The 114,659-nt window shown below is 55.4% G+C and carries 113 protein-coding genes, 4 tRNA genes and 3 rRNA genes (1 of these 120 running past the window's edge); 58 read left to right on the top strand and 62 right to left on the bottom strand.

The features are described from left to right. A protein-coding gene (locus SIB73_RS00600; protein WP_413403695.1) for a transglycosylase domain-containing protein crosses the window boundary here: on the top strand, window positions 1-1,947 show its 3' portion. It extends 78 nt beyond the left edge of the window; 1,947 of the gene's 2,025 nt are visible here — the last part of the coding sequence; its start codon lies off the left edge, out of view; its stop codon occupies window positions 1,945-1,947. On the opposite strand, the gene SIB73_RS00595 is transcribed toward SIB73_RS00600, so the two are convergent. Beyond that, the gene (locus SIB73_RS00595; RefSeq protein ID WP_413403696.1) at window positions 1,925-3,268 is read right to left on the bottom strand and encodes a 16S rRNA (cytosine(967)-C(5))-methyltransferase; all 1,344 of its coding nucleotides are present in this window, start codon (window positions 3,266-3,268) and stop codon (window positions 1,925-1,927) included. The two genes, SIB73_RS00600 and SIB73_RS00595, sit on opposite strands and share 23 nt — an antisense overlap. A 365-nt stretch (window positions 3,269-3,633) precedes the next feature. Between SIB73_RS00595 and SIB73_RS00590 the strand changes: the two genes are divergently transcribed. Then, window positions 3,634-4,353 (top strand): phycobilisome rod-core linker polypeptide, encoded by a 720-nt coding sequence (locus tag SIB73_RS00590; RefSeq protein WP_413403697.1) that lies wholly within the window; start codon window positions 3,634-3,636, stop codon window positions 4,351-4,353. Here SIB73_RS00590 and SIB73_RS00585 read toward each other — a convergent pair. Continuing rightward, entirely contained in the window at window positions 4,332-4,691 is a 360-nt protein-coding gene (locus SIB73_RS00585) for an MGMT family protein (protein ID WP_413403698.1), read from the bottom strand. The two genes, SIB73_RS00590 and SIB73_RS00585, sit on opposite strands and share 22 nt — an antisense overlap. A 97-nt stretch (window positions 4,692-4,788) precedes the next feature. Between SIB73_RS00585 and SIB73_RS00580 the strand changes: the two genes are divergently transcribed. After that, complete coding sequence (locus SIB73_RS00580) at window positions 4,789-5,844, top strand: hypothetical protein (RefSeq protein WP_413403699.1); 1,056 nt, start codon at window positions 4,789-4,791, stop codon at window positions 5,842-5,844. A gap of 63 nt (window positions 5,845-5,907) precedes the next feature. Here the strand turns inward: SIB73_RS00580 and SIB73_RS00575 are convergent, their stop codons facing one another. After that, entirely contained in the window at window positions 5,908-6,276 is a 369-nt protein-coding gene (locus SIB73_RS00575) for a glycine zipper 2TM domain-containing protein (protein ID WP_413403700.1), read from the bottom strand. A 131-nt stretch (window positions 6,277-6,407) separates the two neighbouring features. Between SIB73_RS00575 and SIB73_RS00570 the strand changes: the two genes are divergently transcribed. Both SIB73_RS00570 and SIB73_RS00565 read left to right on the top strand, forming a co-directional pair. Beyond that, window positions 6,408-6,935: a hypothetical protein gene (locus tag SIB73_RS00570; protein ID WP_413403701.1), complete on the top strand. Its 528-nt coding sequence runs from the start codon at window positions 6,408-6,410 to the stop codon at window positions 6,933-6,935. Between the two features lie 17 nt (window positions 6,936-6,952). Then, window positions 6,953-7,147, top strand: coding sequence for a hypothetical protein (locus tag SIB73_RS00565; RefSeq protein WP_413403702.1), 195 nt, complete (start codon window positions 6,953-6,955; stop codon window positions 7,145-7,147). Between the two features lie 78 nt (window positions 7,148-7,225). Here the strand turns inward: SIB73_RS00565 and SIB73_RS00560 are convergent, their stop codons facing one another. Next, complete coding sequence (locus SIB73_RS00560) at window positions 7,226-7,549, bottom strand: AIR synthase (RefSeq protein WP_413403703.1); 324 nt, start codon at window positions 7,547-7,549, stop codon at window positions 7,226-7,228. Continuing rightward, on the bottom strand, window positions 7,534-7,668 hold the full coding sequence (locus SIB73_RS00555; RefSeq protein ID WP_413403704.1) for a hypothetical protein: 135 nt from the start codon (window positions 7,666-7,668) through the stop codon (window positions 7,534-7,536). Before SIB73_RS00555 ends, SIB73_RS00560 begins: the two co-directional genes overlap by 16 nt. 62 nt (window positions 7,669-7,730) lie before the next feature. On the opposite strand from SIB73_RS00555, the gene trmH reads away from it, so the two are divergent. After that, the gene (gene trmH / locus SIB73_RS00550; RefSeq protein WP_413403705.1) at window positions 7,731-8,420 is read left to right on the top strand and encodes a tRNA (guanosine(18)-2'-O)-methyltransferase TrmH; all 690 of its coding nucleotides are present in this window, start codon (window positions 7,731-7,733) and stop codon (window positions 8,418-8,420) included. Window positions 8,421-8,447: 27 nt separating this feature from the next. Here the strand turns inward: trmH and SIB73_RS00545 are convergent, their stop codons facing one another. Together SIB73_RS00545 and SIB73_RS00540 are read right to left on the bottom strand one after the other, a co-directional pair. Next, entirely contained in the window at window positions 8,448-8,708 is a 261-nt protein-coding gene (locus SIB73_RS00545; protein ID WP_413403706.1) for a hypothetical protein, read from the bottom strand. 21 nt (window positions 8,709-8,729) lie between these two features. Then, window positions 8,730-9,548 (bottom strand): ABC transporter permease, encoded by an 819-nt coding sequence (locus SIB73_RS00540; RefSeq protein WP_413406552.1) that lies wholly within the window; start codon window positions 9,546-9,548, stop codon window positions 8,730-8,732. Window positions 9,549-9,640: 92 nt separating this feature from the next. Between SIB73_RS00540 and SIB73_RS00535 the strand changes: the two genes are divergently transcribed. Both SIB73_RS00535 and SIB73_RS00530 read left to right on the top strand, forming a co-directional pair. Next, window positions 9,641-11,086 (top strand): ATP-binding protein, encoded by a 1,446-nt coding sequence (locus SIB73_RS00535; protein ID WP_413403707.1) that lies wholly within the window; start codon window positions 9,641-9,643, stop codon window positions 11,084-11,086. Further along, complete coding sequence (locus tag SIB73_RS00530; RefSeq protein ID WP_413403708.1) at window positions 11,083-11,451, top strand: hypothetical protein; 369 nt, start codon at window positions 11,083-11,085, stop codon at window positions 11,449-11,451. Before SIB73_RS00535 ends, SIB73_RS00530 begins: the two co-directional genes overlap by 4 nt. Here SIB73_RS00530 and SIB73_RS00525 read toward each other — a convergent pair. The 5 genes from SIB73_RS00525 to SIB73_RS00505 all read right to left on the bottom strand — a co-directional run bounded on the left by SIB73_RS00525 (window position 11,402) and on the right by SIB73_RS00505 (window position 14,931). Further along, complete coding sequence (locus SIB73_RS00525; RefSeq protein WP_413439664.1) at window positions 11,402-12,787, bottom strand: sensor histidine kinase; 1,386 nt, start codon at window positions 12,785-12,787, stop codon at window positions 11,402-11,404. The genes SIB73_RS00530 and SIB73_RS00525 overlap by 50 nt on opposite strands. A gap of 87 nt (window positions 12,788-12,874) precedes the next feature. Further along, window positions 12,875-13,486, bottom strand: a complete 612-nt coding sequence (locus SIB73_RS00520) for a prepilin-type cleavage/methylation domain-containing protein (RefSeq protein WP_413403710.1) — start codon at window positions 13,484-13,486, stop codon at window positions 12,875-12,877. Further along, the gene (locus tag SIB73_RS00515; protein ID WP_413403711.1) at window positions 13,479-14,018 is read right to left on the bottom strand and encodes a Tfp pilus assembly protein FimT/FimU; all 540 of its coding nucleotides are present in this window, start codon (window positions 14,016-14,018) and stop codon (window positions 13,479-13,481) included. The genes SIB73_RS00520 and SIB73_RS00515 overlap by 8 nt, the downstream gene beginning before the upstream one ends. Next, window positions 14,015-14,428 (bottom strand): type II secretion system protein J, encoded by a 414-nt coding sequence (locus SIB73_RS00510; protein WP_413403712.1) that lies wholly within the window; start codon window positions 14,426-14,428, stop codon window positions 14,015-14,017. The genes SIB73_RS00515 and SIB73_RS00510 overlap by 4 nt, the downstream gene beginning before the upstream one ends. After that, window positions 14,425-14,931: a hypothetical protein gene (locus SIB73_RS00505; protein WP_413403713.1), complete on the bottom strand. Its 507-nt coding sequence runs from the start codon at window positions 14,929-14,931 to the stop codon at window positions 14,425-14,427. Before SIB73_RS00505 ends, SIB73_RS00510 begins: the two co-directional genes overlap by 4 nt. A 122-nt stretch (window positions 14,932-15,053) precedes the next feature. Here SIB73_RS00505 and SIB73_RS00500 point away from each other — a divergent pair, with 122 nt between their 5' ends. Next, the gene (locus SIB73_RS00500; protein WP_413403714.1) at window positions 15,054-15,779 is read left to right on the top strand and encodes a response regulator transcription factor; all 726 of its coding nucleotides are present in this window, start codon (window positions 15,054-15,056) and stop codon (window positions 15,777-15,779) included. On the opposite strand, the gene SIB73_RS00495 is transcribed toward SIB73_RS00500, so the two are convergent. Further along, the gene (locus SIB73_RS00495) at window positions 15,754-17,040 is read right to left on the bottom strand and encodes a sensor histidine kinase (RefSeq protein ID WP_413403715.1); all 1,287 of its coding nucleotides are present in this window, start codon (window positions 17,038-17,040) and stop codon (window positions 15,754-15,756) included. The two genes, SIB73_RS00500 and SIB73_RS00495, sit on opposite strands and share 26 nt — an antisense overlap. Window positions 17,041-17,171: 131 nt before the next feature. Between SIB73_RS00495 and SIB73_RS00490 the strand changes: the two genes are divergently transcribed. From SIB73_RS00490 to SIB73_RS00465, 6 genes are all read left to right on the top strand, one after another. Beyond that, window positions 17,172-17,648: a type II secretion system protein gene (locus SIB73_RS00490; protein ID WP_413403716.1), complete on the top strand. Its 477-nt coding sequence runs from the start codon at window positions 17,172-17,174 to the stop codon at window positions 17,646-17,648. A gap of 94 nt (window positions 17,649-17,742) precedes the next feature. Further along, entirely contained in the window at window positions 17,743-18,285 is a 543-nt protein-coding gene (locus SIB73_RS00485; protein WP_413403717.1) for a type IV pilin protein, read from the top strand. A 3-nt stretch (window positions 18,286-18,288) separates the two neighbouring features. Then, window positions 18,289-20,091 carry a hypothetical protein gene (locus tag SIB73_RS00480; RefSeq protein ID WP_413403718.1) on the top strand — a complete coding sequence of 601 codons (1,803 nt, stop codon included), beginning with the start codon at window positions 18,289-18,291 and terminating at the stop codon, window positions 20,089-20,091. 188 nt (window positions 20,092-20,279) lie between these two features. Further along, complete coding sequence (locus SIB73_RS00475; protein ID WP_413439663.1) at window positions 20,280-20,786, top strand: type IV pilus modification PilV family protein; 507 nt, start codon at window positions 20,280-20,282, stop codon at window positions 20,784-20,786. After that, window positions 20,783-21,466, top strand: coding sequence for a Tfp pilus assembly protein FimT/FimU (locus SIB73_RS00470; protein WP_413403720.1), 684 nt, complete (start codon window positions 20,783-20,785; stop codon window positions 21,464-21,466). The genes SIB73_RS00475 and SIB73_RS00470 overlap by 4 nt, the downstream gene beginning before the upstream one ends. Window positions 21,467-21,584: 118 nt before the next feature. Continuing rightward, window positions 21,585-23,183 (top strand): VWA domain-containing protein, encoded by a 1,599-nt coding sequence (locus tag SIB73_RS00465; RefSeq protein ID WP_413403721.1) that lies wholly within the window; start codon window positions 21,585-21,587, stop codon window positions 23,181-23,183. Between the two features lie 14 nt (window positions 23,184-23,197). Here the strand turns inward: SIB73_RS00465 and lepA are convergent, their stop codons facing one another. Continuing rightward, a complete protein-coding gene (gene lepA / locus SIB73_RS00460; RefSeq protein ID WP_413403722.1) occupies window positions 23,198-25,012 on the bottom strand; it encodes a translation elongation factor 4 in 1,815 nt (604 codons plus the stop codon). 482 nt (window positions 25,013-25,494) lie between these two features. On the opposite strand from lepA, the gene SIB73_RS00455 reads away from it, so the two are divergent. From SIB73_RS00455 to SIB73_RS00445, 3 genes are all read left to right on the top strand, one after another. Next, on the top strand, window positions 25,495-25,845 hold the full coding sequence (locus SIB73_RS00455; RefSeq protein ID WP_413439662.1) for a DMT family transporter: 351 nt from the start codon (window positions 25,495-25,497) through the stop codon (window positions 25,843-25,845). 115 nt (window positions 25,846-25,960) lie between these two features. After that, entirely contained in the window at window positions 25,961-27,100 is a 1,140-nt protein-coding gene (locus SIB73_RS00450) for a glycerol dehydrogenase (RefSeq protein WP_413403725.1), read from the top strand. 65 nt (window positions 27,101-27,165) lie between these two features. Beyond that, on the top strand, window positions 27,166-27,819 hold the full coding sequence (locus tag SIB73_RS00445) for a TVP38/TMEM64 family protein (RefSeq protein WP_413403726.1): 654 nt from the start codon (window positions 27,166-27,168) through the stop codon (window positions 27,817-27,819). Here the strand turns inward: SIB73_RS00445 and SIB73_RS00440 are convergent. After that, window positions 27,808-29,289, bottom strand: coding sequence for a malate:quinone oxidoreductase (locus SIB73_RS00440; RefSeq protein WP_413403727.1), 1,482 nt, complete (start codon window positions 29,287-29,289; stop codon window positions 27,808-27,810). The two genes, SIB73_RS00445 and SIB73_RS00440, sit on opposite strands and share 12 nt — an antisense overlap. A gap of 88 nt (window positions 29,290-29,377) precedes the next feature. Here SIB73_RS00440 and SIB73_RS00435 point away from each other — a divergent pair, with 88 nt between their 5' ends. The 3 genes from SIB73_RS00435 (at window position 29,378) to SIB73_RS00425 (ending at window position 32,084) form a co-directional block, all read left to right on the top strand. Then, the gene (locus SIB73_RS00435) at window positions 29,378-29,623 is read left to right on the top strand and encodes a NifU family protein (RefSeq protein WP_413403728.1); all 246 of its coding nucleotides are present in this window, start codon (window positions 29,378-29,380) and stop codon (window positions 29,621-29,623) included. Window positions 29,624-29,697: 74 nt separating this feature from the next. After that, the gene (locus tag SIB73_RS00430) at window positions 29,698-30,837 is read left to right on the top strand and encodes a hypothetical protein (protein WP_413403729.1); all 1,140 of its coding nucleotides are present in this window, start codon (window positions 29,698-29,700) and stop codon (window positions 30,835-30,837) included. Further along, window positions 30,834-32,084 carry an urea ABC transporter substrate-binding protein gene (locus tag SIB73_RS00425; RefSeq protein WP_413403730.1) on the top strand — a complete coding sequence of 417 codons (1,251 nt, stop codon included), beginning with the start codon at window positions 30,834-30,836 and terminating at the stop codon, window positions 32,082-32,084. The genes SIB73_RS00430 and SIB73_RS00425 overlap by 4 nt, the downstream gene beginning before the upstream one ends. Here the strand turns inward: SIB73_RS00425 and SIB73_RS00420 are convergent. The 3 genes from SIB73_RS00420 to SIB73_RS00410 form a co-directional block, all read right to left on the bottom strand. Continuing rightward, entirely contained in the window at window positions 32,081-32,800 is a 720-nt protein-coding gene (locus tag SIB73_RS00420; protein WP_413406554.1) for a DUF4079 domain-containing protein, read from the bottom strand. The two genes, SIB73_RS00425 and SIB73_RS00420, sit on opposite strands and share 4 nt — an antisense overlap. Before the next feature lie 749 nt (window positions 32,801-33,549). Continuing rightward, entirely contained in the window at window positions 33,550-36,195 is a 2,646-nt protein-coding gene (locus SIB73_RS00415; protein ID WP_413403731.1) for a hypothetical protein, read from the bottom strand. A 514-nt stretch (window positions 36,196-36,709) separates the two neighbouring features. Continuing rightward, window positions 36,710-36,886 carry a hypothetical protein gene (locus tag SIB73_RS00410; RefSeq protein WP_413439661.1) on the bottom strand — a complete coding sequence of 59 codons (177 nt, stop codon included), beginning with the start codon at window positions 36,884-36,886 and terminating at the stop codon, window positions 36,710-36,712. Between the two features lie 1,638 nt (window positions 36,887-38,524). Here SIB73_RS00410 and SIB73_RS00405 point away from each other — a divergent pair. Further along, window positions 38,525-39,724: an aminotransferase class V-fold PLP-dependent enzyme gene (locus SIB73_RS00405; RefSeq protein ID WP_413403732.1), complete on the top strand. Its 1,200-nt coding sequence runs from the start codon at window positions 38,525-38,527 to the stop codon at window positions 39,722-39,724. On the opposite strand, the gene SIB73_RS00400 is transcribed toward SIB73_RS00405, so the two are convergent. Genes SIB73_RS00400 through yidD form a run of 3 tightly spaced genes read right to left on the bottom strand, consistent with a single transcriptional unit; the run spans window position 39,721 to window position 41,815 of the window. After that, window positions 39,721-41,220, bottom strand: coding sequence for a UDP-N-acetylmuramoyl-L-alanyl-D-glutamate--2,6-diaminopimelate ligase (locus SIB73_RS00400; protein WP_413403733.1), 1,500 nt, complete (start codon window positions 41,218-41,220; stop codon window positions 39,721-39,723). The two genes, SIB73_RS00405 and SIB73_RS00400, sit on opposite strands and share 4 nt — an antisense overlap. A 27-nt stretch (window positions 41,221-41,247) precedes the next feature. Then, window positions 41,248-41,532, bottom strand: coding sequence for a glutaredoxin family protein (locus tag SIB73_RS00395; protein ID WP_413406556.1), 285 nt, complete (start codon window positions 41,530-41,532; stop codon window positions 41,248-41,250). Between the two features lie 4 nt (window positions 41,533-41,536). Continuing rightward, window positions 41,537-41,815, bottom strand: a complete 279-nt coding sequence (gene yidD / locus SIB73_RS00390) for a membrane protein insertion efficiency factor YidD (protein ID WP_413403734.1) — start codon at window positions 41,813-41,815, stop codon at window positions 41,537-41,539. Between the two features lie 73 nt (window positions 41,816-41,888). On the opposite strand from yidD, the gene rpsD reads away from it, so the two are divergent. The 3 genes from rpsD (at window position 41,889) to SIB73_RS00375 (ending at window position 45,542) form a co-directional block, all read left to right on the top strand. Next, window positions 41,889-42,497, top strand: a complete 609-nt coding sequence (rpsD, locus tag SIB73_RS00385) for a 30S ribosomal protein S4 (protein WP_413403735.1) — start codon at window positions 41,889-41,891, stop codon at window positions 42,495-42,497. A gap of 448 nt (window positions 42,498-42,945) precedes the next feature. Further along, window positions 42,946-43,428, top strand: a complete 483-nt coding sequence (locus SIB73_RS00380; protein ID WP_413403736.1) for an N-acetyltransferase family protein — start codon at window positions 42,946-42,948, stop codon at window positions 43,426-43,428. Window positions 43,429-44,330: 902 nt separating this feature from the next. Next, the gene (locus SIB73_RS00375) at window positions 44,331-45,542 is read left to right on the top strand and encodes an agmatine deiminase family protein (protein ID WP_413403737.1); all 1,212 of its coding nucleotides are present in this window, start codon (window positions 44,331-44,333) and stop codon (window positions 45,540-45,542) included. 1,403 nt (window positions 45,543-46,945) lie between these two features. Here the strand turns inward: SIB73_RS00375 and SIB73_RS00370 are convergent. Continuing rightward, a complete protein-coding gene (locus tag SIB73_RS00370) occupies window positions 46,946-47,248 on the bottom strand; it encodes a hypothetical protein (protein ID WP_413439660.1) in 303 nt (100 codons plus the stop codon). Window positions 47,249-48,055: 807 nt separating this feature from the next. On the opposite strand from SIB73_RS00370, the gene SIB73_RS00365 reads away from it, so the two are divergent. Further along, window positions 48,056-48,223, top strand: coding sequence for a hypothetical protein (locus tag SIB73_RS00365; protein ID WP_413403739.1), 168 nt, complete (start codon window positions 48,056-48,058; stop codon window positions 48,221-48,223). 122 nt (window positions 48,224-48,345) lie between these two features. Here the strand turns inward: SIB73_RS00365 and SIB73_RS00360 are convergent, their stop codons facing one another. The 3 genes from SIB73_RS00360 to SIB73_RS00350 form a co-directional block, all read right to left on the bottom strand. Beyond that, on the bottom strand, window positions 48,346-48,828 hold the full coding sequence (locus SIB73_RS00360) for a TerB family tellurite resistance protein (RefSeq protein ID WP_413403740.1): 483 nt from the start codon (window positions 48,826-48,828) through the stop codon (window positions 48,346-48,348). Window positions 48,829-49,018: 190 nt separating this feature from the next. Further along, window positions 49,019-49,225: a hypothetical protein gene (locus SIB73_RS00355; protein ID WP_413403741.1), complete on the bottom strand. Its 207-nt coding sequence runs from the start codon at window positions 49,223-49,225 to the stop codon at window positions 49,019-49,021. A 161-nt stretch (window positions 49,226-49,386) separates the two neighbouring features. Continuing rightward, window positions 49,387-49,737 carry a hypothetical protein gene (locus tag SIB73_RS00350; RefSeq protein ID WP_413403742.1) on the bottom strand — a complete coding sequence of 117 codons (351 nt, stop codon included), beginning with the start codon at window positions 49,735-49,737 and terminating at the stop codon, window positions 49,387-49,389. Window positions 49,738-49,849: 112 nt separating this feature from the next. On the opposite strand from SIB73_RS00350, the gene SIB73_RS00345 reads away from it, so the two are divergent. After that, window positions 49,850-50,056, top strand: a complete 207-nt coding sequence (locus tag SIB73_RS00345; protein ID WP_413403743.1) for a hypothetical protein — start codon at window positions 49,850-49,852, stop codon at window positions 50,054-50,056. A gap of 17 nt (window positions 50,057-50,073) precedes the next feature. Here SIB73_RS00345 and SIB73_RS00340 read toward each other — a convergent pair whose 3' ends face one another. From SIB73_RS00340 to SIB73_RS00330, 3 genes are all read right to left on the bottom strand, one after another. Continuing rightward, entirely contained in the window at window positions 50,074-50,409 is a 336-nt protein-coding gene (locus tag SIB73_RS00340) for a hypothetical protein (protein ID WP_413403744.1), read from the bottom strand. After that, window positions 50,406-50,549 (bottom strand): hypothetical protein, encoded by a 144-nt coding sequence (locus SIB73_RS00335; RefSeq protein WP_413403745.1) that lies wholly within the window; start codon window positions 50,547-50,549, stop codon window positions 50,406-50,408. The genes SIB73_RS00340 and SIB73_RS00335 overlap by 4 nt, the downstream gene beginning before the upstream one ends. Window positions 50,550-50,991: 442 nt before the next feature. Next, window positions 50,992-51,456 (bottom strand): hypothetical protein, encoded by a 465-nt coding sequence (locus SIB73_RS00330; protein WP_413439659.1) that lies wholly within the window; start codon window positions 51,454-51,456, stop codon window positions 50,992-50,994. Between the two features lie 341 nt (window positions 51,457-51,797). Between SIB73_RS00330 and SIB73_RS00325 the strand changes: the two genes are divergently transcribed. The 3 genes from SIB73_RS00325 to SIB73_RS00315 all read left to right on the top strand — a co-directional run bounded on the left by SIB73_RS00325 (window position 51,798) and on the right by SIB73_RS00315 (window position 54,451). Beyond that, a complete protein-coding gene (locus SIB73_RS00325; RefSeq protein WP_413403747.1) occupies window positions 51,798-52,031 on the top strand; it encodes a chlorophyll a/b-binding protein in 234 nt (77 codons plus the stop codon). A 1,093-nt stretch (window positions 52,032-53,124) separates the two neighbouring features. Beyond that, the gene (locus tag SIB73_RS00320) at window positions 53,125-53,631 is read left to right on the top strand and encodes a hypothetical protein (protein WP_413403748.1); all 507 of its coding nucleotides are present in this window, start codon (window positions 53,125-53,127) and stop codon (window positions 53,629-53,631) included. Between the two features lie 238 nt (window positions 53,632-53,869). Then, on the top strand, window positions 53,870-54,451 hold the full coding sequence (locus tag SIB73_RS00315) for a ferritin (protein WP_413403540.1): 582 nt from the start codon (window positions 53,870-53,872) through the stop codon (window positions 54,449-54,451). 2,294 nt (window positions 54,452-56,745) lie between these two features. Here the strand turns inward: SIB73_RS00315 and SIB73_RS00310 are convergent. From SIB73_RS00310 to SIB73_RS00295, 4 genes are all read right to left on the bottom strand, one after another. Further along, window positions 56,746-57,192 carry a superoxide dismutase [Ni] gene (locus SIB73_RS00310; protein ID WP_413403749.1) on the bottom strand — a complete coding sequence of 149 codons (447 nt, stop codon included), beginning with the start codon at window positions 57,190-57,192 and terminating at the stop codon, window positions 56,746-56,748. Between the two features lie 260 nt (window positions 57,193-57,452). After that, window positions 57,453-57,689, bottom strand: coding sequence for a hypothetical protein (locus SIB73_RS00305; RefSeq protein ID WP_413403750.1), 237 nt, complete (start codon window positions 57,687-57,689; stop codon window positions 57,453-57,455). 1,515 nt (window positions 57,690-59,204) lie between these two features. After that, window positions 59,205-59,408 (bottom strand): hypothetical protein, encoded by a 204-nt coding sequence (locus tag SIB73_RS00300; RefSeq protein ID WP_413403751.1) that lies wholly within the window; start codon window positions 59,406-59,408, stop codon window positions 59,205-59,207. Between the two features lies 1 nt (window position 59,409). After that, a complete protein-coding gene (locus SIB73_RS00295) occupies window positions 59,410-59,622 on the bottom strand; it encodes a hypothetical protein (RefSeq protein ID WP_413439658.1) in 213 nt (70 codons plus the stop codon). 307 nt (window positions 59,623-59,929) lie between these two features. Between SIB73_RS00295 and SIB73_RS00290 the strand changes: the two genes are divergently transcribed. After that, window positions 59,930-60,847 (top strand): DMT family transporter, encoded by a 918-nt coding sequence (locus tag SIB73_RS00290; protein WP_413403752.1) that lies wholly within the window; start codon window positions 59,930-59,932, stop codon window positions 60,845-60,847. 745 nt (window positions 60,848-61,592) lie between these two features. On the opposite strand, the gene SIB73_RS00285 is transcribed toward SIB73_RS00290, so the two are convergent. Continuing rightward, the gene (locus SIB73_RS00285; protein WP_413439779.1) at window positions 61,593-61,724 is read right to left on the bottom strand and encodes a hypothetical protein; all 132 of its coding nucleotides are present in this window, start codon (window positions 61,722-61,724) and stop codon (window positions 61,593-61,595) included. On the opposite strand from SIB73_RS00285, the gene SIB73_RS00280 reads away from it, so the two are divergent. After that, window positions 61,687-61,980: a hypothetical protein gene (locus tag SIB73_RS00280; protein ID WP_413406582.1), complete on the top strand. Its 294-nt coding sequence runs from the start codon at window positions 61,687-61,689 to the stop codon at window positions 61,978-61,980. The genes SIB73_RS00285 and SIB73_RS00280 overlap by 38 nt on opposite strands. Before the next feature lie 80 nt (window positions 61,981-62,060). Continuing rightward, window positions 62,061-62,642: a ferritin gene (locus tag SIB73_RS00275; protein ID WP_413403753.1), complete on the top strand. Its 582-nt coding sequence runs from the start codon at window positions 62,061-62,063 to the stop codon at window positions 62,640-62,642. Between the two features lie 321 nt (window positions 62,643-62,963). Here SIB73_RS00275 and SIB73_RS00270 read toward each other — a convergent pair whose 3' ends face one another. Together SIB73_RS00270 and SIB73_RS00265 are read right to left on the bottom strand one after the other, a co-directional pair. After that, entirely contained in the window at window positions 62,964-63,692 is a 729-nt protein-coding gene (locus SIB73_RS00270; RefSeq protein ID WP_413403754.1) for an alpha/beta fold hydrolase, read from the bottom strand. A gap of 25 nt (window positions 63,693-63,717) precedes the next feature. Next, window positions 63,718-64,674: an SMP-30/gluconolactonase/LRE family protein gene (locus SIB73_RS00265; protein WP_413403755.1), complete on the bottom strand. Its 957-nt coding sequence runs from the start codon at window positions 64,672-64,674 to the stop codon at window positions 63,718-63,720. A 379-nt stretch (window positions 64,675-65,053) separates the two neighbouring features. Here SIB73_RS00265 and SIB73_RS00260 point away from each other — a divergent pair, with 379 nt between their 5' ends. Then, window positions 65,054-65,269, top strand: coding sequence for a hypothetical protein (locus SIB73_RS00260; protein WP_413403756.1), 216 nt, complete (start codon window positions 65,054-65,056; stop codon window positions 65,267-65,269). Window positions 65,270-65,308: 39 nt separating this feature from the next. Then, window positions 65,309-65,509, top strand: a complete 201-nt coding sequence (locus tag SIB73_RS00255; protein WP_413403757.1) for a hypothetical protein — start codon at window positions 65,309-65,311, stop codon at window positions 65,507-65,509. A gap of 301 nt (window positions 65,510-65,810) precedes the next feature. Here the strand turns inward: SIB73_RS00255 and SIB73_RS00250 are convergent, their stop codons facing one another. Next, complete coding sequence (locus tag SIB73_RS00250; protein ID WP_413403758.1) at window positions 65,811-66,068, bottom strand: hypothetical protein; 258 nt, start codon at window positions 66,066-66,068, stop codon at window positions 65,811-65,813. Window positions 66,069-66,151: 83 nt separating this feature from the next. On the opposite strand from SIB73_RS00250, the gene SIB73_RS00245 reads away from it, so the two are divergent. From SIB73_RS00245 to cysK, 3 genes are all read left to right on the top strand, one after another. Continuing rightward, on the top strand, window positions 66,152-67,309 hold the full coding sequence (locus SIB73_RS00245) for a trans-sulfuration enzyme family protein (protein ID WP_413439657.1): 1,158 nt from the start codon (window positions 66,152-66,154) through the stop codon (window positions 67,307-67,309). Next, window positions 67,306-68,793, top strand: coding sequence for a PLP-dependent transferase (locus tag SIB73_RS00240; protein ID WP_413403760.1), 1,488 nt, complete (start codon window positions 67,306-67,308; stop codon window positions 68,791-68,793). The genes SIB73_RS00245 and SIB73_RS00240 overlap by 4 nt, the downstream gene beginning before the upstream one ends. 164 nt (window positions 68,794-68,957) lie before the next feature. Then, on the top strand, window positions 68,958-69,944 hold the full coding sequence (gene cysK / locus SIB73_RS00235) for a cysteine synthase A (RefSeq protein ID WP_413403761.1): 987 nt from the start codon (window positions 68,958-68,960) through the stop codon (window positions 69,942-69,944). Between the two features lie 70 nt (window positions 69,945-70,014). Here the strand turns inward: cysK and queA are convergent, their stop codons facing one another. The 6 genes from queA to lipB form a co-directional block, all read right to left on the bottom strand. Next, a complete protein-coding gene (gene queA, locus SIB73_RS00230) occupies window positions 70,015-71,124 on the bottom strand; it encodes a tRNA preQ1(34) S-adenosylmethionine ribosyltransferase-isomerase QueA (RefSeq protein ID WP_413403762.1) in 1,110 nt (369 codons plus the stop codon). A 15-nt stretch (window positions 71,125-71,139) separates the two neighbouring features. Further along, window positions 71,140-73,035 carry an APC family permease gene (locus SIB73_RS00225; RefSeq protein WP_413403763.1) on the bottom strand — a complete coding sequence of 632 codons (1,896 nt, stop codon included), beginning with the start codon at window positions 73,033-73,035 and terminating at the stop codon, window positions 71,140-71,142. Between the two features lie 74 nt (window positions 73,036-73,109). Next, entirely contained in the window at window positions 73,110-74,465 is a 1,356-nt protein-coding gene (locus SIB73_RS00220) for a dihydrolipoamide acetyltransferase family protein (protein ID WP_413403764.1), read from the bottom strand. A gap of 64 nt (window positions 74,466-74,529) precedes the next feature. Continuing rightward, window positions 74,530-74,973 (bottom strand): YlqD family protein, encoded by a 444-nt coding sequence (locus tag SIB73_RS00215; protein ID WP_413403765.1) that lies wholly within the window; start codon window positions 74,971-74,973, stop codon window positions 74,530-74,532. A 72-nt stretch (window positions 74,974-75,045) separates the two neighbouring features. Beyond that, window positions 75,046-76,989 (bottom strand): AMP-binding protein, encoded by a 1,944-nt coding sequence (locus SIB73_RS00210; RefSeq protein WP_413403766.1) that lies wholly within the window; start codon window positions 76,987-76,989, stop codon window positions 75,046-75,048. Between the two features lie 33 nt (window positions 76,990-77,022). Then, complete coding sequence (gene lipB / locus SIB73_RS00205) at window positions 77,023-77,772, bottom strand: lipoyl(octanoyl) transferase LipB (protein ID WP_413403767.1); 750 nt, start codon at window positions 77,770-77,772, stop codon at window positions 77,023-77,025. Window positions 77,773-77,783: 11 nt separating this feature from the next. On the opposite strand from lipB, the gene hpf reads away from it, so the two are divergent. Genes hpf through SIB73_RS00180 form a run of 5 tightly spaced genes read left to right on the top strand, consistent with a single transcriptional unit; the run spans window position 77,784 to window position 82,502 of the window. Further along, entirely contained in the window at window positions 77,784-78,371 is a 588-nt protein-coding gene (gene hpf / locus SIB73_RS00200; RefSeq protein ID WP_413403768.1) for a ribosome hibernation-promoting factor, HPF/YfiA family, read from the top strand. Window positions 78,372-78,408: 37 nt separating this feature from the next. Continuing rightward, a complete protein-coding gene (locus SIB73_RS00195; protein WP_413403769.1) occupies window positions 78,409-79,089 on the top strand; it encodes a 2-deoxyribose-5-phosphate aldolase in 681 nt (226 codons plus the stop codon). Continuing rightward, window positions 79,086-79,874: a DNA repair protein RecO gene (gene recO, locus SIB73_RS00190; protein ID WP_413403770.1), complete on the top strand. Its 789-nt coding sequence runs from the start codon at window positions 79,086-79,088 to the stop codon at window positions 79,872-79,874. Before SIB73_RS00195 ends, recO begins: the two co-directional genes overlap by 4 nt. Window positions 79,875-79,903: 29 nt before the next feature. Then, window positions 79,904-81,283, top strand: a complete 1,380-nt coding sequence (locus SIB73_RS00185; RefSeq protein ID WP_413406560.1) for an MFS transporter — start codon at window positions 79,904-79,906, stop codon at window positions 81,281-81,283. Between the two features lie 28 nt (window positions 81,284-81,311). Further along, a complete protein-coding gene (locus tag SIB73_RS00180) occupies window positions 81,312-82,502 on the top strand; it encodes a glycosyltransferase family 4 protein (RefSeq protein ID WP_413406562.1) in 1,191 nt (396 codons plus the stop codon). 27 nt (window positions 82,503-82,529) lie between these two features. Here SIB73_RS00180 and proC read toward each other — a convergent pair whose 3' ends face one another. The 6 genes from proC to der form a co-directional block, all read right to left on the bottom strand. Continuing rightward, window positions 82,530-83,348, bottom strand: coding sequence for a pyrroline-5-carboxylate reductase (proC, locus tag SIB73_RS00175; protein WP_413403771.1), 819 nt, complete (start codon window positions 83,346-83,348; stop codon window positions 82,530-82,532). Window positions 83,349-83,360: 12 nt separating this feature from the next. Further along, window positions 83,361-83,936, bottom strand: coding sequence for a cell division protein SepF (locus tag SIB73_RS00170; protein WP_413403772.1), 576 nt, complete (start codon window positions 83,934-83,936; stop codon window positions 83,361-83,363). 106 nt (window positions 83,937-84,042) lie between these two features. Further along, window positions 84,043-84,696: a YggS family pyridoxal phosphate-dependent enzyme gene (locus SIB73_RS00165; RefSeq protein ID WP_413403773.1), complete on the bottom strand. Its 654-nt coding sequence runs from the start codon at window positions 84,694-84,696 to the stop codon at window positions 84,043-84,045. A gap of 23 nt (window positions 84,697-84,719) precedes the next feature. Then, entirely contained in the window at window positions 84,720-84,986 is a 267-nt protein-coding gene (locus SIB73_RS00160; protein ID WP_067093917.1) for a PipX family protein, read from the bottom strand. 17 nt (window positions 84,987-85,003) lie between these two features. Further along, entirely contained in the window at window positions 85,004-85,921 is a 918-nt protein-coding gene (locus tag SIB73_RS00155; protein WP_413403774.1) for an energy-coupling factor transporter transmembrane component T family protein, read from the bottom strand. A gap of 5 nt (window positions 85,922-85,926) precedes the next feature. Beyond that, window positions 85,927-87,294 carry a ribosome biogenesis GTPase Der gene (gene der / locus SIB73_RS00150; RefSeq protein WP_413406564.1) on the bottom strand — a complete coding sequence of 456 codons (1,368 nt, stop codon included), beginning with the start codon at window positions 87,292-87,294 and terminating at the stop codon, window positions 85,927-85,929. Between the two features lie 195 nt (window positions 87,295-87,489). On the opposite strand from der, the gene SIB73_RS00145 reads away from it, so the two are divergent. Further along, entirely contained in the window at window positions 87,490-87,873 is a 384-nt protein-coding gene (locus tag SIB73_RS00145) for a L,D-transpeptidase (RefSeq protein ID WP_413403775.1), read from the top strand. A 3-nt stretch (window positions 87,874-87,876) separates the two neighbouring features. Here the strand turns inward: SIB73_RS00145 and SIB73_RS00140 are convergent, their stop codons facing one another. Continuing rightward, window positions 87,877-88,341 carry a DUF1823 family protein gene (locus SIB73_RS00140; protein WP_413403776.1) on the bottom strand — a complete coding sequence of 155 codons (465 nt, stop codon included), beginning with the start codon at window positions 88,339-88,341 and terminating at the stop codon, window positions 87,877-87,879. 53 nt (window positions 88,342-88,394) lie between these two features. Here SIB73_RS00140 and SIB73_RS00135 point away from each other — a divergent pair, with 53 nt between their 5' ends. From SIB73_RS00135 to SIB73_RS00125, 3 genes are read left to right on the top strand one after another with little or no spacing between them, the layout of a single operon-like run. Continuing rightward, a complete protein-coding gene (locus SIB73_RS00135) occupies window positions 88,395-88,976 on the top strand; it encodes a hypothetical protein (protein ID WP_413403777.1) in 582 nt (193 codons plus the stop codon). 28 nt (window positions 88,977-89,004) lie between these two features. Next, window positions 89,005-90,033, top strand: coding sequence for a tRNA dihydrouridine synthase DusB (dusB, locus tag SIB73_RS00130; protein ID WP_413406566.1), 1,029 nt, complete (start codon window positions 89,005-89,007; stop codon window positions 90,031-90,033). Beyond that, window positions 90,030-92,132, top strand: coding sequence for a glycosyltransferase family 2 protein (locus tag SIB73_RS00125; protein WP_413403778.1), 2,103 nt, complete (start codon window positions 90,030-90,032; stop codon window positions 92,130-92,132). The genes dusB and SIB73_RS00125 overlap by 4 nt, the downstream gene beginning before the upstream one ends. On the opposite strand, the gene SIB73_RS00120 is transcribed toward SIB73_RS00125, so the two are convergent. Both SIB73_RS00120 and cobI read right to left on the bottom strand, forming a co-directional pair. Continuing rightward, complete coding sequence (locus tag SIB73_RS00120; RefSeq protein ID WP_413403779.1) at window positions 92,025-92,651, bottom strand: DUF4079 domain-containing protein; 627 nt, start codon at window positions 92,649-92,651, stop codon at window positions 92,025-92,027. The two genes, SIB73_RS00125 and SIB73_RS00120, sit on opposite strands and share 108 nt — an antisense overlap. Beyond that, window positions 92,648-93,439, bottom strand: coding sequence for a precorrin-2 C(20)-methyltransferase (cobI, locus tag SIB73_RS00115; protein ID WP_413403780.1), 792 nt, complete (start codon window positions 93,437-93,439; stop codon window positions 92,648-92,650). Before cobI ends, SIB73_RS00120 begins: the two co-directional genes overlap by 4 nt. Window positions 93,440-93,500: 61 nt before the next feature. Between cobI and SIB73_RS00110 the strand changes: the two genes are divergently transcribed. After that, entirely contained in the window at window positions 93,501-94,085 is a 585-nt protein-coding gene (locus SIB73_RS00110; RefSeq protein WP_413403781.1) for a 1,2-dihydroxy-3-keto-5-methylthiopentene dioxygenase, read from the top strand. Here the strand turns inward: SIB73_RS00110 and SIB73_RS00105 are convergent. The 3 genes from SIB73_RS00105 to aroQ form a co-directional block, all read right to left on the bottom strand. Further along, a complete protein-coding gene (locus SIB73_RS00105) occupies window positions 94,050-94,292 on the bottom strand; it encodes a hypothetical protein (RefSeq protein WP_413403782.1) in 243 nt (80 codons plus the stop codon). The two genes, SIB73_RS00110 and SIB73_RS00105, sit on opposite strands and share 36 nt — an antisense overlap. Before the next feature lie 171 nt (window positions 94,293-94,463). Continuing rightward, a complete protein-coding gene (locus SIB73_RS00100) occupies window positions 94,464-95,090 on the bottom strand; it encodes a tRNA-(ms[2]io[6]A)-hydroxylase (protein WP_413403783.1) in 627 nt (208 codons plus the stop codon). Then, window positions 95,087-95,530, bottom strand: a complete 444-nt coding sequence (gene aroQ / locus SIB73_RS00095; RefSeq protein WP_413403784.1) for a type II 3-dehydroquinate dehydratase — start codon at window positions 95,528-95,530, stop codon at window positions 95,087-95,089. The genes SIB73_RS00100 and aroQ overlap by 4 nt, the downstream gene beginning before the upstream one ends. Before the next feature lie 105 nt (window positions 95,531-95,635). Here aroQ and SIB73_RS00090 point away from each other — a divergent pair. The 4 genes from SIB73_RS00090 (at window position 95,636) to SIB73_RS00075 (ending at window position 99,019) form a co-directional block, all read left to right on the top strand. After that, window positions 95,636-95,717: transfer RNA gene (locus SIB73_RS00090), tRNA-Tyr, on the top strand. A gap of 10 nt (window positions 95,718-95,727) precedes the next feature. Then, a tRNA-Thr gene (locus SIB73_RS00085) sits at window positions 95,728-95,799 on the top strand. A 153-nt stretch (window positions 95,800-95,952) separates the two neighbouring features. After that, window positions 95,953-97,458 carry a glycerol kinase GlpK gene (glpK, locus tag SIB73_RS00080; protein ID WP_413403785.1) on the top strand — a complete coding sequence of 502 codons (1,506 nt, stop codon included), beginning with the start codon at window positions 95,953-95,955 and terminating at the stop codon, window positions 97,456-97,458. Further along, entirely contained in the window at window positions 97,451-99,019 is a 1,569-nt protein-coding gene (locus SIB73_RS00075; protein ID WP_413406567.1) for an FAD-dependent oxidoreductase, read from the top strand. Before glpK ends, SIB73_RS00075 begins: the two co-directional genes overlap by 8 nt. A gap of 38 nt (window positions 99,020-99,057) precedes the next feature. On the opposite strand, the gene SIB73_RS00070 is transcribed toward SIB73_RS00075, so the two are convergent. After that, on the bottom strand, window positions 99,058-100,731 hold the full coding sequence (locus tag SIB73_RS00070) for an alpha-amylase family protein (protein ID WP_413403786.1): 1,674 nt from the start codon (window positions 100,729-100,731) through the stop codon (window positions 99,058-99,060). A gap of 119 nt (window positions 100,732-100,850) precedes the next feature. On the opposite strand from SIB73_RS00070, the gene SIB73_RS00065 reads away from it, so the two are divergent. After that, a complete protein-coding gene (locus tag SIB73_RS00065) occupies window positions 100,851-102,251 on the top strand; it encodes an aldehyde dehydrogenase family protein (RefSeq protein ID WP_413406569.1) in 1,401 nt (466 codons plus the stop codon). Between the two features lie 78 nt (window positions 102,252-102,329). Continuing rightward, entirely contained in the window at window positions 102,330-103,445 is a 1,116-nt protein-coding gene (locus SIB73_RS00060) for a LysM peptidoglycan-binding domain-containing protein (protein ID WP_413403787.1), read from the top strand. A 6-nt stretch (window positions 103,446-103,451) separates the two neighbouring features. On the opposite strand, the gene SIB73_RS00055 is transcribed toward SIB73_RS00060, so the two are convergent. Together SIB73_RS00055 and SIB73_RS00050 are read right to left on the bottom strand one after the other, a co-directional pair. After that, window positions 103,452-104,939, bottom strand: coding sequence for a RecQ family ATP-dependent DNA helicase (locus tag SIB73_RS00055; RefSeq protein ID WP_413403788.1), 1,488 nt, complete (start codon window positions 104,937-104,939; stop codon window positions 103,452-103,454). Window positions 104,940-104,981: 42 nt separating this feature from the next. After that, window positions 104,982-106,004 (bottom strand): hypothetical protein, encoded by a 1,023-nt coding sequence (locus tag SIB73_RS00050; RefSeq protein WP_413403789.1) that lies wholly within the window; start codon window positions 106,002-106,004, stop codon window positions 104,982-104,984. 156 nt (window positions 106,005-106,160) lie between these two features. Here SIB73_RS00050 and SIB73_RS00045 point away from each other — a divergent pair, with 156 nt between their 5' ends. From SIB73_RS00045 to mtnC, 4 genes are read left to right on the top strand one after another with little or no spacing between them, the layout of a single operon-like run. Further along, the gene (locus SIB73_RS00045; RefSeq protein WP_413403790.1) at window positions 106,161-106,370 is read left to right on the top strand and encodes a photosystem I reaction center subunit IV; all 210 of its coding nucleotides are present in this window, start codon (window positions 106,161-106,163) and stop codon (window positions 106,368-106,370) included. A 5-nt stretch (window positions 106,371-106,375) separates the two neighbouring features. Continuing rightward, entirely contained in the window at window positions 106,376-107,227 is an 852-nt protein-coding gene (locus SIB73_RS00040; protein ID WP_413403791.1) for a DNA-formamidopyrimidine glycosylase, read from the top strand. Window positions 107,228-107,279: 52 nt separating this feature from the next. Then, the gene (gene mtnB, locus SIB73_RS00035; RefSeq protein WP_413403792.1) at window positions 107,280-107,891 is read left to right on the top strand and encodes a methylthioribulose 1-phosphate dehydratase; all 612 of its coding nucleotides are present in this window, start codon (window positions 107,280-107,282) and stop codon (window positions 107,889-107,891) included. Then, the gene (gene mtnC, locus SIB73_RS00030) at window positions 107,888-108,646 is read left to right on the top strand and encodes an acireductone synthase (protein WP_413439656.1); all 759 of its coding nucleotides are present in this window, start codon (window positions 107,888-107,890) and stop codon (window positions 108,644-108,646) included. Before mtnB ends, mtnC begins: the two co-directional genes overlap by 4 nt. Window positions 108,647-108,743: 97 nt before the next feature. Here the strand turns inward: mtnC and rrf are convergent. The 5 genes from rrf to SIB73_RS00005 all read right to left on the bottom strand — a co-directional run bounded on the left by rrf (window position 108,744) and on the right by SIB73_RS00005 (window position 114,058). Beyond that, a 5S ribosomal RNA gene (rrf, locus tag SIB73_RS00025) occupies window positions 108,744-108,860 on the bottom strand. A gap of 116 nt (window positions 108,861-108,976) precedes the next feature. Further along, a 23S ribosomal RNA gene (locus SIB73_RS00020) occupies window positions 108,977-111,842 on the bottom strand. 392 nt (window positions 111,843-112,234) lie between these two features. After that, window positions 112,235-112,307 (bottom strand) — tRNA-Ala (locus SIB73_RS00015). Between the two features lie 9 nt (window positions 112,308-112,316). Then, window positions 112,317-112,390: transfer RNA gene (locus tag SIB73_RS00010), tRNA-Ile, on the bottom strand. Between the two features lie 183 nt (window positions 112,391-112,573). Continuing rightward, a 16S ribosomal RNA gene (locus SIB73_RS00005) occupies window positions 112,574-114,058 on the bottom strand. The 16S, 23S and 5S rRNA genes sit together here with 2 tRNA genes alongside, the layout of an rRNA operon. Between the last annotated feature and the right edge of the window lie 601 nt (window positions 114,059-114,659).

The following is a 114,659-nucleotide window of genomic DNA, read 5'->3' as shown; positions in this document are numbered from 1 at the left end:
TCCGCTGTCCTCAGTGCCTTTGATGCCACCCTTCCGGATGCGCGCGGTATCAGCCGTTTCAACAGACCGGGCACGACCACGCTGCTGGCCAGCAATGGAGAAGTGATCCAGAAGCTGGGGCCCGCAACCCGAGAAAAGATCCAACCTGGGCAGATGCCTCTGCTGGTCAAGCAGGCGTTCATCGCAGCCGAAGACAGGCGCTTCTACGACCACAACGGCGTTGATTTCTGGGGTATCGGCAGGGCAGTGGTGCGCAACGTCCGCCAGGGTGCCGTCCGGGAAGGTGCCAGCACGATCACCCAGCAACTGGCGCGAACGGTGTTTCTCAGCCAGGACCGCACGATCACCCGCAAGCTCAAAGAAGCAGCACTGGCCTACAAGCTCGAGCGACAGCTCAGCAAGGAGCAGATTCTCGAGCAATATCTCAACTACGTGTATCTCGGTGCCAGTGCCTATGGGCTGGCCGATGCGGCATGGGTGTATTTCTCCAAGACTCCGGATCAACTCAATCTTCAGGAGGCCGCACTGATCGCCGGTCTGCCTCCGGCACCCTCGGTGTATTCACCGCTTGTGAATCCAGAACTGGCACTGGAGCGGCGTGGAATCGTGCTGAATCGAATGGAGCAGGCAGGTTTCATCACCGCGAGCGAAGCGGAGCAGGCACGTTCAAGCCCGCTCGATCTCAAATCCGCCATTCCCAAATATTTCAACAGCTCCGCTCCCTACTTCACCAGTTGGGTCGCGCAGCAGTTGCCGCAGCTGCTCACCCCTGAGCAGCTGGAGGTTGGAGGCCTGAAGATCCGCACCAGCCTCAACCTCGACTGGCAGAGGAAAGCCCAGCAGGTGGTCCGGAAGTTTGCGCCGTACAACACTGAAGGGGTGATCGTGTCGATGGAACCAGGCACCGGCCTGGTGCGGGTGATGGTGGGCGGCAAGAATTTCAGCAGCAGTCAGTTCAACAGAGCAACGCAGGGACTGCGCTCACCAGGATCCACTTTCAAGCTGTTCCCCTATGCCGCAGCCATCAGTTCGGGAGTGAAGCCGGAAGACGTCTTTGTGGACTCTCCGCGTTGCTGGGCCGGGTACTGCCCCAAGAATTTCGGCAACAAGTACTTCGGCAATATCTCACTGGCAGACGCCCTCAAGAATTCGCTCAACACGGTGGCGGTGCAACTGCAGGACAAGGTCGGTTTCGACGCCATCATCAGCACCGCGAACAAGCTCGGCATCGGCAACGAGCGCCCGCTCGGCAAGTACTACCCGATGGCGATCGGTGCCTACGAGCAGACCGTGCTCGACATGACTGCGGCCTATGCGGCAGTGGCCAACCGCGGGGTGTACGTGAAACCAATGGCCATCGAAGAAATCCGTGGCCCTCAGGGCAATGTGATCTGGAGCCGGCGCATTGATGGTGACAAGGGGCGACGGGCCATCGACAGCGAAGTGGCCGATGCCATGAACTGGATGCTGCAGCGGGTTGTCACTGGAGGAACGGGTGGTGCAGCCCGACTCGACGATCGACCGGTCGCGGGCAAAACCGGCACCTCGGAAGGAGCCAGGGACCTGTGGTTCATCGGCTCAATCCCACAGCTCACCACTGCGGTGTGGTTCGGCTATGACAACAACGCTGAAACCCATAGCAGCAGCAGTGAGGCCGCCTGGGCCTGGAGCAGATTCATGACCCAGGTCAAGGACAACTACAACGTCGAGAACTTCCCTGCAAAGCCAGCCCTAAACCGTCCTCTCAAAGGCCCGACAAAGAAAGACCGCGCCGCAACAAGGGGCTCCGCTCCATCCACTCCAGGCGGCGGGGGTTACCAGTACCAGCCATACGGTGAAGGAGAGGCACCGCGACCCGTCACACCGGCCCCAGCTCCGAGGCGCTACATCGCTCCGGATGATGGCCCTCCAGTTGACGAGAATTTCAGGCCGCTGCCGGTGCAGTGATCGCTGCGGCATAGAAACCATCCCCCCCGCTGGGGTCAGGCCATCGCTGTTCCTCTGAATCGAGCACGAGACCGGGATGGCTCTCGAGCCAGCTGTGAATCTGTTCGCTGTTTTCAGCCGGATGGATGGTGCAGGTTGCATAAACCAGACGGCCTGCCGGGGCCAGCAGAGACAGCAGACCATCCAGCAAAACCTTCTGCAGCTTCACCACTTCAGCCACCGACTCCTCGGTGACCCTCCAGCGTGCATCGGGATGACGCGCCAGCGTTCCCAGGCCCGAACAGGGTGCATCCACAAGAATCCGATCAAATCCACCCCGCCACTGAGGCCGCTCCTGCACAAGCTGAGCCGCATCAGCGGCCAGGGCATGGATGTTGCTGAGGCCAAGCCGCGCGGCATTGGCGGCAACCCGCTGCAAGCGGCCTGGTGAACGATCCACAGCCCAGATTTCTCCCGCATCACCCATGAGCTCCGCAAGATGCGTGGCTTTGCCACCTGGAGCAGCACAGGCGTCGAGAATGCGCTGGCCAGGCTGAGGATCCAACAGCGGGGCCACCCACTGAGCCGAACGGTCCTGGACGCACCAGTCGCCCTCGTTGAAACCGGGCCATTGGCGCAGATCACCGGAGGGCTGCAGCACATGGAGCCCATCCGGGCAACCTGCGATCGGGGCTGTTCGAATGCCACATTCAGCGAAGAGGTCTGCCACTCGATCGGGTGTTGAGCGCAGGCGATTCACACGCAGATCGAGTGGCGGAACCTGATTGAAAGCCCTGGCGACGCGCTCCGCATGCCCCGGGCCGCACCACTGCAAAAGCTCACGGCTGAGCCACAGGGGCAACGAATGCTCCTGGGCCAGGGCAGCCGCCGGATCATCGGGCAGAGCCAGGCATTCGCCTGCATCACGGGATCGCAACGCTGAACGCAACAGCCCGTTCACCACCGGCGCCAACCTTGCGAGCTTGCCTTGCTTGGCCAGTTCAACCGTGGTGTTCACTGCAGCGGAGGCAGGAATGCGCTCCATGCGCAGCACCTGGTAGAGGCCTATGTGCAGAAGCCAACGCAATCGCGGTGGCTGCTTACGCGCTGGAACCTTGCCCAGTCGATCCAGCCAGCCATCGAGCCACTGGCGCCAGCGAATGGCCCCATACGAGAGCTCCGTGACAAATCCCCGATCAACAGGTGCAAGCGAGGTTCGACGCAGAGCCCGCTCCAAAGCAACATCCGCATAAGCACCGGCAGCAACCGCCTCCAGAACCTCCCAGGCAACACGGCGAGAGAGCAGAGCATCTCTTGATGAAGCTTCAGCAGATTGAGCCATGGAGGGGCTTCGCCGGCGTCAATCATCAGCCAGCAGCACCCCCCTGCTTTTGATTGAACGCATCCAGCAGGACAACGCTCAATCTGCAGCAGGCCACCAAAGAGACAGCCACGAGGGTCCAGAAATAAAAATCAGCCAATACCAGAAATATTCATAATCACCCAAAAATGAAACCCAATTTCATAAAAATGAGCGAGAATTTTGACAAAATATCTTTTTTATTTGCGAAAGCGTAAGATTATTTCCTCCAAAGATTAGTTCGGCTCGAGACTCTCTTTGATACCAAGGACAAGTCCAAAATTGCCATGCTTTCGTCCACTTCAACTGCGACACAATTCGGCGGCGAACGTGCAACAAGGCAGCCCGTGAAACTGCGGAGTGGGTTCGCAGGCTCTGCTGAATCAGCGGAGGTCGATACCGCAATTGAAGAGGCCTACAAACATGTCTATGGCAATGCACATGTCATGGATTGCGAGAGATCATCCTCCCTGGAGGCTGAATTGCGCGACGGTCGGATCACTGTGCAGGAGTTCATCCGCGGGCTCGCCAAATCGGACTTCTACAGGAAGAACTTTTACGATTCCTGCTCTCCACAGAGAACCATCGAGCTGGATTACAAGCATCTGCTGGGCAGACCTCCTCACGATCAAAGTGAGGTATCCGCAGCCATTCAGATTCAGGCGTCACAAGGACATGACGCACTCGTGGATTCCCTGGTTGATTCAGAGGAGTACAGCCAGGCCTTCGGAGAGCACGGCGTGCCATTCATGCGCTCCTGGCAATCGCAACCTGGATCAGCCCAGTCGGCCTTCAATCGCACCGCCGCGGTGTCTCTGGGCTATGCCTTCAGCGACAAGGCGATCGGGACAGGCTCCAGACTCAGCAATCAACTGGCTTCAGGGCGCGCCAGCACCATCACGTTTCCCGCCTCCGCCGAGGTCCAGTGGATGCGTGTCTCCAGCAGCTGGAGGGGGAATCAGCCACCACGCTGGGCCACACGGTTCGCAACGGTGTTCGTAATCGCTGGTGTCATCGAGGTCACTCGTCTGCTGGTGACGGTGGCCTACAGCGCTCTGAGCAACTGACCCATCTCGCTGATCTGCCCTTCATCAGGCATCCACAGGAAGCTTTTGAGGGGCAATCGGCCTTCAGGGTCCACAGGGATCCCCTCGGAGATCAGCAGCTCCCGCTGGATCCAGTCGGACCCCTCACGACTGAGGCTCATGGATATGCGGCCTTGAGCATTGACAACACGTTGCCAGGGAATATGGGATGGCAGGCTCAAGCGACGCAGAGCCCAACCCACCTGGCGAGCACAGCCATAGGCACCAATCCAGTCCGCAACCTGGCCATAAGTTGCGAGCTTGCCATGGGGAATAAGGGCCACGATTGAGTGGACACGCTGATCAAATACGGCCGCCATGCATCACATTTTAAAGTTGTTAATTGTGTCTCATACCAAATTCAAAATGATGATTTAACCCATACGCATCAGACTGGAAATCATCCAGCAGAGCACCATGCAGGCAACCTTACTCGCCGCGTTCACATCAGGGCTCACAATCCTGACCCCTGCAGCAAAAGAACTGAGGGCAAGCCCGATTACAGATTTTTCACAACAGACGCAACCCGCCATGATCAGCGGACTGGGTAAAGGATATTGCTGGGCCCACATTCCCTCTCCCAATGGGAAGATCACCAAACTGGAAAACTTTTGCGGTGGAGGTGGCGAAGGAGCCAAAGACATCAGCTGCAGCCCATTCTCTTATCGCCCATATCAATTCAATCTCGATCAAAACCCTCCGCTTAAATCAGTTTGTAGTGGCTCACCCTATGAAAACATCGTGGCAGGTGCACAATGGAATATGGGAGCAAGAAGCTGGGCAAGCTTCCCAAAGAGTGGGAGGAAGGATTACTGGGTCTTTCATAATTGCGACGGCGCCGGAATTCAACCAGACTGCCTTGGAGACATCAAATACATTGAACGATTTGATGGCAGTAACACACAACCTGGCTGCAAGAAAGGGCCCCACGGGCGAAACCATTGCACATTCACACATCCCAACTCAAAGACAACATTTGGTCAGATGAAGTACTGGTCTGGCTGGTATGGGTTCGGCAACGATGTGGAATCAGGAAAAATCTGTGGAGCTGGCAAGGATCTTGACCGTCGCTGGAAAGTCGACGTCTGCAACAAAATCCAGAACATCAACAACGGCAGCAATCCCTACAAGAATGTTTCAGGTGTGAAACACACATTCAGCTTCGCACTCTATCCCTGGGTCTGCGAGGCGGACTCCTCAATGCCTAACGCCAATTTCACATCCCCAAGCATGGATACCTACGGGGTAACGAGTGGGTGGAAATGCTATGCCGACAATGAGCCCGAAAACAATCAAGGGAAGGGCTGGCCTCCATTTATCGAGATTTATTTCGCAGGTCTTTTTGAAGAAAGCCCTGGGAAATATGTCTTAAAACTGGACAAGTGGATGATCAACAACAGCGATACACCAGAACTGATCGGCAAGGGCTACGCCATCTACCCATGCAACAGCGGAGACAATTGTGAATGGTGAGTTTGATGGCCTCACCATTCAGGCAGTAACAGCACTTGCGCAGCCCCCTCGGCACTGCGGCCATCAGCCGCCGTCGACCTGGCAGCCGATCAGAGCACCAGCAGCACCACCGACCGGTACACCGATCCAACGGCCCTGGCCACGAGACAGAACGGCACCGAGGCCGGCACCCAGAAGGCCTCCGATCACACTGCCCTCAACACAACTGTTGACATCTGCACCTATGCGGTTCCAGGCCGCCCGCTGAGCCGATCTGCGGGGTCGATAGAGATATTCACGACCGTTGTAGTAACCCCCATCGTCATATCTGCGGTCGTCGTGCGCCAGCGATGGAGTTGCCGTGAGTGGCAACAGGGCGGCAAGCGTCAGCAGCGCGGACAGACTCAGAGGAGCGGGCCTGTTCATGATGACTTCATTGATGGACAGAGCCATCCTGTTGGGACACATCCCTGAAGAGGTGACCGAACAACGTCGACACTGCATCCAGATATGACTGGGCTGAGTCGATAGCTCCGCACAGACTTCACGCGAGCAGAACCAGCCTGTGGAGCGCAACAGGGGTAATGCCATTGACCCACCAACACATCCCAAGCATCTACGCGCTGCAGGATTCGGACATCCTGCACCTGCTTGCAGCCCTGCCGAACTCAACGATGGGGCGCCGCTACGGCTTCGCTTTTCAACTGATGGCCACCTATGGCCTCAAAGCGGCGGACCTGCGCTACCTGCAGGTTCGCAATCAGGACACGGAACTCTGGCTGCGTTCAGGCCGACATCGCGCTGAACTCAGTGGACGCCCCAACGAGCCCTGCAGACTTGAAGCCCTGACTGTTGTGAATGTCGACGGCACTCCGCAGGACTGGAACCTGGTGACTCGGGTCGCTCGTGGAGAGCGATTGCCTCCCTTGGGCAGCGACTCAGAAGCAGACCAGCATCTGGAGACTTTCCTGAACGATCAACCTGCATGGCGAAAGATTCAGAACAACGCCTTGCTTTCCGCACAGAAAGCCATGGTCGACAGCTTCTATCAACGCTATGCCTGCACCACTCAAAACAGAGGCTGCCAATCACATCGGCATAATGGTGGATAAGGATCCAGATCTCAACAATGCCCGAGCCAGACAATATCCAGAGAGTCGAGCTGATTAACTACAAAAACGATGCAGGGAAGGAACTTCTGGGCCTTGGCATCGAACTGTCTGATGATCCGAACGGTGGCATCAAAGTGCGTGTCTTGATGGATCCACAAGTTGTGAGCGGCGTCACCGTCACTCCGCTCCAACAGAGCGGATGCTGCGGATAAACCAGCGTTGCAATCCGATCATCTTCGGCGGTTCAAGATTAAATATGAACAACAACAGCTCCACCACTGGTAACGATACTATTCAGCTTTGAAAGAGAAACAGTTTCCACACGACGACACATCAATCGTTTTACCGGAAAGAAAAAATCCTCCGCCGGAGAGTGACTCCTGGTAGTCAATCACCATTCCAGAAAACAAACTCACTTGCTCAGCCTTGGAGTAAAGAGTCACTCCTGACTCCCTGGAGATCGGCTCACCCGAATTACGGCCTGCCTTGAACACAATCGCGTGGTCCGAGCAGCCTCCGGACACGACTTCGGCATGCATTTCACCGGGTATGCCGGCAACAGCGGATTGACGCATGAGCTCCAAAGCCGCATTGGAGGTCAAAATCGTGCCCATCCCAGATCTCTGATTGCGATCACACCTATCAGCTGAAGTTGGCGACCGCCGGTGGTCATGACATTGGCGTGGGTAACAAATGCATTGAAGATCAACTGGATGCCGGTTGCAGCTTGCATGCAAACCTGAGCAATGCCCCCATGGCTGCCGGCATGCCTTCGCGCCTGCAGCACTCTCAGCGATGCCGATCCTTCCCCGCAGATTTCAGCGTCTGAAGCAGGTTCTGGACTGCCGGATGTCGGATCTCACCGTTCTGGTGGAGCACGTTGAAAAACCCCACAACCTCTCAGCCATCCTGCGTAGCTGTGATGCCGTGGGAGTTCTGGAAGCCCATGCGGTCAGCTTCAGTGGCAGGCCCCGAACCTTCAACAGCACCGCACAGGGAAGCCAGCGCTGGGTGCCTCTGCATGATCATGTCGACATCAGCAGCGCAGTACACCACCTCAAGACTCAGGGATTCAGGCTGTACGGAACGAACCTGGGGGTGAACGCGCGCGACTACCGCGACTGCGACTTCACCGGCCCCAGCGCCTTTGTTCTCGGTGCGGAGAAGTGGGGACTGACCGAAGAAGCCACCGCATTGATGGATCAGGCCGTGTTCATACCCATGCGCGGCATGGTGCAGTCGCTGAATGTGTCCGTGGCGACGGCCACCCTGCTGTTTGAGGCACTGAGGCAGCGCCAGACGGCTGGGGTCGCACCGTCTGGAGGGGAAGGAATTCCGGCGGAGCGCTACAGCGACCTGTTGTTTGAATGGTGCTATCCGGAGGTGGCGAACTGGTGCCGTGAGCAAGGCCGCAGCTATCCAGCCCTCACGGAATCAGGCGAAATTCTCGAACAACTGCCCCGCACCGCAAAGCTGCGATGTTGAGCAAAAAGCCTGCGGTCTGAACCTGTTTCAGAACGGCATCAGCACGTCCTTGCTGCCTTGCGTGCGCTCCATCACAGGATGATTACGCCGCGCGGCCGGTAACCGCAGAGCGAACAGCAGAGCAAGAATTTCCAGGGGCAAACTGCGGCCGATGAACAGGACCACGAGCCCGAGGGCGATCGCCAGCATCTGCTCCAGCAGACCGATCACATCGTCAGGGTTGCTGCGGCCGGACACCCACAGAGTCACCATCAGCGTCAGCAGAGAAAGCGTGGCCCAGAACGGCATGATCTGATCAATCCTGCAATCTCACTTTGCCGCGTCCCGTCCCGTGCTGCTCACCCAGGCTTCGAGACCCTCACCCAGAAACGACAAACCCAGCACCAGCACGAACATCGCCAGACCTGGATAGAGAGCGGTCCACCACACGCCAGTGGGGACTGCAGCAAGCGCGAGATTGAGATCACTGCCCCATTCCGGCACCGTTTCCGGAAGACCTAAACCGAGAAATCCAAGGCCACCCAGCACCAGCACCGCATCGGCGGCATTGAGCGTGAGCAGCACCGGCACTGAGGTGATCACGTTGCGCAGCAGGTAGCGGCGCAGGATCCAGACCGGTCCGGCACCGAGCGTCCGCGCTGCCTCCACGAACAGCTCGGCTTTCACCTGGGCTGTCTGATTGCGGACCACCCTGAAGTACTGGGGGATGTAAACCACACACAACGCCGCGGCCGCGTTGGGAACACCTCGCCCCAGCAGAAAAGCCAGCACCACCGACAGCAACAGCACCGGCAGGGTGTAGAGGGTGTCCATCAGCAGTACAAGAACACGATCGACCCCTCCCCCCAGATAGCCGCTCACCATCCCCAGCGGAACACCGATCAGAAGCGCCAGGGTCACGGCAAGCAGCACCACCTGGAGAGCCACGCCGCTTCCCTGCAATGTGCGCACGCAGACATCGCGTCCAAGACGATCAGTGCCGCACCAATGCGCCATCGAGGGAGACGCGTAAATGGGATTGTCCAAACCAGCATTGGGATCCGGCAGCAGGCCAGCGGCTAGCAGCACAGGTGTGAGCAGGGCCACTAAGCCATAAATCGCCACGATCACCAGGCCCCAGCGGGCCATGCGAGCCGAAAGGCTGGGACGGGCAATGCCCAGAGGCGAGGCGGCAAAACTCACAGAGGAGCAATGTATTGATCCAACTCATTCTTGCTGGCATGCCCGTGAACAAGCAGGATGAGCTCATGAATCGTTCCGGCACCTGGCGATCTCGCCTGATGGCCACGATGCTTGGCCAGCTGCAACTGGCGACTTATACCGCAGTGATGCTCGGCTTCACCGGCGCCACCAGCACGGGGCTGTGGCTAAGCGAGCGCAGCCGGTTGAGTGTGGGTCAAGATCGCCTGGTGAGTGCATCGGAATCACTCGCCGTACGCCTAAAGGAAGAAGGACACCCAAACAAAAACGAACAGGTGATCCTGCAGGAACTTCAGGAACACTCAAGTGGACGCACAAAGCTCTGGCTGGAGAAACCTGACGGGAAGCTGCTGACTCCCAGGCGGGATCACCTTCCAATGCCAGATGGTCTGCTGAAAGCAGCGATGGCGGCAAACCCTCAAAGGAATCCTGGCCAATCGCATCTGATCTCTCTTCAAGAACGTGACTACCTCACCATGCTGAACCGGCGTCTCGAGTCGGGTGATGAGCTCTGGAGCAGCACTGAGATCTCTCGCCTGGGCGCTGCGCAGAACGAATTTCTCGCCTGGATGATTCTGATCTGGGGAGGATCTCTCGGTGCTTCCCTGCTGCTGGTCAGCCTCTTGGTAAGAAAGATCACCAGACCGTTGCAAGAACTCAGCAAGCGCAGCGCCGAACTCACCGCTGAAGGCCTGCAGACAGCCGCCTTGCCGGTGCCCAGGGGACCGGAGGAACTCAGCCAGCTCACCCGCACCTACAACGCACTCACCGAGCGACTTGCCCAGTCCTGGAGCCAGCAGCGTCAGTTCGTGAGCGCCGTGAGTCATGAATTGCAAGCACCACTGACCCTTGTATCGGGCTCTCTGAAACGCGTGATCCGCAAGGCCCCGGAGCTGGAAGCACAACTGGTTCAGCGCCTGCAGGACGCTGAAGACGAAACGGTCGGCATGCAACAGCTGCTCAATGACCTGCTCGACCTTTCACGCAGTGACTCCGGGCGGTTGCAGGTGAAACAGGAGCCTGTGGATCTGCGGCCTTTGCTGAAGGAAGTGGTTCGCGCCCAGGGAGCGGCCCTGGATCGTGAACTGCCCCTGGAGCTGCCATCGGAAGGACACTCCACCACAGCGCTCGGTGATGCCGCCAGGCTGCGCCAGGTGTTGCTCAACCTGATCGAGAACGCTCACAAGTACTCACCCCCTGAACAACCCATCCAGCTGCGTCTGCGATCCGGCAGCAATGGGCTGGTGCTGGAAGTGGAGGACCGTGGCATCGGCATTCCCTTGCCGGACCAGGCCTATGTGTTCGATCGCTTCCATCGGGGCGCCAACACCACGGGGCAGAGCGGCAGCGGCGTGGGGCTCTCAGTTGTAAAACTGCTGCTGGAGGCAATGGGTGGCAGCATCGATGTCAGAAGCGAACCCGGTATGGGCAGCTGCTTTCGCATTCAACTGAGGCGAACCCCATGATTGCCTACCTGATTCTGATTTCGCTGCTGGTGCCGGCCAATCTCTGGGCATCGATCACACCCCATCTGCACACCGATCTGAGCATGCGCCTGCTGCATGGCGTGTCGACGGTGGTGTTACTACCTCCACTGGTCAGCATGTGGCGTCAACGCCGGCAGATTCAACGGCTGCCAGCCCTGCTGCTGGCGAGCTTTGCCGTGGTGCTGGTGGTGGTCAACAGCAAGATCACCGCCATGGGAATGGGTGTGGAGTACGGCTGGGTTGACCACCTGTTCCTGGCAATCGCCTGCCTGGCGGTGCTGAGCTTCTACCTGCTCAGTGATGAAGAGGATGAGCTTCAGGAGCAGCAGACGCGCACCTCCTGAGGCTCAGCCCGAAAACGGCACCACCACCTTCTGCATCTCCAATCGACACGCTGCCTCCCATCTGCTCGACCAGCGTCTGCACCACCGCCAGCCCGATGCCACTACCAGGGATCTCGGCGCTGTTGCGGCCACGGCGGAAACGCTCAAACACCAACTCCCGCTCCTCCCTGGGGACTCCCGGGCCATGGTCGCGAACCTGCAGGATCAGCCTCTCTGTCTGGCAGAAACAGTCAATCTCCACCGGAGAAGCAGACGGGCTATACCGGCAGGCGTTGTCAAGCAGATTGACCAGACACTGCACAACAGCATCACGATCAGCGAAGACCTCGATCAACCGGGAATCAAGTGCATCCTGGGAGATCACCACAATCCGCGGCTGTTCCGCTGGCTCGACCAGTGCGATGGCCTGCTGAACCAGATCAACAACGCATAGAGGCTGGAAAGTGAGGGTCTGACTGCTGATCTCGGCGCGGGTGATCGCCACCAGGTCGCTCACCAGTTGCTCCAGATGGCGAAGTTCATCCGCCACGATCAGCAGTTGCCGTTGCTGATCAACCGTGAGGTTGTCGCCGCGGCGCATCAGCCTGCGGTTGTAGCCGCCAATGATCGTGAGGGGGTTGCGCAGCTCATGGCTCACACTGCTGGCGAACTGTCGCTGACGCTCAAGGGAATTCGCCAGGCGGCCCTGCAGATCATTGACCGCAACAGCCAGAGGCTTCAGCTCCAGTGGCAGCTGGTCGGGCTCAATGGGTTGATGCTGCAGTGGCTTGGAGCGTAATGCCTCCAACGTGCCTCCGAGATGCGTCAGAGGCTGCAAAGCACGTTCAATGCCGCGGCGATGAAGCAGAACTGATAACAGTGCGGCCAGAACGGCGGTAAGCAACAACCACATATTCAGTTGACGCTGAAACGACACCTCGGCAGAGACATCATTGAGCAGATACAACCGAAAGGGGTTGCCGTTCAGGTTCAAGATCCTGCTGGTGATCATGTAACTGCTGCTGCGATTGCGGAACAGCAGAGGTCTGGTCTGGTTGTGAGCAAGCTGCTCAGCCCGTTGGCGCAGATCCGCAGGGGGATCAGCCAACCCAGCATCAACAGACTTCTGGCCTTCCAAGTGCCCCCACAACGCCAGATTGGAGCTGGAGAACGGACCGAACCGGCGTTGTAGCTGTTGAGGTTGGCCCGCCAGGGCGACGTTGCTGCGCAGCACACGTTCAGCCCGCTGCATTGTGATCAGCTGTCGCTGGTGGCGCTGCTGCCTGAACAGCTGAACATTCACCAGCAGCAAGAGGCCATACCCCAGCACCACTGACAGCAGAGCGGACCGCTCCAAACGCCGCCGGGTCGAGATTTGCTCAACACCAGCGTTCATAGCGATCCTCTTCCAGCCGCAGAAGAGATCGGCAACCTGCTCAGGTTTTCAAGCCGCCAGTCGACTGCGCAGTGATCGCCGCTTTCCAGAACCGGTCGGCAACTGCTGTTCGATCTCCAGCTCCAGCACAGGCCATTGCGGGTGCGGGCGTGCTTTAAATCCTGATCCGATCTCCTGGGAAAGTGCATCCAGCAGCACCCGATTCTGGAAAGCACCCCGGAGATTAGGCACGCCATCGAGGCTGTAAGCCGGGCCACAGCGCATCAACACCTGACCGCGCCAGATCGCAGCAGGAGCTGAGCCCACTGAGTAGACGATTGCGTCCTCACCGCGCGCCTGAACATCATCAGCGTGGGTTGCAATGGCCAGCACCGGACGACGACCCGCCATGCGGCAGGGCCAACGATTGGAGACGGGTGGGTCGACCATCCAGCTATGGGCCGATCCCAGTTCCGCACGGATCAGCTCCAGACTGCGGCGCTGGCGTGAGCTTTCACTCAGGCGCATCGCCATCGCCCTGCCCAGCTGCAGATCGGCACCGATCAAGCGCAGCATCAGTACAAACAACAACGTGCCCAGGCTCAGAGCCAACAGCAGTTCCAGCAGCGTGAAGCCAGCAGAGCCATCTGGATGGCATGACCCTCTCTGCATCTCATCCATCCTGAGCCCTGGGGCGGCAACCCGTGCTGCGGGGAGACGCTCCCATCACGGGAGGATCTCCCTGATAGGTGCCAATCCGGCTCACACCCAACGGCAAACTCACCACCAGGCAGAGGCTGCGGGCCACACGCGCATGGCTGAGCACGGTGGTACCACCATCAAGCAGCAAGCCGTTGGCCGACACACGAATCACTTCCGGCAGGTTGGTGTGCACCTGAATCGGCCCCTGCTCGAAGGCCTCCTGCAAGGAGATGCCGATCCCTGAGCAGGGAGCCAACGCGCCAGGCAGATCCTGTTGCTCGGACTCCAGCCAGGCCTCGCTGCCAAGGCTGATCCCGCAGGCCTGCTGCGCACGTCGTGCCGCCAGGCGTGCCCGTTCCAGACCCAGCTGCAAACGCCGGGCCGCCGCATCAAGCTGCAGCCGATCACGATCAGGTCTGCTGTTCGGCACAACCAGTGAGGCGATCATCCCCACAACAGCAACCGTGACCATCAACTCCACAAGGCTGAATCCAGCGCCCGAATGCTTCATGATCGGCAGAGCCCGTAAGCCGCGGGGCTGAGCAGCTGGCGGCGCTGCAACAGCACCTCAGCATCGGCGTCCACAGCAGACAGCTGCTGCCAGATGCCGCTCTGCTCAGGGTCCGCAACCCACTGCCGAGTGATGCCCTCGGGCAACGGCACAGCCTGATCCAACGCAGCAGCGAGGGCGCCAGCGTCGAACAGGCATGGGTCTGAACCAGGTCTCAACAGGTTGAGCGGAGAGCCATGAAGCGCGAGCCAGCGATGACTGGCCAGCTGCAAGAGCTCAAGCTCATCAGCCTGCTGCTGCAGCCTGCTGCTCTGCTGCCAGGTCGCCATCGCCTGGCTCCAAACGCCAAGGGCCGCACTGCTACTGACTGCCAACAACAGCGATGCAACCATCACCTCCGGCAGGCTCATGACAGGGACTCCGAGCTATCGCGCCCGATCAGCTGCACGGCACTGATGCCCAGGATCTGGGCCTGATCAGCAGCCAGCTTGAGCCTGAAGCTGGCGCGACGACCATCGGCGAGCGCCAGGCGCAGATCCCCCGATCCGGGAGCTGGTTGCCATGACAGCAGTTGCCAAGGCTGATCAGCCACGCGGCCCTCCATCAATGATGCGGGCTCTGCGCCGGAACAGCTGTGCTGGCGTTCGGGCCAGTCAGCAGAGGGCCATTGCAGCAGGCAGGCCTGCACACCGGTGGCCATGGTCGTGAAGGCCTGGGCGGCTGAACGCAGCAGATCGGCCGACTGATCCCGCTCCATCGCAGCCTGCAAACGCAAGCGACCCTTGAGGCTGAGGGTGTGAATCGAGGCGCTGCCCAGCAGCAACACGGCGGAAGCGGTCAGTGTCAGGGGAAGGACAAATCCTGACGCTTGCGGCTTCGGCCTGGCAAACAACGACTGGCGGGATTCCAGCAACAACACAGCAGTGCTTCACGACTGTGCCGAGCATTCCCCCGAAAACACAGATCCCCCGATCGGGGGAAGCAATAGAGCAATAGGCGTGAAAAGATACAAATGACCGTCAAATCCGAACAAGCATGGGTGGCTCAGCGGTGGATGCCAGCAGCAGTCGCAGCAGAGTGCTGGTGGTTGATGACGATCCGGAACTGCTGCAGTTTCTGCAGGACGAGTTCAGCCAGCAGGGGATGGCCTGCAGCAGCGCCACTTGCGGCGGCGATGCGCTGCTGAAGCTGAGACAGGAAAGTTTTGATCTGGTTGTGCTCGACTGGACCCTGCCGGATTTCGATGGCACCGAGATCTGCCAGCGTCTGCGCAGCAGTGGCGACACCACGCCTGTGCTGATGCTGACCGCACACGACGATATTGATGACCGGGTGCAGGCACTGGACCTGGGCGTTGACGATTACCTCACCAAACCCTTCGAGCTGAAGGAATTACACGCCCGCGTCCGCGCCCGCCTGCGCCGGGGCCAGTTTGCAAGTTCTGAACGCGCCAAAGACAGCCTCAGCCTTGGCGATCTGCAGATCGACCTGATCGAACGTCGAGTGCAGAGAGAAGACAAAACATTGTCTCTCTCCCAACGTGAGTTCGACCTGCTCACCTACCTGGTGAAGCACAACAACGAAGTGCAGACCCGGCAACAGATCCTGGAGGGGGTGTGGGGCAAACCATTTGTGGGCGATCCCAACTCCCTGGATGTGTACATGGGTTACCTGCGCAAAAAAGTTGAGGTCAAAGGTGAACCGCAGCTGCTGCACACCGTGCGCGGCGTGGGCTTCATGGCCCGGCTACCGCAAGCCTGAACCGCAGCTGCATATCAGCTCCTCCACCTGAGGCGTCAGCAATCACGAGCTCGCCTCCCATCAACTGCATCAGCTCGCTCACCAAAGACAATCCAATCCCCATACCGCGGGTACCGCTGGAACTGCCACCCCGCTTGAAACGTTGCAAAACCAGTGATCGCTCGGCTGCGGCAATACCAGCACCCTGATCCAGCACATGCAGCACCAACCAGTCACCGGCTGGCTCAACCTGGAGACGCACAACGCCGGAGCTGTAAAGCAGAGCGTTGCGAATCAGCTCCTGCAGACACTGCTGGAGTTTCTGAGGATCAGCCATCAAGGCGGGCCATGGCTCAGCACCTGGCAGAGACAGCTGCACACGACCTTGCGCGAGGCCTAACGACGATTCGTAGGCATTGAGCAGCTGTTCGCCTGGATCAAGCGGCTCACTGTGAATGGCAAGTTTTCCAGCGTCAATGCGAGCCAAATCGCGCATCACATTGAGCAGATCAGACATGCGCCGCGCTTCTGAACTGATCATCTGCGCTGAACGCTCTGCAGATGCCGGCAACACCTGCCGCTGCAGACGCTGGGAATAGCCGGAGATCACCGTGATCGGCGTGCGCAGTTCATGAGTGACGCCATCCACAAAGGCTCGCTCACGCTTCCAGGCAGCAGCAAGGCGTTGCTGAAGATTGTTGAACGCCAGCGCAATGGCACGCAGTTCCTGAGGTTGCGTTGCAGGATCCAACAGGTTCTCGCCGAGATTGTCGGCCTCGAGCTTCTGCAGCTGATTGTCAAAATCGTTGAGGGGAACCACCAGTCCTCGCCGCAGCACTGGCCGCAGCAGAAACGCCGTGAACAGGATCGACACACCTGCCGCTGCGATCAGCAACAGGTGTGTCATCCGCTGTCGCTCGAGTGATTGCGTAACGTTCTGACGCAGCTGAAACCAGCGCTGTTCACCATCTGATAACGGCAACCGGCTGATACTCACCAACCAGCGCTCGCCGGAGGCATCAGTCTGCAGACGTGGCTTCTCCGTTGGCCCAGATCGCAAAAGAGTCACCTTCAGGCCAAAACTGCTCAGAGGCATTGAATCCAGCCGACCTGTATGAACTTGTGGAGCCAATGACTGCACCAGGCGTTGATGACGCTCACGTCGTTGCAGATCGGCGAACACACTGCTGAGAAGCAAAAGCAGGGCATATCCGGCAACAACCGTGAGCAGGGCAGTGGACTGCAGCCACACCCGCAGCGAAGGCAGCGACTGTTGTTTCAAAGAATGAGAGGAAACCTAAGAGCCTTCTTAGAGAGCTTTAGCCATTCATTACCTGTATAGCCCAATCAAAAAAGGGATGCTGAATCTGTCAGCACAAGACGTGCTCAACCATTCACAAACACCCCTTAGCCATGACCACTCTCAACAGCCGACTGCAACTGGCCATGCTCAACCGCAAGAAAGGTCGCAACGCACTTGAAAAGGGCTTCACGTTGGTGGAGTTGATGATTGTGATTGTGATTGTTGGAGTTCTATCAGCGGTCGCACTTCCTAATTTCTTAGGAACGAAAAGCAAAGCAGAGGCAGGTGCAATTAACGGCAGCCTTATAGGACTTGCGAAAGAGTGCGCAACCAATGCAGTTCTTGACAGCCCTGATGCAGTATCAGCAAGTTCAGCAACAGGAATAACCTTTGTCGAAGGCGCTGCAGGTACAAACTGCCAGTCTGGTGCGGCAATGTCGAATACAGATGCCTTCACAGCAGCAGATATCGGTGGAGCTAAATGCCAAGCAGATGTCGCGGACGGAAATACGGATACTTTCTGCGTTATTGAAGTCTCAGATGACGGAGAAGTGACTGGAGAATGGGGAACAGCAGTAGCAAGTTGAGTTTCACAAACTACTGATAAATCAATCAGCATGGGCCGTTTCACCCATGCTGATTACAAGGTGCCAAATTCACAAATTCACACGAGGCCAGGTCATGCGCAAGAAACGCCAGTTACATGACAAACTTATTACATTCAGCAAAAAGAAAATACTTCTCAATGGATTCAGTATCACTGAAGTGGTAGTTGCAACATCAATCATTGGAACCCTGAGCGCCATCGCGGTTCCCAACTACATGGAGTCAATGCGAAAGAGTGGCCAAAGAGAAATTCAGTCCAAAATTGCGTCTATACCCACAATCATCAGCGCCTATATCGATGCCACAGGCGAACTACCTACAAGGTGGGATGAGCTTTCCAGCATCGCTGCGGTGATGACCAACGATGGTCCAGCAACTGGAGAATTAACCTCACCAATCATTCTTCCAAATGGAATATACGAGCTTGCTGTCTCAGGCCCAACTGATTCGGTTTACACGTTAACAGCAACACCCAGATTCATTAGCGACGCAGCAGAGACTGAAGAAATTGATGAAAACCGATTTGCAATACAATCCTGCTTCAATGTGAGCAACGGTGCAAGTGATTTAAAAACTGGCAATGGCATCGAGAATGAAGACGTTCTTAATTGTGGCTAAGTCATGCAGAAACTGCCTTTGATCAACACTTCCAAAAAATCAATTCGACCATCAACCCCCCAAGCAGAAGAAGGGATGGCCCTGTTGGTGGCCATGCTGATGGGCACTGTTCTGCTTGCTGGAAGCTCAGGGCTCATGATTCGCCAGATCATGGCACGCAAATTAGGCTCAGCGGAAAGTTATCAACAGATGGCTGAATCTGCGGCTTTAAGTGGCCTGAATCGCATCATTGGCGACCTTAATCGCAACGATAGGGATAACTACACTGGATTCTTGCTATCCCTCAACAACAGCGAAGGAAAAAATGGTTGGGCCTTCCCAAACACTGAAGGGTTTGAGTTGGTGGAGCTCTGCACACCAGTCACAAAACACACTGCAGCATATCCTGCTGGAACAGAAGATCTGGCGCCAGAAGTAGTCATCAATGATGGAAGCATCCGATCCGATGGGGGATCAGACGATATTCAAATTAGCTACAGACTCCGCAGTTACGACACAACAGCCACGGCTGGAAATGGAGAAGGCACTTTTTACGTTGAAGGTGTTGTAAAGCGTGGCGACACCACACTGGCACAGGCATTATTACGCCGATCCTTGTATGTGAATTCCAAAGTTCCCGGTGTTGGCGACTGGAGTGTGATGAGTGGTCGCAACCTTCGGTTGAACGACACAGAAATTGTTGGACCGGGACATATTTTTTATCTAACCAGCAGAACCAATAACTATTCCGCGCTGCAATACGCTAACAGCTGCAGCGATTCTGCCCTGCTCAATGATGTGGGGTCTAGTAATTTCAACCTTGCAGGAAAAACCAGAAACAATCAAATCTGGCCAATCAATATCAATGAAATGAATCGAGGTGTCAGTGGGATGCCGCCACCAACCCTCTTTGAGAAAGACCCCATCAATGACACCACATCCGAAAACAGTGAGACCACTATTCGAATGTGGAGCTTTGATGACAGTCCGCCTGCTTCAGCTGATCGCGATCAAGACGGCGCTCCCGATGTTGATTCCGCTGGGAATTTAATCCTCTACCCCGCCCTGCCATGCGGTGAAGCCGTGTGTGTGCGCGATGCTGACAAAACCGATCTTGGCGATTATAAGTTCAACGCATCAGGAAAAATCGAAGATTCCGGAGATTTTCGAACACTGGCAGAAGAAGGGCTCGAGATTGATCCGGAAGAATCAGTAATCATCCTATCCAAGCAAGACATCTGCAAACAATCTAACCAGTTTGATTGTCATGTTTATATAGATCACATCAAGTTATCTTCAAAGTCTCTCCACATCGAAACGGACGAATCAAGAGCCGTTGTTTTACACCTTGATCAGCCTATTGCTTATCCTGATGATGCAAGAATCACCAGAGCCATTGAATTGAGCAACAGCGCCGAGCTATGCGCAGTGAGTGCAAACAGTTCAAAATGCAATGAAAAACCTGAACAACTCGTGATCATGGCCAGCAGGGGTGCAGCACCTACGCAAGCCTGCGACAGTAAAGTGCGATCTTTAAGCTTCTCCAACGACAATCTTCCCTACGCACTTCTTTATATGCCAACGGGAACGATTCGAGCTGATAATGCATCATTAAATGGTCTGGCCTGGGCAGCAAGCATTTGCGTGGTGGACCCACTCAATAATCCATCGTCCTTCCAACTGACAACAGAATCTGGAAATACAACAGTCGTTGAAAAAGCCAACAACCTCTGGGGATGGCAAGATCGTTTCAATTATCCAGGGTATGGACGCATGGTCACGCGAGCGATTCGCGGAACAAGCCTCGACACTTTCGAGCGATGGTAGAACATTCTTAAATCTGGTAAAAAATCTCAGAATGCACTCAGATTAATCACTCTGAATACAAAGCAACCCTTGAGTCTTCAATCATCTAAGCCAGATCAAAAGATCGCATAATGTACTTAATCAGATCCATACCTCAAAAACATAGCCCCTTGTAAAGCCATCCATCATTCAACACAGCCCTGATGAACATGAACGATCGAGCATCACCACTTCGAAACAAGGTCAGAAGAAAAAAGCAGGCGGAGGGCTTCACGCTGGCCGAAAGTCTCATCTCAGGAGTTGTTGTTGCTGCCGTGATGACAGGAGTGGGTCGCATGGGCGTTTCATCGATGGCAACAAGCAGTAATCAGTCTTCACGTAACTCGATCGAAGCAGCAATCAACAACCATATTCAACTGGTTCAAATGCATGATTCGTACCTCACAGCAGAGTCGATCCAAGCTGAATCAGGCCTGAACACTGATTTAAACCTAGCCTGCCAAAATCCAAGTGCGTTTTTAAAAAACCATCTTCAGAATGTTGATATAACTGGCAACTCCCCTGATCCTCAGGTTGCCATGGACTGGAATAGCGAAGATCCAAACCTTCTGGTGCTTACATATAACTTTGAGGCGCCTGAATCATCAATCGGCGCAGAACAAAGGATCGTTGATATCAATCCCAACTTTTCCTCTCAGTGCTATAGCCTGCAATGAAAAAGATAAACAAAGGGTTCACTTTAATTGAGATGGTCGTCACCATGGCGCTGCTTGCAGCATCAACCGCCATCACGGTTCCAATGATCACAAGGAATCGCGGACAGGGGGATGTGAATCGCTATGTCCACTCCTTGGAGTCCGGGCTGTTGAGTTTAAAAGCAAAATTGGGTCAAACCAAAACAAATTGTGAAATCAGTTTCCCCGCAACATTTACTTTTCAAAAACCAGAAACTCTTGTTGAGTTCAGCCAAGGAAAAAATGAGCAGACGAGCATGCAATGCTGTAATTCTGAAATCAGCCAAAAGACTAATGACCCTGACTGCTTGACTGGTTACCCCGGAAACCGTCTGGGCGAACTAACGGGGCAATCGCAGGATAATCTTCGCCTCGTTCAACAGGAATCAACACCGGCATCCAAGCAAGTTCGCGTAGCTGTCAGCAAAACAGATTTTGGCTTAACGCCCCCAGGCACCACGGCAAATTTAGACACCATTACCTTTCTGATTTGCCATGAGCAAGCAGCATCAACAGAGAATCCAACATCCTGCATCCCAAGTCAAAACAAACTGAGTATTGGCTGTGTCGAAATCAACGGAGCAGGAGAAATCACAAAAGGTACTTGGGCACTGGCCAATCCAGAATCTTCGGTGAGCAGCGGGTCATGCAGAAAAACATGATGATGATTCTAAGATTTTGCTTAGAAAGTATTCAGCCTCTATCTCTCCAAGCAAGGCAGACACCATGGCAGATTAAACGCATATAGGTACACCCATCACGCACTTGATGCCTAGAATAATGCAAAAGAAAACGCAAAATCAACGGTCAAAAGGTTTCACGATTCCCGAACTTCTCGTTGGAGTTACAACGGGAACACTGATCGTTGGCGCAGCATCCATGGGCCTGCGCAGCACCCAAACCTTAATCAGTGAATCCCATGGCAAGGCCACACTCAGACAAAACACCACCACAGGTGTACGCCTCATGCGCTCTGAGATTGAACGCAGCATGAATCTACTCGTGGTGCGAACAGATGGTGTACAAGAAGGTGAGGAACATACTGACCTTACCCCCCATCAGGATGTTGTGAGCTTCTGCCAGGGATTATCCAAAGCGAAAGGGTTCCAGCCAGTGTTTGGAGTCAACATGATGGAACTGGATGAACCTGTCATTTACGGCATAGGACTGAGCGCTGATGAACGTGGATATGCATTGCTCCGCTGCGGAGCTCCTCTAAAGATGGATGGAAAGTACGTTACGGAAGAAGATCAGGTGCAGCCCAATGACAATGAACAATATGAAGCAGGGCTCTTCATCACCTCTGTTTTAGATGACATCGGAACAATTCCATGCAAAGTCAATGATCTTGCGGAGGACGAACAATGTCCCGACAGCAATAATTTGGATACCATTTTACGTGGTGTCACTTTTGAATTCTCTGGTGATAAAACACCAGCACGAAAATTTCAGGAACCGGCTCTGAGAGTCCAAACTGATGTCAACACCAAACTGGTGAAATTCATCGACCCCTACGAGCTCGATGACTCCAAAAATGACGATCCTTATCAGATCTCAGCCAGCTTCCTTGAAGACACCAACGCAGCGAAGTCTCAGACCAAACAGGATTTATATTTTGCCGCATTTGCGCGCGCCGATAAACGTGTGAGATTTGGCTTTAATGCAACTGATGGTAATCAAGGAAATGGATACAGTGGTGGGGCATTTTTCCAGAACATCACCAGCAATAATGTTCGATTTATCCTAGATGGATCTGGATCCATGAGTGCATGTGTTGCCTGGAGCGGAGAATATGGAAACACACGGCGTCGCTTCTACGATCCGCAGAAAGGCTATTACCGCACATATCGAATCTGCAGTTTTACGCGCATGGAAGCCCTGCAAAACGAAATGATCAATATCGTTAATAATTTGCCTGATTACACAAAAATTGGGCTCTCTGCATTCAGCACCAATGGTAAACGCAACAACAAAACCTGGTCTCAAAGCAGAAACAATCTTGTTGAGCTGGGCCCTGCCAATTCTGAGGCCCGACAATCTGCCATCACCTTTATTAACAGCCTCAGTTCAAGCGATCCGGTCTATTGGGGTGGAACCATGCCATGGAATCCACTCGACGATGCATTCAATGACGAACTGACAGACACAGTTTATTTTCTCTCGGACGGCAAGCCCAATAAAGATCGAAGCAATGGATCGTGGAACAGTTCCGACTACGACGGAGTGGCAGATTACTATGCATCGTTAAATGCTTCACGGGTCATCGATGGCAATAAAGCCATCAAAATCAACGCAACCAGTGTTGGGCTTGATTCAGAGTGGATGCAACTTCTCTCGAGCAGAACCTCAGGCGAATACATCAAGGTGGATGATCTCTGACTCCAGACCTCCAATCACGGACTCTGATTCAACTTCAACACCGCCATGAAGGCTTCCTGAGGCACATCCACCTTGCCCATGGCCTTCATGCGCTTCTTGCCTTTGGCCTGTTTCTTCAACAGTTTCTTCTTGCGCGAAATGTCACCGCCGTAGCACTTGGCCAGCACGTCCTTGCGCATGGCACTGATGCTGGTGGAGGCAATGATGCGGCTACCAATGGACGCCTGCAGCGGAATCTTGAATTGCTGTCGAGGAATCAGCTCCTTGAGCTTTTCCACCAGACCCTTGCCCACGTTGTAGGCCTTATCGCGGTGGACGATCGTGGTGAGAGGGTCAGCCCGTTCACCGTTGATCAACACATCCAGGCGCACCAGTTCATTTTTGCGGTAACCAATCAGGTGATATTCCATTGAGGCATAGCCCTGGGTTCGCGTCTTCATCTGATCGAAGAAGTCGGTCACCACTTCGGCCAGCGGCAGCTCATAAATCAGCGTCACCCGGTCGGTGGTGATGTATTTCATGTCGACGTACTCACCACGGCGCTCCTGACAAAGCCCCATCAGCGCGCCGTTGTAGTCGTTGGGCGCATAGATCTCCATGCGCACGTAGGGCTCTTCAATCGATTCGCGCTGCTGCGGATCGGGGAGCGTGGCGGGGTTGTCCACCATCTCCTCTGAGCCATCGATCATGTTCACCTGATAAATCACCGATGGTGCGGTGACGATCAGATCCAGGCCGTATTCGCGCTCCAGCCGCTCCTGCACGATCTCCATGTGCAGCAAACCGAGGAAACCGCAGCGGAACCCGAAGCCCATGGCGCTGCTGGTTTCAGGCTCGAACTTCAAGGCAGCATCCGAGAGCTGCAGCTTGTCGAGCGCTTCACGCAGGTCGGGGTACTGATCCGCTTCCGTTGGAAACAGTCCGCAGAACACCATCGGCTTGGCCTCGGTGTAACCGGGCAGAGGTTCATCGGCCGGTGCGTTCAGAAGGGTGATCGTGTCACCCACACGGGCATCAGCCACGGCCTTTATCGATGCAGCCAAATAGCCCACCTCGCCGGCATGCAGCTCATCCACCTTGCGCTGGTCGGGCGCCATCACTCCCACTTCATCAAGCTCATAAATCTTCTTGCTTTCCATCAGCAGGACCTTGTCCTTGCAGTTGATCCGGCCGCTTATCACCCGGAAGTACACAATCACCCCCCGGTAGGGGTCGTAATAGGAGTCAAAAATCAGCGCCTTGGTGGGTTCATCCACCGCATCCGCCGGCGGCGGCACCCTGTCCACCACCTCCTGAAGAATCTCAGGCACCCCAAGCCCTGTCTTGGCTGAACAGGGGATCGCATTGCTGCAATCGAGCCCGATGATCGCTTCGATCTCTTCCTTGATGCGATCCGGATCCGCGCCGGGCAGATCGATCTTGTTCAGCACCGGAATGATCTCCAGATCGTTCTCCAGGGCCAGATACACATTGGCCAGCGTCTGGGCCTCCACACCCTGGCTGGCATCCACCACCAGCAGCGCCCCCTCACAGGCCTGCAGGCTGCGGCTCACCTCGTAGGAGAAGTCCACATGGCCTGGTGTATCAATCAGATTGAGGGTGTAGGTCTCTCCATCAGCGGCGGTGTACTTCATCCGAGCCGCCTGGAGCTTGATCGTGATGCCCCGTTCCCGCTCCAAATCCATGTTGTCCAGGAACTGCTCCTGCATGTCCCGGTTGGCCACCGTGCCCGTGTCCTGCAGCAAACGGTCGGCCAGCGTCGACTTGCCATGGTCGATGTGGGCAATGATGCAGAAATTACGGATCCGTGAGACGGGTGCGTCGGTCATGCGGTTGGCGGAATCCCGTCGAGGGCTGATCAAGGCGTTGACTCAATCCTAGGGAGCAACGATCAGCAGCAAGACAGCCTGATCAGGATGAACACTCAGCGCCGGTAGTGGCGTCGCGGCTGCTCTGGATTGCCGCACCGGTCAACCTGCAACTGGATGCTGTCCAGAGAGCGGCGGACCATCACGTCAGCACGTTCAGAATCAGCGCAATCGAAGTGAAACCGATCTCCTCGGTCGGTTCACTCAGACACACTCGGATCTCTCTCCGTTCAGACATCGTTTCGAGCGGCTGGATAACCAGCTCACGACTCCGCTTCAAAGCCGATCAAGCGGGTGATTCGATGTTCGTCATTGCCAAGAGAAAACCACAGCACAACAGAATCCATGACCACCAATCGTCTACCGAACCGTAGACATGGGCTGATCTCTCCTTTCGAAACTGAACCAATCAAGGATTGATGGAATGGACTGTTGAATAGTTCATGCCCCTGGTTTACACATCGATGAATTCGCCCTGGGTGTTGCTGATGCTGGCGATTGGCGCAGAGGTGATCGGCACCTCCTGCCTCAAGCTCTCGCAGGGATTCAGCAGGCCAGTTCCCACCATGGTGGTACTGGCGGCTTACGCCATCTCGATGACGTTGATGTCACGGGTGGTCCAGGTGCTCCCCATGGGCCTCACCTACGCACTCTGGAGTGGCATCGGCATCGTGGCGATCGTGATGATCGGCCTGTTGGTTTACAACCAGGTGCCGAGCCAGGGTCAGTTGATCGGCATGGCCCTGATCACAGCCGGTGTGATCACGGTGAACCTCGGGGGTCATCCAGGTTGATGCTCACCGCGAGGTCGCAACTTCGGCAGCACAGCTCAGCACCGGCGGCACTGACATACATCTACTGACGTACATCTGAGACCTGGCTAGGGAATGATCACTGCCTTGCTGGGCCATGGGATATCGCACAGATTTCAGTCGTGATCACCATCGTCCACTGGCGGTGTTCGCCTCGCCTGGACGTTATGTTCAGGGTCCCGGCGCCACCTGGGAACTGGGCACGGAACTGAAGCGCCTCGGCCTGAGCGGTCCGGTGTTGTTCATCGCCGGTGGCACGGCCCGCAGAACACTGGCGCCGATCTGGCAGGACACCCTCCCCCCTGTGGGTGTGACCCCCGTGGTGGAGGCATTCGCTGGTGAATGCAGCGAGCAGGAGATCAATCGTCTGGTCGCCCGAGCGGCGACTCAGCCCTTCTCAGCCGTGGTGGGTGCTGGTGGAGGCAAAGCCTCCGACACGGCAAGAGCTGTGGCCGATGAACTGGATCTGCCGGTGGTGATCACCCCCACCCTGGCGAGCACCGATTCCCCCTGCAGTGCTCTCTCTGTGATTTACACCAATGGCGGAGCGGTGGAGGGCTTTCGCTTCTACAACCGCCATCCGCTGCTGCTGCTTGTTGACACGGAGGTTGTGGCCAGGGCGCCCAAGCGGCAGCTGGTCGCTGGTTTCGGAGATGCACTGGCCACATGGTTTGAAGCCCGCAGCTGCCGGCAAAGCCATGGCTGCAATGTGGTGGGGGGCTATCCGACCACCACAGCCACAGCCCTGGCCAAGCTGTGTTGCGACATCCTTCTGGCGGATGGCCCGGCTGCCTGCTCCGCCGTGGATGCCCACGCCACCACCCCTGCTCTCGAGCGGATTGTGGAAGCGAACAATCTGCTGTCGGGGCTTGGTTTTGAAAGTGGCGGCCTGGCTCTTGCCCATGCCGTTCACAACGGCATCAGCGAGATCCCGGCAAGCCACGCCATGCTCCATGGCGAGAAAGTCGCCTTCGGACTGCACACCCAACTGGTGATGGAAGGCCAGCCCCAGTCTGAGATCCAGGAGATCTTCAGCTACTGCCGATCCGTGGGACTCCCCACCACCCTGCAGCAGATCGGGATCAACCCCGACGATGACGAAACCATCCAGCGGATTGCGGAACGCACCGTCATCCCTGGTGAAAGCAGCCACAACGAGCCCTTCGAAGTCACCGCCGCAGCGGTGGCGGATGCCATCCGGGCCGCTGATCAACAGGGGCGTGCGTATATCAACTGATACCGGTGGTCGCAGGAGATGACATCGATATGGGAAGGTCTTCAGCACGCTGAACCTGCCTGCCTGTGCCCCGCTTTCGCCGATTCCTGCTGATTGCAGCTGTGATTGCCGGGCTTGCCGTGCTGTTTCACCTGATCAATGTGCACGGGCTCGAACCGATCCGGGCTCAGGTGGAGCGCCTTGGTTTCTGGGCCCCTCTGGGAATCCTGTTCCTGCGGGGCGTGAGCATCATTCTGCCGGCACTGCCCAGCACGGCTTACTCACTGCTGGCCGGCGCACTTCTGGGTTTCCAGACGGGCTTCATCACAATCGTGATCTGCGATCTGATCTTCTGCCAGGCGGCCTTCCTGCTGGCCAGCAACTATGGACGCGGCCCGATCCAGAAGCTGGTGGGAGAGGGGGCGATGACCACCATCGAGCGCTTCAGCCGCAACCAACTGGAAGGCAATCCATTTCTGCTCACCGGTCTGCTGATGACAGGCCTGTTCGATTTCGTGAGCTACGCCGCAGGCCTCGGCGGTATCCCCTGGCGCGCCTTCGCGCTGCCGTTGCTGGTGAGTGTGTTGCTGAGCAGTGGGCCGATCGTGGCCCTGGGCGCTGGCATTTTCAGCGGCGGCAAACTGCTGCTGGTCGGAGCCGTGTTCGGCATGTTCGGCCTGGCGATTGTGGCGGGCGTGATTCAGCAGCGCATGCGCAAACAGGAAGGCTCAGACGCTTAGACCCAGCAGGGCGTTGCTGCGCTCGCGGGTGCGACGCAACAGCTCCTCATCGGCATTGAGATCCTCCCCGTAAGTGGGAATCAGCTGTCGAAGACGCTCCTGCCAGGCCTGAGTGGCCAGCTTTGAAGCAAAGCAACGCTCCAGCACCTCCACCATGATCTGAACGGAGGTGCTGGCCCCGGGGGAAGCACCCAGCAGCGCCGCCAGTGATCCATCCGCGGCACTCACCACTTCAGTGCCCATCTGCAGGCGTCCACCATCGGGCGTGCGTTTGATGATCTGGACCCGCTGACCGGCAACCGAAAGGCTCCAGTCCTGCGCGTTGGCCTGTGGGAGGAAGGCGCGCAAGGCCTCCATCCGGTCGGCTTCGCTCTGGCGCAGCTGATTGATCAGGTATTTCACCAGAGGCAGGTTCTCAACCCCCACCTGCAGCATGGGCAGCAGGTTGGAGGGGCGCACCGACAGCGGCAGATCCAGCAGGGAGCCTGATTTGAGGAATTTGCTGCTGAACCCTGCAAACGGACCAAACAGCAAGGAGCGCTTGCCTTCAATCCAGCGGGTGTCGAGATGCGGCACCGACATCGGCGGTGCGCCCACCTTCGCCTTGCCGTACACCTTGGCGTGATGGCGCTCCACAAGCCCCGGCTCACCGCACACCAGCCACTGGCCGCTCACGGGGAAGCCGGCGTAGTCGGCCGCCTCGGGAATGCCACTGCTCTGCAGCAGTGGCAGAGCACCGCCTCCGGCGCCGAGGAACACAAACGGAGCCTGCACCCTGCGTCGGCCCGACGGACCGCGCAGATCAAGCTGCCAGTCGCAGCTGGTCATTGACTCCGTCAACGGACGCCGCAGTCCCTGCACCGAGGAGCCGTACATCACCTGAAGTGCTCCAGCGGTCTGCAGGGGCAGCAGCAGTGCCCTGGTCAGAGCCCCGAAGTCAAGATCCAGTCCCCGCTCGATGCGGGTGGCTGCAAGCGTTTGACCGCGGCGTCGCCCATCCATCACCAGAGGCATCCAGTCGCTGATCTGCCCGGGGTCCGAGCTCCACTGCATCGCCGCGAATGCCGGCAGCACATGCAGCTGCCGATGCCGCTGCTGAAGAAACGCCACATCCTCTTCACCCCAGACAAAACTGAGATGGGGCACCTGGTGAAGAAAACTGCCGGGGTTCAGAACACCCTGTTCACAGAGAGAGGCCCAGAACTCCAGACTGCGTTCGAACGCTGCATTGATCCCCAGGGCCTTATCAACGGATACGGTTCCGTCGCTCTGCTGAGGGGTGTAATTGAGTTCACAGTTGGCGGCATGGCCGGTGCCGGCATTGTTGACCGCGGCACTGCTCTCCAGCGCCGGCGCCTCGAGACGCTCAACCAGCAGCAGGCGCATGCCCGGGTCGAGGGCATGCAGCAACGAAGCCAGGGTGGAGCTCATCATTCCGGCTCCCACCAGCACGGCGTCGTAACGATCCATCGCGTCGGGTGATCCTGCTTCTCAGGGTATGAATCCATCCGGACACTTGCCTGCCTACCCTGTGGGAAAGCACGCAACCGAACCGGCCATGAGCACCGAAACGATGCCGCTGAGCACTGAAAATGTGGAAAAGGTGCTCGATGAACTGCGCCCGTTCCTGATGGCCGATGGCGGCAATGTGGAAGTGGTGGAGATCGATGGACCTGTGGTCAAAGTGAGATTGCAGGGTGCCTGCGGCAGCTGCCCCAGCAGCACCATGACCTTGAAGATGGGAATCGAGCGCAAAATGCGCGAATGCATTCCCGAAGTGAGTGAAGTGGTTCAGGTTCTCTGAGCAGACCACTGCACTGACAGGCCCAATTCAAAAAGCCATCCTGAAGTCATCAGTGAGGGCATGAGCAGCGGTTGATGCGGAGGTTGCCCCGTCCAAGCCTGTTCGTATGGGTGCTTCTCGCAGCGCTCAGCATCGCACTGCTGCTCAGCGGACGCGGTTTCATCGGCCAGGACTCATCAGAGCTGCTCGACCGCAGCTCCGTCAATGAACTGATGGAGGGCCCCTCCGGCCTCGAGGAGGTCAGGCTCTCGGAAGAGCTGGTGCGCAAGCACCCGTTCATCTATGCCGGCATCCATCTTGAAAAGATCTATGAGCTGAATCTGAACTCACGCACATTCACAGCGGACGGAGAGATCTGGCTGGAATGGCTCCCGGAGGTGGAAGCGCTGCTGCAGAAACATGGCAACGATCCCGGCGAACTGATCGCACTGGCCAACCGCATCGAAACGTGGGACTCAACCTTCGAACCATCCACGGAGGCGCCACGAGAGCTCTCCGGCGGCAGACGCCAGCAGCTTTATCACTTCTCAAGCCGCTTCTACGACGACGAGGTCGACTTCCGCCGTGATCCGTTCGACATCCTGCGACTGCCGATCATTGTTGAACTCAAACCACTCTGGACGTCTCAGAAATACGAAAAGCTGCGCCTGCTGCCCGAACCTCACAACGACAACCTGGTTGGCGAGCTTGGCTCACTGAGCGGTTATCAGCTCGAAAGCGCCAACTTCACGCCCTATCTGCGACGCACCAATAACCGTCGAGGCACCTGGTATCGACCGCACATGAGCCAGGTGCGACTCGAAGTGGTCTACCAGTCGAATCTCTGGCCTGGAATCGTGAACTGGGTCATTCCGCTGATGATCATCAACTCGATTGTGTTGATGGCTCCTTCCGTGGAGGGAACACTGTCCGATGTGCGGCTCGCCATCCCATCCACGGCATTGCTCACACTCATCTTTCTGCAGCAGTCGTATCACTCCTCGCTTCCGAAACTTCCCTACACCACCTTTCTCGATGATTTGTTCACCGCCAGCTATCTGATCGCCATGGCCCTGTTCGCGCTGTTCACATGGGGATACAACACCTATGCCGCCGCGCCCGACGACCAGAAGCTCAACACCATGCGCCGGATCAATCGAGCGGACATGCGTTTTCAGATCATCTCAGCCGCTGCGCTGGTGCTGACCGCCCTGGTCAGCTGGGGAAGTCGATGAAGCGGAAGAAGCTGTTCCCACTGCTGATCACTCTGCTGATCAGCGGTTGCACTCAAGGCGGATCCAAGACCGACAACAACGTGGTGCGCGTGGGCCTGCTCCACTCCCGCAGCGGAACCATGGCCTTGTCGGAAAACACGGTTGCCGAAGCCGAACGACTGGCGATCGAGGACATCAACGCCAGCGGCGGGCTGACGATCAATGGCCAACGCGTGCTGATCCAGCCGGTCGAGGAAGACGGCATGTCCGATCCGGACACCTTTGCCCGCCAGGCCGAACAGTTACTGGATGAACAGCAGGTGGTGGCCATCTTCGGAGGCTGGACCTCGGCCAGTCGCAAAGCGATGCTGCCCGTTCTGGAGGCACGCAACGCGCTGATGTTTTACCCGGTGCAGTACGAAGGTCAGGAGTGCTCACCTTTTGTGGTGTACGGCGGCTCGGTTCCCAATCAGCAGTCAGAACCCGCCCTGAACTGGATGCTGGCCAATCGAAGCAAACGCGTCCTGCTGATCGGCTCGGACTACGTCTATCCCCGCACCGCCAATCGCATCATGCGCGCCCAGGTGCAACGGGAAGGTGGAACCGTGCTTGCTGAGCTTTATCTCCCGCTCGGCAGTGCTGCGGTGAACCCACTGGTCGAGAGCATTCGACAAGCCAGTGCAGGTGGGCCTGTCGTTGTGATCAACACGCTCAACGGCGACAGCAACCTCGCCTTCTTTGAGCAGCTCTTTCGCAACGGCCTCATTGGCCCGCAAGCGGTCGATAACGGGTTATCACTCCTGAGCCTGTCCGTCTCGGAGGAAGAGGCTCTTGCGATCGGCATCAACAAAACCTCGGGAACCTATGCCAGCTGGAGCTATTTCCAATCGCTGGCTGGTGACGCCTCCACAACATTCGCGCAGCGCTTTCGTCGTCGCTATGGATTTCACCGGGTGATCAACGACCCCGCTGAAGCGGCCTACAGCCTTGTGCATCTCTGGGCTCGCGCCGCCGAACGTGCCGGCAGCACCGATCCCAAAGACGTACGTCAACAGCTGATCGGAACCAGCTACGAGGCTCCGCAGGGCTTGCTGACCATCACCGCAAGTCAACATCTGAACAAGCGCTCCCTGCTGGGCCAGGCCGACGACACCGGCAACTTCAAGGTGGTGAAGGATTTCGGAGTCATTGAACCCCAGCCCTGGAATCCGGATCATCCGGATTCAGCGGGTCAGGCTTGTGATCAACGCAGTAACCCATCCCCTTAAGGCTCGGACGCGGGAGGGAGAGGTGCTGGCGGCGGACAGCTTCGGGCTTCGAAATTGCAGGCATAGATCGTCGGCTTCTGCCAGCTCAGTGGAATCTCCAGCAGGTCACGGGTCCCCGTGATGCCCTGGACCACGAACAACAGGGCCGCGAGCACATTGGCCGTGACATGCAGACGGCGCAGGCGCAGGTTGCGCAGAATCTCCGGCCGTGCACCGAGAGAAAACAGCATCAGGCCCACAACGGCGACACCCGACCAGTAATGGGACTGCCAGAACCCCGAAGAGAACGGGTCATCGGACACTCTCCAGACTTCCGGCTGAGCTCCCAGGCCGAGAACACCAGCCCAGGTGATCACAACGAAGGCCAGCCGCAGGCCGGGGGCCTTGGCAATCCACAGCGCCCCAAGACTGAGCAGGGTTCCGATCAGCACCAGCAGAAGTGTGAAAGCACGACGCCAACCGCCTTGAAACTGATCCAGAGGCGCATGCGTAGCGATGGCCACGATCAGCGCAACAATCACCAGGACCACCACACCCGCAGCAAGCCAGCGTCCGAGATCGCTGTGATCACGCCCAACGGTCGGAGGCGGTTTCGCGGTCTTCAGCCGCCGGGATCGTGTCTGCACCGACAGTCGTATCACGATCCCGGTGAGGGGGTAGATCAACACCACCGCCAACACCGGATGAACAATCCAGAGCCAGTCCACCAGGGCCATCGGTGATACCAACCCAACCGACAAACGCAACGTAGCCATGGTCTGAGTGAACACCTCAAAGTTGCGCCAAGTCTTGAAATTCGCGAAGGACACGGTGGGGCTCGCCTGATGCAGCTCTCGGATCAACCACGTCTGAAGCAGCCTGAGAAGACAGCAATGCCTGAGCTGAACAGCGATCATGGGGTCAGGTCCCCATCCCCAATGCTGAGAGAACGCTGCCCCGCACTCGCCAACAAGACCTACTTCAACAAAACTTGAGTTTTGGCCATGGCTGACAAAATCTAGTCATGGCAATTAGTAACTCTTCTCCAAGCAATCTCTCGGCTTAGAGGAATGCCAATATCAACGTCATCTGAATAATGAAAATAGAAAGTCACTAGTTATTGCCATCCTTCGCACTCTCCTAACCCTTGAAGAGAACGTCAGAGCTTTTCCTGGCGTTTAGGGGGGGGGGGGGCTAAAGAGAGAACGCATTCCTGTTTGCATGATTTGAGTCATCTTCAGAAGTAAAAATCAGGCCCAATGCCCGCCCTTGAAGCAAACAAAGTTCACAACCATGTCTTTTTATAAAATCAAATGCAAGGCCAAAGGTTCCAGAATACAAACTTCTTATCTATCATTTCGCAACAATCGTGCGCATAGAAATTTTAAATAGTGGTTAATTTAGATATTGCTAACTAAACTATTGGTGCTCAATTTAATCAAATCAACACCTATCGTGCCTAGCGCAAGCAAGCTTGTTCTAAAAACTATATCATCAAAGACAAGTATTGAGAGTCAAATTTGTCGCTTGTATCCTTAGCAAGGCTTCCAATATTTTTAACGAGAACAGCTTCTTTATTGTCGAGATCACCAAGTATTGCCTGGTACTCGCGATTGGATTGCCGGCTATATATAAAGCTATTAATAGCACTATTATCAAAACTCACAAAGTACTTAGTGCCGCCTGTTGTTTGAAAAGGGATGGACTCCAAGGAATACTCGGACTCAAAAACATCGGCTAATTTTTCGCCTTTTCTTGCGATAAACAATGCATAATTTGTTCCTCCATTGATAATGCCATCATTTTCTGAATCTTTAATCACAAAATGAGTTTTAAAATCGTCACTACCTTTATAGACAAGCTTATCATTAGCATTTATATTATCATTAAAATTGGTCGAAAGAATTTCACTAAACCTACTAGCCACACCAGTTAAAACGTCTGGTTGAAGCTCATTTGTTTCGCTAGCAGTATCTTGCTGGAAAGCATCACCGGCAACATAATCTTGCTCAAGAGCATTTTCAACTTTCTTTCTATTGATCGTAATGCCTTTAACATCAATATATTGGCGATAATTATTATTATTAGAATCTTTCAATAGCACCACATTTTCATTTCGATCAATCTGAAACATGAACTGCTTACTTGTTAAAAAGGGTTCAGTTGCTTCATTGGCGTAGCCATCCTCCATGTCGAAAGTGAACTGATAGAGATCATTTTTCTCGTTAAAGTTGGGATAAAATGCAATTTTAAATGCTGGATCAAGCCCCATCACATCCTTCACGTAATCTGCTAAATAATTTTGGTAGTTATTGAATGCATAACCTCCCGCATTATATCTATATTTATTTACGACATTGCCCCAATTGGGTGCGCCGAAGCCTACCGTGTAATTATTCTGCGTCGTATCAATTATGCCTTGCCTATAATATTGATTGCCTTGAAAACCATTATCATCCATCTGTGGTATGTATAAATTTTGTATCGTAGTATCACTAATACCGGCGGGAATTTTACCTTCTGGGTCTACCATTTCATTACTGAAATAAGTTCTATTCGCAATAGTTCCTCCAAATTCAGAATATTCGTCAGCGTATTGAATCGTGCGGTGAATATAAGGTTCTATTGTGTTGTTATTTACAGGGCCATTGCTCAAACCAAAACTGCTAATATTGGCTGCGGATCCGAAAGGACCACTGTGTATAGTAGTTTCTAAGTATTTTCCATCTCGAGAATTTACCTTGATTGCATCATCACCAACTAAATAAAAGATTTTATTTTGAGTTAGCTTGGGAGAATGAGATTCCAACCCATCGCTTTGTCCCCACCAGGCGACCAACTGATTGTCCTGAAATAGGACTTCATTTTTGGTAAGTCCATAATTCCAATCGTATATCCCACTTTGCTTCACATCAGCCTTTATGACCTCCTTAAGTCTGTCTTCGAATCCTGTAGCTTTGCCGTTTTTTGACCATCTATCTTGCGTGACAATATCACCTTGAAACTTTGAGTTAAGTTGTACGGAGCCCATATGACGTTTTGGTGCATCACCGAATTGGATGCCTTGGACTGCAATTGAGGGTCCATCGCTTCCGTCGAAACTAGAGAAGAGCTGAAGCAATGCGTTTTCGAATATCCCTAATTCCGGCGTGGAGGCATAGTTCCAAGGCTTTAATTCAGCACCAGATATTATAGGTAAATTTAAGGGATTTTTAGAGTCTCCCGTTACTGAAATCTTATTTTTAAAACCAACTCCTACTGAAGTGAATTCATTCAGCGGATCACCCTTTTTAGCTTTTTCCCTATAAATCAGAAACTGATTAAGTGAATTCGTGGCGGCATTAACCTTGCCATCTATTACTAGATGAATATCTTGCTTTAGTTCTGAATTACTCTTACTTAAAATGTTTTTAGCCACTGAACCAATTTTGTATTCATATTTTTTTACGCCCTGGGCGCCAAGATCTACGTCAATGTCCTTAATTGTGCCATTAGCTAAATTACTCGCTAAAATTGTCTGAATATTGTCAGATTTAGTAGGTTCATAATACTCAGGTCCAGTTGATACTACAATTGAATCAGCGCCAAAATCTTCTGGCTTATCCTTATATCTCGGCTGTAAAGTAAAGTTGCGTACTCCTTTGTCTTCCCCTTTTTTGAGAAAATTTGCAACTTCAACTACGCCATCGCTATTTGTAGCGGTAGCGAGATTAAAAACAAATTTACTTTTACCTCCAGACGTACTTATAGGATCATCGTTGTATGCAAATGCATCACCGACGTAGAGCAGCATTTCTTTTGGCCTAACTTGATTATTATTTGTTACAACTTCTAAGGTATAATTTCTTAGGTCAGCATTGGTATTAGTTCCCGCGTATCTCAAGCGATGAAGTTCCATATAATTGTATGTGTTTTCTTCATCACTTTTATTATTGCGAAAGGATGGGTCAAATTTCCATTTGTCCTTTTCGCTTGATGATAAACTAAGGGGCTTATCGTTGGGGTATGCTACTGCAAAAGAGTTTTCGAAAACCTTTTTTTGTCGATTACTTGTTTTTACAAGTCTTACAGTGTATTTTGTATCAGACTTTTTGACATCAAGCTTGCCAGAATCAAAAGCTCGCGAAGTCATAGCAAATTGATTATTCATATCTATTATATTTCGCACGCGTAAGTTTTCAAGTAAAAATATGCACTAAGCCCATGACCAAATTCCACTGGGTTCACTGGATAAATATTAAAAAAATATTATGGGCTGAACTCAATCGCCCAGCCAAAGGCTTCATGTTTTGTTGATTTATTTTACTTATCCAAAGAAAATACTAATTAATAATTATATAGTATGGTTTTCATTAAGCTAGCATGCGTAGACATATAAATCGATTCCCAACTTGATCTTAAGCAACACTAAATCTATCATAGACCTATCCAATAGCTGCACCCAAAGAGAAGCTTTAATTAGTCAGCTCGGTAATTTGCAAATGGTTTTTTGCTGTTTTGATTGGAATATAGTGTGAATTCAAAAGCAAGCTTTTATCAACATGAATTACGCGCGTGATGCTCTGAGCAGGTTCTATTAAAAGTGGTAAATTATTGTCTTAGATCTTCTAGTTTAACCAGTCTTTTTGCTCAGTTATTTCGCTCATTCAAGCGACTAAAGCGTGATTTTTGTAATCCGCATTCAGACCGTACTTAAGAGACGTGTTTAAATCATTTCCCAAAACACCCGCTTGCTCAGCCCGCAACAAATTGTCTTTTGCCATTTCTTCAAGCCTATTTACAACCAGCTCATGCATCCCAAACGCACCTTTTTTGCTTCGCAATAAGCCGAACTCAGTAGGATTTCAGCATCTGATTTAAAGGATTCTTTGGCTGATGCGCCTTCAATTAAGTGAATGCTATCCTCACATTTTGAGAACGGTTATGATTTTTATATCATTCAAAAGCGGCTCAACAGGAAGGCAGAGAAGCGAGAGCGCGGTCTTAAATAGATTATTGTTTTTGATCTGCCAGATTCAATCAATCTCGTTTGTTTCTTTTGTAAGCGGACCACTTTTGGTGTCCGTTACCTATTCATATAATTGTCCGTTGCAGAATTATCTTCATGAGCCTCTATCTTGATTTCTATGCCAATCGAATTTAGCTCATAGTTCTTTCCTCTCGCTACTGTCCATAGCATGATGTAGGCTTTATGAATTTTTTCATAGTTGTAAGCATATTTATTATTTGAAAAAACTTTTATGCGGTTAAAATTTCAGCATTTGCGTCCAGAGCTAGTACTTTTTGTTGTGAGAGCTTAGTAATTAGTTGGCCATCAATGTAGATCTGATCGAAGTTTTGGTCCCTTTGCCATGCAACGATTCTGTATCTCAGATCTAATGATCTGAGATACAGAATCGTTGCATGGCTTAGCCAGACTTAAAATCCAGAGGATGATTTCCGGGCAATTAACTATAAATACACTTATAGCCTTGGACAAAGAGAATCAGAGCGCCCAATAAGTTGTGTTATGATATTTTCAAGTCTGGACGAATTGGAATATCCCTGATGCTACGGGATGTCTTTAAATCATAGTCTTCTGACTATTGAAGGGAAATGTGGGCTTTATGCAAGTCCTATTCAGGCAAATCCAGCTACCCCCCGCGGAACAACAGCCTATTTAATCCAATTTAATATAATAAATATACAATTAGACCATATCCACTCTTTAGACATGGACAGTTCAAAAAATTTGTTGCGATTAACGATTGTTTTCTTGCTAATGGGTTGAAGATGGCTGACTTTCCAATCCATACGCGTTCAACGGCCTTCTGTCTGTCGGGCAATATTGACCATTGACAATAGCAATGAGCAACCTGCGTTTTCGCAAAGTTGCGGGTCATAATTATAAGTAGATTATTCACATATTTAACAGCATCTTTCCTTGTACAAAGCACTAGGCGTGCTTTAAAGTTAAATGCAATAAATGCATGAATGACATGCTTCTAGCCTTCATAAGTTCAAGCTGCTGGTTCTCGTTCGTGATGTAGGGCCTGTAGCAATAGCTATTTAATTATTAGCTTTAGTGTTTCTTTAGTGAACATTCGAGGCGATCTAATACAGACTTGAGAGCTAATACTGGGTGATGGATACAACCTAGGTGCTACAGCCTCACCCATCTCGAAGGTCCCCTTCTCATTTGTAGAGCTGTACCTGATCAATTTCTCTTCAGTGCTACGCTACTACTTGCTTACCAGTCTGAACTCCCTATCTGTACCAGCTAGAAAGGCTAAAGCTTGTGCCCGTGCCTGATTCAGCGCTTTTCCTGGCACTGTCCACATTGAATGCCGATGCACTGCTAGGTAGACACTCAGAACCCTGCACTGCAAGTGTTAGCTAGACAAACCAGAATGATGTATCTGGGCATTTTGCTGAAGAGAGTGACCAATATCGACGTCTATATCAACAATAGTCCAGTCAGAATGCGAGATCACTGCCCCGCACTCGCCAACAAGACCTATTTCAACTACGGCGGGCAGGGTCCTCTGCCAACGCCCTCGCTGGATGCCATCACCACGAGCTGGAAACGCATCCAGGAACTCGGCCCCTTCACCACCGACATCTGGGCTTACATCAGTGCGGAGGTGAACAGCACCCGCGGGCGTCTGGCCCGGTTGTGCAACGTGCCAGCACATCGACTCGCCCTCAGCGAGAACGTGACCACGGGATGTGTGCTGCCGCTCTGGGGCCTTCCGCTGAACAGCGGCGACCACATCCTGATCAGCGACAGTGAACACCCTGGCGTTGTGGCCGCATGCCATGAACTGGCTCGCCGCCTTCAGCTTCAGGTTCACGTGCTGCCGGTGAAGCAACTCAGGTGCGGAGGTGATGAGCAGGCCCGCACCGATCGCGAAGTGCTTGCTGCACTTGAGCAAAAGCTCACAAGCCGAACCCGCCTCGTGGTGTTGTCCCATCTGCTGTGGAACACCGGTCAACAGATGCCGATCACAGCTGTGGCGTCACAAATGCAACAGCACCCTGCAAAGCCTTATCTCCTCGTTGATGCAGCACAGAGCGTCGGCCAGATCCCCGTTGCGGAGGCGGCACAAGCGGCTGACATCTATGCCTTCACGGGACATAAGTGGTGCTGTGGGCCGGAGGGGCTGGGTGGGGTGGCGCTCTCGGAGCGCATGCTCTCGGAGACGCATCCCACCGTGATCGGCTGGCGCAGCCTTCAGGACGAGACTCGGGCTGTGGCTGATGATCCAGACCCCTTCCATCACGACAGCCGTCGCTTCGAGGTGGCCACCAGCTGCGTGCCGTTGATGGCTGGGCTGCGCTGCTCGCTTGATCTGCTGGAACAGGAGGGCTCCGATCACGATCGACTCATGCACATCCGCACGCTGAGCGAACAGCTCTGGCACAAGCTTCAGTTGATCCCTGGGGTCTCCCCACTGCTTGACGGCCCGCCGCCGGCTGGTCTCGTGAGTTTTCAGATGCACCCTGAGACAGCAGGAGTCACACCATCTGAGGTGGTGAAAGCACTCGGTGCGCAACAGATCTGGATCCGAGATCTGGCAGATCCCATCTGCCTGCGTGCCTGCACCCATGTCTGCACAAGTCAGAACGAGCTGGCGCAGCTCAGCGATCAGATTCGAAGCCTGTCAGCGATGGATAGCTAGTTCCAGGAGCGCAGCGCTTTCTCCGCTTCTTCCCGGTCATCGAAATGCAGCTTTTCGGTGCCAACAATCTGATAGTCCTCATGACCTTTACCCGCAATCAGAACAAGGTCTCCGGGCCGGGCCGCAGCGATCGCCTGAGCGATCGCGATCGATCGGTCAACTTCCACCTGGTAGTCGATGCCTGAAGACAGACCCGCCACCACGTCATCGAGAATGCGCTGAGGATCCTCCGTGCGTGGATTGTCGGATGTGACCACAACGCGATCAGCCAGCTCTGCGGCAATGGAGGCCATCTGAGGACGCTTGCCCCGATCGCGGTCTCCGCCACAGCCAAACACGCACACCAGCTGCCCATCCACAAATGGACGACTGGCCTGAAGAGCACTGCGCAGACCGTCGGGGGTGTGGGCGTAATCGACCACTACAGCTGGGAGCTGATCTGAGGGAGAGGAGGAGGGCAGCACCCGCTCCATCCGTCCAGGCACACCACGGAAGTGAGGAAGGGCTTGCAGCAACAGGGACAGCGGCAGATCCTGCTGGAGCATGGAGCCCACGGCCTGCATCACATTCATCAGATTGAAGCGGCCCACCAGCGGTGAATGGAAACGTTCCTCTCCGCGGGGTGTGAGCAGCGTGCCCTGCACACCGCTGGATGTCATTTCGAGGTCGCGCATGCTGAGATCGGCCACCTCGTCGAGGCTGCAGCGCCAGCAGCGATCGCCAAGGCGATCAGCCAGGCGTCGCCCCCAGGGGTCGTCAACGTTCACCACTGCCCGGGGCCCCTCACCCACCAGGAAGGGATCGGCAAACAGACGCGCTTTCGCTTCGAAATAGGCCTCCATCGAGGGGTGGTAGTCGAGATGATCCTGCGTGAGGTTGGTGAACACAGCAGAGGAGAAGCGACAACCGGCCACCCTCTGTTGATCCAGAGCATGGGAGCTGACCTCCATGGCCGCCACCTGTGTCCCCCTGGTCAATGCTTCTGCCAGCTGGGCCTGCAGACGATCCGCAACCGCAGTGGTATGCGTGGACGTCACGCTGTGTCCCGGCCAGCGATTGACCAGAGTTCCGAACAGAGCTGCAGGACGGCCGCACTCCAGGCTGAGATGTTCGATCAGATGCGTTGTAGTGGTTTTGCCGTTGGTGCCGGTCACACCGATCAACTGCATGCGCAAGGAAGGGTGTTGCCAGAAGGCTGCAGCCAGCTCTCCGGCCCAGTGAGACACCGGCTCTGGGATCACCAGAACCGGATCCTGCTTGGAGGGGGGATGCGACGCCGCGGCTTGCTCACCGATCAGCGCTGCCGCGGCTCCTGCCTTCAGAGCCTCCTGCCAGAAACAGCCACCGTCCACCCGCTCACCCGGAAGCCCGATGAAGAGACAGCCCTGACCAACACTTCGGGAATCACAGGTAATCGAAGTGACCCCTGGATTGGACAGGCCAGCAGGCACTGGAAGCAGCACAGCTTTCAGCAGCGAGTGGAGCGTCTGCGTCATCACAAGCCCCCTAAAGATGAGGCCGTTCTAGTCCGATCCGGCGATCGTGGTGCAGTGCCGTTGCAACCAATTGAACAGTCCCTCACCGCTCAGGCGTGGCGACACCCTTGGCAAGGGCTTGCCCTGCAGCGTCAGAACAGGAACTTCGAGGTCGTAACGGGTGCGCAGCTCCGGATCAATTCCTGCAGCATCGATATCGATCACATCCAAACTCAGCGTTGGCCTGAGGCCATTGAGGTCAAGCTCCCGAAGGCGTTGTTCCAATCCTTCACAGAGGCAACAGCCCTGCCGGCTGAACAGGATCAGCTGCATGGTCTCAATCGGGGACGGGGTCACAGCCGCAGGGAGTGAAGGGATGACATCGACCGATCCGGCGCAGAGTGAGCCAGCCGCCACGCCAGGGGCCATGCCGCTGGATGGCTTCCAGTCCGTAGGCACTGCAACTGGGGATGAAGCGGCAACGGGGGCCGAACAGGGGCGAAATCCAGCGGCGATAGAAACCAATCACCGCAATCATCAGCTGGGCGACGGCCTTGCTGAACTTCTCTCTAAGGGAGCTGGAGAAGCCGCCGGATAAGATCGGTGGTTCGCGCATGCGAAAACGCAAAGCTGACTCAAGTCCAGCATGGCGTTTCTCCGGCGTGAACGGTCCAACACCTTCTTCACCTATGTCTCGTTACCGCGGCCCTCGTCTGAGGATCACGCGGCGCTTGGGAGACCTCCCTGGTCTCACCCGGAAGGCCGCAAAGCGGTCCTATCCACCCGGTCAGCACGGCCAAGCCCGTCGCAAGCGCTCTGAATACGCGATCCGTCTCGAAGAGAAGCAGAAGCTTCGCTTCAACTACGGCGTCTCCGAACGCCAACTCGTGCGCTACGTGAAAAAAGCGCGCGCTCAGGACGGTTCCACAGGAACCAACCTGCTCAAACTTCTCGAGAACCGTCTCGACAACGTCTGCTTCCGTCTCGGTTTCGGCCCCACAGTGCCTGGCGCTCGCCAGCTGGTGAATCATGGCCATATCACCGTGAACGGTCGCGTCACTGACATCGCCAGTTACCAGTGCAAGGCCGGTGATGTGATTGCCGTGCGTGAACGCAAGGGCAGCAAAAAGCTGGCCGAAGGCAACCTGGAATTCCCAGGCCTCGCCAATGTGCCACCCCACCTTGAGCTCGACAAGGCCAAACTCAGCGCCAAGGTGATCAACAAGTGCGAACGCGAATGGGTCGCTCTGGAGATCAATGAACTGCTGGTGGTGGAGTATTACTCACGAAAAGTTTAAGTTCCTTCACTCAAGAGGGGGTCTGGTCCAGTATCAGACCCTCACTGAAGCAATGCTCAAACTTTTGCTGCCGTTATTTCATGCCTTGCAGGATGTTTCTGCCAGATATTTCGATGAAAGTAAAAGCACTCACCGGTAGCCGACGCCGCCTGAGGAGAGGGCGGATAGAGCAGGAGTTGAGATTGACTGAGCATCAATCAACATCTCCTCGTAATCGGAAAAATAGCATGGAATTTATACTTCATTGTTAACGGAGAATGCGTAATCCGGAAACGAACAATGGTGCTATGAACCTTGCCAGCATCATAATTGAATTTCTTTTCAGAATGCTGTAAAAGCAATGTGAAAAGAAGTGGCTTAAGGAAGTCCATGATTCAGGGGACAGGAGTTTGCTTAAGGGCTTTGCCCGAAACTGTCGCATAAATCATCACATTGCTGAATTCAAAACATGAACAATCAATCTGCTGTCGAAGTTCGTTCTGCACATGATTCCGATTTAGAGACGATTGCTTTCTTATACTTCAAACAACTTGAATTTCATCTTGATTTAGACTCAAGATTCAATCCATCATGGGCGACTTCTCTTGAAGCAAAGGCTTTTCTTGTTGAGTACATTTCCGATGAAAATCGTTTGCTAGCGGTCGCAGAGATAGAGAGGCAAATTGTCGGCTATGCGTATGGAGCAGTTATAAGAACGCCTCTTGACTGGAATTTCAGGCATATTGCTGAATTGGAGAGCTTACACGTATCCAAAAATTTTCGAGGGCTTGGCGTCGGACAGGATTTAACAAAGCGTTTTGTCGAATTCAGTAAAGAAAGAAGAGCTACACGGCTGAAAATAGAATCTTTTTCTGGAAATCTAACGGCGATAAATTATTGGGAAAAACTTGGTTTCAAGCAATATTCCATCAATCTAGATATCGAGCTCTAGCCAGAGCACGCTTGTCTCTTGAGCACAACATAACATCTTGCCTGAGCAAACTGATAACTATAATGGGGAAATCAGCTTGCTCTGAACTTACATCTACTGCATATGAACTGAAGAAGGTTGCAGTGGAGACAAAATCGCCGTAGGGTACCAATATACCTTTCAATAATTGAAGGCTCAGACATAACACCATCGACATTATTAAGCTGGTAAGAGTATTAGAAGAACAGCAGGTTGAAGCGGCACAAGCCCAAGGACCTGAGCGATAGTGATCGTCGAATTCAGCGTTGGCTAGGTACTGAAGCGTTGAATTCAACCAGATAAATAAGAGACGGAATACAAAACGTCATGAGGATGGATAGAAAGAGATTTCTGTAGTCAGTTCGATTGCCATTGAATTGAAAAAGAACCGCAATATGAATTAGCGGTCAGCCACAATGGCAAGCAATAAAACAATCAAGCGGATTAACAATCAGACAAGTGAACTTATCAAAAACCAGAGCACAGTCGTATTCATCAAGGAGACCTAGTGAAATTTATAATGAACAATTCGGAGCGGCAGATACCGCAACAAAACTGATCTTAAGCGACAGGATCCGACACATTATGATAAATCTGCTGAAGCAAGCCAGTGCAGAAAAACGACACAGCCAACCCAATGAAAATAATCAAGAACACTTTCTAAGTTGAACAACGATTCTGGAAGAAGTGAAGCGTTTAGACACTCAGAATACAAAGTTTTCTGGCAACGATGCTGACGTCAATCACTAGAAATAGCTACTTAACCAGATAGATACTTGTTATACATTTTAGATTTAGCAAATCAGGTGTCACGCCATTGCATTATGAATAGGGATGGTGTAAGACTATGAATGTCACTAGTCTTGCCTTAAGACTTAAGTTCTATGGAAAATAATAGAGAGTTTCGTTTTCCCGCAGAATTTGAGCAACATGCTGCAATTTGGATTGCTTGGCCAGTTTTTGAGTATAAGCGTGGATTGTCGGCTGTACCGATGTACATCGAAATAATTCGGACTCTGACACCTCATGTGAGAGTAAAAATTCAGGTTAACGACGCAGCAAGCAGAATCAATGTTGAGCGTTTGTTGATGAGCGCATCGATAAACATGAACCAAGTGACGTTTCATGATGTACCCCATGATGATATCTGGGTGCGTGATCCAGGCCCAATTTTTGTAGTTGATAATAATAAAAAAAAGAAAATGGTATTAATGGACTTCGATTGTTATGGCTATGAATCAGCTGATTCTCCACATTCAATGTTGGCCAAACATGCCAATGAACTAATTGCCACCGAACTTCAGATTGACACAATTTCATCCGAGCTAATCGGCGAAGGAGGCGGAAGAGAGTTCAATGGCAAAGGCTCCATGATTGCAGTGAAGTCCGTCGAGTGCCAGCGGAATCCAACGTGGTCAATTGAAGATATGGAAGTTGAATTTGATCGTCTATTTCAAGTAAGTAATATTATTTGGCTTGAAGAAGGAATTGCTGAAGACGATTCAACCTGGACTGGTCCATTAGAGGGTCCTGATGGTAACCATGATATCTGGACTCCGAATACGACAGCAGGCGGACATGTTGATGAGGTAGCAAGATTTTCGTCTCCAAGTACTGTGTTGTTGGCCGAAGTATCTGAAGAAGAGGCTTCCAAGGATCCCATAGCTCGAGAAAATCGGCGGCGTCTAGAACGTAATTTTCAAATTCTCAATGCAGCAAAGGATCAGGATGGTAATCCATTTCGGATAGTCAGAATCCCACACACCGATCATCTCTATGCCAACATGACAAGAGGAGACGGTGGATATGACGCTCTAGATGTTAAATACGAATTTGGCTGTCCATTCCCAATGACTGACGAAATCAAAGTAATTGCCGTATCAAGTTACCTTAATTTTTTAGTAACTAATGGCGTAGTCCTCTTGCCACGATATTGGCAACCAGGCTTACCAACTTCCACCCGAGATAAGGATCAAAAAGTACTTGACACATTTAAAACTGAATTTCCCGGTCGAGAAATTGTTCAAATTGGATGTATATCCATTAATTTTGGTGGAGGTGGTATCCATTGCATGACACAGCAAGAACCACTATGAGCAACATTGCTGATCACAAAAAAACATTGATTCCCGATACATTTTAGAGCAATTTTAGACTAGTTAAAAGCTTAGTTATCATAGCGAAGGGAAGCTATTATTATTTACTATTAATGCCGGACATCAATAGTAACGCCATCAGAAGTCACATCCCTTGAAAGAGCCTAAGATGAGCGGATTTTGCGCTCTGAGAAGAAGAGTGTCATGGCTGATATTTATCACTTGGGCAAAAATCCACCGACTGTCTACAAGGCCAAGATTTTAAAGGTTGATAAAGGCTTCAAATGGTATACGGATTCCCGACAAGTTATAAAGACGACACGAGTCTATAAAGGTTGATAAAGAATCAGTCCTGAGACTTGAAACAGCATAATTAATTTAGGAGTCAAGAATGCCAATGGCATAAACTCTTTCCCAGCAAAACATAGTGTCCTGAACACGAAAATTAGCCCCTAAAGCCCACTTCGAGATCAATAATGCGCTGATGCAGATAAACGAACATGTACGACTTAATTTTTGTCGTTAGCCCCATGCATGTGTTTTTGTGTTGTAACTCATCGCTAAGAATATTCATACTGGTCGCTATTCTGATGATGAAACCGACGGCAAAAAGGTCTGCGCTGATAAAAAAGGGGAACAACAGCAATCAGTGTTAAAGCGTCCTCTGTGGCCAATCAGGACTCCAGTCAAACAATTCAATATTTTGCTGATGAATGAGGTTTGACAGATGGCGCATCAGCAAACGGTAGTTGTAAGTGAAGCCAAGAAATTTGAGGAGCACATAGTGATTCATACCCAACCTTGGAAAGGAGCATAAGCCGACTAATCTCAAGTTCATGCTCCAATAATCCCACAAAAGATCTGGGTGGGTCCTTTGCTGAGCATTCTTTGTGGAGCATGCCAACGCCGCTCCACTTGAATTGCCCTAAATGTTCCAGAAAACCACACATCTAAAGCTAATGTCCCCAAGGCATCTCTAGCTTGAAGCTTCGCTTGCTTTAGAGATTCAAAAGTGTTGGGTCGAGCAAGGCAACAACGAGTGAGCCAGCCAGTCTTTCCACTGGAAAGGATGAGCTACAAAATTCACCTCAAATTCAGTCACAAGCACTAGTCGAACCTCAGAAGAAAGCCAGCACTACAGGACTGCAGATGAACTCAAGCACATGTCTGAAGATATCAGCCTTTGCTTTGCTGGGCTCTACCAAAATGAGCGGTTTACTTAATCCTCGCTCAAGCTATAAAACTGGTTGAAAAGTTTTGCCCAGCATTGAAAGCTGTAGCGACTCATACGTTGACTAAAGCCTGCCTCGTACCCGTACAGCACGATTGTTATGCACGCCACGTACAGATCTACCGGAGAGAGTTTTTTATGTTTAGAGCCAAGGAATCGATGATGAGAGGATTCAATTGGCTTCCGCCAGAATTTTCCAGGAAATGTCTTCCATCAGGACGGATGGCTGCCCCTCAAGAGCAGCAGCCAGATCCGCTGGTTCGGAAAGATCCACCAGGATTTTTCCATCCCGGCAAAGGAACTGCATGTCGGATTGATCACGACTGACCACTCGAAAAGCAGCGACCTGCTCCTGAGACCACAGCGTTGCTTTCGCTCTGGCTTCAAGCAGGTTGAGGTTTTCGGCAATGCAAACCCAGCCTTTGTCTGAAAGCCGTTGAATACAAAACACGGTCGCACCCTGTGATGAATGCACTATGCATCAACAGGGATTTTCAAGCCAGTAAGTAACAGACGAGCTTTGGGATCAGTCATCGCCTAACGACTGTGTGAACAAAAGCTTGCGGCTGAACTTTGAACAGACACAATCAATGCAATCGGGCACTGAGGCTGGAGTCATCCGGCCTCTTTTTTTGTCTCAAGGTTGATGCTCGCGGTCAGAGGGGATCGTTCGCCAGCATTCAGAGACTTGATTCACAACAATGTTTCGCTTCTGCACGCTTCTTTGCGCAACGCTTCTGATCACAGCTCCCGCTTTCGCAGGCTCAGGCGGCTGTCAACGCAGCACGAATTCGGCAGACGCCGAAACCACTGAGCAACGTCAGGACACAGAAGTTCAGTCCTGACAGATGAGGCTCCATTGATCTCAAGACGTTAAGCGCGAGCTTCGCAGAGCCTCTTCATTGCCAGCATCAGAAGACGCAGGTGGCAGGGGCCGGATTCATCCGGCCCCTTTTGTTTGGTTGCATCCAGCTCGTTCGTCACGATCAACAGCCCGATCCAAGCAATGCCGACGCGCTCGCCTAGGGAAACAAATGGCAAAAGCAACTATGCCCAAGTTAAATCGGATACAGCGATATTGAGTGTTAATAAGCGGCCATAACAGAGAAACTCCAACTCGAAGCCCAAAGCTAAAGTTGAAAATTATGGTCGAAAAGATGCCGGATTGGATTTTGTTTTTTCTGTTTGGCGATCAGATCTTTCCCGACGAAAAGATGCTTTTGATTCTTGGCTCAGTCCCCAGGGAAGGAAGGCGCGAAAGCCTTGAATGAAAAGTTCAATCTTGACAACACTGTCATTTGGCAATCTGGAGATCAGCGAGCTGAGCGCAGCGGTTCTGATCACTGTTTCGCTGGTCTTCCTGGTGAGCTTTGGGATTGTCTCCTTTAAAAACGACAGCAAGGGGATGATGAAGTGGATGTTTGATAACAAGATCAACGAGAAGCAGTGAATTCAGTGCAAATGATGTCTGCGTCAATCCGCTACCCCAAACTGTTCGCATAAGAGCAATAAAGCATTACCAGCGACGACCACTGGCTCATCACCAACGGTCGATCAGTTGTGGTCACAGAACTAACCCAGGCCAGGGATCTCAGGGGTTTTGAGCAGAATGTCCTGATCAGGCCATGAACCTTTACCAAACAGCGCATCACCGATGATTTGAAGGAGAGACTTTCCTTCAGTTAATTCCTGGCGGACACTGAATTCAATCTCCTCAAGCTCATTGTTCTCAAGCTGCAGGGAGTTGATCAGTTCCCGATAGGCCGAGCGCTCATCTGCGTTGATGTCTTGCTGATCATCAGGATTCCGCGAGACTCCTGCAACTAATCCTGCAATCCTCGCCGCAAGACAACGATCACCATGGCTGCTGAGCTGCTTTCCCAGGCTCGACAGTGAGGGCAAGCTTTCCTGGGTTAAGCGGGGCACAGCTTTTAAGCCGAGACGTTCGGGCAAACCCTGAATCATTCTTTCCTCTTCCTCAGAGATCGACCCGTCGCTGAGCGCGATCACCTGAGCAATCAGCAAAAGTGTGGAGTGGTCGGCCTCAAGGGTCATCTCTGCACGATGCCTGTATGGACTGTCCTCAGTCTGGTCAAGATCAGACAAAGTTCAAGACACTCTAAAAACCTGTCGCAGTTCAGGATCTGAAAGCGCACCATGAACAAAACGTCGCTTTCACCGGGTGAGTTGTTCTCATCAGAAAGAGAAGTAGACCAGCGAAGCTCTTCTCACTGAGCTCTCTCAATCAATTCACGTACCAGTTGTTGGCGGTGCTTGGCAATCTTTTGGCGACTTTGGCCTTCTCTGCCGCAGTCATTTCAGACCAAAGCTTGTATGTGCAATCCAAAGCACCACGATCCTTCAACGCTTCCTGGTAGCAGGCAGACAGCTCTGCAAACTCTTTGACGCGAACAACAGGAACGGTCATGCGGTTTACCCAGTGGTTGCTCATGCCCTAATCAATCAGCAGTGGGATCAGTTCTAGCAAGTCATGCTTGCATCAGTCATCAGGTCGGCCATCTGAAGCGACTCCACAGATCGATTGTTCATTGCCCTGCTCTAAGGCACGACCAACGGTTGGCTCTTGTCTGCGATGCGGTCGTGAATATGGGCTCAAGTGATGGCATTCAGTGACAAATCAGCGAATCCAAAACTTTGATCAATGTGTCGGTGGCGAGCTGATGGGAGATTCTTGTTGAGAATCTCACAATAATCGGTTTCATTTGGATACGTCACAAAAAATTTATCAATGTAGCCAACAACTTGCTGAAAATCGAAATAGAGCTCAGGGTTACCCAGATCAGGCTTGTAGATGTACTCAAGGGTGACATCTAAAACAGCCCTTCCTTGATGCTCAATGCTGTAATCAGAGATGGAAAACTGAAAAGACTCTGTCGTAGAGACTGTCGAAACCATCATTGTCACAGGTCGTGGTTGGCCATGTCCATCAATAGCAAATTTCACGGTTGCAAGATTTGATTTCCATGGTCTTAACCGTTACAAGACAATGGTTGATCAATCAATCGGATTCATACTTTTGTGCTTTGAAAGCAATCAACCCTGATGGCAAGTCAACTTGAGCCATCACTTTCAAGCAACCGCTCAACTGACCACTCAAGAGGTCTGGCCACAGACAGCAATGGAAAAACCCTTTGACAAATTCGCCAATACAAAAATATTTATCATCAAACCTTCCAAAAACAGTGTGCTCAATTCAGTTCATCTTCAACATTCGAAAAAGGTCGACACCCTGGCATTCTGTCTGTGCTTTATGGCGCTGTGAAGCTGTGATCGAAGGGCTTATAAGTTCAGACTTTCCGGCAGTGGATCAGAGTGAGCAGTTCGCATATCACGATCACTCCAGTTCCAGACCTGCTCGCTGTAGACCTCCTTCAAATGACTACCAGCCGGTAAAGCTTCCCACTCCTGATAGAACTTTTCATCTTGAGCAGCCAACCAAAGGGAGGCCGTCAAGCAGTCATCCAACAGATTCTGATCGGCAGTGTGCAGTCTTTCTCCTTTTGAGAATGCCTCGCTTTGCTGCCGCTTGCGTTCTTTCAGCAAGTAGGTGACAGCATTCGTCAAGGCATGATGCTCAGCCGGAGTCAGCGTGGTTGGCAAGTTATGCAGGCTCATGGTTTAGTCCATTGTTTTTTCGTTTCATGCAGCTCTTGTCGGTAATCAGTGACCACCATGTCCAGTGCCAAACCATTAATAATGCGTTTTTCAGGCTGAATGCTGTCCAGGCAACCATTATTGATCAGTTGTTCAAGCACTTGGTAGTCAAATTCATGGAACCTGGTTCATTCTGCGAGGTTTTGCACGTTCTTGAGCTGAGCAGAGTTTGAGCGAATCCTGAAGGACACCCGACCAGGTGCGCTCTTTCAGCGTCTCGGATCTGCCACGACCAGACAGATCCTCACAAGACTGGATGAACCGGACATTCTTTTGCCTCGAATCAAAGTCATACGAGACATCAAGCCCAACACGGCTTCAAGCTCGACAACAGTTTCGGCCCACTTACGAAGCAACCCCTCGGTTGGCCATGACCTTTGAGTGAGCTCCTCAAGGAATGTCGTTCTCTGTCAGAGACAGTGGAAATTGTTGAGAGCCAGGGCTGAGTAGTGCTGACTGTTATCGATATAACGATGGGTGGAGGGGTGATGTAAACGCCTCATCCGCAAAACCGATAAAAATTTTCCCGAGTAGCAAGCTTGATCAGACAAGCCAGTTCGTTTCGGTCTTGGATGGAATTTGAAAGAGTGCTTTTGAATTCTCAGCGAATCGATGCCAATCAGCCACATGCTCTGCATAACCATCCCAAATGTTGTCTTCGATACGAAGACTGAAGACCACCTCTCCTGACTGCGATGTGGTTTTCAGTCTGATCCCACCGTCTCGACGAAGAACCCAGGCTCCATGTTCATTTCCTGGGTCAATCAGAGCATCATGCTCCTCTTTGCTGATCAACTCAGTCTTCAAATTGTATTTCGTGCAGTAATCAGCCAACGCCATGAGTTCTGAAATTCCATTCAGTCTGTGCATTTGCTGAATGGTTTGAAACCTCTCCTCTACGCAGTCAGCAGTTTGGTGCCACTCCATATCGCTCCAATGGCTTTTCTCCGGTTTAGCCATGACTGCTCCACCGGGTTGAACCAGCTGCTCCACCTGATCGCAGAACAACGTCAGCAGCGGCTGTGATCAAGCAACCACAGTGTTCTGAAACTGAACAAGGGTCACTCGTTCATCGCCATACAGCGAAGAGCAGTGCTGGCTGGTTGATCAAAGCCCAAACAGGGAAAGTCTGAAGTTTGCGAAACGAGATTCCAAACCAGCACGCCCAATGAGCTGGAAACGACTCTCAGCACTGACTGAGCTTGGACTGAGTGCTGCAAAAGCAGGTGAATCTGCTCCCGTGGAACCCGTCAGAAAAGGTCCTGAAACCGAACCTCCAGGGACGGTTGGCCCACTTCCATGCGTGATCCAGCGGGCATAGACCAAGCAGGTCCCACTCGGAGACACCCATGACAGCAACCACACTTCAAGCACCCACAGGTCTGGTCACACACGATCTGGAAGGGCATGACAACGTCTACGCCATGGAACCACCGATGGAAATCGCCGCACCTGATGCCGGCTGGGGATTCCATGAGCGCGCTGAGAAGCTCAACGGTCGACTGGCCATGCTCGGCTTCATTGCAGCGATCGCAACGGAGCTGATCAGCGGCGAGGGCTTGCTTCACACCATTGGCCTTTAATCGGAGATCTCCATGACTTCCACAAAGCTTCGGGCAAGACCAGAGATTGACTACGCGCAGCTGATCAAAGAAATCGGCAAGCTCGAATTAGCCGACCGCCTACTGATCAACCGCAGAAGTGACCTCCCTTGAGGGTTTCCTCTGAGCAAAGTCAAAGAGTTCAAACGCCACGAGTGCGGCAATCAGGTCGGCAGCAACACCAAAAAACATCAGATGAAAGCCCAACATCTCAATGCGACACCTTTTAAGGCGGGTGATCGTATGACGACCAGCCCGGTTCCCTGATGAGTACCGGGCAAGTCGTCGTGTCTAAAACTCCAAGCTTTTCAGTCGCCGTTGCAATGCGAATGGAGACCCTGACTGACTGCTACAGATGTGACTGCCTGAGCCCAAAAAAAACGCCCCTGATGAAAGAGGCGCTGTCCGTTTCGCTTGAGAAAATTCAACAATGGAAATCCATTGTGTTGAAGCTTAAAAAGATGACCAGATGTGACCCAAACAGGTCATTCACTTGGCAGGCGCTTTGCTGTCACCTGGCTGTTCTTTGTGATGATCAGCATTCGGATTGTTGCAGCACATGGGCTTTATTGCGACTGCCAAAGTCCTAACATCCGACACCTGCACTCAAGCTGAAGCTTGCCTGAGAGTTACATAATTGGAGCAATCAATGAGAATGGTTATCACTTAACGCGGCTAAGTCCTGAGAACCGTTATCAGCTTTGCTTGCTACAGCTGCAGAGCCAGCCAAGCAGAAGACCAAAGCTACCGAGGCGAAACAAAGCCCCACTCAGAAGAGCAGGGCTTTGCGGTGTGAGGGTCAGGTTTCCAGCGGCAAAAACAATTACCGGCAACCACAGCCGAGACCATCGGCGCAGGGTTCGCAGCAGAAGGCTTTGCCGTTACGCATCACAGCTTTTGCAGGCTCGACTCTGCACTGACAAGCGGTGTTGCACTGGCACTTGATGAGATCTGTCGTCATGGTGACTACCGGATTGGGACAGTTCCTTTCTATGGCTGATGAACGGGTCTCAACAGGGGGAGGACCGACCAGCGAGGTACGGCTTAACGTGCACTTATGCGTAGCCAAAATGCCATGAAGCCCCCGCGCCTGGAACCCTTTGAAGCAGGCCGTGAGGACTGCCCACGCCCCGTCGCAACACACCACCGGGAACTGACCAGAACACCGTGGCAGAACACAGAAGGCTGGTGGAAGCTCACCACGTCGGGGCGACTGTGGTGGGCGCCTTTGGGCGCTCGCCGCTGGCGCTGGACACCATGGTTTGTCGCTGACAATCAGCTCTGGCACTCAAGCAACACAGCCAGCCCTGCAGAAACGCAATCGCTGTTGGAGCTGCTGGCCGACGGGCGCCAGAAGCAGCTCGATGATCGCCTGAAACGACGCGCCGCTGATGCCCGCCGCCGGCGGGCTCTCAAGCCAGCCCATCCGCCGAGGCAGTGCTGCTGTTGCGGCTGCACGTTCACCCCAAAACGTGCGGATGCCAGGTGCTGCTCAGGACGTTGCCGGGCCAAGCTCAGTCGGGATAAGGCCTCAGATGCTTGCTGTGGCACTGAATGCGAGCAAAAACAATCAAATCAGTAATGAATGGCTCAACTTCTAGACGGCAAGTGACGCAGAGCTTCATTCAATAACTCACGCACAGTCAAAACTGATTCTCAGCAGCAGATTTGCACTGCTGAGTGTGATTCTCAAGATCATATTTACGGCTTTTGAATGTGATTCTCAAAAGCATATTTTGATCCGCTAATGTTCGGTTTTTACGCCTATCTTTCGCTCTTTTGTGATGTAGAACTGATTCATCCCTCCCAGAGGAAGAGACATGACAGCTTCACAAATCCAAGCCCCCATCACTGTCCCCACCGGTCCTGCAGGCCGCGCCATGGCCGAGCCCATGTCCGCTGAACTGCTCGATCTGATGGAAGCCCATCTCAACCTTGAGCGTCAGTCAGCTGCTGACTATTTCGCTGCTGCCATCTGGTTCGCTGAACGCGAGCTGACCGGCTTTGCCGAGCACCTGCGTGATGAGGCCAAGCAAGAGGAGCAGCATGCCGCCAAATTCGCCGACTATCTGATCAGCAGAGGTCAACGCCCTGTGCTCGACACCATCGAGCCACCGCGTCAGCAGTGGACCGATGTGGAGCAGGTGATCGCCAACGTCTTCCGCATGGAAGCTGATGTCACCGCCTCGGTGCTGCAGCTCTACGGCACCGCTGAACAGGATGACGACAAGCGCACCACCGTGTTCCTCGATCCCGTCGTTGACGGCCAGCGCATCTCCGAACACGAAGCCGCCTATCTGCTGGGTCGCGTCAGGTTCGCTGCAGGCAACCCTGCTGCAGTGATGATCATCGACGCTGAACTGAGAGAAGGCGAGGCCGAGCCCGCCAAGCTTGAAGGCTGAGCAACGATCGGTTGATTCAGCCAGGAGCCCCACCTGGCGATTGATTGACCATCCCGGTCCCCACGGCCCCGCCCAGTGCGGGGTTTTTGCTGTCTGACCGCCTGCTTCGATCAGGGTCAGCTCACGATTGCTTGCGTTGCATTGGTTAGTGAGAGATAAATCGACGGTATCTCCCATCTCATGAACGAATACCTTCTCCGCGATGGATCTCGGGTTTATCTACTGACCAGTCCAAAAGGACATGACGTCTTCAGTTACCAGGGAATCTCGGGGCAGTGGGTACATGCCGCACTCTCCGTTCAAGCAGAGAAGGACCTGATTAGAAGCGTTGATTTCAATGCATCCATGCATCGATCTAAAACTGATTTGGCTCTGGTTTGAGTTATCGTTCACTCGGATCAAGCCGAGTTAGAAGGATTTATTTGGCACTGCATGCTCTGATCAACATCAACAGTAATCTAGTGTCTTGCTTATCTCCGCGGGTTCTTCAAACACCACCACGCCCCAATCAGTTATGAGGCGCGGCATGTACTAGGACTATTAATACTTGGATCCCGTCCAGAACTGACATAGCTCCGCAAACGTTGGGGATCAGGCGAAGTTGCTAGTTTAAGCCACCGCTCAACTACAACCAGCAGCGTGATTTGGTTTGGACGGTGGATTGCTCAGCTGCCACATGAGCTACATATCGGTAGGGAGAATAGGTAGCTTTACTGGCTATCACCTAGGAATTAAAAAAGTGAGCCGGTTTTTTCTCTGCGGCCCATGGCAGCAAGCAATGACTAGGCGCGACATTTGACGTGTTCAGAAATGGCGGTGCTTATTGTGCATGGCCTGATGACGCTTACTTGTCCCAAGGGCTGACACATAAGACGGCCGTAAATGGGAGACTTCAATCACCTTGTCTTTCATTAAGATCTCTTATCTATCGACAATCATGCAACGCACTGAGTCGTACACAAACACATCATCGATTTAACCCTTGAAAACCACTACCTTTGGGTCTTTTTTCTATGAGTACGTTCAATAAGCCCGTTAACAATCGCTCTATCAGTGGCCTCAACTCCGATCAGGAAAAAGCCAGATGGTAAGGACACCCTCAATCGTAAGATGCACGTCTTTAGATGTGAATTCATTCATGAATGCATGGATCCAAACTACGGAGACTATGACTGCCGCCGTTTTCAGCCTTCTGAATGAGGCACTCATCCGTAAGCCGAAGAAGCAGAACCGCTTCAGATCTTTCTAATCATGCGCAGTTCACGCCCGCCAGCAAAAACTGCAGACGCATTCAATACAAACTCCTAATTGATCATCCTGAACGAGAATTCTAATCCCCATCGATTGAGATTGCACCCGCAGATTTAGTTCAACGATTGAGCTGATCTGCCGTACATGCTGGAACTCTCGCACCTGGTAGAATTGGAACTGATTCTTGAAGCTGAGGCGCCCAGCTGCATTTAAACCAGAGTGTCGCCACCCAAATTACGCTTTTTCTCCCATTCACCTCCTTCTCTTTCTTCTGACAACCATCAAGCCTCATGGCTATTGCTAATCAATCCAACCTGCTATAGCAACTGGATGGTCTCACGCTGTTGCCATGTGGAGAAGGCACTGCATACAAGCCTCTGATCAATCCTGAAACAAATGAAAGTGTCGACGAATTCCCAAATCGAAGCTTCAGTTCTGACGAGATTTTGGAAGCCGGTGGTTTGTTCATTTGTGCCGACATCCGTACGGGCCCACACGCTGATCACCTGTTGATCTTCCATATCGATGAAAATTCGCTGTTGAAAAATGCATCGCCACTGTTGTTTTCCTAAAAACACTAGCTTGACCCTTCCCAGCAACACTGATCAATATCGTCACCAAATCACTACATAGAGATGGTAAATCTTTTCACATCAGGATAACCCACCATCACGCCATCTAAACCTTAGAGGCCAGAAAACTATCTTTTGAGTTCAAGAAATACCCTACCATAAGGCAATAAGTGGCTTATTTGACCCACATCAAGCATTCACTGTAAATGATGCTTATAAATGCATAAAACATGAACCAGAAAAGATATCCTAATTTTCTTCTGCTTGACTTCGAGGCAGGCTCGATCCCCAAATACCTGGAAATCAACGCTAGTACAGTAAAATCTGCCAAGAACTAAAATTTTGGATAATAATTAGCATTGTCACCAAAAAAGAAACTCAAAGAATTAGATTAATAACCGCAAACATTATTTTCTTAGGATGGCAACACTTCAAAGGGCGACAAAATAGTAGCCGCCCTTGCTAACCGGGCTAATCTGATTGCCTTGGGTAGTATTGCTCAAGCTCAACGATCGCCAATTTTAAATCGTCAACATGCTGGAGATCTGAATTTTGTTTTGCTTTCATCGAAGCGACGATCACGGCATGATGCTTTTTGAGCCGCTCCGTGTAATCACTTTGACTGGGCTTGACACGCTGAGTCAAAAAGTAGTCGCTAATTGTTTCTATGATTGACTGAGCGTGAGATTCCTTGTTGGCAATTGATCTTACTAGTTGATTATTGGATTGAGCATCATTCTTTCCTGAGTTCTCTTTAATAAGAATTACAGTCTTTTGGATGGTCTCAGCGTCTTCAAGCATCGAGTGAACGCGTGCATGGTCATCGTAAATACCGCACGGCAGTTGGCAATGACTGTGAGCAACGCCTGTGCTAACCAGCGCCGCTGCAAGACTGAATCCTGTGAATAGAAGTTTCATGAAGGCATTTTCCTCTGAATGAATCCGCTTAGCAATTTATCGCTTATCTGATGAAGCGTGACGACGGCCGCGAATTCCGTTTGAGAGCAGTTCGCTCAGGCTGAGCTGATGGAATATTCCAAATGGGAAGTATGAACTAACAATACGGGTGAACTGATCAATACGGGTGCGGGTTGACTCATCCGTGCCAACCCACTCAAGAGCAGCTCGCTTTACTTGACACGTCAGCCCTCGGAGGATGTTGATCCATCTGACGTGGGTCACCAGCCAAGGGCATGTGAGCTTTTAACACCTGGTAAAAGGATGGTCCGTTCTCGGCGCACCGTCGCCGGGGTGACCCCAAGATCACTCGCAATTTTGGTGATCAGTCCACGTGGCCAGATATCAGGATGCTGTTCAGCCGCCTCATAGATGGCTTCATCCAAATCAATTTTTGCAAGGCGGACACGACGGCTTTGCTCTGCAGTGAGATCGGGATTGAGGGTTGTTGCTGTCATTAGTACCACCGAGTGGAACTCCTTTGGTCTATTCCCGCCTAATCCAACTTGGAAGCTGGGAGAGCCGTACTTGGAGGTTCGGTTTCAGGTCCTTATCAGACGGCTTCTACGGGAGCAAATTTACCAACCACTACCAGTTAATGCTGAAGCTACCGACCGGCAATAAGATGTCTTGTGACAACAGCGTGATAAGACTCTGCTCGTGGAATCACGCACAACCTGAATGCAGACGGGCACAGCTGAGCATTTTGAACTGGCGTTGTGCCCAGATTAGTCAGCACTGGAGGAGATTCAGGAGGCGTACGACGAAGAACCAGTGCGATCTGTGACGACATTCACTACTGTTTTTACACCCGCACTCAAATGCTGGAGATGCAGTGGACGCAGGCATCAAAAAAGTCGGCCACATTGACCAGCCTTCTGGGATTTCTATCCCCGGGATTGCGTCACCGATGAGGCCCAAGCCTTCCTACTCTGTGCTGATCACCAGCCATCTGCCTTAAGGTCAGTCTAAACCAAACACGTTGAGAGTGTCCTGCCCTTTGCAGTTAAAATGGATTAAATCCTTTAGATAGTCGCGGGGGTAAGTCTTTCCGTCTTCTGCGTAAGGGAAGCAAAACTTATAGTAATTGAAGTTGTAATCATAAACTTTCTCTTAGAATTGGGAGAATCCACAAGACCCTTGGATCATTCTCTTGTCAGAGTCTTTCCAAGCCAAGGTGACCAAGCCTTAGTGCTTTCGGCTGAAGCGAAAGGTGGATCAATGGGCTCCGAGACAACCAGCAAAGCAGCAGCGGATGTGATGGCCGGAGTGTGGTTCGGATCATGAGTTTGCCTCTCTTAAAGCTTTCAGGGCGATTGCGGCGGCTGTAGAAGGCGAGGCGCTGCTGTTCGAGCATGTTATGAGGCACCAGGGACGCTGCCGCACTAGAACCCGACGATCAGCAGAAACCCCGCCTTGGTTCTTAGAAATTTCATTGGCCGAGCCTCAATGATCTGGAGTCCACCTGGTTCACCTCTGCTCGATTGGCGTGAAACGGCTCCACTTGAACTTGCTTTTGTTCTTGCGAGCTAGGACATGGAAAACGATTCTGAGAGAAACGGCAATAAACACCCATTAGTAAACGCTTCTATACATCCAATTCCCCAAGCTGATCAGTCCATAAACGCAGCAGACGATGAGTTCCCACTTGATAATTTCTGGCCCTATCTCAGACTCTCACCTCAGGTATGTGCTCTTAATTGCATCAAGAAGTACACCAAAAATTGCAACAAGTGCCTTGAAGAATTTCATAAAACAATTCCCCCAAGCACAGCATCACCGGGATTGATCCGGGTCACATCCACCATCCGAGCGAAACTCACCATTTTTGCTGGAAAAGCTTCCACCAGCCTGACTTCTGTGTAGTCTGCAATGTCTCTATGGAGTTATCCCTGTAGTGGTCTGGGCTACACCTGCATCGCTGGTGATGAAGATTACTAATAAATGGTCACTTTTTTCATTAAATAAATTCTTCACTCTGAAGCATCAAGACGCTTCACTTCCTCCACAAACTTCTCTCCACTATGAGAGTGCTCTCGATGTTTTTCGTTGGGATGGCTGTGTCGTTCCTCTGCACTGCCTTGCTTCAGTGGCTCTTTCTCTCGATGTACAGGATCAAGACGTTCAAGATCAGCTTTGTTTGGACGTCTGCCTGTTTGATGATGTTCGTTACTCATATCAGTTGCTCTCCTTTCGAAATGAGGCTGGCCCCTGGTCTTTCATGAGTTCACTTGTTTCGTTATCAATTTTCTTGAGTGCTTCATCGTTAATAGTATTTGTTGACAAGTGATTCACGCTGCGATCTCGCTCTACTTCGACGTTAAGCGAACCAGCTTTAGTGCGATGTTGCTGATCACTCTCGTGACGCTTCGCATCTTGGCTCTGATTCATAGGGGTGAATTCAACTCTCCATTACATAGCCAAACCTGGATCCACTGCCCTTTTTTCTCATAGACCCTTAAGAGATGCCAGTAATTTGCTCGGCTATACCAGAGCTTGTGGTTTTCAACGCTTCCACCCGCTTGACTTCTGAGTCGTTACGCACAAACACCTGTGAGAACCCTGCGATGGGGAGTCATGAGCTTTTACCCCATGTAATGACGTAATTCAGCAGACGTTCCAGGGGCATGATCTTTCAAACAGCAACTCTTCGCTACATTCAGCCAAGGATCTGCCATTGCGACTTTGAATTAATAATATGATCTCTGCGTTAATTTTTGCACTTTTCATCCTACTCCGCGGTTCGGAAGGAAATGTGCTGAAAATACTTCAACAGACAGGTGGCGAACAAATCAGTTTTTGTAATGTCTTCTTTTTTTCGAGCTTGATCACTGGTCTGTTTATGTTGACGATTGATCGTGTGAATGTAAAAACGCAGATTCGGCAATTATCACTACGAGACAGAAAACTTCTTTTTTGGCAGGGGTTTTTGGGGTATTTCCTAGGGCCCGTCGGTTTCTTTCTTGCACTTGAGCATCTAAGCGTTGTTGCTCAAACTCTGCTTTTTAGCCTCACAATTCCACTGTCAACACTTGCCGCGAGAGTATTCCTTCATGAAAAACTTCCAAGACAGTTTACTTTTTCCTTAATTCTAATTTGTCTGGGTGTTTTCGTGGGCAATCAAAGTGGAAGTGGTGTAGTGACTACACTCACGTCAGGACAAAAAATGATGGGTTTTATCTGGGCAGCAACTGCAATTCTTTCATTTGCGATAGGTGGAATTTTAAACAGTGTTTGCAATTTTAGAGGTATGGGAGTTGGTCTTACTGTTGGTCTTGGCAGCACTTCATCTGCTTTGGTTTTCGCAGTTTTAGCGTTGCTGTTTTACGGACCTCAACATTTCATCGCTCTTCAGACATGGTGGGTGCTAAGCGTTATTGGACTTTATGGAATTACTATTAGTCTTGGCAGTCAGTGGACTTTGATGCTGAGTTATAAATTTCTTGGAGTAGCGCAAATAAGTTTATGGAGCTCTTTGACAATTGTGGTCGCCCTTCTGGGTGCCAATTTGATGCTAGGAGAACCCATTGGCATCAAAGCATTCAGCGGAGCAATTCTAATTTTATTGGGTTTAACAATAAATCAACTTAGCTCTCGTCAATTAAACCAAAGGTGAAACTAATTTTTGTGCGCAATTACTCTCACTGGAAGGTGACTGAAAGCAATACGAAACCCTTGAAGGGGAAAGCAGGGCAGTTTGTCAGTACTGATCCATCTCCCGACAAAACAACTCAGATCAATCACGCCCCGCCCAGTGCGGGGTTTTTTATTGATGATCAGTTCCAATCGACCAACTTTTGCATCATCATTAAAGTCTTGAATGTTTTATGACATAGCCAGCACATTACGAAAACTTGAGTGTGCAAGTACTTATTTCGGCGCTATCAAGAAGGCAACAAGACGAACAAATTCTCTTTCATGTTAACTCAACGACAAGAAGAACAACTTTTCAAAGGGCAATTCTAAGCTTCGTACCTTTTTTTCCGCTTGTCTATCACGCGTATGAAATCGCCCTCGTAGCCAAGACTATCCAAAGTCCGTCACTGCTATCTTTTTCCTTGCTGATTGTCATAAATATGTCTCTGAGACTGCCCTACATGCGACGTGTAAATAGGCTCGTATTTTTGTAGGTCGCATCTGTATGGGTCATGAATATTTTTATTGTCACTTTTCCTGATAGCGTTATATGAAAACTAATCAATATATCAAAAAGATCTTATTTTAAAACCTTCGTAAAGCTACAGGCCTTGCCTCGTAGCACGAAACCTAGATTCGTTTCAGAGGCCGGATTCATCTCGCAGCCACCCCCTACTTGAGGGGTTGATCGATGGTGGTTCCGATCCCATCAAGCGGTTACTGAACTAATCGGTAGCCGCTAGAAGCAGCTCCAACTCTCCAATTCCGCAGTTACAGCCATCCCGCTCGCCATCACATGGCTCCATGTTGGGATGCCCCTTGGCACAGGACTCAGAGCAGAAATGCTGCCCGCCAATCCTAATTGACCTCGATTCTTCAACGCTGCGCTTGCAAAGCGAGCAGTCGCATAAAAGAAAAACTTCAATCATCACACAACTCTCGGTAACAACTCGTCAGGTCTATTACATTCAGGGCATCGTTTCTTTGGCGGCTTACCGAACACTTAGCGTTAACTTATCGAAACTGATTCTCAGCAGCAGATTTGCACTCCTGATTGTGATTCTCAAAAACATATTCGCAGTTCTTGAATGTGATTCTCAAAAGCATATCTGATCCACTAATGTTCGGTTTTTACGCATATCTTTCGCTTTTTTGTGATCTAGAACTGATTCATCCCTTCCAGAGGAAGAGACATGACAGCTTCACAAATCCAAGCCCCCATCACTGTCCCCACCGGTCCCACAGGCCGTGCCATGGCTGAGCCCATGTCAGCCGAAATGCTCGACCTGATGGAAGCCCATCTCAACCTCGAGCGTCAGTCAGCTGCTGATTACTTCGCTGCTGCTGTCTGGTTTGCTGAGCGTGAGCTGACCGGCTTTGCCGAGCATCTCCGTGATGAAGCCAAGCAAGAGGAGCAGCATGCCGCCAAATTTGCTGACTATCTGATCAGCAGAGGACAGCATCCTGTGCTCGACACTCTTGAGCCATGCAGGACGGAGTGGACGAACGTGGAGCATGTCATTGCCACTGTCTTCCGCATGGAGGCTGATGTCACCGCATCGGTGCTGCAGCTTTATAAAACTGCTGAAGAGGACGTTGACCGCCGCACCACGGTGTTCCTTGATCCCATCGTTGATGATCAACGTCTCTCCGAGCACAAGGCCGCTTACCTGCTGGGTCGCGTCAAGTTCGCTGCAGGCAACCCTGCTGCCGTGATGATCATCGACGCGGAACTGAGAGAGGGCGAGGCCGAGCCCGCCAAGCTTGAAGGCTGATCCACCCTCTGTTCATTCAGCTCAAAGTTCAACCTGCCAACTCCATCCAACAGCCCCGCCCAGCGCGGGGTTTTTGCTGGGGCTTACCCAACGATCAATATCCATCTCTTCAGGGTTTCATTGACACAAAATCTGCGTGCAGATCAATACTCAGCTTCCTGTATGTAGGTCGAAATGAAACGCGCAGACGCGGGCATTGAGACTCTTTGCAAAGGCCCCTCACAGTCCTCTCAGATCATGAAGCAGAACAATCATCAAAGTGACAGGAAAAAACAAGGGGAAAATTATCCAGAACTCAGGACAAGTGAGTTACTTTACAGATCAATGTTCGAAGTTCGAATGAAGCCATTGCTCAATGGTGTCGCCAACAGTCTTAGGTCTTTCCCAGATTAAATTATGCCCACATGAATCAAGGACTGTCGTTTGGACAGACTTGCATCCTCTGAGGCATTTGAATTGATCATCTGGATTGAGCAGCGTATCTTCAGCGCCTGCTATCGCAAGTACAGGAGATTTGATGCCAGAAATGCAATGATTGACATTGGGATGATCCAATATGGCTTTGGTTTGTCTGAGGAAGACTTCAGGACCGATTCTGTTGACCATTGATGCCCAGCGATTCGCCATGGCATCCCTCGACTCTGCTTTTACAAATCCCTCTGCCACGAGTGGCTTAAATGTGTCCAACGTTTTCCCGGCTCTAATCTGGTCATGGAGGTCTTGCACGATTGCAAGGTACTCCGAAGGCGCTTCGGTCCATGACGAAATCAGCACTAAGCCTTTGACCTGAATTCCCAACCTATTGGCCACTTCCTGAGCAACCCAGCCACCCATTGAAAAGCCAATCAAGAGAAGGGCTGAGTCGGGATAGCGCTGAACAACTTTTGCTGACATTTTGTTTAATGAAGTCTCCGAGGTGAACACTTCACATGTTGTATGAATAATACTTTCACTACTGTCTAGAACATGAGCTAATTCCAGCATCGAGTCGATATCACAACCGAATCCAGGCAACAGAACTGCCAACGGTTTTGAGTCGCCTGAAGCCATTAAAATTCACATTCCATGAAATGAATTATCGCTCCATGAAGTGAGCAGCAGGCACGCCGTTGACACCAACTTCTGCCATAAAGATATCGCCGGCATGGGGCATGGAGGCCAGGTCTTCCGGGCCAAGATCGTAGGCAGCAGTCGTAATGAACAACCTGTCAAACGCAGGTCCTCCAAAACAACAGGAAGTGACCAACGAACACGGTAGTTCAACTGTTGCCAGATGACTGCCGTTTCTGGGATTCCAGCAGGTCACAGCACTTCCTCCCCAAAGGGCAATCCAGAGCATGCCGTTACGATCAATCGACATCCCATCTGGCGAAGAGTTCCACTCGGAGGGGATTTGAATGCAAATATCTCCGTCACCCATTAAATCACCATTTTCCGCAATCAAGAACCGCTTAACCTGCAGAGTTGGTGTATCGATATAATAAAAATATTTTCGATCTGGTGACCAAGCAAGTCCATTGGAAATGGTGACTCCTTCAATCATTGGAGTGGAATCGAAAGATCCATCTAACCTCCAAAGAGATCCTGCATTAGGCAAAAAATCATAACGAAGACTTCCCGCCCATAACCTTCCCCAGGGATCACACTTTCCATCATTAAATCGATAGCTGGAACGATTCTCCATAGGATTATTCAACGAAGTAATTTGTCCGCTGTCAGGATCAATCATCTTGAATCCATCTGATGTTGCAGCCAATAAATTGCCTTTGCTCGTTGGCACGACACAACCCACATGAAAAACCGTATCTATGAAATGATTATTTTTGGTCTGAGGGTCAAACAAGCCAATACGAGAATCCTCGATATCAACCCAGATCAAAAGTCCACGTTCATCCCACCAGTGGGGACCTTCCGCAAGACGAGCCCCGACCTCAAGAATGCATTCTGCTGAATAAACTTTTACATGTTCTTTCACAATGTCTACCCACTGAAGCCGCAGGCCAATTCTGACAAAACTTTCGAAGCATGTCATGCATGCGAGTGACTCTCCAGAGCTCTCAAGGCAGCCTGCTCGACATTAAGGCTCTCAGTCAATACAGAAGCCGGGGCGGAGATTATTTGCCCTTTGGTGACTCATCAAAAATCATTGGGCTCAAAAAAACACCCCCTAGTCTCGGAGCCAAGGAGTTATTGCAGAATCCAAATCATTACGCATTGTCCTGATTCAACCAGACCCTTTGATCACAGCCCCTGGCCATGTCTGGCATCAAAAAGCCATGCCCTTCCTCTTTCCAGTGGTTGTTGATACAAAAATCACAAGCTTTGCGTTCTTGGGTACGTGAATGATCCTGAAGTCATTAAAGACATTTGGTCATCAAGGCTCAGCCCATGCTGATGCTTCAGTTAATTCCATGACTGGAACCATGAACCTCCAGAAGCGCTACACGGTCAGATATCGAAAATCCAACTGGAAAAGGATCGAAAGCTGCTACTACGCAGGTGATGCATTTGAAGCCAAACGTCTGGCCACTGAGGCTGTTCCGTTCATCCGCGACCATCCCCACTCCATTGAGCTGATCCGTTGCGAGGATTCAAAGCAGATTGAGTCGTTCGCTGGAGTCGAATAGCGATTCCTGGCTAGGTGTGAGGTATCTGATCCCATCGCCATGTACGAAGTTCTGATGGTCGCTCAGCTGCTTGCCCAGGATTCCGGGTTCCAGCAGTGGGTCGACAGTCGTGACCCGGAAGAGCTCTGTCAGCTTTACTCAGACAAAATGATTCCCGACACCATGCTCCCAGGTGGTCGTGATTCAAGCCCGTGCGGGGCAGAAACATTCGACAATCCCATGAATTACGTCATCAAATAAGCGATTCGTCGTTGGGTAATCCAGCTTCCGCCAGCACTGTGAAAGCAGACCCGATCCAACAGAACACATCCAGCAATTACTATTGACTGCCATGATCAGTTTGCATCTATCAAACAACTTCATTTAACATCTTTATACCAGACTGTTAACAATTTATTCAGCCGCTGCCTTCACCAGCAGGAACAACGAAACCATCGAACATTATGCTGATATTGATGTAACAGTGCCTCCCACAGATTGGATGACGGCATTGAATTTCTTTCTTTGCAACCATTGTTGTTATGGCTGCCTGGCGGGTGTCTCAGCGGATCAGATTCGCCTTGAAAAAGCCGAGTCCAAGACCAAAACCTTTGGGCTTGTCTTCCAGAAATGTGATGGCCAGCTCAAAATCCATCAGTCCTTCCTGCTCGATGAGATCACGTGGCAGCTGCCCCTCACGCTGTTCCAGATATCGAGCATGAATCTGTTGTTTGTTCTCACCCAGAAACGTGACAATTTCGCTGAGCACGTGATCACGCCACTCATCCTTGTGGCTTTGTGGCACTGAAGTTTCAGCCAAGGCTCCGGATCACAGGTCGGGCACGACGCTAACGGCGACAGGCAGCCTGTTTCCTAGCGTTGAGACCTGATCGCGGCCATCACTTGCAGCGCCAAGCTCCAACACCAGCCGATGCCACCCGGGCGATTCATCACGGGGAGAGCTTTGCGGAGGAAACGGGCACCGTGATGCCGCCGATCTACTCCACATCGACATTTGCACACGGAAACCCCGGTGGTTTCGATTACACCCGTTCAGGCAATCCCAACTTCCGCATCCTTGAAGGCGTGCTCGCTTCGATGGAGCACTGTGAACATGCCACCGTGTTCGGCTCGGGAGTGAGCGCGATCACAGCAATTGCCTCAAGTCTCAGCCAGGGAGATCTTGTGCTCTGCGAGGAAAACCTCTACGGCTGCACCGTACGCCTGTTTGAACAGGTTTTCGCCAAATTCGGGATCCGCACCGAGTGGGTGGATTTCACTTCACCCGAGGCTGTCTCAAGCATTGCGGCTCGAAAGCCCGCCATGGTCTGGTTGGAAAGCCCCACCAACCCACTGCTCAAGGTGATCGATCTGAGGCAGGTCTGCGCAGCAGCCAAGGCCATCGATGTTCCCGTTGTGGTGGACAACACCTTCGCCACCGCCCTTGTTCAACGCCCGCTGCAGCTTGGAGCCACCCTCTCACTCACGAGCACAACCAAATACATCAACGGGCACTCCGACGCCCTCGGCGGCGCGGTCTGCACCGACGATCCGAGCTGGCAACGGAAGATGGTGTTCGCCCAGAAAGCCCTTGGCCTGCAGCCTTCACCGTTCGACTGCTGGCTGATCACCCGCGGCATCAAGACCCTGCCTCTGCGTCTCAGACAACAAATGGCCAATGCGGCCGCCCTGGCGGATCATCTCGCCGACCATGCCCAGGTGAACTGGGTGCGATACCCCCATCGCCGCGATCACCCCCAACACGTGACTGCGATGCAGCAGATGAGCGCAGGCGGCGCCATCGTCACCATTGGAGTGGAGGCCGGCCGCGAGCAGGCCTATGCCGTGTGCAAGGCCCTGCACTGGTTCACCATGGCCGAAAGCCTCGGCGGCGTGGAGAGCCTGATCTGCCATCCCGCCACGATGACGCACGCATCGGTATCGACAGAGGTCAAACAGAAGCTGGGTATCAGCGATGGCCTGATCCGTGTTTCCGTGGGCTGTGAAGACGCCTCGGATCTGGTAGCAGATCTCGACCAGGCACTTTGCTTGCTCCGATGAGTACGCGCGACCTGCTCCGAGATCCCTGCTGGCAAGGCACCGATCTCGGCCACCCTCTTCCCGATGCCACCCATGCCGTTTCGGTGGCATTGCCTCGATGGAACGATGTCATTGCCTACGAGGAACAGGATCCAGCCTGCCGCGCGGCTCTGCGTGCGGTCTATCCCCGATTCGGTCAGCATCCGCTGGTGGCGGAGTTGGCCGAACGCGCACTGACTGCGTCCGACATTGCCACCTCCAGGGGAGCGAGCAGCTGGCCGTATCCGAACCGCGCAACGGCTGAAGCCGCTCTCGCTCACTGCAGGAAAACGAGGCCTGCAGGAGAAACAGAGCTCACCGGGATTCATGGAGTCACCTGCCTGATTGCCGATGCGGCCAGCACTCCTGCCGCGAAAGCCTTCTGGCAACACACGGGCCTTGGAGCGTCCTCCAGGCAGGCTGCCATCGCCCTCGGTCAAGAGCAGAACGCCAGCGCTTCCGCAGTGGAGAACGCTCGCAGCAAAGTGCTTCGGCGGCTGACGCGGATCTATAGCTGCGAAGGAGATGCGATCAGCCTGCACCCATCTGGCATGTCGGCTCTGCACCGAGCACTTCAACTGATTTCAAGCATTCGGCCCGACAGGCCTGTGCTGCAGATCGGTTTTCCCTATGTGGATGTGCTCAAGCTGCCCCAGGTGGTCTTCAACGGAGCCGAACTGCTGCTGGAAGACAGTGCGGCCAGCGTGAGCGCCGCCCTGGAGCGCATGCAACCTTCAGCAGTGGTGGTGGAGCTGCCCGGCAACCCCCTGCTGCGTTGCATTGATCTGCCAACAATCGCCGAGCTTGCCCACCGGCAGGGCATCCCAGTGATTGCCGACGACACCATCGGCTCCGGGGTCAACATCAACGCGTTGCCCCACGCCGACCTGGTGTTCAGCTCGCTCACCAAAAGCTTCGCCGGCCGTGGGGATGTTCTTGCAGGAAGTCTGGTGCTGAGTCACCACTCGCCCTGGAGAGATCAGCTCGCTGCAGCAGCTCGTTCCCTGAGACCACTGGCGGGTCTCGCTGACAACGATCTCATCGCCCTCGACCAGGGCAGTGCAGACGTGATCGAACGGGTGCATCAGCTCAATCGCAACACGCTTTTGATGGCTGAACGCCTTCGCGATCACCCCGCCGTGAAGACGGTGTTTCATCCCGGTGAATGCAGACACTTCAAGGCTTTGCAACGTCCCGGTGCAGGCCATGGTTGTCTGCTGTCCTTTGAACTCAAAGGAGGCACGCAGGCAGCGCGGCAGGTCTACGACGCACTGGCGGTCTGCAAGGGTCCGAGTCTCGGCACAAGCTTCACGCTGGTCTGCCCCTACGTGCTGCTCGCTCATTACGAGGAGCTGGCCTGGGCGAAACGCTGCGACGTGCCATCCCATCTGCTGCGCGTTTCCGTGGGGCTGGAAGAACCACAGGATCTCTGGGAGCGGTTCCTGCAGGCTCTGGAGAGCGCATGAGCAAATCGACGGTTGGCTGACGGCCCAGAGGTGGCCTCAGCCGACTTGTTATCTGATGCGTTGCACGCTGCTTCATTGACAGAGTTTGAACAAGCTCTTAAGAGCAAGACACCTGAGAGAGAGTCTCACTAAATTGCCAAAACTGGCCATTTCTCTACTTCCTCATGTCCCGCGTTTACGCCGATAACAGCCAGGCCATCGGTAATACCCCCCTGGTGCGTCTGAACCATGTCACCAAGGATTGCAAAGCCACCGTTCTCGCCAAGATCGAGGGCCGTAATCCCGCTTACAGCGTGAAGTGCCGCATCGGCGCCAACATGATCTGGGATGCGGAGAAGCGTGGTGAACTCACCGAAGGCAAGGTGATCGTTGAGCCCACATCAGGCAACACCGGCGTTGCTCTCGCCTTCACCGCAGCGGCTCGCGGTTACAAGCTCATCCTCACCATGCCCGAGTCGATGTCGATCGAACGTCGTCGCGTGATGGCTGTTCTCGGAGCTGAGATCGTCCTCACCGAAGCCGCCAAGGGCATGCCAGGCGCCATCGCCAAAGCCAAGGAGATCGCCGCAACCGACCCCGGCAAATATTTCATGCCTGGTCAGTTCGAGAATCCCGCCAACCCCGAGATTCACGAAAAGACCACTGGTCCTGAGATCTGGAACGACTGCGACGGAGCCATTGACGTTCTCGTGGCCGGAGTGGGCACCGGCGGCACCATCACCGGCGTCTCCCGTTACATCAAGAACGGCAAAGGCAAGGCGATTGAATCCGTTGCCGTGGAGCCCAGCCACAGCCCGGTGATCACCCAGACCATGAACGGTGAGGAGGTGAAGCCAGGTCCACACAAGATCCAAGGGATCGGCGCCGGCTTCATTCCCAAGAACCTTGACCTCTCGGTGGTCGACAAGGTGGAACAGGTCACCAACGACGAGTCGGTCGAAATGGCTCTGCGTCTGGCCAAGGAAGAGGGCCTGCTGGTGGGCATCTCCTGCGGAGCCGCAGCTGCCGCCGCCATTCGTCTGGCCAAGCAGGATGCCTACGCAGGCAAGACCATTGTGGTCGTTCTCCCCGATCTGGCGGAGCGCTACCTCTCTTCGGTGATGTTCGCCGACGTTCCGACAGGGATCATTGAGCAACCCGTCACCGCCTGAAGCAAAGCGGTGGCAAGCCAGTCAGCCCCGGATCACCGGGGCTTTTTTCATGCCTGGCTGTTGAGCCAGCTCAGGGCGTCACGTCTGGAAGCACTGCATCCGGAGCGATCCACATGGCATCACCGTAGGAATAGAAGCGATAGTCCTCCCGGATGGCGATCTCGTAGAGCTCAAGCAATCTGCTGCGTCCGATCAGAGCGCTGACCAGCAGAAGCAACGAGCTCTTGGGCAGGTGAAAGTTGGTCAGCAGACCCTGCACCACTCGAAAACGAAAACCGGGCTGGATCACCAGATCAACGGGACCCTTCAGAGGTTGCAGGCTGCCGCCTGCAGCAGCGGCAGCACCCTCCAGTGCCCGCACGCTCGTGGTACCCACAGCAATCACACGCCCTCCTCGCCGGCGGCACGCGACTACAGCACTCACCAGCTCAGGAGTCACCTCCACCCATTCGCTGTGCAGACTCAGATCGGTGAGATCTTCGGTCTCTACCGGCCGGAATGTGCCCAAGCCAACGTGCAGGGTCACCGTGGCCAGCTGAACGCCACGGCCGCGGATCGCCTTCAACAGCTCATCACTGAGGTGAAGGCCCGCCGTTGGAGCAGCAACAGCGCCTGGCCGGGAGGCATAGCGGGTCTGATAACGCTCTTGATCCGACTGGTCATGGCGTGTGATGTAGGGCGGTAACGGCACCTCGCCGTAGCGCGACAGGAGCGTTTCGATCGCTGCAGCATCGATGTAATCCACTGGGAACTGAATGATGCGGCCGCCACTGGCACCATCCGCGGCGACCACCTTCAGAGGAATGGGCTCCTGCTCAAGGGCTTCGAGCCAGATCTGATCACCGGGCTTCAATTTCTTGCCGGGTCTGGCCAGACAGAGCCAGCGGCCTTCGCCGCGAGGCTCCAGCACCAGAAGCTCCGCCAGACCGCCACCGGAACGCCTCACCCTCAGACGCGCCCGCAGCACACGCGTGTCGTTGACCACCAGCAGGTCGCCAGAACGGAGTTCCTCCTGCCAGTCCCACACCTGACGATGCATCAGATCCTGCGCAGGCCTGCTCAGGGCAGGTGCCATCAGCAGTCGGGCTGCATGGCGAGGCTCCATGGGTGCCTGGGCGATGCGCTCCTCGGGCAGGCGGTAGTCGTAGGAGCTGAGTTGAAGATCCCTTGGATCCACCACAACGCTTGAGCGTGATCAATCCATGCTGCCTGAGGGCAACCTGCCGTCCTCGCTGGCGAAGCGAGGAACGAAATAGCGCACAATCGAGAACACCCTGCTCTGGTCGGTGGAAAGCGCCTCAAACAGACTGCTTGAGCGCTGGTTGAGCAGAGCCACATCCAGTCGGTCCCTGGGAATGGCCACAGGCATGACCACCGTGGTGGTGCGCTCGGGATGCTGTTGCTCCTGCTCCATCACGAAGTCACAGAAAGGATCCAGCAGCGAGCTGTATGGGCTGTCGAGCAGCACCAGCTCGAGAGCACCGGTGTCTGTGCCCGCATAGCGATCCCACATCTGGCTGAGCTTGCCGGCGTCCTCTCCCTTCTGCACCACCATCACCGCCGTGACCGAATCGGCGAACGAACAGGCGTAGCGCAACGCCTCAAAAGACGGCTGCGTCACACTCGCCACCCAGACAATCGCATGGTGACCGGTGGGTGGATCACGGGGAACCAGCTTCAGTGACGACCCATCAGGGTCCAGGGCGAGAGCAGCGAAGATCTCCCGGTAGCGCCGGCGAATCAAAGCCAGTCCCCAGACCAGCAGGGGGATGGCAATCACCACGGTCCAGGCCCCCTCATCAAATTTGCTCACCACAATCACCACCAGCACAACGAAAGTGGTGATCGATCCGAGCGCATTCATGGCCATCCGCCCCTGCCAGCTCTCTCCGCGAAGCTTCCACCAGCGACAGACCAGGCCCAACTGCGACAGCGTGAAGGCGGTGAAAACGCCAAGGGCATAGAGATTCACCGCCACTGTGGTGTCACCCCGGCAGATCACGATGATCAGCGCCGTGATCGCCACGAGAACACCGATCCCATTCTGGTAAACGAGCCGATCACCCAGCAGCTTCATCTGCACAGGCAGGCAGTGGTCTTCCGCCAGCATCGCCGCCAGACGAGGGAATCCTGAGAAAGCCGTGTTCGCTGCCAGTACCAGAATCAGCAGCGTTGAGATCTGCAGGATCCAGTACAGAACACTGCCGTTGCCGAACACGCGCTGGCCGATCTGAGCCAACACGGTGATATCGGGATTAGGTGCGACTCCATAGATGAAGCCCATGGTGCTGACCGCAAGGAACATGGTCGACAGCAGAACAGCCATCACCAGCAGGGTCTTGCGGGCATTGGCGGGAGCAGGCTCCTGGAAAACCTGAACACCATTGGCGATGGCTTCAATACCGGTCATCGCTGAGCAGCCGGAGCTGAACGCCCGGAGAATCAGGAACAGGCCGATTGGCTGCAGCGCAGCCGTGAGCGGAGGGGCTTCGGGACTCCAGCCGTGATGAAAGGTGAGGTCCTTGAGCCCAGCAACCGTGAGCAGAAGAATCATCACCACGAAGGAATAGGTGGGAATCGAGAACACCCGACCCGCCTCCCTGACTCCGCGCAGGTTGGCCCAGCCCACAAACACGAGCAACATCAGGGCGATCGGAACCTCGTAGGCCAGCAGGGATGGATCCAGCGACGACAGCGCCTGGGTTCCCGCCATCAGGCTGACGGCAGCCGTGAGGGTGTAGTCGATCAGCAGAGCAGCGGCAGCCACCAATCCCACATTGCGTCCGAGATTGTCACGGGCCACCACATAGGAACCGCCGCCATTGGGATAGGCCGAGATCGCCTGCCTGTACGACAGCACCACGATCGTGATCAAAGCGATGATCGCCACGGTGATCGGCAGGGAGAGCCTCAGAGCGGCACTGCCTCCCAGGATCAGAACGCCAAGCGCAGCTTCGGTGGCATAGGCCACGGATGACAGAGCATCCGAGGAGAGGATGGGCAGCGCCTGAAGATTGGGAAGTCGCTCATCCTTGGCACTGGAACGTGGCAGTGGACGGCCAAGCAGGCGTGAAAAGGACGGAACAGACACAGAGCGACCATCACCGCTTCAAGAGTGGCAAGGTTCGCTGTGCTCGGCAGATGAGTGTCGTCCGCTGACCTGGTTCAGATCGCCAGACTTTCAGGACGGTTTTCAATCAATTCCGCCAGATCCTTGAGGAAGGCAGCCCCGTCGGCGCCGTAGATCACACGGTGATCCGCCGTGAGATTGACCTGCATCTGCCGCTTCACCGAGATGGACCCATCCTTTCCAGCCACAACGGCAGGTCTTGAAGCGGCCACCGCGAGAATGGCACCGGTGCCGGGAGGAAGGATGGCATCGAAGCGATCCACCCCGAACATGCCCAGATTGGAGAGTGTGAAGGTTCCTGTGCTGTATTCCTCAGGCTGCAGCTGTTTGCTGCGCGAGCGCTTCACCAGATCCCCCCACTGACGGGACAGCTCATACAGATCGGTTCGATCGGCATGACGCAGCACTGGAGTGATCAAGCCACCGTCTTCCATCGCCACGGCAACAGCCACATTCACCTCGGCGGGATAGCTCATGCCCGCAGCAGTGGTTGCAGCATTCACCTGCGGATGCCGGGCCAGTGTGACCGCAACGGCTTTGGCCAGAAGAGCCGTCATCGTGACGCCCTTGGGCTTCACCTGCTTGTAGAACGCATCGAGTTGGTCGGTGGTGATCGTGTAACCCACCCGGAAACAGGGAACAGCGAGGCTGGCTTCCATGTTGCGGTTCACCGCGCCCTGGAGCGTGTTGAAAGGCACGGTGTCGCCAGGACGGCCAAAGCTGTTTCCGGCAGGGGAGCTGGGAGCCTGGACGGCATTAGCTGTTCCAGCGCTCACTGCAGCGGTGGTGCCTTCCCCGACCAGGGGCACACTGACGGGACGACCGGCGGCGCGCTCCACGTCCTCGGCCTGAATTCGACCATTGGGACCACTGCCGCGGATCCCAGCAAGGTCGACCCCCATCTGAGAGGCCAGTTTCTTGGCCCTGGGGCTCACAATCAGCCGACCGTTGCTGGGGGCTGCGACGGCCGGAGCTGGAGCTGATGCAGCAGCTGGTGCAGCGGCAATGGGAGCTGGAGACGGAGCAGAGGCGGGCGCGGGCGGTGCAGGAGTGGGCGGTGCTGTCGGCGCGCTGGTTGGAGCTGCAGGAGCGGCCTGGGCCGATCCACCTCCACCCGGTGACTTGGCCTGAGCCTCGGCGAGCTCAGCCTCGGTCTCGACGATCAGGCCGATGGTCTCGCCCACAGGAGCTGTGCTGCCGGCGGGCATCAAAACAGTGGCCAGGTAACCCTCGTTGAAGGATTCGACATCCATGTCGGCCTTGTCAGATTCGACCACAAGCACGGACTCGCCTCGGCCAACCTTGTCGCCGGGGTTTTTGAGCCACTCAACGATCTTCCCCTCCGTCATCGTGGAGCTGAGGGCAGGCATGAAGATGTCGTGGGTTGCCAAAACCGTCTCCAGAGGGGCTGACTAGAAAAATCTTACGGGCCGGCATGCCGGCCCCCATCAGCGCTCAGCCCTGCTGAATCGACTCGATCACACCGTCGCGCACCACCACAGCAACCTGCATCTTGCTCACCAGGTTGTCGCCGACCTGAATGTCGCAGAAGCTCTCAAGCTGACCCTGATCCACGATCTGTTCCATTTCAAGCTCGCGAACCTGGGCCTGTTGCTGGAGCATGTTGCGCTTCTGTTCTTCAAGCTCGGCCCGCTTGGCAGCAACCTGCTGCTGCACCTGCGCCACCTGCTCCTGCACACGGGGATCAAGAGGGTTGGCACTCTGACGACGGACATCGTCCACAACCTGCTGACCCTCCTGCTCCAACTGAGCCAGTTGCTGGTCGGTGGTGGCGATGCCGGCGCTCAGCTCTCGCTCGGCCTCTTCCTTCCATGCCGGGGTGACCACGGCACGGATGGTGATGGATCGCTTGATCGACAGAGTGGTGCCGTCGGACATTGGGGCGGGGAATCAGCGCCAAGCGTCTCAGCCCCGCGCCGGATGGTCAACCCGATGCTGGCGCGTGGGCTTTCAGCGGCCATACAAGCTCTCAATCGATGAGCGATCCCGTTCAGTGATCCGATCTCGGCGTTGCTTGAGCGTCTGGGTGAGGAGACCGTTCTCGATCGAAAATGGTTCCACGAGCGCCACACCGGCAAGACGCTCATCAGCCCTGGATCCGACACGATCGGCCAGCAACCGGTTCAGCTCCCCGCGCAGCAGCTTGAGCAAGCGCTGATCACCGGGATGACCGCCCAGATCATCACCTGGATGGCAGCCCTGGGCAATGGCCCAGGCCTTGATGGCGTCAGCCCGCGGCACCACCAGGGCCCCCAGTTGGCGTTCGTCCTGCCCGACCAGCATCACCTGCTCGATCAGAGGGCTGGAGACCAGCGCCTCCTCCAGTGGCCCCGGCTCGATGTTCTCTCCGCTGCTGAGCACGATCGTGTCCTTGGCCCGGCCGGTCAGAACAACGGATCCATCGGGGAGAAGCATGCCCAGATCCCCCGTATCGAACCAACCATCGGCATCCAGAACCTTGGAGGTGGCCTCAGGCTTGCCGAGGTAGCCACCCATCACCTGAGGACCACGCACCAGGACCACCCCCCGTTCACGGAACCCAAGCGGCGCCCTGGTTTCGGCATCAACGATGCGGAACTCTGTTTCCGGAAGAGGCAGACCGGAACTGCCGCGGATGTTGCGCCATGGCCTCCGGCAACTCACCACCGGACTGGTTTCGGTGAGGCCGTAGCCGACCAGCAGTTCGATGCCAACCGCTTCAAAGAAGGAGTCAACATGCGGAGCAATGGCCCCGCCTCCGTTGATGGGGTAGCGCAGTTCTCCACCACTGAGCTGCTGCCGCAGTTTGGGCCAGATCAGTTGGGAAGCCAGTGCATGGGCTGGCCAGCGACTGGTTGCCTCTGCCGCAGCCTTGAGCCGGTCGCGCCTGCGCAGGGGTTGGATCATCAGATCACGGCTGCGGCGCCTGGCGAGGGTATAGGCCGTGCTGTTGGCTAGAGCTGCCCTCAACAGACGCTGACGGGATGCAGGAAAAGTCTTGACGGCATCTTCAAAGCCGGCCTGCACCGCTTCCCACAACCTGGGAACCGTGGCCATGATCACCGGTTTGACCCGTGGCAGATCCTTCTTGAGCTGCTTGATCGTGGTGTAATTCTGCGAACAGGCACAGGAAAAGAAGTAGTACTCAGCGCTGCGTTCATAGGAATGCCAGATCGGCAGAACGCTCAACACCGGTGATCCAGGTTCCGGACGGGTGACACAGGCGAGGCTGCGCATCTGATGCAGGAGGTTGGCGTGCGTGAGCGGCACCCCCTTGGGCCGGCCTGTCGTTCCGCTGGTGTAGAGGATCGTGGCCGTGGTTGCTGAAGCAGAAGCGCGGTCCCGACCTCTGACTGGATCAGGCGCGTCCTGGCCATCGGCAAGGGCGAGAAAAGACTGGAAATCAAGCGCTCCGCCAGGAGCAGGCCCTTCAAGCACAAGCACAAAGCGCAGACGCTCCTGCAGCTCCGCCGGAAGCTGAAGACGCTGCAGCAGATCAACGGTCTGCACCACCAGCGCGACGGCCGCCGAGTCTTCAAGGATGTAACGCAGCTCTTCAACTGGTGCGGCGGCCCCGCGCACCGCATCAATGGCGCCTGCACGCATCAGACCCTGATCGGCCACCAACCAGCGCGGACTGTTCTCTGCGAACAGGCCCACAACATCGCCGTTGCCGATTCGCAGACTGCGGAATGCGGCAGCAGCTTGATCGATCCGCTGCGCCAGCTGTTGATAGCTGAGGCGTTCCGGATGGGCGGCATGGGGAGCATCAACCGCCAGCACATCACCGTGATGGGATTGGAGCCAGGGCCAGATCTGATCCACACGGCCGAGGCTTTGAACATGGGCCTGGCGGGCCAGAGCCGCCTGCTCGCGGGAGGTTGCATGCCAGGTGGATTGGGCGGCGGCAGTCACGGGAAAGCTGTGCAGTCGCCCAGGCCTATCACCTCAGCGCTGCATCGGCAATCCGGCTGTTTCAGCACTCGCCATCTCCCGACCGCTGTCCTGCCAGACGAGATCGAAGCGCGCAGCCAGGGCATCACGCAGCAGGGATTGCACGATCCCGATCTCCAGATCAGGAATCCAGTCGCGCAGACGCCCCACCGATCGTCCCTTGAGACCACAGGGCACAACTGACCTGAACCCTTCCAGGTCGCAGGTCACATTCAACGCCAGCCCGTGCTGGGTGATCCAGCGTCGGCAACCAACACCGATCGCCGCCACCTTCCGCTGATCGAGCCAGACCCCGGTGAGTCCTTCAATGCGTTCCCCTTGCAGGCCAAGAGCCTGCAACACGTCAATCACAACCTGCTCAAGCTGACGCAGATACCAGTGCAGATCCGTACGACGACGGCGCAGGTCCAGCACCGGATAAGCCACCAGCTGACCGGGTGCATGGTGCGTCACTTCCCCGCCACGATCGATGCGGTGAAGTGGGGCCGGCGGATGCTCCGGATCGAACAACAGGTGGTCTTCACTGGCGCCGCGGCCGAGGGTGAAACAGCGTGGGTGCTGCAGCAGCCAGACCGCTTCCGCATCGGCTCCGGTTGCTGAATCAAGGAGCAAACGCTCCTGCCAGCGGCGCTGCAGATCCCAGGCCTGCTGAAACGGCACTAGTTGATCCGGCTGAAAAAGAAATGCCGAAGACCCTGCTCCGGAATCCAACGGCGTCACTAGCTTTCCTTTAGGCGCAGGCACCGGAGGGATGCATGAAGCTCTTGATCCATGGTCGCAATCTGGATGTGACTCCCGCATTGCGGGATTACACCGAAACGAAGCTTGATCGGGCGATCCATCACTTCGACGATCTTGTTCAGGAAGCGGATGTGCATCTGTCTGTGGCTCGCAACCCCCGCGTGCCGCAGCAGACGGCAGAGGTCACGGTCTTCGCCAGCGGCACGGTGATTCGCGCCCAGGAACGCAGCGAAAATCTCTACGCCAGCATCGATCTGGTGGCAAGCAAGCTGGCTCGGCAGCTGCGTCGTTTCAAGGAACGGCACAGTGATCACCACCACAGCCATGGTCACCGAGCCACGGAGACCCCAACCACTGAAGCGGTACTGGACGACAGCCCCATCGACGGTTCACTGATCGAGGGGAAGGAGGCTCAGCTGCCCAGCCCCGGAGTACGGCGCAAGTACTTCGCCATGCCGCCGATGACGCTGGATGACGCCCGGACCCAGCTGGATCTCATCGACCACGACTTCTATCTGTTCCGCGACAGTGAAAGCGGTGAGCTGCAGGTGATCTATCGGCGCAACCACGGTGGCTATGGCGTGATCCAGGCACGCAACTGAACCTTTCATGGCGGGTTGATCCGTCGTTTGCTCAGCGATGACCAAGTCACCGCGCCGGCAGGAGCTGCCGGACATCCCCCCTCTGATCCACCAGGCCCTGCTCAATCCACTCCTGCAGGAGGAGGAACTGCTCACGCTCTGCGACGCCGCCAAGCAGCTGGGGTTCGGCGGCGTCTGCGTCAGCCTCATTCACCTCGAAGCCGTGCGCAGGCGCCTTGGCGGCCACGGACCGGTGAAACTGATCGCCACCGTGGCTTTTCCCTTCGGCGCACTGCCCACTGAGCTGAAACAGGCCCAGGCCGAATGGGCTGCTGCCCGTGGAGCTGAAGTTCTCGAAGTCACGCCGGACTGGTCGGCACTTGTGAACGGACGTGCCAACAGCTTCGCCGAGGAGCTCGCGGCGATCGCCGCGCTCGATCTGCCCATGAACGTGGTGCTGGACATCAATCATCTGACTGCAGCGCAGCTTGCTCTGGCTGCGGAGGCCGCCGTGGATGCCGGCGCTGCATCACTTCAGGCCGGCAACGGTTTTGGTGCTGCAGTCTCGGCCGATCAGATCAGGGAGCTGCGCCATCTCACCCGAGGGCGTTGCGGCATCAAGGCCGCCGGTGGGATCCGGGAGCTTGAACACGCAGTTGATCTCGTGGGTGCAGGCGCCACCGCGCTGGGCACCGGTCACGGTCCGGCGTTGATGAAAGCCCTGCGCCAACCTCGATGAGTGGGGACAGGCGCATGACGGGACTGGCCCTCAAGGTGGGGCCCCTCGGGGAGCATGACCGGCTGCTGACGCTGCTCAGTGATGAAGCGGGGGTGGTACGACTGGCGGTGCCGGGAGCTCGAAAACCACGCAGCAGCCTCGCCGCTGCAGTGCCACTCACCCTGCTGGATCTGCAGGTGGTGGGTCGTCGCGGCCTGAAGAGAGTGCGTCAGCTGCAGGTCGTGCACAACTACGGCGGTGTCGGCAGACAGCTGGAAACGCTGGCAGCGGCTCAGACCCTGGCGGAACTGGCGATCGCGCTTGTGAGCGACAGCGATCCTGTTCCAGGAATGCTGGACACGGTGCTGATCCATCTCAAGAGTCTCGAGACCCTCAGTCGAGCCACCCAGCCGGACGCCGATCTCTGCCTGGCCATGCTTGTGCAGGCGGGAGTCCATCTGCTGGCGCTGGGTGGCTACGGAATTCCACTGCAGATCTGCTGTCGCACAGGAGCAGAGCTGGCACCTCCGATCGGGCAGTGGGAATGGCGATGCAGTCTGCTGCCTGAAGAAGGGCTGGCAATCGGCTCTTTACCGGGCGCCACGCTTCAGTTCAATCCATCGGAGCTGGCTCTTTTGCAACGGTTGCCCAGGGCGGAACTGCCCCGAAAACGCGATGGCGAACTGATGGGGCCGCGTGCGGTTTGGCTGAAGCTACTGGCCGTCCTGGAATGCTGGTGCCGAGCCCATCTACCCCGCCCCGTGCGATCGCTGGAGATGGTCGGCAACTGCATGCCATCGCAGTGAGCGATCATGACCCCGTCATTGCTGGAACATTGAGCGGATCCCCCCTGAACAGTCCAGAACCGGTCTTACCCACCGGCAACAATCCGGAGGGAGGCAGAGGGCTCCAGGCAGTGCTGCGCCTGAGCGACTTCCGCAAACTCTGGATCGGCCAGATTTTCTCTCAGCTGGCGGACAAGTTCTACATCGTGCTGATGGTCTTCCTGATCGATCAGCACCTGCTGCTCACATCTCAGCAGAACGGTGTGCTTGCGGAGGTTGCGTCCGACTACGGCCTCGATATCAGCACCCGCACACAGGTGATCACCCTCCTGGCAACGGGGATCTTCGTGGCGAACACATTGCCGGCGATGGTCCTCGGCAGTGTGGCGGGTGTTTGGGTTGACCGTTGGCCGAAACGGCGCGTGATGGTGGCCTCGAACGGTCTGCGGGCGCTGATGGTGATGCTGACCCCCCTGTTCCTGATCCCAGGTCCCCTGATCCTTGGACTGCCCTGGGGCTACTGGGGTCTGATCGGCATGACGTTTGTCGAATCGATCCTGACGCAGTTTTTCGCGCCCGCCGAACAGGCGGCCATCACCCTGCTGGTGCCTGGCGAACACCTGCTTGCGGCGAATTCTCTTTACCAAACCACCAGCATGGGAGCCACGATCGTTGGCTTCGCACTGGGAGAGCCGATCCTCAGAGGTCTGAATCACCTCTTCAGCGCGGTGGGCGTGCGCGGTGGTGAATTCATCCTGCTGCCGTTTTGTTATGGCCTGGCAGCCCTGAGCCTGCTTGCAGTCCGTCACCGGGAACAGCAGATCCAGAACAATGGTCGATCGGTCTGGCACGAAATCGGTGAAGGGCTTCAGGTGCTGAAGCGCATCCCCACAGTGCGTAACGCCATGGTGCATCTGGTGTTGCTCTACAGCCTGCTCGCGGCGCTCTACGTGCTGGCCCTGCAGCTGGCAGGCCTGATTCGCACCCTTGGGCCTTCCGGTTTCGGAATGCTGCTTGCCATGAGCGGACTGGGCATGGCCCTTGGCGCCGTGATGATGGCCCAGCTTGGCCATCACTTCAGCCGCCGTCGACTCACTGCAGCAGGGCTGGGGCTGATCACCTTCTCACTGGTTTTACTCAGCCAGTTCAAGGGCTCACTCAACAGCACCCTGGCTCTCTGCGGGATCCTCGGGGTCGGAGCGGCACTGGTCGCCATTCCGGCCCAGACAACCATCCAGGAGGAAACTCCTGAATCCCAGCGGGGAAGAGTGTTCGGCCTTCAGAACAACCTGATCAACATCGCGCTCAGCCTGCCGCTTGTGCTGGCAGGCACTCTGGTCAGCAGCATCGGGCTCAGTCCCGTGTTGTGGTTGCTCGCTCTGTTCGCTCTCGTTGCCGCCCTGCTCGAACGGCCCTGGCAGCGCTGCTAGCGTCAGCCATGGCTCGTGAACGGTGGCGGTGACGCATATTGCCTGGCTAGGCAAAAAAACTCCGTTCTGCGGCAATGTCACCTATGGGCTCAGCACAACGGAGGCCCTGAGGGCAAGGGGTCATCAGACCAGTTTCATTCACTTCGACAATCCGAAGGCTCCCGGCAGCGGCACATCGCTACTCGCCAATGATCCGGATGTGAGTCTTCCCTACCTGGTGAAATCGCAGGTCTATACAATTCCTTCACCAGGTGCCCAGCGCGAGTTGAGGGAATCGCTGGAACGCCTTCAACCCGATCTGGTGCATGCAAGCCTCACGCTGTCGCCACTGGATTTCCGACTGCCGGAGCTCTGTCAGCAGCTTGGGGTTCCCCTTGTGGCGACCTTCCACCCCCCCTTCGATGCAAGCCTGCGCAATCTGACTGCAGGCACCCAGCAGCTCACCTACCAGCTGTATGCGCCGGCCCTTTCCAAGTACGACCGGGTCATCGTGTTCTCTGATCTACAGGCTGAATTCCTGGCGCGCCTGGGCGTGCGTGAAGATCGTCTGGCGGTGATCCCCAATGGAGTGGACACCAACCAGTGGTATCCCACAGCCCCGCAGAAGGAATCGGGCATCGCACCGGCAAAAGGCACTGGCACTGCCGTGCATCAGGTGCGGTCCCGTCTGGGACCGGAGAGAGTCTTCCTTTACCTGGGGCGCATCGCCACGGAAAAAAACGTGGAGGCTCTTCTGCAGGCCTGGCGCCTGGTGAACATGGATGGCTGTCGCCTGGTGATAGTCGGCGAAGGGCCTCTGCGCAGCACTCTTCAGAACAGTTACGACGAAGACGTGTTCTGGTGGGGCTATGAATCGGATCTGGCCACGCGCATTGCCTTGCTCCAGTGCGCCGAAGTGTTCATTCTTCCCTCTCTCGTGGAGGGTCTTTCACTGGCACTGCTTGAAGCCATGGCCAGTGGCTGTGCCTGTGTGGCAACGGATGCTGGAGCTGACGGAGAAGTGCTGACCGGTGGAGCAGGAATCGTGATGAGCACCCTTGGAGTGACCAGTCAGTTGCGCACCCTGCTACCAGTGCTGCGCGATCAACCCGTGCTGACGGGCGAACTTGGTCGACAGGCCCGCCAAAGAGTTCTGCAGCGCTACACGATGAGCCGCAACATCGATTCACTCGAAAGGCTCTACGGGGAGCTGATCCGCAGAGCACCCCTGGCAGCCTGAACTCATGTCATGGAGCGCTAGCTCAGTTCAGCGCAAAAGCCTTCCATGCTCCGTGGCCGCGACCACCGCCTCGATCAAAGCAGTTCGAACACCGGCTTGTTCCAACTTGCGAAGAGCCGCCATGGTCGTGCCTCCAGGTGAGGCAACCATGTCTTTGAGCTGAGCTGGATGGAGCTGCTGCTGATCAAGCAATTCAGCAGTGCCGGCCAATGTCCGATGAGCCAGATGATGGGCCAGATCACGCGGCAAACCAGCAGCCACTGCGCCATCAGCCATGGCTTCAGCCACAAGAGCCACATAGGCAGGGCCTGAAGAGGTCAGTGCCAGAAACGCATCCAACTTCGACTCCGGCAGCTCAAGTACCTCGCTCACAGGCTCAAAGGCTTCCTTCACCCAGTGACGCTGCTGCGCAGTAACCCCTTCTCCCCATGTCAGACCACACAATCCTTCCCCCACCAGGCAGGGCGTGTTGGGAACAGCACGAACACAGACCCGACCAGGGAATTGTTTTTGGAGACGCTCAAGGGTGACCCCCGCCAGCACAGAGATCAGCAGAGAAGACTGTCCGGATTGAGGTGGCCCAACGCTTTCAGCCAGAGCATCAAGCTGCTGCGGTTTGACGGCCAACAACTGAACCGGTGCCTTCCAGGCATCCATCGCTCTGGGATCCGACGCCGTGACAAGTGTCAGACCATCCGGCAAAGCAGGAGTCAACCGAGCAACAGAAGCATCACTGCCGACAACGCCGATCACATCGGCTGACTGAAGCTTGCCTTTCTCAATCAGAGGAAAGATCAAGGCCTGGGCCATGCGGCCCAAACCGATCACACCAACAGAACCGGTCACCGAAGCGAGGACTCAAAGAGCCGCAGCATCGGAAACCGCCCAGGCAGGTGCAGGGGCGACGCTGCTCTCGACAGAGGCCTGCTCAACATCCTTGGTGACAACGGTGGGAGTGGTGCTTTCTTCCTGACTGGCGTTGGTCACGGTCACGCAACTCGGTGCAAACAGGAAGATGCTCTCGCCGACACGCTCCTGATGACCATCGATGGCGAAGGTTCCACCGGCAACAAAATCAACAGCTCTCTGTGCCTGATCAGGCTCCATCATCGTGAGGTTCAAAATGACAGTTTTGCGTTCACGCAAAGCCTGAATCGCCCTGGGCATTTCATCAAAGCTGCGCGGCTCCATCAGGGAAACTTCTGCTGCACCGGAACTGATTCCAGGCATCCCGATCACATTCGAGCCGGTGAAATTCTGATCCATCTCAAAGGGATTGGATGCATCCAGAGGAGCGAGAGCGCTGCTGTTCACAGATGACATGCTCTGCATGTTGTCTTCTTGCTCGCCCGTGTCGTAGTCGAGCTCGTCATAATCGCCGTCTAGATATTCATCGCCAGCAACGACCGCACGAAGACGAGAAATCAACGACACTGGAAAACCGCAAAACCTTGACCCTGAATAGCGCTCGACGGAGTTGTGAGCAAGCGTGTCCAGATGAATTGATGTCCATCTGATTACTTTGATTGTGTGGTTGTGATCAGGGGGTCACAGACGGACGCTCACCAAACAGTGCGGACCCCACACGAACCCAGGTCGCCCCTGCTGCCGCGGCCTGCGGCCAGTCACCGCTCATTCCCATCGAACACTGCGTCAGATCCAGCTCATCCGCCAGATTGCGGCAAGCCCTGAACAGGTCCTGCCGCTCAGGGATGTCCAGCCCCAACGGAGCCATGGTCATCAGTCCGGCAACATTCAGGCCGGGCAACTGGCGCAGCACCGGCCAGGCCTCTTTCAGTGATTCCGGGTCCCATCCCCCCTTCGAGGGATCAGACCTCAGCTTCACCTGGAACAGCACCGATGGGTAACAGCACTCCTCCACGGCGATTCGGGATGAACGCTCAGCCAGGGCCATCGAATCGATGGAATGAATCCAGCTGAAGGCTCTGACCACGGCACGCACCTTGTTGGCCTGCAGGCGACCAATGAAATGCCAGCGCAAATCAGTGAGGTCCGAGAGAGCCTCCTGCTTGGGCAAGGCCTCCTGAACACGGCTCTCACCGAAGTCGAGCTGACCACAGACTGCAAGCTCTCGAATGGCTGAAGCCGGCTGCATCTTGCTCACAGCAAGCAGATTGACTCCCGGCGGGAGACGCTGCTGCAGTTGCTGCCAGCGGCTCTGAATCTCCGTCACTCGAGCTGTCCGTCTTGCATGGGTCAGATGAAGGTCTGATCGAACAACTGCTTCCAGCTGCCGTAATCCTCCGATGCATCCCGGCGGCGCCTGGCGAGGTTCAACTCGGCGTGATGACGAGCATCGAGATAGGGAATCACCTCGAACTGAGCACCTCTTGGTTGAAGGGTGACAAGAAAAAACATGCGCTGGGCGTACAACGTGGCGTACACATCTCGCCCTTCCCCGGCAGGGGCCACTCTGTAGAGCATCCCAAAGGTGGGGTGATTGAGATAACCCTCAGCGCTCACAGACCTGAAAACGGGGATCAGAGAGCACCGTACCTTCCGCGCAGAACCAGAACAGTGACAAGCCCCACAGCGGCAACCCCGTTGAGAATGCTGCGGGCAACACCCTTCGAGGTCTGCTCCGGACGAAATGCATCAGCGGGCAACCAGGTTCCGCCTCGAGCGAGCAGCGCTTCCGCGCCCTGTTCGGCACGCAAAAGAATGTTGGCCAGGAGGCGCTCTCCAACAGAAAGCACCAGACCGAAGGAGGCTTTGAAACCGAGTCGGCGCAGGTTGACGGCACGACTGGCAAGCGAGCGCAACAGGTTCTGGAGCTCCTCCTGGACCAACGGCAGAAAGCGAAGTGCCAGCAGCAGCTGAAAACTGAGCCGATCAATCGGCACTCCAAGACGAGCCAGGGGAGCCAGCCACCAGCTCAGTGACCACATCAGCTCCTCACTGGGGGTGGACAGCAGCATCAGATTCACGCTGTGGACAACGGTCACGATCAAGGTGGCGCTGTTCAACCCAAGTTCAGCCGAGCGACGATCGACCACAAGCGGCCCCAGCTTCAGGGATCCCAGCTGAAGGGGCCCCAGGCGAACCAGCTCCCAGGAAGGTGACGTGAGCGCGAGGCCTGGAATCTCCGCCGGTGGCCTCAGGTTCAGGCTGGCTCCAGGATCGCCGGTCGGCAGCAGCATGGCCAGCAATCCGACCGCACAACCAAGAACGCTGACCAGCAACAAGGAACGCCACCACAATCGCGCCGGCAAACCACTCACCAGGGTGATCAAGAGCAGGGCCAGCACAAGTGCAACTCGCCAGAGCGGACCTGCCAGCACAGGGGTGAGCAGAAACACCAGCACCCACAACAGCTTCAGGCGTGGATCCAGCTGACGCAACCAGCCTCCGGCACCATCCACGTACTGCCCGATCGGTATCTGCCTCAGCCAATCCATGCCGCTCAGCCCTGGTGGTTCTGCTGCCTGGCCAGATCCCTTTCAGCGTCCCGCTGCTGCTTTCCACGCCAGAACAGCTTCAAGGGAGTGCCGTCGAATCCGAGCCCTTCACGAATCTGACGTTCAACGTATCGGCGGTAGGTATCTCCGAAAAGCTTGGGTTCATTCACGAAAAGAGTGAAACTCGGTGGTCTGGTCGCGACCTGAGTGCCGTAATAAAGCCTGCCCTGACGACCGCCCCGGGTTGTCGGCGGGCTGCGCCAGCTGAGAGCTTCCTTCAGCACTTCGTTGACTACAGAGGTGCTGACACGACGACGGTGCTGCTCCACGGCGAGGACAGCGAGGGCGAAGATACTGTCGACACGCTGGCCGGTGAGAGCTGAGGTGAACAGCATCGGAGCCCAGTCGAGGAAATACAGCTTGGAACGCAGTTCTTTTTCCATGGCAGACATGGTGTGGCTGTCCTTCTCCACGGCATCCCATTTATTGACAACGACCACACAGGCCCGACCGTCCTCTTCGATGCGACCAGCGAGGCGCTGATCCTGCTCGGTGACACCATCCAGCGCGTCGATGACCAGCACGCAGACATCACTGCGTTCAATCGCCTTGAAACTGCGGTTGATGCCGAAGAATTCAGGTCCGTAATTGACGCTGCGACGCCGACGGATCCCAGCGGTGTCGACCAGGCGCCAGGGGCGGTTTTCACGCACGATGCTGGTGTCAATCGTGTCGCGTGTTGTTCCTCGAATCGGACTCACAATGGCCCTCTGCTCGCCGCAGATGGCATTCAGAAGGCTTGATTTACCGACATTCGGACGACCGATGATGGCCATCTGAATTGGCTCTTCCTGATCGCCCTCCTGATCCTTCGGAGGCAGGAAGGTGAGAACGCGATCCAGGACCTCCGCAGTCCCTGCCCCATGAATGGCGGAAATGGGGTAAGGCTCTCCAAGCCCAAGGCTCCAGAACTCCGCAGCCATGGCCAGACCCTGATCGGGCGACTCGCACTTGTTCACCGCAAGCAACGTTGGGCACCGCTGACCACGCAGAAACTCCGCGATGGCCTCATCCGATGCCGTGAGGCCCTGCTGACCGTCAACGATCACCACAGCGACACTGGCCTCCTCAAGCGCAAGCGAAGCCTGCTCACGGATTTCAGGAAGAAATTCACTGTCGTCGTCGAACACCAGTCCGCCGGTGTCAACCACCTTGAATTCACGGTCCCCCCAGTAACCATCCTGGTAGGTGCGATCACGGGTGACACCCGGTTGGTCATGGACAATCGCCTCCCTGCTGCGGCAGAGACGATTGACCAGCGTGGACTTGCCGACGTTGGGACGCCCGATGATCGCGACGACGGGACGCGCCAAGAAGGTCCACAGCAGGAACAGCCTTGACAGTACAGAGGCGCCTGTCGTTGGGATGAGGAGTGGGACGAGCAACAGAAGCGGGCGTCGCTCGACTTTTCATTTCGCCGAAAGGAATGGGAATTCTTTCCGAGCGAGACCAGTGAGACTCAGACGAGACGGCTAGCCATGGGTCAGTGAACTCGCTGTCACATCATCATGCTCGAACTGATCGCCACCCTGGTGGTGGACCTTTCGGATCAACAACTCACCGTCTACGACAAGAATCAAGAGGTTGTGCGGGTCATCCCCGTGAGCACCGGTAAGGCGTCCACGCCAACCCCCACAGGGGAAGCCAAGGTGCTGACCAAATACCGCTCAGTGACCATGCGCGGACGGGGCTATGTCGCGCCGGGCGTGCCCTACGCAATGTGCATCACCGCCAACGAGATGATCTGCATGCACGGAGCTCCATGGCAGGAAGATGCAGGCCAGGCCTTCGGTGTGCCTCGCAGCCATGGCTGTGTTCGCATGCCCACACATCAGGCCCGCTGGCTGTTTGAAAACACGCTCAAGGGCACCAAGGTGGTGATTCAGGTGTGAAGCTCATCCAAGCGGCGGATCACCGGGATGACCCTGAACCGGATCCGCCGGAGCATCGAGCAGAGCTGGCAGAGCACCGTCCTCCTGCAACGGTTCGCCAGCAGACACAAGCCAGGCCAGCAACCAGTTCACCGCGGTGGCTCGGCGGGTGCGCCTCGGATAAAGCTCATCGATTCGATATCCGCCGAAATTGAGCTGCTGCTTCAGCAGCTGTTTGGATTCCCTGGGAATCGACCGAGTCAGCCTCACCGAAGCCTGCCGCGAAGCAATCACCGGCGGGGCTTCCGGGAAGTCCTTCCCCCAGTCGGTGGGCGTTTCAGGGCCCGCAAGCCATGGCCCCTCACCACCCTCAGGGCAGAGATAGCCGAGTCGCTCCCAGACCAGCGAAGCCACGAATTGATCGCTAAGGCGGTCCTCGAGGATCGCCATCAGCAGAGTCCGGCTCAGGATCCAGGAGTTGGAAGACATGGGCGCATGTTGTCATCCACAGCCTCAGGGGGTGCCTCCGTTACCTTCTGAGCATGTACGTCTTCGAAACATCTCTGGAACCGAAGACGTCGCTTCTCGGCGACGCACGCCTGCAGCGGCTGGTTTTTCGACTTCCAAACGAGGTCATGGCAACGGTCAGACGTGATCGCCGGCGACTGCTCAAAAATGTGGAGACCGGGGAAGTGACTTCCCCTCCATGGGATGCACAGGGCGGGGTGTGCTTCAGCTACAGCGGCAAGACAGGTATCAGCACCCCTGTGTTCGTCGATCGTCGCGACGCTCCTCTGGGCAACAGAGGCCTGCAACGCCTGCGGGCTGGCTGTCCTGTGCGTTTGACGGTTCGACAGGTGCGGCACCTGAAACCTCGTGCCGGCACACGCCTTCAGGTGTTGAAAGTGCAGGTGCTCCATCTCGATGCTCCCCACCAAGGGGGACTGGCCAGTCCCCACAGCATTCAGACCGTGAACCTTCAGCTGCCGCTGGATCTGATGCAGGACGTGGAGCGTCTGGCCAGGCATGAAGACTGGTCCAACCAGGCCTGGCTCCGCAATGCCATCGAAACCCAGGTCCGCCTCACCCGCACCCGACTTGGGCTGGATGAGTCAGCGGCCTGAAACGGATTGAGACCTGCGGATGGCGAGGATGCGTGAACTGAATCAAGTCCCGATGGCCAGGGCTCTGCGGCTGAGTGGAAGCAGCGTCGAACGCATCCTGCGATGCACCGTGATGCAGTCTCCACTGGCAGGAGTCAGCGACAGAATTTTCCGTGCTCTGGTGAGGCGCTGGGCGCCGGACGCTCTGCTGTTCACGGAAATGGTGAATGCCACCAGTCTTGAGCTGGGCCACGGCAGGGGAAAAGTCGAGGAGCTGAGCGAGGAAACCGGACCGATCGGCGTCCAGCTGTTCGATCACAGACCGGCAGCAATGGCTGATGCGGCTCGTCGCGCCGAGGACGCCGGTGCCTTCCTGATCGACATCAACATGGGATGTCCGGTGCGAAAAATCGCCCTCAAAGGCGGGGGCAGCGGCTTGATCCGCGATCCCGGTCTGGCCTGCAGGATCGTTGAAACCGTGGCTTCAGCCGTGGGCGTGCCCGTCACGGTGAAGACACGCCTGGGATGGTGCAATCAACCGCAGGTTGAAGGATGCCATCACGCGGCTGTCTCCTGGAGCAGACAGCTGCAGGATGCAGGTGCCACTCTTCTGACCTTGCACGGCCGTACAAGAGAACAACGCTTCAGCGGAACAGCTGACTGGGAAGCGATTGCGGCTGTCAAGCGTTCACTGGGCATTCCCGTGATCGCCAACGGCGATGTCAACAGCCCTGAAGCAGCCTTGCGCTGCCTTGAGAAAACCGGGGCAGATGGAGTGATGGTGGGGCGAGGGACCATGGGGGCCCCCTGGCTGGTTGGACAGATCGATGCGGCACTGAGCGGTCGCGCCATTCCCCTCACTCCAGGGCCGAGGGAACGCCTGATGCTGGCCTCAGAACAATTGCAGGCACTGGTTAAGTCGCGTGGAGATCACGGCCTGCTGATCGCTCGCAAACACATGAGCTGGACCTGCACGGGATTCACCGGTGCATCTCAGTTCCGCCAGAAACTGATGCGTGCACCCACCCCTGATCAGGCTCTGTCACTGCTTCAACAGCAGCAGGAGCAGCTGGCTTGAATTGGCTGCCACTGCTTGTGCTGGTGTGGCCGCTCTGGTTGAACCGGCAGCCAGAGCAGCAAAGCCCGGTCTGGAAGCGGCGCAGTCTGATCGTGCTGATCAGCCTGCTGACAGCCCGCTACCTGCACTGGCGAATCACCAGCAGCCTCAACCTGAACACTCAGCTGAGCACGGGGTTGAGCCTGTTGTTGCTGTGCGCGGAAGCCTGGCTGCTGCTGTCAGGCCTGTTGCCGTTATGGCTCTCCTGGCGTCGCTTTCCCGACCGTCGAACCAGGGTGCAACAACTGAGAGAGGAATGGCGGAACAGCGACTGGCGACCGCTGGTCGACGTCCTTGTGCCCACCTACGGAGAACCCCTCGAAGTGTTGGAACGCAGCCTGATCGCCTGCTGCAATCTGGACTATCAAAACCGTCGCGTCTGGGTGCTGGATGACAGCGGCCGTTCGGAAGTGAAGCAGCTGGCGCTCAGGCTCGGCTGTCGTTATCGCCACCGCCCTGAGCGCAACAGTGCCAAAGCCGGCAATCTCAATGCCGGCCTGCGCCATTGCAACGGCGAGCTGCTGGCAGTGTTCGACGCTGACTTCATTCCACAGAGAGACTTTCTCGAGTGCTGCATCGGTTTTTTCCAGGACCCCAAGGTTGGGCTGCTTCAGACCCCGCAAACCTTCATCAACGCCGATCCCGTGATGCGCAATCTGGTCATGGAACGCTGGCTGCTGCCCGATGAAGAAAGCTTTTACCGATGGATCGAACCTGTCCGGGATGGCTGGGGGGCCGTGGTGTGCGCCGGCACTGCCTTTCTGGCTCGCCGCAGCGCCATCGATTCAGTTGGAGGTTTCAGGGAACAGGCGATCTCAGAGGATTTCGTCACCGGTCTGAGGCTCCGCCGCCGAGGCTGGAAACTGCTCTATCTCCAACAGAAGCTCAGCGCAGGTCTGGCCGCTGAAACGATGGCCGACTTCGTGAGACAACGGCAGCGCTGGGCGAACGGAACGCTGCAAAGCCTGCGACTCCATGACGGACCGCTGGGCCGGGGTGACCTGCGAATCGGCGAGCGGCTGGCTTACCTCGAGGGCGTTGTGCACTGGTTCAACAACATGCCACGACTGGTGCTGATGTTGATGCCGCTCAGCTACGGCCTGCTCGGCACCGTTCCCATCCTGATCAACACCGATGAAGCCCTGCGCATGCTGTTGCCGCTCTGGGCAACTCTTCTGCTCAGCATCGGCTGGATCAACAGAGGCTCCCGCACCGCCCTGCTGAGCGAACTCACCGGCTGGGTGCTCACGGTGCCGCTGACGCTGACCGTTTTCACCAATCTGCTGGGACACATCGGCGGCTTTCGCGTGACACCGAAACACCAGAAACGGGACCGAGGCAGCTTCAGCTTTGCTCTGGTGACACCTCTGCTGGCGCTGCTGCTGCTGAACCTGATCAACCTGTACGGACTGATGACGACACCATCACTGGACAGCGAGATCCTCGACTCCAGGCCCCTTGGTCTGACCTGGGCCGTGATCAACCTGCTCAGCCTCTGGATTGCACTGCGCGCCTGCTGGGATCCACCCGCACACGACCCGGCCCCATGGCAGGCCGCTTGTTTGCCAGCCGAGCTGGAGGACAGCGATGGACTGCGGCGACCCTGTCGAATCACGGCCCTCAGCGAAACCGGCGTGGAACTTGATACCGCCATTCCCTTACCGGCGGAGGTGAACCTCGAACGACTTCACTGGACCAACGAGGTGCCCGCTCTGCCTGTTGTGGAGGAACGCAAGCAGGGCAATCGAGTTGCGCTGCGCTGGCAGGAACTCAGCGACCGAAATCGACAGCAGCTCATCCTCTGGCTGTTCTGCAGGCCTGGATGCTGGCCTGAACGTCAGGCATCACCGGAATGGCAAGCATTGATCGTCTTGATCAGCCGTCTGTTCACCCTGCCGTCACGCCAACCGTTCCATCGCTGCCTGATGCCACAGACCCCACTGCACCGAGCCTCAACCAAGCCAGAGATCACGGGTCCCGGTGATGGCCTGCGTTGCCAGGAGCAATGCCACAAAAACGTTCAGAGCCACATGAATCCGGCGCATCCACAGACGCCCTGAGATCTCCCGCTGACAGGCCATGGTGAGCAGCAGGAATGCGAGCAGCAACAGTCCGCCCCAGGTGTGCGACTGCCAGACCGCAGGAGCCGCCAGCGCGCGATCTCTCACCAGCAGAGGCTGAATTGTGATCAGCAGCAGAAACAACCAACAGCTCCAGGACAACAGCAGCCGCAGGGCCAGTCGACGGGTGCGCAGCAGGGCCAGGAACGACAAAACAACCCCGGATGCCTGAACAAGGGCCACCAACCAGCTGCCGGCGCCGGCGCCGGCGGCAGCCAGGTCGTGACTCAAGGCAAACAGCACAGCCACGAGCAGGCCAGCCGTCGCCCAGCGACCGTGATCCACATGTTCAACAGGAACGGTTGGAGCGATGGGATTGATCTCCAGACGGCGCTCCCTGGCCAGAATTCCCAGCCGGATCGTTGCGCCGATCACGGGATAGACAAACAGGATGATCAGCACCGGATGCACGAGCGCCAGCCATTGCAGCGGTGTCAGCGGTTGCAGGGCGGCAGTCAAGGCAACACCTCTGGCCAGAACTGACGGATCAGCAACAGTGAAAAGTAGGGCTTCACATCATCTGGCACCGCCCGAGCCGGTGTCACCCACTGATCGGGCCAACCGACCCGCTGAGCGAAGAGCGCTTGATCAAGCAGCTTTGCCTGCTCCAGCGCGCCACGAACCCAGGGCCAGCGCTGCCCCACTTTGAGCAAAGCGAGCACGGTGGATGTTTGGCGTGCTCTGTCAAGCAAAGCGACGAACTCGGCGCCAGTCTCCGGACAGGGGCGAATCAGCAGCCCCTCCTGCTGAAAGGCCAGAGGACTGTCGTGAGCCCCTTCGACTGCGGCTGCCGCCGCCGCACAAACAGATGGAACGCCTGGAATCAAGGCGAATGGCACATCTGGGTGATGACGACGCAAAGCCAGCTGCACGTAGCTCCCCGTAGCAAACAGCGACACATCCCCTTCACAGAGCAGCACCACCCGGTGGCCGGCTCTGACCTCTTCGACCAGCGCATAAGCAGCCTGTCTCCAGGCTGTGATTCGTGGCTGAGCCTCAGCAACCATCGGGAACAACAGAGGCAGGCAACGCTGATCAGACCGAAGCCAGCGGGAGGCGATCGTTAGGGCCATGCCCTCTGCTCCTTCATGGGCAATGGGATGGGCAACAACATCAGCGGCTTCAAGGGCTCGAACAGCAGCCACCGTGAGCAGCTCGGGATTTCCCGGGCCCACACCGACCAGCGTGAGCTGATTCGGAGAACACTCGGACGAGATGGACAACGGCAAACCAGGCCAACCAGCCATCCAGCATGATGAACAGGGTGGAAGCAGCCTCATTCACTGCTTCTGTCCAGACTCCAGCACCATGAGTGAACTCACTCTTTATTCAGTTGCCACCAACGCCGTCCAGATGCAAACACGGGACGGCGGAAGGATCCAGGATCTGCTGAAGCAGCGAGGCATCGGCTTCGAACGCTGGCCTGCGCAGCATCAGCTGGATTTCAACGCCTCAGCCGCAGAGATCCTGGCGGCTTACAGACGCGAAATCGAGTGGACAAAGGAACGCGGCAATTTCCCAAGTGTCGATGCCATCAGGGTGCTGCCCGATCATCCTGACCGAGTGGCCCTGCGGCAGAAGTTTCTCAAGGAACATGTTCACGCCGAGGACGAGGTGCGCTTCTTCGTTGAGGGCTGCGGTCTGTTCTGCCTGCACATCGGCGATGAAGTCTTGCAGGTGCTCTGCGAAACCAATGACTGGATCAGTGTTCCAGCCGGGACTCGCCATTGGTTTGACATGGGCGTCAACCCATGGTTCTGCACACTGAGATTTTTCAACAATCCCAGCGGCTGGATCGCCGAATTCACAGGCGATTCGATCGCCGACCGCTATCCCAGCCTCAACACGTCGTGGAAATCAGGCTGCGAGCAGCAAACGAGCCTCAACCGGTGATTTCAATGATGAGGTCCTGCTGGTCGGCAACTCCTTGACCAGCGACTCTTCGCTCAGCAGCAAGGCAGCTTCCAGGTCAGCGCAACGGCCGATCAGATCACGCACGAGCGGGTCGGACTTGAGGCCATCCCACTGCTCATCGGTGGTGCCGTTCCTCAAAGCCTGCAGCGAATCGGCAACGGCGGTCACAGGGTCAAACATCGACATCGCAAAGTGACTGGGTCAATCTTAGAACTGACCCAGGCTCCATGGCGAGTCTCTTCAGACTTCTTTTGGACTCTGATTACAAAGGTCCCGCATCTGAGGCTCAATGCAGGCTGCATCAATCGACGAACCATGCCGTCACTAGATGTTGTCAGGAGATCAGTAGACCCCTGGTCAGGCATCAACTCCCACTGAATGCATGCGCACGGCCTCAGGAGTAGGCAGCTCGCCACGAAGCGCATCCACTTCAGCCGCGGCCAGCTCATGCAGTCGAGGCACAATCAGGTCCCTTGGATAACGGTCGGCACACAACACCCAATAAAGACCGAAGTGTCGAGCTTCACTCTTCAACAGGTCTCCATAGAGCAGGCGCAGATCTGGATCCGGACTGTGCTCGGCCAGCAATGCCATCCGCTCGTGGCTCCGAGCCTCGATCAATCCCGCCACCAGAAACGAATCGAGCATGCGCTCGGGCTCTCCCCGACGCACCTGCTTGGCCAGCCATGCTCCATAACCAGGCGAGGGCAAAGGCTCCAGGTAGCGGCCCCGATCCTTCAGAAGCCTCAGCACCCGCTCAAAGTGCTCAAGCTCCTCCCGCGCCAGCGGACTGAGAGCCTCGCCCAGACCCGGCTCACACAAATATCTGAACATCAGCTGCACCGCGGCCCCAGCCGCTTTGCGTTCGCAATGGGCATGGTCGATCAGCACCTCCATCGGTCTGGCGATGGCCTGCTCAACCCAGTCACGGCTGGTGGGTGCTGCAAGCCAGCGGATGCTGGGCACCGAAGAGGTGATGGTCATGCTGCAGCTCTGCGAAGGTGGTTCAGCAGGCCATCGAAGGCCAGGTCATAACTGAAGGGACCGAAGCCACTCACCACACCAACCGCACGATCAGCCAGAAAGGAGTTATGGCGAAAGGGCTCACGGGCATGCGTGTTGCTGAGATGCAGCTCGACGTAAGGAATGGCCACACCCAGCAGAGCATCACGCAAGGCAATGGAAGTGTGGGTGTAGGCGCCTGCATTCAGGAGAATCCCATCGACCTCGCCCATGGCCTGGTGGACACGCTCCACCAGCGCTCCTTCGAAATTGCTTTGAAAACAGTCCAGTTGCACGCCTGCTGCAGCTGCGCGCTGACTCAGCTCTCCCTCAATCTGCTCGAGAGTCTGATGTCCATAAAGACCTGGTTCTCGTTGCCCCAGCAGGTTGAGGTTGGGACCGTTCAGGAGCAGCAGGCGCATGGCCTAAGGAGTATTCCTCTCGCTTCCAATCGTATCGAGAACCAACGAGAGACACAGACCGCTGAAGAGATCGTCTGGCCGACTGGTAAGTTCTTCCAGTGGTTCGGGTCGGTGCCCGAGTGGTTAATGGGGGCGGACTGTAAATCCGCTGGCTCTGCCTACGTTGGTTCAAATCCAACCCGGCCCATCCACCACAAGCCCTTGTAGCTCAGCGGTAGAGCACTCCCTTGGTAAGGGAGAGGTCTCGAGTTCAAGTCTCGACAAGGGCTTCACTCAACACCCAGGCACCGGGTGTTGAGTCCGGAGGCAATCAAGAAAGGATTGCTGCTCTGGAGCCTCAACTGGTTTTCGGTGGCGTCAACGCGCGATAACGCGTGGCGACAGCCGAAAAGTGCGGCTAGCACTGTAAAAACGACCAGTCCATGGCAGCAACGCCCCTCCTTCTTGCACTGGATCAGGGCACCAGCAGCTCACGCGCCGCCCTGTTCGACACGCGTGGCAACCCCGTTGCAAGCGCCAGTGCTCCCCTGGCCATCAGCTATCCAGCTGACGGATGGGTGGAACAGAGCCCCAGCGAGATCTGGGAAAGCCAGCGTCTGGCGATGGAGCGCCTGGCCCAATCCATCAGCCCGGAGCAGAGAGGCGCCGTTGTCGCCTGCGGTGTTTCCAATCAAAGGGAGACAACGGTTCTGTGGCGACGCAGCGACGGGCAGCCCTGCGGACCTGCCCTTGTCTGGCAGGACGGCCGCACAACGGACATCTGTCAGCGGTGGAAAGAGGAAGGCCTGGAGCACGAATGGCGCACCCGGACCGGACTGCTCCTGGACCCCTACTTCAGTGCCAGCAAGATCAGCTGGCTGATGCAGCATGAGGCGAGCGCCTCCAGCGCTGCCGCCAGTGATGATCTCTGCTTCGGCACGGTGGACAGCTGGTTGCTGTGGCATCTCAGCGGCCACACAAGGCACTGCTCCGACATGAGCAATGCGAGTCGCACCCTGCTGATGGACCTCAAAAAACGAGAATGGGTCGAAGCATTCTGTGAACAGTCAGGCCTGCCCCTGAGTGCACTGCCGGAGCTGGTGCCCTGCCGTGGCGACTTCGGAGCGATCGCTTCTGGACTCCCGTTCGCAGGCGTGCCAATCCATGCTCTGCTGGGTGACCAGCAAGCCGCCACTCTTGGTCAGCTGTGTTTGGCGCAGGGGGAAGCCAAATGCACCTATGGCACTGGTGCATTTCTTGTGGTGAACACAGGCAGCAACATTCAACGCAGTGATGCTGGGTTGCTGAGCACCCTCGGCTGGACAGACGACCGAGGAGAGCCCACATACTGCCTGGAGGGCAGCCTCTTCAACGCCGGCACGGTGGTGCAGTGGCTGCGGGACGGACTGGGAATCATCGAGACCGCTGAGGAGGTCAATCAGCTGGCACTCAGCGTCCCGGATGCAGGTGGGGTCATGCTTGTACCCGCCTTCACCGGCTGGGGGACACCCCACTGGGATCCTGCCGCTCGAGGCCTGCTGATCGGCCTGACCCGCGACAGCGGTCGCGGTCAGATCGCCCGTGCGGCGCTTGAGGGCATCGCACTTTCGGTGGCCGGCCTCGTGCAGCTGGCGGAACAGTCCATCGGCCAGGGGCTCGGGGAGCTGGCGGTGGATGGTGGTGCAGCAGCTTCGGATCCACTGCTGCAGGCCCAGGCCGACAGCACCGGGCTGAGGGTGCGACGTCCGGCCTACCTGCAGAGCACCGCCCGTGGAGTCGCACTGATGGCAGGAGTTCAGGCCGGACTGATCAACGACCTGGAGGATCTGAGATCACTCCGCGGGAATCAAGCGGACGTTTTTGAACCCTCGCTCGATTCCAAACAACGCCAGGAGTGGCTTAAGCAGTGGAGCGATGCCATCTCAAGGAGCCTTCGCTGGCATGAATGACACCTGCTTCGACCTGCTTGTGATCGGCGGCGGAGCCAGTGGAGCCTGCGTGGCCTATGAGGCCATCAGTCGGGGACTCAAGGTGGCCCTGCTCGAGGGCCATGATCTGAGTGGGGGAACAAGTTCTCGCAGCACCAAGCTGCTGCATGGGGGTGTTCGTTACCTCGAACTGGCGTTCAAGACCGCCGACACCGCTCAGCTTCGCCTGGTTCGAGAAGCATTGCTGGAGCGCGGTCACTGGCTGAAACAGGCCCCGTTTCTTGCGCATCGCCTTGAACTGGCTTTGCCCACGGAAGGGCTGATCGGCCAGCTTTATTACCGATTCGGTCTGGGCATGTACGACGCCCTCTCCGGTCGTTCCGGAATCGGCAGCAGCCGGCTGCTGTCTCGATCGCTGCTGCATGAAGCGCTGCCCGATCTCCGCAGCGATGTCAGCGGAGGGGTTGCCTACAGCGATGGGCAGTTTGACGATGCCAGGCTGAACCTGCTGATGGCTCTCAGCGCCGAGCAACACGGGGCGGTTGTGCGTACACGGACGCCTGTTGTGGAACTGGAAAAAGACAGCCACGGAAAAGTGTGCGGAGCCATCAGCGAAAGTGCTGATGGCCAGAGAGAGCGTTGGCAAGCCCGTGTGGTGGTCAACGCCACCGGCATTCACTCCGATGCACTGAGGCGAATGGCCGAACCGGGATGTCAGGAGCGCATGCTGACCAGCCGCGGAGTGCATCTGGTTTTGAAGCAGCGTCTCTGTCCGCAACACATCGGCCTGCTGCTGCCCTCAACCGATGACGGACGAGTGCTGTTCATGCTGCCTTTCTTCGGGCGCACATTGGTGGGAACCACCGACACGCCATGCAGCCAAACGCAGGCAGCTGTTCCATCCGAACAGGAACAGAGCTACCTCCTGGACTACGTGAAGCGGTGGTTCCCGGATCTCAACAGCATTGACATCGGCAGCTGCTGGGCTGGAGGGAGACCCCTGCTCAAGCCGGCCGATGCCGATGTGAACAGCAGCCGTGTCGTCCGTGAGCATGAGGTTGAGACGCTGCCGAGCGGACTGGTGAGTGTGATGGGAGGAAAGTGGACCACCTGCCGCCCAATGGCTGTCGACACCCTCACGGCGGTTGCTGAGCAACTTGGACGGTCACTGCCACCGGCCAAGGAACTACCTCTGATCGGTTCCGACGCCGATCCCCTGCAAACCCCACGCCTGCTGATTGCACAACGGTCAACGCTCCAGGAGCTGTTGCCGAAATCCCCTCGGCAATCGGAACAGATTGAACACCTGGAGAACGGACATGGACTCAATGCGGCAGCCCTGGTCAACAGCTGGTCAGAGGAGGAGCGGGAACCTCTCAGCACGGTGATGCCGGTCTGCAGAGGAGAGCTGCGGCATGCCGTCCAGATGGAAAAGGCGAAAAGCGTCACCGACGTGCTGGCCAGGCGAACGCGGCTGGCCATGGTCGACCGCGATGAAGCGCAACGGCTGGCCCCAGTGGTGACTGAAATCCTTGAGCAGTGCGGCCAAGATGACAGCACCCCTCTGGAACTGAAACTCTGATCAAGGTGTACCGATCAGAACTCTCAATTCGGAATTCACTATTCAGAATCCACTGAATCAGAGGTCACATCCTCCACTTCACCGATCAGCCACCAACTGAATCCATGCGCTGGCAGATAAACGAACCAGTCCTCGGAAGCAGGCGGATATTCACATCCCCAGAAGACCTCACGGGTGCGCTCACCGCTCCAACGACTGAGGTCGAGATGCAGAGAGGCTCCTGCCGCCGAGAGGTTGGCGGCCACCAGGACCGTCATGCCGCCATCACAGCGCACATAGCTGATCACGCCGGGATGGGGACACTTCAGCAACTCGAAATCACCATGGCGCAGTGCGGGCAACAGTCGCCGGCAGGTGAGCATGCGCCGGTGCCAGTTCAGCAGCGATCCGGGAAGCTGCTTCTGAACCTCCACATTCACCACGCGGTAGTCGTAACCAGGAGCAGTGATCGGCGGCAACACCAGAAGAGGGTCAGGTGCAGTTGAGAAGCCCCCGTTGCGCGCAGGCGTCCAGGCCATGGGAGTGCGGTTGGGGTCCCGGTCCCGTAATCCTGGCCAGTCGCCCATGCCCAGCTCATCGCCGTAATACAGACAGGGCATTCCTGGAAGGCTGTAAAGCAGAGCGTGAAGAACGCGGTTGGAACCTGGGTCGCCGTTGAGCAGCGGCGCCAGGCGGCGATTGATACCCCAGTTGAGCCAATGGCCCTGGCCCTGATGAAGACCGGCACGGATGGTCTGGATCACCTCCTCCGGAATCAGGTGACCATCACCCAGCCACAGCTCGTCGTGGTTGCGCAGGGGGAGCGCCCAGCGACAGCCACTGACGACCTGCTGAGCTTTCTGCAGAGATCTGCGCAGATTGTCAACTCTGCCGCTGGCGATCGCTGCAAAGAGATGGGCAGTGAGGACAAAGTTATAGGCGCCATGGAGTTCATCTTTCAGCAGGTAGGGAGCGATTTCGTCAACAGGCTGAATCGCTTCCCCCAGCAGCAGCACATCCCGACCATGAGAATCCACCCGCTGTCGCAGTCGTTTGAGAAAAGCGTGGGTTTCAGGGAGGCCTTCACAGCGCGACCCCTCCTCTTCACAGAGGAACGGCACGGCATCGAGGCGGAATCCGTCGACCCCACGATCAATCCAGAAATCCACCACATCGAGCATCGCCTCCTGAACGAAGGGATTGGCGTAGTTGAGGTCAGGCTGGTGACGCAGAAAACGGTGGAGGAAGTACTGACCTGCCACCTCATCCCATTCCCAGTTCGACGACTCGAAATGGCGGAAGAGCACCGGGGCATCGGCATAGCGATGGGGGTCATCGCTCCAGACGTAGATCTCACGTTCAGGACTTCCCTGAGGTGCCCAGCGGGCGCGCTGGAACCAGGGGTGCAGTGTGCTGGTGTGGTTCATCACCAGATCCATCACCACTTTGAGTCCCTGGGCGTGGGCTGCCGTGAGAAAACGATGAAACGCCGCGAGATCGCCAAGATCCGGATGAATCGCCTTGAAGTCGGTGATGTCATACCCACCGTCATCCAGCGGTGAGGGGTAGATCGGTGTCAGCCAAATCGCTTCCACGCCCAGCCAGCGCAGATAAGGAAGCCTGCTAGCAAGACCCTGCAGATCTCCAATCCCGTCACCATTACCGTCGCGGTAACTGCGCACGATCAACTGGTAGATGACGGCGCCGTTCCACCACGGCTGCTGCTGACTCATCAGGCCGTTGCCTCTGATCACGGTGTAGAGGCGATCGCGGTCACCGTCATCCCCGCGCCGACCGTTCCGCAGAAGAAACTGCGAGCATGCCCAGCATTGACAGCACGCTCATCCCCGTCATGGTCCTGGCCAACGCTGCAACCACATTCACCGACACCGACCTGGATCGCCTGCGCCAGCCCGTGCTCAAGGGCATCACCAGACCTGAGGCATGGCGACGGGAACAGCTTCAGAGGCTGCGTGAGCTGGTGACCCAGCACGAGCCTGAGATCCTCGAAGCCCTGCGCCATGACCTTGCCAAGCCCGGGCTGGAAGGCATGGCCGAGGTGGTGACCCTGCTGCAGGAGCTCAAGCTGGCTGAACGACGCCTTCGTGCCTGGATGCGACCGCGCCGGATCCGTGTACCGCTCATGCAGCGGCCTGGTCGTGCAGAAGTGATCAGGGAGCCCCTCGGATGTGTGCTGCTGATCGGCCCTTGGAATCTGCCTTTCGGTCTCACGTTGTGGCCCCTGGTGAGCGCCCTGGCGGCCGGCAACACCGCTGTGATCAAACCCTCCGAACATGCCCCTGCAACAGCAGAGCTGATCGCGCAGCTGGTGCCCGAGCACTTTGCAGACGATGTGGTGCAGGTGGTCAACGGCGATGGTGCCGTCGCCGCCCAACTGGTTCGGCAGCGCTTCGACCACATCTTCTTCACCGGTGGTGGAACGATTGGAGCCAAGGTGCTTGAGGGTGCCGCAGCCAACCTCACCCCCGTGACACTGGAGCTCGGCGGCAAGAATCCCGCAATCGTGCTGCCTGGTGCAGACCTCTCCGTCACGGCCCGCAGGCTTGTCTGGGGGAAAGGATTCAATGCCGGTCAGGCCTGCATCGCACCGGATCATCTTCTGGTTCAGCCAGATGTGCGCGAGTCTCTGCTGCAGGCCATCGCCGAGGAACGGCTGAAGCTCTATGGCAGCGATCCACTGGAGTCCGAATCGCTCGCAAGTCTGATCCATGACCGTCATTACGGCCGGCTGGAGGCGCTGCTGAAGCAGGCCGAAAGCGATGGCCGCGTGCTGCTTGGAGGTGAGTTCGATCCCGTCAGGCGCCGGATTGCTCCAACCCTGATCGACGTGCAGAACGATGAAGACCCGCTGATGGCCGATGAGCTGTTCGGACCGCTGCTACCTGTCCTGGAGATCGCAAACCTGAATGAGGCTGTTCAACGGATTCAGAAGCAGGACAAACCTCTGGCTCTTTACCTGTTCGGCGGCAGCGACAGCGACCAGGATCATCTGCTGCGCACCACCAGCTCCGGTGGCGTGTGTTTCAACGACGTGGTGATGCAGGCCGGCGTGCCGGACCTGCCCTTTGGAGGTGTGGGCGCCAGCGGAATGGGAGCCCACCATGGCGAAGCCGGTTTCAGAACCTTTTCCCATGAACGATCGGTGCTTCGGCGTCCGTTCTGGCTTGATCTGCCTCAGCGCTACCCGCCCTACACCCTGAAGCCGGAAACATTCCGTCGTCTGTTGAGCTGACCAACACAACAACAAAGGTGGGAGAGGACTGGCGCTCGCCGACAGGCACCTTATGTTTCGCCCAGCCAACGGACATGCATGCGCCGCACTCTCCTGACCGTCCTGGCCGCGATGGCCCTGACACCACTCGCCGGTCAAACCGCCAACGTGACGGTCAAGTCAGGTGAGACCCTTTCGGATATTGCGGCTCGCTACGACGTGTCTCTCAACAGCCTGATGCGGCTCAACGGCATCAGCAACTCCGACCATGTGGAGGCGGGCCAGAGCCTGAGGCTGCCTGGGAATGTTTCCGCCGGCAAAGGTCGCCACAGAGTGCAGTCAGGCGACACCCTCAGCGGCATTGCAGCGGAATACCGGGTGAGTGAACGTCAGTTGATGGCACTGAACGGTCTGTCGAGCGCTGATCACGTCGAGATCGGTCAGACCCTGAAGCTGCCAAACAACGCGGTGCTCGCTCAGGCCAAGCCGAAAGCAACAGCCAAGCCTGTACCGATTCAGGCCAAGCCGGGTGCCATCTCCCACACCGTGGCACGAGGCCAGACCCTTTCCCAGATCGCCATGGCGTACAACATCCCCATGGCCTCACTGATCAACATCAATGCCATAACGAATCCCGACAAGGTCAACATCGGAACCCAACTGATGCTGCGCTCCAGTGAGAGCACCGGCACCACTTCAACAGCCACTTCGACAACACCTGCGGAACAGAAACCCTCTTTGATCGAAAACAAGCCTCAAGAACGGAAGCCTGCTCAGGTCAAGTCACAACCAAAGAGCGTCGAGCCTTCAACGGCCAAAACAGCGGAATCGAAACCGAAGTCAGCAAAACCGGCAACCGTGAATTCCGCAGCTGAAAAGCCCGCGGCTGAAAAAGACAAGGTTGTCAAAGCCGTGACGACAGCCAAGGCCAGTCAGACAACAACCGAGACAAGTGCCCAGCCGAAACCTGCTTCCTGGCGCTCCTATGGCCCCCTTCAGGTCGACTGGGGCAACTGGCAGTCGATGGGTGGTAGCGAGGTGGCCCCGACACTGAACAATGATGGACAGTCGCTCTACGTGGCAGTGAACTGCTCCGCTGGGAAGATCAATGCCACCGGCGCGAACGGGATGTGGAAAAACTGGATCGCGCCCCAGTCTGAATTCGAGAAGGATCTCATCAAGGATCGCTGCAAGGCGGCAACTGCAGAAGCCTGAATCCGATCAAGCGGCGTAATGCAGTGGCCAGGGTCGACGCAGAAAGCGCCGGCCGCTCTCCTTCAGGTACAGGCGCTGGCTGCCGTCATCGGTTTCGTGGATCAACTCCTCCTGGACCAGCCGCCGCGTCAGCCATCCCCAGTGCGCCGAACGACCCTCCTCGGCGTTGAGCCTTTCACTCAATCTGCGGGCATCCGTGCCGTGAACCTCCGCCAGCAACTCCAGAACAGCCTTGGCTTCATCTGACCAGTCCTGCCTCGAGCCACTGGACAGACAGCGATCACAGCGACCACAGGGAGGCACCAGCTCACCGACAGACAGCAACAGAGCTTGTTCTCTGCAGGTTTCTCCTTCAGCCACAGCCTCCATACGGCGCAACTGCTGCTGTGCCAGTTCAATCCGACGTGATTCCTCGACAGCATCGCTGGCGGATGAGCGGCGCAGAGCGCTCTGCATCGCCCATCCAAGGCTGGTTCGATCTCTCGGTGAGAACAACACCAGACACTGGGCAGGCTTGCCATCACGCCCCGCACGTCCTGACTCCTGCAGATAACCCTCCGGAGTACTGGGCAGGTCCAGATGCAGAACCAGACCGACATCAGCTCGGTCGACACCCATGCCGAAAGCCACAGTGGCCACCAGCACAGGATGCTGCGCTCCCAGGAAATGCTCCAGAGCCCGATGACGAACGTCAGGCTCAAGACCGGCGTGATAAGCGATGGCCTGAATCCCGTTGGCCCGGAGCCTCTCGGTCCAACGCTCCACAGAAACACGCGTACGGGCGTAAATCAGACAGGCGCCGCGGGCTTTCTGCAAGGCATCAACCACGTCCAGCAGAGGATCCCCGACACGTCGGCGCATGCAGTAGTGCAGGTTGTCACGTCGGGCCGATCCCACCTGAATCAGCGGCCGCCTGAGATGCAGAAGGCGCAGGATATCCGCCCTGACACGGGGAGCTGCCGTGGCACTGAGGGCCACCAGAGGAACCCCTGGGCAAAGTGCTCGCAACTCACCCAGCCGGCGATAGTCAGGACGGAAGTCGTGGCCCCAGGCGCTGATGCAGTGGGCCTCATCAACCGCGAGCGCCACCAGTTGTCCCGTGGCTGCATGCTCCTGCAGAACGGATCGGGTGGCTTCACCCTGGAGACGCTCGGGCGCGAGATACAGCAGCCGCAAGGATCCTTCGCCGAGCTGAGAGAGCGTCTTCCGGCGCTGAGCCAGCTCGATTCCTCCGTGAAGACAGGCTGCCGTGATACCACGACGTCTCAACTGCAGGACCTGATCCTCCATCAGGGCCACCAGTGGAGAAATCACCACCACAAGCCCTGACCTCACCAGAGCAGGCAACTGATAACAGAGCGACTTACCTCCACCCGTTGGCAGAACCGCAAGGCAGTCCTGCCCCTGCAACAGGCATTCCACGACGGGCCGCTGCCCTGGCCGGAAGTCGGACCAGCCGTAATGGCGCTTGAGCGCATCCAGCAGCAGGTCCAAGGCACTCCACAGATGGTGTGCACAGCCTACCGAGCCCTAGATCTAGGGCATCGGAGGAGGATCCAGCTGATCCGGTGATTCCTCAACCAACTGCAGTCTCACCCGCTTGCCCCCGGCCAGCTCGCCTAAGGAGACCCGAAGCGTTGCACCGCTGAGGCTCTGCAGTGCCGAGAGCACATCCCGCAGATACGGGGTGCTGCTGCCGCTTTCCACCCAGAGCCGTTCCTGCAACCCTCCCAGTCGTCGCCAGGACGTGTGCAGTTTGAGCACCGCCGATTCAAGAGACTGGGCCTGACCGACTGCATCAGCCAGCAATCCGAGTGCATCCAACCGCTGCGCTTCCTGCATCGCCTTCTCCAGATCCAGCTCGCCCTGCTGAAAGGCACGAACAGCGACGCTGGATTCCGTGGCTTTGGTGATCCAGCGGGCGGTGTGGGTCACATCCTTGATCCGGTCGAGCTCAGGCTCCTCCCGCAGCACCTTGCGCAGATCGTCCTGCTGAGGCTCAGGCAGCTTGGCAAGCTCACGCACAAGCGGCGCAACAACTTTCGGCGGCAACAGATTCTCCTGGGTGCGCTGACGGATCTCCTCAGGCAGCAGCGGACTGGTGGAGGCCATGAACTCGTCAGAGAGGCGCCGCACCTGCTTGCGCGTGATCTCCTGCCCTTCATTGGCGGCCTCGGAAATCATCATCTGCACCTCCGGTGCCGCCTGAGCGGTTTCCATGAAGGCACGCTTGGAGAACTGATTGACGCTGGCCTCCGCGAGCACGCCTTCACCCAGCATGTCCTGTGCCGACTCCGCAAGCTGGATCAATCCGTAAGCACGGGTCTTGCTGATTTCGCGCTCCCTCAGCCACTGCAGGAACCCGGCGCCACGTCCCTCTCCTCCTCTCTTTTCGCGATCGCGAACGGCCTTCAGGATCTTTCCACGCCAGATCTCGGTCTGAAGATCGAACTTGTCGCAAACAGCCCAGGCCTGTTCCAGGCGAGCCAGAAACTCCATCGTGCTGATGTCGTCCTGCTCAGGATCTGGCAGATCCAGTTCCAGAACTGGAGTTTCCATGTTCGTTGGCAACAAGGCAGGCAACATTCCAGAGGCTGGATGCTGGCATGGCGAAGGGGCGGTGAACGGCTGATCAGGGCGACATTGTGTGACGCGAAAGCACTGCTTGGCAGAACCCCGAGATAGGGTCTAGGGGCTTTCAGTTCCTCAGAAGCGATGGCGATTTCCCGCGGAGACATGGTGCGGATCAAGCGCCCTGAGTCTTTCTGGTTCAACGATGTGGGCAAAGTCGCCTCGATCGACACCTCAGGCATTCGTTACCCCGTTGTGGTCAGGTTCGAACAGGTCAACTACAACGGCATCCAGGGTTCGGACGGTGGCATCAACACCAACAACTTCGCACTTGACGAACTCGAGCCGGCCTGAGTCTCTTGCCGGAACTTCCGGAAGTTGAGACGGTTCGCCGAGGGCTCGAGAACCGTCTTCAATCGTTTGTGATACACGAGGCTGCAATCCTCCGTGAGAGGGCGGTTGCCAGTCCTGGAGGTTCAGCAGCCTTTTGCCAGGGCGTGTCAGGTCAGAACGTCGGCAGATGGAAACGACGCGGAAAATACCTGATCGCCCAGCTGTTGGATCCAAGCAGCGGAAAGCCAAGTGGTTCCTGGGGGGTCCACCTGCGCATGACCGGCCAGTTCCAGTGGCATGACGAACCCACAGAGCCTTGTCAACACACACGGGCCCGCTTCTGGAATGCCAGTGAGCAGGAGCTGCGCTTCGTTGACGTCCGCAGCTTCGGAGAGATGTGGTGGGTCCCGCAGGGAGTCGCCACCGACTCCGTCATCACCGGACTGAAGCGTCTAGGACCGGAACCCTTCAGCGAAGACTTCAACGCCGCTTACCTGAGAGAGAAGCTGAAAGGATCAACACGGTCGATCAAGGCAGCCTTGCTCGACCAGTCTCTTGTGGCAGGGGCAGGCAATATCTATGCCGATGAGAGCCTTTTTGCGGCAGGGATTGCTCCCCAAACGCCCGCAGGCAGGCTCAACCACAAACAACTTGAGCGGGTCCGCGACAGCCTGGTGCACGTGTTGGAAATCAGCATCGGCGTCGGCGGCACAACGTTCAGTGATTTCCGCGACCTTGAGGGTGTCAATGGCAATTACGGAGGACAGGCTGCGGTCTATCGGCGTACCGGTCAACCGTGTCTGCACTGCGGCACTGCCATTGAGCGGATCAAGCTTGCCGGTCGCAGCACCCATTGGTGCCCCGTCTGCCAATCCTGAATTTCGGATGCGATAGGAAGGAGAAGCAGGGAACAGAGGAGGCGCGAAACCGTTGATTCAGGCTGCTGAAGAGCTCTCAGCCACGATGAAAGTGCTTCACCGCCGCGGTTGGTGCGATGGCACCGGAGGCAATTTCAGTGTTGTGGTCGCACATCAGCCTCTGCGACTGCTGATGGCCCCCAGTGGTGTCGACAAGGGCTCAGTTCGGCCTGAAGACCTGATCGAAGTCAACGGCAGCGGCGATGTCACCCGGGGAGTGGGCAAGCCAAGTGCAGAAACCCTGCTGCATCTGCGCATCATTCACTGTTGCCACGCAGGGGCCGTTCTCCACACCCACTCCCTGTCAGGGACTTTGCTGTCGAGAACGGAACTGGATCGAGGCAGCGTGACTCTGGAGGGCTGGGAGATGTTGAAGGGCCTCAAAGGAGTCACAACCCACGAAGTGAGTGTGAGAGTTCCCGTGATTGCCAACAACCAGGATCTCCAGGCCTTGAGTGAATCGGCAGCCCTGCGGTTACCCGAAGCCCCCCATGGATTGTTGGTCTCAGGCCATGGTCTTTACGCATGGGGCAACGATCTGAAAGAAGCGCGTCGCCATACCGAGATCCTTGAATTCCTCTTGGAACTCACCTGGAGACAATCATTACTGGGGCGTCAAAAGTGATTCAGGCCATCGTGCTGGACATCGAAGGAACGACCTGTCCGATCGACTTTGTCAGCCACACACTGTTTCCATTTGCTCAGAAGAATCTCAGTGAGGCGCTCAAGCAGCGATCAATCGATGCGGAGATTGACAGCTTGGTGATTGAAAGCATCTCCGAATGGATCAGTGACCCCGATCCCACCAGCCAGATCATGCTGGAGCAGACGACACACACTCCCCCATCAACAAGTGAAGTTGGAGACTATCTTCAGCATCTGATTCAATCAGACAAAAAGTCACCAGCCCTCAAGGAATTACAGGGAATCATCTGGAAGCAAGGCTATGCATCAGGAGAACTGAAATCATCCTTATTCGAGGATGTACATCCTCAGTTGGATCTCTGGAAACACAACGGACTCATCCTCGCGGTGTACTCATCCGGCAGTATTCAGGCCCAGAAACTTCTCTACCGCCATACCAGCGAGGGAGATCTCACAGATCTTTTTTCCTATTGGTTTGATACACGCACAGGACCGAAACTTGTTCAGCAAAGTTATGAGACCATTGCTGAAAAACTCGGATTACCTGTTGATCAGGTTCTGTTTGTCAGCGATCATCCAGGTGAATGCGATGCAGCAAGGCAATCAGGCATGAGCACTGCGTTCTGCCTGCGCGAAGGAAATCCACACCAAAATGCAGGAAATCACATCCTGATCCAGCGACTGTCTGATGTTGACCTCGACAGCATCAACGCATCGGAAAATCAACAAAGCTGAACTCAACTTTGGATCAGTATTAGCGCGTCAGGGTACAAAAAAAGCCACCCTCTCCTGGGTGGCTTTCTTCGTATCACTGATGTGATTGGAATGTTTTACCTGGCATCGAGCTATTTTCTCAGGGGGCTACCCCCCAAATATCGTCGCCGCTGCTGCGTTTCACAACCGAGTTCGAGATGGATCGGAGTGGTTCCACAACGCTATGGACACCAGGATAGAAAACATTCCCAAGGTTGAACCCTGAGAACTGCATAGGACATCACCAATGATTTTCATCATCAATGATGCATCTGTTTTGAATAAAACGTCGCCTCAGGCAAGAACCAAATCATGGTCAAGCCCTCGGTCTATTAGTACTCCTCCGCTGCATCCATTACTGGACTTCCACGTAGAGCCTATCAACGGGTGTTCTTCCCGTGACCTTACTGGGTTACCCCATGGGAATACTCATCTTGAGGTGGGCTTCCCACTTAGATGCTTTCAGCGGTTATCCACTCCGCACATGGCTACCCAGCGTTTACCGTTGGCACGATAACTGGTACACCAGAGGTGCGTTCCTCCCGGTCCTCTCGTACTAGGGAGAAATCCTCTCAATATTCCTACGCATACACCGGATATGGACCGAACTGTCTCACGACGTTCTGAACCCAGCTCGCGTACCGCTTTAATGGGCGAACAGCCCAACCCTTGGGACCGACTTCAGCCCCAGGTTGCGATGAGCCGACATCGAGGTGCCAAACCTCCCCGTCGATGTGAACTCTTGGGGGAGATCAGCCTGTTATCCCTAGAGTAACTTTTATCCGTTGAGCGACGGCCCTTCCACTCAGAACCGTCGGATCACTAAAACCGACTTTCGTCCCTGTTCGACTTGTAGGTCTCACAGTCAAGCTTCCTTCTGCTTTTGCACTCGTCAGCTGATTTCCAACCAGCCTGAGGAAACCTTTGTGCGCCTCCGTTACCTTTTAGGAGGCGACCGCCCCAGTCAAACTGCCCACCTGATACTGTCCGCTCCCCGGATAACGGGTGAACGTTAGAACCCTAGCTCTGAAAGAGTGGTATCTCACCATTGACTCCCTAGTACCCACAAGCACTAGATCAACGTCTCCCACCTATCCTGCGCATTCAGAGCCCGGGCACAATACCAAGCTACAGTAAAGCTTCATAGGGTCTTTCTGTCCGGGTGTATGTAGTCCGCATCTTCACAGACAATTCTATTTCGCCGAGCCTCTCTCCGAGACAGCGCCCTGATCGTTACGCCTTTCGTGCGGGTCGGAACTTACCCGACAAGGAATTTCGCTACCTTAGGACCGTTATAGTTACGGCCGCCGTTCACCGGGGCTTCAGTCGCCAGCTTCGCTTACGCTGACCGGCTTCCTTAACCTTCCGGCACTGGGCAGGCGTCAGCCCCCATACATCGTCTTGCGACTTAGCGGAGACCTGTGTTTTTGGTAAACAGTCGCCAGGGCCTTTTCACTGCGACCACCTTGCGGTGGCACCCCTTCTCCCGAAGTTACGGGGCTAATTTGCCGAGTTCCTTAGAGAGAGTTACCTCGCGCACCTCGGTATTCTCTACCACCCCACCTGTGTCGGTTTCGGGTACTGGCAGTTATGCCTTAACGGGTATAGAGCTTTTCTTGGAAGCATGACATCACCGACTTCGCTGCCGTAGCAGCTCGTACTCACGCCTCAGCTCGGAGCGTTTTCGCCGCTCCTCATAGCCTCGAACGCTTGAACCAGTAACCAACGTCTGGCTCGGCTAGCCTTCTCCGTCCCTCTTCCCAAAACATAACCGGTACAGGAATGTTGACCTGTTATCCATCGACTACGCCTTTCGGCCTGACCTTAGGACCAGACTAACCCTCCGCGGACGAGCCTGCCGGAGGAACCCTTAGGGTTTCGGTGCATGGGATTCTCACCCATGTTTTCGCTACTCAAGCCGACATTCTCACTTCTATGCAGTCCACGCCCGCTCACGCTAACGCTTCGCCCCACATAGAACGCTCCCCTACCATAAATCCGCAGCTTCGGTACAACGCTTAGCCCCGTTCATTTTCGGCGCAGGATCGCTCGACCAGTGAGCTATTACGCACTCCTTTGAGGATGGCTGCTTCTAGGCAAACCTCCTGGTTGTCTGGGCAATCCCACCTCCTTTATCACTTAGCGTTGATTTGGGGACCTTAGCTGGCGGTCTGGGCTGTTTCCCTCTCGACCATGGAGCTTATCCCCCACAGTCTGACTGCCTCGCTACACACAGGGTATTCAGAGTTCATCTCGATTTGGTACCGCTCTCGCAGCCCGCACCGAAATGGTGGCTTTACCCCCCTGCTGGAGCACGAGACGCTACGCCTCAACGTATTTCGGGGAGAACCAGCTAGCTCCGGGTTCGATTGGCATTTCACCGCTAACCACAGCTCATCCAGTGACTTTTCAACGTCAGTTGGTTGGGACCTCCACTTGGTATCACCCAAGCTTCATCCTGGCCATGGTTAGATCACCCGGGTTCGGGTCTATAAACACTGACAAACGCCCTATTCAGACTCGCTTTCGCTGTGGCTCCACCATTTCCGGTTTAACCCGCCAGTGCCTATAAGTCGCCGGCTCATTCTTCAACAGGCACACGGTCACCCGATAAGTCGGGCTCCCATTGCTTGTAAGCTCACGGTTTCATGTTCTATTTCACTCCCCTCCCGGGGTTCTTTTCACCTTTCCCTCGCGGTACTGTTTCGCTATCGGTCACACAGTAGTACTTAGCCTTACGAGGTGGTCCTCGCGGATTCACACGGAATTTCACGTGCTCCGTGCTACTCGGGATACAGCTAGGTCAGTTCAGTTTTCGTGTACGGGGCTTTCACCCTCTTTGGCGTGTCTTTCAAACACTTCCACTAACATCCCTTTTCCACATTGCTGTCCCACAACCCCGATGGTCGAAACCATCGGTTTAGGCTCTTCCCCGTTCGCTCGCCGCTACTCAGGGAGTCGTTTTTACTTTCCTTTCCTCCAGCTACTAAGATGTTTCAGTTCGCTGGGTTGGCTCGTGCCAGCCTATGGATTCAGCTGGCCGTTCTAAGGGTTGCCCCATTCGGAAATTCCCGGATCAAAGCGTGTTTCCAGCTCCCCGAGACTTATCGCAGGTAACCACGTCCTTCATCGCCTCTGTGTGCCAAGGTATCCGCCGTGAGCTCTTTGTAGCTTGACCATTCATCTCCAAAACGCTTGCTGTTGTTGAAACAGATTCTGAATGATTCATGACTGAATTATTCATCAAACTCCTGATTGCTCGACACAATCAGAAGAACGTCATGGAGTCTCGGCTCTTGCTCAAGAATTGACATCATCCTAAAAAAGAATGATGCATCCATGAGAGATGCTTTATTCTTACAGACTTTTTCCTATGCAGTTGTCAAGGTTCTGCTAGACATCAAACTGATCAATCAGTTCGAGCCCAGCATCTTATCAACCAAAACATCGTGATAAATCACGTCATTTCGGAATGACAGGAAGCTGGGGTCATGCCAGCGGACACATCTAAATCACATCTCCTCGAGTTCACCTTCCATCTTTCAGACGATGGAGATTGAGTTCGATCAGTGGAGGTTAGGAGACTCGAACTCCTGACATCCTGCTTGCAAAGCAGGCGCTCTACCAACTGAGCTAAACCCCCAACACCGAATGGGCCATCCTGGACTTGAACCAGGGACCTCACCCTTATCAGGGGTGCGCTCTAACCACCTGAGCTAATGGCCCAGGAAGACTCAACCCTTGTGGGATGTGACCTAGACAAAGTTTAGGAACTGAAAATCTCCATCAAGCAATTCATATCGCTATGCATTCTTGATTTCAAAATTGAGGTACCGATCGACCTAAGGTGACAGGATTTCGGCCTAAGAATTAAGTACTCAGACATCAAAATCAATGTTTGTCTCCCTGTTAGGAGGTGATCCAGCCGCACCTTCCGGTACGGCTACCTTGTTACGACTTCACCCCAGTCATCAGCCCCACCTTCGACGTCCTCCTCCACAAGGGTTGGAGTAACGGCTTCGGGCGTGGCCAACTTCCATGGTGTGACGGGCGGTGTGTACAAGGCCCGGGAACGTATTCACCGCAGTATGCTGACCTGCGATTACTAGCGATTCCTCCTTCACGTAGGCGAGTTGCAGCCTACGATCTGAACTGAGCCACGGTTTATGAGATTTGCTTGTCCTCGCGAACTTGCTGCTCTTTGTCCGTAGCATTGTAGTACGTGTGTAGCCCAGGATGTAAGGGGCATGATGACTTGACGTCATCCACACCTTCCTCCGGTTTATCACCGGCGGTCTCTCTAGAGTGCCCAACTAAATGCTGGCAACTAAAGACGTGGGTTGCGCTCGTTGCGGGACTTAACCCAACATCTCACGACACGAGCTGACGACAGCCATGCACCACCTGTCACTGCGTTCCCGAGGGCACTCTCTCGTTTCCAAGAGATTCGCAGGATGTCAAACCCTGGTAAGGTTCTTCGCGTTGCATCGAATTAAACCACATACTCCACCGCTTGTGCGGGCCCCCGTCAATTCCTTTGAGTTTCACACTTGCGTGCGTACTCCCCAGGCGGAACACTTAACGCGTTGGCTACGACACCGAGGGGGTCGATTCCCCCGACACCTAGTGTTCATCGTTTACGGCCAGGACTACAGGGGTATCTAATCCCTTTCGCTCCCCTGGCTTTCGTCCATGAGCGTCAGTTATGGCCCAGCAGAGCGCCTTCGCCACTGGTGTTCTTCCCGATATCTACGCATTTCACCGCTACACCGGGAATTCCCTCTGCCCCTACCACACTCAAGCCCAACAGTTTCCACTGCCATGATGGAGTTAAGCTCCACGTTTTAACAGCAGACTTGAAAGGCCGCCTGCGGACGCTTTACGCCCAATAATTCCGGATAACGCTTGCCACTCCCGTATTACCGCGGCTGCTGGCACGGAATTAGCCGTGGCTTATTCCTCAAGTACCGTCAGATCTTCTTCCTTGAGAAAAGAGGTTTACAGCCCAGAGGCCTTCATCCCTCACGCGGCGTTGCTCCGTCAGGCTTTCGCCCATTGCGGAAAATTCCCCACTGCTGCCTCCCGTAGGAGTCTGGGCCGTGTCTCAGTCCCAGTGTGGCTGATCATCCTCTCAGACCAGCTACTGATCGATGCCTTGGTGAGCTCTTACCTCACCAACTAGCTAATCAGACGCGGGCTCATCCTCAGGCGAAATTCGTTTCACCTCTCGGCATATGGGGTATTAGCGGCCGTTTCCAGCCGTTATCCCCCTCCTGAGGGCAGATTCCCACGCGTTACTCACCCGTCCGCCACTAACCCGAAGGTTCGTTCGACTTGCATGTGTTAAGCACGCCGCCAGCGTTCATCCTGAGCCAGGATCAAACTCTCCGTTGTAGATCAAGTCCTCTCGAAAATTTTCATTTCCTCAACCTGATTTGCTTTTCCCGCTCACTCAGCACTGGCGCACTGGTTGCAGTAAAAACCACCTTCCTCTGACAGAAGGGTTCATAAGAGTGCACTAAGAATCTCTCCTTCGTGACTTTCCAGGATCTCAGATCCGGTTGTTGCTCCACAACATGCACACCGACAAATTCAAAAGCTCGTGAAAACTTTCAACTCTGTAAGCACGTTGCTTCCTTGCAACTAAAATTGTTGACGGGACCTCACACTTACATCGCATTATCATCAAGCTCAATTACTCAACTTTGCAGCTCAGTAATCAAAACTCGACGCGATGAAAGCGTCAGTTCCTAAACTTTTCGATTGTCCAGGTTCTGCCGACGCGTTCCCTCTCAGGAGCGGTTGGCGGTGCGGCCTCGCGACCGCTTGTGAAACTTACAACACCGTGGGATCTCTCCCTCCCGGCCTCGTAAGCACCCCCAAACATTACAAGCTCGCGCTCTTCATGTTCAGAAGCTGCGCTCCAGGCTTCCGCCTGCCGCGCAGTCCAAAAACATAGCTCACTATTGCCCCAATACGCAACTGGTCGCATCTC

It is taken from the genome of Synechococcus sp. MIT S9509 (assembly GCF_047303035.1).
GTDB lineage: Bacteria > Cyanobacteriota > Cyanobacteriia > PCC-6307 > Cyanobiaceae > Synechococcus_C.
Note: the sequence above shows the minus strand (reverse complement) of the source record. Positions and strands in the feature narration are given on the sequence as shown.

Coding starts and splice junctions, on each gene's coding strand:
- SIB73_RS00315 (WP_413403540.1), top strand. CDS start 53,870: ATGACAGCTTCACAAATCCAAGCCCCCATCACTGTCCCCACCGGTCCT.
- SIB73_RS00305 (WP_413403750.1), bottom strand. CDS start 57,689: ATGACAGCAACAACCCTCAATCCCGATCTCACTGCAGAGCAAAGCCGT.
- SIB73_RS00555 (WP_413403704.1), bottom strand. CDS start 7,668: ATGCAAGCTGCAACCGGCATCCAGTTGATCTTCAATGCATTTGTTACC.
- SIB73_RS00440 (WP_413403727.1), bottom strand. CDS start 29,289: ATGGATCGTTACGACGCCGTGCTGGTGGGAGCCGGAATGATGAGCTCC.
- SIB73_RS00155 (WP_413403774.1), bottom strand. CDS start 85,921: ATGGATTGGCTGAGGCAGATACCGATCGGGCAGTACGTGGATGGTGCC.
- SIB73_RS00510 (WP_413403712.1), bottom strand. CDS start 14,428: ATGAGCCTGCCGGAGGTGATGGTTGCATCGCTGTTGTTGGCAGTCAGT.
- SIB73_RS00470 (WP_413403720.1), top strand. CDS start 20,783: ATGAAAAAGATAAACAAAGGGTTCACTTTAATTGAGATGGTCGTCACC.
- SIB73_RS00480 (WP_413403718.1), top strand. CDS start 18,289: ATGCAGAAACTGCCTTTGATCAACACTTCCAAAAAATCAATTCGACCA.
- SIB73_RS00400 (WP_413403733.1), bottom strand. CDS start 41,220: ATGACGCAGACGCTCCACTCGCTGCTGAAAGCTGTGCTGCTTCCAGTG.
- SIB73_RS00295 (WP_413439658.1), bottom strand. CDS start 59,622: ATGAATCAGAGCCAAGATGCGAAGCGTCACGAGAGTGATCAGCAACAT.
- SIB73_RS00140 (WP_413403776.1), bottom strand. CDS start 88,341: ATGTCTTCCAACTCCTGGATCCTGAGCCGGACTCTGCTGATGGCGATC.
- cobI (WP_413403780.1), bottom strand. CDS start 93,439: ATGGCTGGTTGGCCTGGTTTGCCGTTGTCCATCTCGTCCGAGTGTTCT.
- SIB73_RS00360 (WP_413403740.1), bottom strand. CDS start 48,828: ATGACCCTTGAGGCCGACCACTCCACACTTTTGCTGATTGCTCAGGTG.
- SIB73_RS00520 (WP_413403710.1), bottom strand. CDS start 13,486: ATGGATGAGATGCAGAGAGGGTCATGCCATCCAGATGGCTCTGCTGGC.
- SIB73_RS00145 (WP_413403775.1), top strand. CDS start 87,490: ATGCTCGAACTGATCGCCACCCTGGTGGTGGACCTTTCGGATCAACAA.
- lepA (WP_413403722.1), bottom strand. CDS start 25,012: ATGACCGACGCACCCGTCTCACGGATCCGTAATTTCTGCATCATTGCC.
- SIB73_RS00515 (WP_413403711.1), bottom strand. CDS start 14,018: ATGAAGCATTCGGGCGCTGGATTCAGCCTTGTGGAGTTGATGGTCACG.
- SIB73_RS00475 (WP_413439663.1), top strand. CDS start 20,280: ATGAACGATCGAGCATCACCACTTCGAAACAAGGTCAGAAGAAAAAAG.
- SIB73_RS00530 (WP_413403708.1), top strand. CDS start 11,083: ATGATTGCCTACCTGATTCTGATTTCGCTGCTGGTGCCGGCCAATCTC.
- SIB73_RS00580 (WP_413403699.1), top strand. CDS start 4,789: ATGCAGGCAACCTTACTCGCCGCGTTCACATCAGGGCTCACAATCCTG.
- SIB73_RS00540 (WP_413406552.1), bottom strand. CDS start 9,548: ATGGCCCGCTGGGGCCTGGTGATCGTGGCGATTTATGGCTTAGTGGCC.
- SIB73_RS00215 (WP_413403765.1), bottom strand. CDS start 74,973: ATGTCCGACGGCACCACTCTGTCGATCAAGCGATCCATCACCATCCGT.
- SIB73_RS00435 (WP_413403728.1), top strand. CDS start 29,378: ATGAGCACCGAAACGATGCCGCTGAGCACTGAAAATGTGGAAAAGGTG.
- SIB73_RS00425 (WP_413403730.1), top strand. CDS start 30,834: ATGAAGCGGAAGAAGCTGTTCCCACTGCTGATCACTCTGCTGATCAGC.
- SIB73_RS00500 (WP_413403714.1), top strand. CDS start 15,054: ATGGGTGGCTCAGCGGTGGATGCCAGCAGCAGTCGCAGCAGAGTGCTG.
- cysK (WP_413403761.1), top strand. CDS start 68,958: ATGTCCCGCGTTTACGCCGATAACAGCCAGGCCATCGGTAATACCCCC.
- SIB73_RS00265 (WP_413403755.1), bottom strand. CDS start 64,674: ATGACATGCTTCGAAAGTTTTGTCAGAATTGGCCTGCGGCTTCAGTGG.
- SIB73_RS00255 (WP_413403757.1), top strand. CDS start 65,309: ATGTACGAAGTTCTGATGGTCGCTCAGCTGCTTGCCCAGGATTCCGGG.
- SIB73_RS00050 (WP_413403789.1), bottom strand. CDS start 106,004: ATGGAAACTCCAGTTCTGGAACTGGATCTGCCAGATCCTGAGCAGGAC.
- SIB73_RS00405 (WP_413403732.1), top strand. CDS start 38,525: ATGCGAGATCACTGCCCCGCACTCGCCAACAAGACCTATTTCAACTAC.
- trmH (WP_413403705.1), top strand. CDS start 7,731: ATGCCGATCCTTCCCCGCAGATTTCAGCGTCTGAAGCAGGTTCTGGAC.
- SIB73_RS00570 (WP_413403701.1), top strand. CDS start 6,408: ATGCCATTGACCCACCAACACATCCCAAGCATCTACGCGCTGCAGGAT.
- SIB73_RS00325 (WP_413403747.1), top strand. CDS start 51,798: ATGACAGCAACCACACTTCAAGCACCCACAGGTCTGGTCACACACGAT.
- SIB73_RS00110 (WP_413403781.1), top strand. CDS start 93,501: ATGAGTGAACTCACTCTTTATTCAGTTGCCACCAACGCCGTCCAGATG.
- SIB73_RS00065 (WP_413406569.1), top strand. CDS start 100,851: ATGGTCCTGGCCAACGCTGCAACCACATTCACCGACACCGACCTGGAT.
- SIB73_RS00465 (WP_413403721.1), top strand. CDS start 21,585: ATGCAAAAGAAAACGCAAAATCAACGGTCAAAAGGTTTCACGATTCCC.
- SIB73_RS00340 (WP_413403744.1), bottom strand. CDS start 50,409: ATGAGCCTGCATAACTTGCCAACCACGCTGACTCCGGCTGAGCATCAT.
- SIB73_RS00395 (WP_413406556.1), bottom strand. CDS start 41,532: ATGCAGCTGATCCTGTTCAGCCGGCAGGGCTGTTGCCTCTGTGAAGGA.
- SIB73_RS00560 (WP_413403703.1), bottom strand. CDS start 7,549: ATGGGCACGATTTTGACCTCCAATGCGGCTTTGGAGCTCATGCGTCAA.
- SIB73_RS00450 (WP_413403725.1), top strand. CDS start 25,961: ATGGGATATCGCACAGATTTCAGTCGTGATCACCATCGTCCACTGGCG.
- SIB73_RS00070 (WP_413403786.1), bottom strand. CDS start 100,731: ATGAGTCAGCAGCAGCCGTGGTGGAACGGCGCCGTCATCTACCAGTTG.
- SIB73_RS00260 (WP_413403756.1), top strand. CDS start 65,054: ATGACTGGAACCATGAACCTCCAGAAGCGCTACACGGTCAGATATCGA.
- SIB73_RS00270 (WP_413403754.1), bottom strand. CDS start 63,692: ATGGCTTCAGGCGACTCAAAACCGTTGGCAGTTCTGTTGCCTGGATTC.
- recO (WP_413403770.1), top strand. CDS start 79,086: ATGAGTGGGGACAGGCGCATGACGGGACTGGCCCTCAAGGTGGGGCCC.
- SIB73_RS00565 (WP_413403702.1), top strand. CDS start 6,953: ATGCCCGAGCCAGACAATATCCAGAGAGTCGAGCTGATTAACTACAAA.
- SIB73_RS00420 (WP_413406554.1), bottom strand. CDS start 32,800: ATGGCCCTGGTGGACTGGCTCTGGATTGTTCATCCGGTGTTGGCGGTG.
- SIB73_RS00485 (WP_413403717.1), top strand. CDS start 17,743: ATGCGCAAGAAACGCCAGTTACATGACAAACTTATTACATTCAGCAAA.
- SIB73_RS00415 (WP_413403731.1), bottom strand. CDS start 36,195: ATGACTTCGCGAGCTTTTGATTCTGGCAAGCTTGATGTCAAAAAGTCT.
- SIB73_RS00585 (WP_413403698.1), bottom strand. CDS start 4,691: ATGGCGGCCGTATTTGATCAGCGTGTCCACTCAATCGTGGCCCTTATT.
- SIB73_RS00105 (WP_413403782.1), bottom strand. CDS start 94,292: ATGTCGATGTTTGACCCTGTGACCGCCGTTGCCGATTCGCTGCAGGCT.
- SIB73_RS00545 (WP_413403706.1), bottom strand. CDS start 8,708: ATGCCGTTCTGGGCCACGCTTTCTCTGCTGACGCTGATGGTGACTCTG.
- SIB73_RS00320 (WP_413403748.1), top strand. CDS start 53,125: ATGAAGCCCCCGCGCCTGGAACCCTTTGAAGCAGGCCGTGAGGACTGC.
- SIB73_RS00060 (WP_413403787.1), top strand. CDS start 102,330: ATGCGCCGCACTCTCCTGACCGTCCTGGCCGCGATGGCCCTGACACCA.
- SIB73_RS00045 (WP_413403790.1), top strand. CDS start 106,161: ATGGCGATTTCCCGCGGAGACATGGTGCGGATCAAGCGCCCTGAGTCT.
- SIB73_RS00135 (WP_413403777.1), top strand. CDS start 88,395: ATGTACGTCTTCGAAACATCTCTGGAACCGAAGACGTCGCTTCTCGGC.
- SIB73_RS00455 (WP_413439662.1), top strand. CDS start 25,495: ATGCCCCTGGTTTACACATCGATGAATTCGCCCTGGGTGTTGCTGATG.
- rpsD (WP_413403735.1), top strand. CDS start 41,889: ATGTCTCGTTACCGCGGCCCTCGTCTGAGGATCACGCGGCGCTTGGGA.
- SIB73_RS00355 (WP_413403741.1), bottom strand. CDS start 49,225: ATGAGCAACCACTGGGTAAACCGCATGACCGTTCCTGTTGTTCGCGTC.
- SIB73_RS00195 (WP_413403769.1), top strand. CDS start 78,409: ATGACCAAGTCACCGCGCCGGCAGGAGCTGCCGGACATCCCCCCTCTG.
- SIB73_RS00430 (WP_413403729.1), top strand. CDS start 29,698: ATGCGGAGGTTGCCCCGTCCAAGCCTGTTCGTATGGGTGCTTCTCGCA.
- SIB73_RS00300 (WP_413403751.1), bottom strand. CDS start 59,408: ATGAGTAACGAACATCATCAAACAGGCAGACGTCCAAACAAAGCTGAT.
- SIB73_RS00535 (WP_413403707.1), top strand. CDS start 9,641: ATGCCCGTGAACAAGCAGGATGAGCTCATGAATCGTTCCGGCACCTGG.
- SIB73_RS00100 (WP_413403783.1), bottom strand. CDS start 95,090: ATGACCATCACCTCTTCGGTGCCCAGCATCCGCTGGCTTGCAGCACCC.
- yidD (WP_413403734.1), bottom strand. CDS start 41,815: ATGCGCGAACCACCGATCTTATCCGGCGGCTTCTCCAGCTCCCTTAGA.
- SIB73_RS00290 (WP_413403752.1), top strand. CDS start 59,930: ATGATCTCTGCGTTAATTTTTGCACTTTTCATCCTACTCCGCGGTTCG.
- glpK (WP_413403785.1), top strand. CDS start 95,953: ATGGCAGCAACGCCCCTCCTTCTTGCACTGGATCAGGGCACCAGCAGC.
- SIB73_RS00240 (WP_413403760.1), top strand. CDS start 67,306: ATGAGTACGCGCGACCTGCTCCGAGATCCCTGCTGGCAAGGCACCGAT.
- SIB73_RS00275 (WP_413403753.1), top strand. CDS start 62,061: ATGACAGCTTCACAAATCCAAGCCCCCATCACTGTCCCCACCGGTCCC.
- SIB73_RS00380 (WP_413403736.1), top strand. CDS start 42,946: ATGAACAATCAATCTGCTGTCGAAGTTCGTTCTGCACATGATTCCGAT.
- SIB73_RS00490 (WP_413403716.1), top strand. CDS start 17,172: ATGACCACTCTCAACAGCCGACTGCAACTGGCCATGCTCAACCGCAAG.
- SIB73_RS00310 (WP_413403749.1), bottom strand. CDS start 57,192: ATGAAACTTCTATTCACAGGATTCAGTCTTGCAGCGGCGCTGGTTAGC.
- SIB73_RS00375 (WP_413403737.1), top strand. CDS start 44,331: ATGGAAAATAATAGAGAGTTTCGTTTTCCCGCAGAATTTGAGCAACAT.
- SIB73_RS00575 (WP_413403700.1), bottom strand. CDS start 6,276: ATGGCTCTGTCCATCAATGAAGTCATCATGAACAGGCCCGCTCCTCTG.
- SIB73_RS00595 (WP_413403696.1), bottom strand. CDS start 3,268: ATGGCTCAATCTGCTGAAGCTTCATCAAGAGATGCTCTGCTCTCTCGC.
- aroQ (WP_413403784.1), bottom strand. CDS start 95,530: ATGCGCCTGCTGCTCCTGAACGGTCCCAACCTCAACCTGCTGGGGCAA.
- hpf (WP_413403768.1), top strand. CDS start 77,784: ATGAAGCTCTTGATCCATGGTCGCAATCTGGATGTGACTCCCGCATTG.
- SIB73_RS00075 (WP_413406567.1), top strand. CDS start 97,451: ATGAATGACACCTGCTTCGACCTGCTTGTGATCGGCGGCGGAGCCAGT.
- dusB (WP_413406566.1), top strand. CDS start 89,005: ATGCGTGAACTGAATCAAGTCCCGATGGCCAGGGCTCTGCGGCTGAGT.